At 66.5% G+C, this 101,270-nt stretch carries 95 protein-coding genes, 2 tRNA genes, 1 other RNA gene and 7 pseudogenes (1 of these 105 cut by a window edge); 49 read left to right on the forward strand and 56 right to left on the reverse strand.

The genetic code is table 11. The features are described from left to right. Window positions 1–384: the 3' portion of an HAD family hydrolase gene (locus tag E3O42_RS11340; protein ID WP_241984801.1), read on the forward strand. It extends 300 nt beyond the left edge of the window; the window shows 384 of its 684 coding nt (coding positions 301–684); its start codon lies beyond the left edge, outside the window; it ends in the stop codon at window positions 382–384. 352 nt (window positions 385–736) lie between these two features. On the opposite strand, the gene E3O42_RS11345 is transcribed toward E3O42_RS11340, so the two are convergent. Then, window positions 737–1,900: an MFS transporter gene (locus E3O42_RS11345; RefSeq protein WP_241984782.1), complete on the reverse strand. Its 1,164-nt coding sequence runs from the start codon at window positions 1,898–1,900 to the stop codon at window positions 737–739. A 1,024-nt stretch (window positions 1,901–2,924) separates the two neighbouring features. On the opposite strand from E3O42_RS11345, the gene E3O42_RS11350 reads away from it, so the two are divergent. Both E3O42_RS11350 and E3O42_RS11355 read left to right on the forward strand, forming a co-directional pair. Continuing rightward, window positions 2,925–3,683 (forward strand): DeoR/GlpR family DNA-binding transcription regulator, encoded by a 759-nt coding sequence (locus tag E3O42_RS11350; protein ID WP_134454041.1) that lies wholly within the window; start codon window positions 2,925–2,927, stop codon window positions 3,681–3,683. Window positions 3,684–3,965: 282 nt separating this feature from the next. Beyond that, entirely contained in the window at window positions 3,966–4,247 is a 282-nt protein-coding gene (locus E3O42_RS11355) for a hypothetical protein (RefSeq protein ID WP_241984783.1), read from the forward strand. Between the two features lie 441 nt (window positions 4,248–4,688). Here E3O42_RS11355 and E3O42_RS11360 read toward each other — a convergent pair whose 3' ends face one another. Continuing rightward, window positions 4,689–5,522, reverse strand: coding sequence for an IclR family transcriptional regulator (locus E3O42_RS11360; protein ID WP_241984784.1), 834 nt, complete (start codon window positions 5,520–5,522; stop codon window positions 4,689–4,691). Window positions 5,523–5,677: 155 nt separating this feature from the next. Between E3O42_RS11360 and E3O42_RS11365 the strand changes: the two genes are divergently transcribed. The 4 genes from E3O42_RS11365 to E3O42_RS11380 all read left to right on the forward strand — a co-directional run bounded on the left by E3O42_RS11365 (window position 5,678) and on the right by E3O42_RS11380 (window position 8,782). Continuing rightward, window positions 5,678–6,427: a CoA transferase subunit A gene (locus E3O42_RS11365; RefSeq protein ID WP_134454043.1), complete on the forward strand. Its 750-nt coding sequence runs from the start codon at window positions 5,678–5,680 to the stop codon at window positions 6,425–6,427. Continuing rightward, window positions 6,424–7,104, forward strand: coding sequence for a 3-oxoacid CoA-transferase subunit B (locus E3O42_RS11370; protein ID WP_134454044.1), 681 nt, complete (start codon window positions 6,424–6,426; stop codon window positions 7,102–7,104). The genes E3O42_RS11365 and E3O42_RS11370 overlap by 4 nt, the downstream gene beginning before the upstream one ends. Next, window positions 7,101–8,273, forward strand: a complete 1,173-nt coding sequence (locus E3O42_RS11375; protein WP_134454045.1) for an acetyl-CoA C-acyltransferase — start codon at window positions 7,101–7,103, stop codon at window positions 8,271–8,273. The genes E3O42_RS11370 and E3O42_RS11375 overlap by 4 nt, the downstream gene beginning before the upstream one ends. 173 nt (window positions 8,274–8,446) lie before the next feature. Then, window positions 8,447–8,782 carry a hypothetical protein gene (locus tag E3O42_RS11380; protein WP_134454046.1) on the forward strand — a complete coding sequence of 112 codons (336 nt, stop codon included), beginning with the start codon at window positions 8,447–8,449 and terminating at the stop codon, window positions 8,780–8,782. Between the two features lie 300 nt (window positions 8,783–9,082). Here E3O42_RS11380 and E3O42_RS11385 read toward each other — a convergent pair. The 8 genes and pseudogenes from E3O42_RS11385 to E3O42_RS11420 all read right to left on the reverse strand — a co-directional run. After that, window positions 9,083–9,372: pseudogene (locus E3O42_RS11385) on the reverse strand (CoA-transferase); the annotation flags it as partial. A gap of 84 nt (window positions 9,373–9,456) precedes the next feature. Then, window positions 9,457–10,914 (reverse strand): aldehyde dehydrogenase family protein, encoded by a 1,458-nt coding sequence (locus tag E3O42_RS11390; protein WP_134454047.1) that lies wholly within the window; start codon window positions 10,912–10,914, stop codon window positions 9,457–9,459. Further along, entirely contained in the window at window positions 10,911–11,873 is a 963-nt protein-coding gene (locus E3O42_RS11395; protein WP_134454048.1) for an amidohydrolase family protein, read from the reverse strand. Before E3O42_RS11395 ends, E3O42_RS11390 begins: the two co-directional genes overlap by 4 nt. Continuing rightward, on the reverse strand, window positions 11,870–12,748 hold the full coding sequence (locus E3O42_RS11400) for an NmrA family NAD(P)-binding protein (protein WP_134454049.1): 879 nt from the start codon (window positions 12,746–12,748) through the stop codon (window positions 11,870–11,872). The genes E3O42_RS11395 and E3O42_RS11400 overlap by 4 nt, the downstream gene beginning before the upstream one ends. After that, on the reverse strand, window positions 12,745–13,617 hold the full coding sequence (locus E3O42_RS11405; protein ID WP_134454050.1) for a fumarylacetoacetate hydrolase family protein: 873 nt from the start codon (window positions 13,615–13,617) through the stop codon (window positions 12,745–12,747). The genes E3O42_RS11400 and E3O42_RS11405 overlap by 4 nt, the downstream gene beginning before the upstream one ends. An 8-nt stretch (window positions 13,618–13,625) precedes the next feature. Next, a complete protein-coding gene (locus E3O42_RS11410) occupies window positions 13,626–15,200 on the reverse strand; it encodes an FAD-dependent monooxygenase (RefSeq protein ID WP_338144950.1) in 1,575 nt (524 codons plus the stop codon). Then, on the reverse strand, window positions 15,194–15,805 hold the full coding sequence (locus E3O42_RS11415; protein WP_134454052.1) for a VOC family protein: 612 nt from the start codon (window positions 15,803–15,805) through the stop codon (window positions 15,194–15,196). Before E3O42_RS11415 ends, E3O42_RS11410 begins: the two co-directional genes overlap by 7 nt. A gap of 41 nt (window positions 15,806–15,846) precedes the next feature. Then, window positions 15,847–18,273, reverse strand: coding sequence for a transketolase-like TK C-terminal-containing protein (locus E3O42_RS11420; protein ID WP_338144951.1), 2,427 nt, complete (start codon window positions 18,271–18,273; stop codon window positions 15,847–15,849). A gap of 68 nt (window positions 18,274–18,341) precedes the next feature. Here E3O42_RS11420 and E3O42_RS11425 point away from each other — a divergent pair, with 68 nt between their 5' ends. Genes E3O42_RS11425 through E3O42_RS11440 form a run of 4 tightly spaced genes read left to right on the forward strand, consistent with a single transcriptional unit; the run spans window position 18,342 to window position 21,495 of the window. Next, on the forward strand, window positions 18,342–19,001 hold the full coding sequence (locus tag E3O42_RS11425; RefSeq protein WP_166787976.1) for a GntR family transcriptional regulator: 660 nt from the start codon (window positions 18,342–18,344) through the stop codon (window positions 18,999–19,001). A 13-nt stretch (window positions 19,002–19,014) separates the two neighbouring features. After that, window positions 19,015–19,506 carry a hypothetical protein gene (locus tag E3O42_RS11430; protein WP_134454054.1) on the forward strand — a complete coding sequence of 164 codons (492 nt, stop codon included), beginning with the start codon at window positions 19,015–19,017 and terminating at the stop codon, window positions 19,504–19,506. Window positions 19,507–19,543: 37 nt separating this feature from the next. Next, the gene (locus E3O42_RS11435; protein ID WP_134454055.1) at window positions 19,544–20,443 is read left to right on the forward strand and encodes an alpha/beta hydrolase; all 900 of its coding nucleotides are present in this window, start codon (window positions 19,544–19,546) and stop codon (window positions 20,441–20,443) included. Further along, window positions 20,440–21,495 (forward strand): amidohydrolase family protein, encoded by a 1,056-nt coding sequence (locus E3O42_RS11440; RefSeq protein ID WP_134454131.1) that lies wholly within the window; start codon window positions 20,440–20,442, stop codon window positions 21,493–21,495. Before E3O42_RS11435 ends, E3O42_RS11440 begins: the two co-directional genes overlap by 4 nt. Before the next feature lie 141 nt (window positions 21,496–21,636). On the opposite strand, the pseudogene E3O42_RS18975 reads toward E3O42_RS11440, so the two are convergent. Beyond that, window positions 21,637–22,080: pseudogene (locus E3O42_RS18975) on the reverse strand (Mu transposase domain-containing protein); the annotation flags it as partial. On the opposite strand from E3O42_RS18975, the gene E3O42_RS18575 reads away from it, so the two are divergent. The 5 genes and pseudogenes from E3O42_RS18575 (at window position 22,019) to E3O42_RS11465 (ending at window position 26,900) form a co-directional block, all read left to right on the forward strand. Further along, complete coding sequence (locus tag E3O42_RS18575; RefSeq protein WP_241984785.1) at window positions 22,019–22,225, forward strand: hypothetical protein; 207 nt, start codon at window positions 22,019–22,021, stop codon at window positions 22,223–22,225. The pseudogene E3O42_RS18975 and the gene E3O42_RS18575 sit on opposite strands and share 62 nt — an antisense overlap. 583 nt (window positions 22,226–22,808) lie before the next feature. Beyond that, window positions 22,809–23,034, forward strand: a pseudogene (locus E3O42_RS18580) (helix-turn-helix domain-containing protein); the annotation flags it as partial. Between the two features lie 582 nt (window positions 23,035–23,616). After that, window positions 23,617–24,417, forward strand: coding sequence for a (S)-acetoin forming diacetyl reductase (locus E3O42_RS11455; protein WP_241984786.1), 801 nt, complete (start codon window positions 23,617–23,619; stop codon window positions 24,415–24,417). 607 nt (window positions 24,418–25,024) lie between these two features. Continuing rightward, the gene (locus E3O42_RS11460) at window positions 25,025–25,645 is read left to right on the forward strand and encodes a DUF4232 domain-containing protein (protein WP_134454056.1); all 621 of its coding nucleotides are present in this window, start codon (window positions 25,025–25,027) and stop codon (window positions 25,643–25,645) included. Between the two features lie 700 nt (window positions 25,646–26,345). After that, window positions 26,346–26,900, forward strand: a complete 555-nt coding sequence (locus E3O42_RS11465) for a GNAT family N-acetyltransferase (protein WP_134454057.1) — start codon at window positions 26,346–26,348, stop codon at window positions 26,898–26,900. Window positions 26,901–28,430: 1,530 nt separating this feature from the next. Here E3O42_RS11465 and E3O42_RS11470 read toward each other — a convergent pair. Continuing rightward, window positions 28,431–29,072: a TetR/AcrR family transcriptional regulator gene (locus tag E3O42_RS11470; protein WP_241984787.1), complete on the reverse strand. Its 642-nt coding sequence runs from the start codon at window positions 29,070–29,072 to the stop codon at window positions 28,431–28,433. Here E3O42_RS11470 and E3O42_RS11475 point away from each other — a divergent pair. After that, complete coding sequence (locus tag E3O42_RS11475; protein ID WP_241984788.1) at window positions 28,971–30,122, forward strand: NAD(P)H-binding protein; 1,152 nt, start codon at window positions 28,971–28,973, stop codon at window positions 30,120–30,122. The genes E3O42_RS11470 and E3O42_RS11475 overlap by 102 nt on opposite strands. A 142-nt stretch (window positions 30,123–30,264) precedes the next feature. On the opposite strand, the gene E3O42_RS11480 is transcribed toward E3O42_RS11475, so the two are convergent. Beyond that, on the reverse strand, window positions 30,265–30,639 hold the full coding sequence (locus tag E3O42_RS11480) for a winged helix-turn-helix transcriptional regulator (RefSeq protein WP_134454059.1): 375 nt from the start codon (window positions 30,637–30,639) through the stop codon (window positions 30,265–30,267). 97 nt (window positions 30,640–30,736) lie between these two features. Between E3O42_RS11480 and E3O42_RS11485 the strand changes: the two genes are divergently transcribed. Next, complete coding sequence (locus E3O42_RS11485; protein ID WP_134454060.1) at window positions 30,737–31,651, forward strand: NAD(P)H-binding protein; 915 nt, start codon at window positions 30,737–30,739, stop codon at window positions 31,649–31,651. 198 nt (window positions 31,652–31,849) lie between these two features. After that, window positions 31,850–33,364: an MFS transporter gene (locus E3O42_RS11490; protein ID WP_134454061.1), complete on the forward strand. Its 1,515-nt coding sequence runs from the start codon at window positions 31,850–31,852 to the stop codon at window positions 33,362–33,364. 575 nt (window positions 33,365–33,939) lie between these two features. Here the strand turns inward: E3O42_RS11490 and E3O42_RS11500 are convergent. From E3O42_RS11500 to E3O42_RS11515, 5 genes and pseudogenes are all read right to left on the reverse strand, one after another. Next, window positions 33,940–34,753: pseudogene (locus E3O42_RS11500) on the reverse strand (AAA family ATPase). Continuing rightward, window positions 34,753–35,151 carry a Mu transposase C-terminal domain-containing protein gene (locus E3O42_RS18585; RefSeq protein ID WP_241984789.1) on the reverse strand — a complete coding sequence of 133 codons (399 nt, stop codon included), beginning with the start codon at window positions 35,149–35,151 and terminating at the stop codon, window positions 34,753–34,755. The pseudogene E3O42_RS11500 and the gene E3O42_RS18585 overlap by 1 nt, the downstream one beginning before the upstream one ends. Window positions 35,152–35,819: 668 nt before the next feature. Next, window positions 35,820–36,107, reverse strand: coding sequence for a helix-turn-helix domain-containing protein (locus E3O42_RS18590; RefSeq protein WP_241984790.1), 288 nt, complete (start codon window positions 36,105–36,107; stop codon window positions 35,820–35,822). 7 nt (window positions 36,108–36,114) lie between these two features. Continuing rightward, window positions 36,115–36,387: pseudogene (locus E3O42_RS11510) on the reverse strand (recombinase family protein); the annotation flags it as partial. Between the two features lie 43 nt (window positions 36,388–36,430). Beyond that, complete coding sequence (locus tag E3O42_RS11515; protein WP_134454063.1) at window positions 36,431–36,979, reverse strand: TetR/AcrR family transcriptional regulator; 549 nt, start codon at window positions 36,977–36,979, stop codon at window positions 36,431–36,433. Window positions 36,980–37,063: 84 nt separating this feature from the next. Here E3O42_RS11515 and E3O42_RS11520 point away from each other — a divergent pair, with 84 nt between their 5' ends. Together E3O42_RS11520 and E3O42_RS11525 are read left to right on the forward strand one after the other, a co-directional pair. Continuing rightward, entirely contained in the window at window positions 37,064–37,987 is a 924-nt protein-coding gene (locus E3O42_RS11520) for a ketopantoate reductase family protein (RefSeq protein WP_134454064.1), read from the forward strand. Between the two features lie 58 nt (window positions 37,988–38,045). Then, window positions 38,046–40,400, forward strand: coding sequence for an MMPL family transporter (locus E3O42_RS11525; RefSeq protein WP_134454065.1), 2,355 nt, complete (start codon window positions 38,046–38,048; stop codon window positions 40,398–40,400). Window positions 40,401–40,656: 256 nt separating this feature from the next. On the opposite strand, the gene E3O42_RS18845 is transcribed toward E3O42_RS11525, so the two are convergent. From E3O42_RS18845 to E3O42_RS11550, 5 genes are all read right to left on the reverse strand, one after another. Then, window positions 40,657–40,836, reverse strand: coding sequence for a helix-turn-helix transcriptional regulator (locus E3O42_RS18845; RefSeq protein ID WP_134454066.1), 180 nt, complete (start codon window positions 40,834–40,836; stop codon window positions 40,657–40,659). Window positions 40,837–41,032: 196 nt separating this feature from the next. After that, window positions 41,033–41,104, reverse strand: a tRNA-Gln gene (locus tag E3O42_RS11535). Between the two features lie 35 nt (window positions 41,105–41,139). Then, window positions 41,140–42,177: an NAD(P)/FAD-dependent oxidoreductase gene (locus tag E3O42_RS11540; protein ID WP_134454067.1), complete on the reverse strand. Its 1,038-nt coding sequence runs from the start codon at window positions 42,175–42,177 to the stop codon at window positions 41,140–41,142. After that, window positions 42,174–43,694, reverse strand: a complete 1,521-nt coding sequence (gene gltX / locus E3O42_RS11545) for a glutamate--tRNA ligase (RefSeq protein ID WP_134454068.1) — start codon at window positions 43,692–43,694, stop codon at window positions 42,174–42,176. Before gltX ends, E3O42_RS11540 begins: the two co-directional genes overlap by 4 nt. 7 nt (window positions 43,695–43,701) lie before the next feature. Further along, window positions 43,702–44,697 carry a LysR family transcriptional regulator gene (locus E3O42_RS11550; RefSeq protein WP_134454069.1) on the reverse strand — a complete coding sequence of 332 codons (996 nt, stop codon included), beginning with the start codon at window positions 44,695–44,697 and terminating at the stop codon, window positions 43,702–43,704. Between the two features lie 81 nt (window positions 44,698–44,778). Between E3O42_RS11550 and E3O42_RS11555 the strand changes: the two genes are divergently transcribed. Next, window positions 44,779–45,945 carry an aminotransferase class V-fold PLP-dependent enzyme gene (locus E3O42_RS11555; protein ID WP_241984791.1) on the forward strand — a complete coding sequence of 389 codons (1,167 nt, stop codon included), beginning with the start codon at window positions 44,779–44,781 and terminating at the stop codon, window positions 45,943–45,945. A gap of 63 nt (window positions 45,946–46,008) precedes the next feature. Here E3O42_RS11555 and E3O42_RS11560 read toward each other — a convergent pair whose 3' ends face one another. Further along, window positions 46,009–46,713, reverse strand: coding sequence for a type 1 glutamine amidotransferase domain-containing protein (locus E3O42_RS11560; RefSeq protein ID WP_134454070.1), 705 nt, complete (start codon window positions 46,711–46,713; stop codon window positions 46,009–46,011). Window positions 46,714–46,761: 48 nt separating this feature from the next. Beyond that, on the reverse strand, window positions 46,762–47,802 hold the full coding sequence (locus tag E3O42_RS11565) for an NADP-dependent oxidoreductase (protein WP_134454071.1): 1,041 nt from the start codon (window positions 47,800–47,802) through the stop codon (window positions 46,762–46,764). Between the two features lie 197 nt (window positions 47,803–47,999). Between E3O42_RS11565 and E3O42_RS11570 the strand changes: the two genes are divergently transcribed. Beyond that, window positions 48,000–48,635 carry a TetR/AcrR family transcriptional regulator gene (locus E3O42_RS11570; RefSeq protein ID WP_134454072.1) on the forward strand — a complete coding sequence of 212 codons (636 nt, stop codon included), beginning with the start codon at window positions 48,000–48,002 and terminating at the stop codon, window positions 48,633–48,635. A gap of 117 nt (window positions 48,636–48,752) precedes the next feature. Here E3O42_RS11570 and E3O42_RS11575 read toward each other — a convergent pair whose 3' ends face one another. From E3O42_RS11575 to E3O42_RS11585, 3 genes are read right to left on the reverse strand one after another with little or no spacing between them, the layout of a single operon-like run. Beyond that, window positions 48,753–49,535: a fumarylacetoacetate hydrolase family protein gene (locus tag E3O42_RS11575; protein ID WP_134454073.1), complete on the reverse strand. Its 783-nt coding sequence runs from the start codon at window positions 49,533–49,535 to the stop codon at window positions 48,753–48,755. Then, window positions 49,532–50,653, reverse strand: coding sequence for a branched-chain amino acid aminotransferase (locus E3O42_RS11580; protein WP_134454074.1), 1,122 nt, complete (start codon window positions 50,651–50,653; stop codon window positions 49,532–49,534). The genes E3O42_RS11575 and E3O42_RS11580 overlap by 4 nt, the downstream gene beginning before the upstream one ends. Window positions 50,654–50,683: 30 nt before the next feature. Beyond that, window positions 50,684–51,754 (reverse strand): 3-isopropylmalate dehydrogenase, encoded by a 1,071-nt coding sequence (locus tag E3O42_RS11585; protein WP_134454075.1) that lies wholly within the window; start codon window positions 51,752–51,754, stop codon window positions 50,684–50,686. 172 nt (window positions 51,755–51,926) lie between these two features. Between E3O42_RS11585 and E3O42_RS11590 the strand changes: the two genes are divergently transcribed. Beyond that, on the forward strand, window positions 51,927–52,178 hold the full coding sequence (locus tag E3O42_RS11590; protein ID WP_066596422.1) for a DUF6458 family protein: 252 nt from the start codon (window positions 51,927–51,929) through the stop codon (window positions 52,176–52,178). A 64-nt stretch (window positions 52,179–52,242) separates the two neighbouring features. Here E3O42_RS11590 and serA read toward each other — a convergent pair whose 3' ends face one another. Then, on the reverse strand, window positions 52,243–53,835 hold the full coding sequence (gene serA / locus E3O42_RS11595; RefSeq protein WP_134454076.1) for a phosphoglycerate dehydrogenase: 1,593 nt from the start codon (window positions 53,833–53,835) through the stop codon (window positions 52,243–52,245). Between the two features lie 97 nt (window positions 53,836–53,932). Between serA and E3O42_RS11600 the strand changes: the two genes are divergently transcribed. Continuing rightward, the gene (locus E3O42_RS11600) at window positions 53,933–54,334 is read left to right on the forward strand and encodes a DoxX family protein (RefSeq protein WP_134454077.1); all 402 of its coding nucleotides are present in this window, start codon (window positions 53,933–53,935) and stop codon (window positions 54,332–54,334) included. A gap of 16 nt (window positions 54,335–54,350) precedes the next feature. Here the strand turns inward: E3O42_RS11600 and E3O42_RS11605 are convergent, their stop codons facing one another. Further along, entirely contained in the window at window positions 54,351–54,731 is a 381-nt protein-coding gene (locus tag E3O42_RS11605; RefSeq protein WP_194092317.1) for a bacitracin resistance protein, read from the reverse strand. Then, the gene (locus E3O42_RS11610) at window positions 54,731–55,237 is read right to left on the reverse strand and encodes a DNA polymerase III subunit gamma/tau (protein ID WP_134454078.1); all 507 of its coding nucleotides are present in this window, start codon (window positions 55,235–55,237) and stop codon (window positions 54,731–54,733) included. Before E3O42_RS11610 ends, E3O42_RS11605 begins: the two co-directional genes overlap by 1 nt. Window positions 55,238–55,330: 93 nt before the next feature. On the opposite strand from E3O42_RS11610, the gene E3O42_RS11615 reads away from it, so the two are divergent. After that, window positions 55,331–56,164, forward strand: a complete 834-nt coding sequence (locus tag E3O42_RS11615; protein ID WP_134454079.1) for a class I SAM-dependent methyltransferase — start codon at window positions 55,331–55,333, stop codon at window positions 56,162–56,164. Window positions 56,165–56,180: 16 nt separating this feature from the next. Here the strand turns inward: E3O42_RS11615 and E3O42_RS11620 are convergent, their stop codons facing one another. Continuing rightward, window positions 56,181–56,843: a DUF998 domain-containing protein gene (locus tag E3O42_RS11620; protein WP_241984802.1), complete on the reverse strand. Its 663-nt coding sequence runs from the start codon at window positions 56,841–56,843 to the stop codon at window positions 56,181–56,183. Window positions 56,844–56,898: 55 nt separating this feature from the next. Here E3O42_RS11620 and E3O42_RS11625 point away from each other — a divergent pair, with 55 nt between their 5' ends. After that, complete coding sequence (locus tag E3O42_RS11625) at window positions 56,899–57,804, forward strand: alpha/beta fold hydrolase (RefSeq protein WP_134454081.1); 906 nt, start codon at window positions 56,899–56,901, stop codon at window positions 57,802–57,804. Between the two features lie 63 nt (window positions 57,805–57,867). Here E3O42_RS11625 and ilvC read toward each other — a convergent pair whose 3' ends face one another. From ilvC to E3O42_RS11650, 5 genes are all read right to left on the reverse strand, one after another. Further along, entirely contained in the window at window positions 57,868–58,896 is a 1,029-nt protein-coding gene (gene ilvC / locus E3O42_RS11630; protein WP_134454082.1) for a ketol-acid reductoisomerase, read from the reverse strand. Window positions 58,897–58,967: 71 nt separating this feature from the next. After that, entirely contained in the window at window positions 58,968–59,477 is a 510-nt protein-coding gene (gene ilvN / locus E3O42_RS11635; RefSeq protein ID WP_088456661.1) for an acetolactate synthase small subunit, read from the reverse strand. 2 nt (window positions 59,478–59,479) lie between these two features. After that, complete coding sequence (locus E3O42_RS11640) at window positions 59,480–61,309, reverse strand: acetolactate synthase large subunit (protein ID WP_134454083.1); 1,830 nt, start codon at window positions 61,307–61,309, stop codon at window positions 59,480–59,482. Window positions 61,310–61,346: 37 nt separating this feature from the next. Beyond that, window positions 61,347–63,041 carry a dihydroxy-acid dehydratase gene (gene ilvD, locus E3O42_RS11645; RefSeq protein ID WP_134454084.1) on the reverse strand — a complete coding sequence of 565 codons (1,695 nt, stop codon included), beginning with the start codon at window positions 63,039–63,041 and terminating at the stop codon, window positions 61,347–61,349. A gap of 63 nt (window positions 63,042–63,104) precedes the next feature. Continuing rightward, window positions 63,105–65,372, reverse strand: coding sequence for a bifunctional alpha,alpha-trehalose-phosphate synthase (UDP-forming)/trehalose-phosphatase (locus tag E3O42_RS11650; RefSeq protein ID WP_134454136.1), 2,268 nt, complete (start codon window positions 65,370–65,372; stop codon window positions 63,105–63,107). Window positions 65,373–65,451: 79 nt separating this feature from the next. Between E3O42_RS11650 and E3O42_RS11655 the strand changes: the two genes are divergently transcribed. The 4 genes and pseudogenes from E3O42_RS11655 to E3O42_RS11670 form a co-directional block, all read left to right on the forward strand. Next, the gene (locus tag E3O42_RS11655; protein WP_134454085.1) at window positions 65,452–66,258 is read left to right on the forward strand and encodes a sugar phosphate isomerase/epimerase family protein; all 807 of its coding nucleotides are present in this window, start codon (window positions 65,452–65,454) and stop codon (window positions 66,256–66,258) included. A gap of 95 nt (window positions 66,259–66,353) precedes the next feature. After that, a complete protein-coding gene (locus E3O42_RS11660; protein ID WP_134454086.1) occupies window positions 66,354–66,563 on the forward strand; it encodes a hypothetical protein in 210 nt (69 codons plus the stop codon). Window positions 66,564–66,668: 105 nt separating this feature from the next. Continuing rightward, window positions 66,669–67,133: a hypothetical protein gene (locus tag E3O42_RS11665; RefSeq protein ID WP_134454087.1), complete on the forward strand. Its 465-nt coding sequence runs from the start codon at window positions 66,669–66,671 to the stop codon at window positions 67,131–67,133. 48 nt (window positions 67,134–67,181) lie between these two features. Then, window positions 67,182–68,939: pseudogene (locus E3O42_RS11670) on the forward strand (glycoside hydrolase family 15 protein); the annotation flags it as partial. A gap of 27 nt (window positions 68,940–68,966) precedes the next feature. Here E3O42_RS11670 and E3O42_RS11675 read toward each other — a convergent pair. Further along, a complete protein-coding gene (locus E3O42_RS11675; protein ID WP_134454088.1) occupies window positions 68,967–69,239 on the reverse strand; it encodes a GlsB/YeaQ/YmgE family stress response membrane protein in 273 nt (90 codons plus the stop codon). Between the two features lie 208 nt (window positions 69,240–69,447). Between E3O42_RS11675 and E3O42_RS11680 the strand changes: the two genes are divergently transcribed. The 5 genes from E3O42_RS11680 to E3O42_RS11700 all read left to right on the forward strand — a co-directional run bounded on the left by E3O42_RS11680 (window position 69,448) and on the right by E3O42_RS11700 (window position 72,691). Then, a complete protein-coding gene (locus E3O42_RS11680) occupies window positions 69,448–70,065 on the forward strand; it encodes a biotin transporter BioY (RefSeq protein ID WP_134454089.1) in 618 nt (205 codons plus the stop codon). Then, the gene (locus E3O42_RS11685) at window positions 70,062–70,754 is read left to right on the forward strand and encodes an energy-coupling factor ABC transporter ATP-binding protein (protein WP_134454090.1); all 693 of its coding nucleotides are present in this window, start codon (window positions 70,062–70,064) and stop codon (window positions 70,752–70,754) included. The genes E3O42_RS11680 and E3O42_RS11685 overlap by 4 nt, the downstream gene beginning before the upstream one ends. Before the next feature lie 10 nt (window positions 70,755–70,764). Continuing rightward, a complete protein-coding gene (locus E3O42_RS11690; RefSeq protein WP_134454091.1) occupies window positions 70,765–71,373 on the forward strand; it encodes an energy-coupling factor transporter transmembrane component T family protein in 609 nt (202 codons plus the stop codon). A 1-nt stretch (window position 71,374) separates the two neighbouring features. Further along, window positions 71,375–72,136, forward strand: coding sequence for an alpha/beta hydrolase (locus tag E3O42_RS11695; protein WP_134454092.1), 762 nt, complete (start codon window positions 71,375–71,377; stop codon window positions 72,134–72,136). Between the two features lie 105 nt (window positions 72,137–72,241). Next, complete coding sequence (locus E3O42_RS11700) at window positions 72,242–72,691, forward strand: flavodoxin family protein (protein ID WP_134454093.1); 450 nt, start codon at window positions 72,242–72,244, stop codon at window positions 72,689–72,691. A 60-nt stretch (window positions 72,692–72,751) separates the two neighbouring features. Here the strand turns inward: E3O42_RS11700 and E3O42_RS11705 are convergent, their stop codons facing one another. The 4 genes from E3O42_RS11705 to E3O42_RS11720 all read right to left on the reverse strand — a co-directional run bounded on the left by E3O42_RS11705 (window position 72,752) and on the right by E3O42_RS11720 (window position 77,844). Continuing rightward, a complete protein-coding gene (locus E3O42_RS11705; RefSeq protein WP_134454094.1) occupies window positions 72,752–73,645 on the reverse strand; it encodes a glycine betaine ABC transporter substrate-binding protein in 894 nt (297 codons plus the stop codon). 70 nt (window positions 73,646–73,715) lie between these two features. Continuing rightward, window positions 73,716–74,708 (reverse strand): ABC transporter permease, encoded by a 993-nt coding sequence (locus E3O42_RS11710; RefSeq protein WP_134454137.1) that lies wholly within the window; start codon window positions 74,706–74,708, stop codon window positions 73,716–73,718. Between the two features lie 41 nt (window positions 74,709–74,749). Then, on the reverse strand, window positions 74,750–76,021 hold the full coding sequence (locus E3O42_RS11715) for a quaternary amine ABC transporter ATP-binding protein (RefSeq protein WP_241984804.1): 1,272 nt from the start codon (window positions 76,019–76,021) through the stop codon (window positions 74,750–74,752). Between the two features lie 428 nt (window positions 76,022–76,449). Beyond that, entirely contained in the window at window positions 76,450–77,844 is a 1,395-nt protein-coding gene (locus E3O42_RS11720; RefSeq protein WP_134454096.1) for a cation:dicarboxylate symporter family transporter, read from the reverse strand. Between the two features lie 160 nt (window positions 77,845–78,004). Here E3O42_RS11720 and E3O42_RS11725 point away from each other — a divergent pair, with 160 nt between their 5' ends. Then, entirely contained in the window at window positions 78,005–79,654 is a 1,650-nt protein-coding gene (locus E3O42_RS11725; RefSeq protein ID WP_134454097.1) for a sensor histidine kinase, read from the forward strand. Further along, window positions 79,651–80,358: a response regulator gene (locus tag E3O42_RS11730; RefSeq protein ID WP_241984792.1), complete on the forward strand. Its 708-nt coding sequence runs from the start codon at window positions 79,651–79,653 to the stop codon at window positions 80,356–80,358. The genes E3O42_RS11725 and E3O42_RS11730 overlap by 4 nt, the downstream gene beginning before the upstream one ends. Before the next feature lie 25 nt (window positions 80,359–80,383). Here E3O42_RS11730 and E3O42_RS11735 read toward each other — a convergent pair whose 3' ends face one another. Further along, entirely contained in the window at window positions 80,384–81,091 is a 708-nt protein-coding gene (locus tag E3O42_RS11735; protein WP_134454098.1) for a class I SAM-dependent methyltransferase, read from the reverse strand. 116 nt (window positions 81,092–81,207) lie between these two features. Here E3O42_RS11735 and E3O42_RS11740 point away from each other — a divergent pair, with 116 nt between their 5' ends. The 4 genes from E3O42_RS11740 (at window position 81,208) to E3O42_RS11755 (ending at window position 84,267) form a co-directional block, all read left to right on the forward strand. Beyond that, entirely contained in the window at window positions 81,208–82,041 is an 834-nt protein-coding gene (locus E3O42_RS11740) for an IclR family transcriptional regulator (RefSeq protein WP_134454099.1), read from the forward strand. Between the two features lie 139 nt (window positions 82,042–82,180). Further along, complete coding sequence (locus tag E3O42_RS11745) at window positions 82,181–82,888, forward strand: YceI family protein (RefSeq protein ID WP_134454100.1); 708 nt, start codon at window positions 82,181–82,183, stop codon at window positions 82,886–82,888. Window positions 82,889–82,963: 75 nt separating this feature from the next. Further along, on the forward strand, window positions 82,964–83,470 hold the full coding sequence (locus E3O42_RS11750; protein WP_134454101.1) for a sigma-70 family RNA polymerase sigma factor: 507 nt from the start codon (window positions 82,964–82,966) through the stop codon (window positions 83,468–83,470). Next, window positions 83,467–84,267, forward strand: coding sequence for an anti-sigma factor family protein (locus E3O42_RS11755; RefSeq protein WP_134454102.1), 801 nt, complete (start codon window positions 83,467–83,469; stop codon window positions 84,265–84,267). The genes E3O42_RS11750 and E3O42_RS11755 overlap by 4 nt, the downstream gene beginning before the upstream one ends. Window positions 84,268–84,277: 10 nt before the next feature. On the opposite strand, the gene E3O42_RS11760 is transcribed toward E3O42_RS11755, so the two are convergent. After that, the gene (locus E3O42_RS11760) at window positions 84,278–85,177 is read right to left on the reverse strand and encodes a LysR family transcriptional regulator ArgP (protein ID WP_134454103.1); all 900 of its coding nucleotides are present in this window, start codon (window positions 85,175–85,177) and stop codon (window positions 84,278–84,280) included. A 68-nt stretch (window positions 85,178–85,245) separates the two neighbouring features. Between E3O42_RS11760 and E3O42_RS11765 the strand changes: the two genes are divergently transcribed. Together E3O42_RS11765 and E3O42_RS18035 are read left to right on the forward strand one after the other, a co-directional pair. Continuing rightward, window positions 85,246–85,875, forward strand: a complete 630-nt coding sequence (locus tag E3O42_RS11765; protein WP_134454104.1) for a LysE/ArgO family amino acid transporter — start codon at window positions 85,246–85,248, stop codon at window positions 85,873–85,875. Between the two features lie 161 nt (window positions 85,876–86,036). Beyond that, window positions 86,037–86,699: a DUF7002 family protein gene (locus E3O42_RS18035; RefSeq protein WP_166787978.1), complete on the forward strand. Its 663-nt coding sequence runs from the start codon at window positions 86,037–86,039 to the stop codon at window positions 86,697–86,699. Between the two features lie 97 nt (window positions 86,700–86,796). On the opposite strand, the gene E3O42_RS11780 is transcribed toward E3O42_RS18035, so the two are convergent. The 8 genes and pseudogenes from E3O42_RS11780 to E3O42_RS11805 all read right to left on the reverse strand — a co-directional run bounded on the left by E3O42_RS11780 (window position 86,797) and on the right by E3O42_RS11805 (window position 92,893). Beyond that, the gene (locus E3O42_RS11780) at window positions 86,797–88,446 is read right to left on the reverse strand and encodes a DUF2252 domain-containing protein (RefSeq protein ID WP_134454107.1); all 1,650 of its coding nucleotides are present in this window, start codon (window positions 88,444–88,446) and stop codon (window positions 86,797–86,799) included. A 158-nt stretch (window positions 88,447–88,604) separates the two neighbouring features. After that, window positions 88,605–88,748: a hypothetical protein gene (locus tag E3O42_RS18040; RefSeq protein ID WP_166787979.1), complete on the reverse strand. Its 144-nt coding sequence runs from the start codon at window positions 88,746–88,748 to the stop codon at window positions 88,605–88,607. Window positions 88,749–88,785: 37 nt separating this feature from the next. Further along, window positions 88,786–89,566 (reverse strand): annotated as a pseudogene (locus E3O42_RS11785) (fumarylacetoacetate hydrolase family protein). A 71-nt stretch (window positions 89,567–89,637) separates the two neighbouring features. Beyond that, window positions 89,638–90,351, reverse strand: coding sequence for a M23 family metallopeptidase (locus E3O42_RS11790; protein ID WP_134454108.1), 714 nt, complete (start codon window positions 90,349–90,351; stop codon window positions 89,638–89,640). Further along, window positions 90,332–90,850, reverse strand: a complete 519-nt coding sequence (gene msrA, locus E3O42_RS11795; protein ID WP_134454109.1) for a peptide-methionine (S)-S-oxide reductase MsrA — start codon at window positions 90,848–90,850, stop codon at window positions 90,332–90,334. The genes E3O42_RS11790 and msrA overlap by 20 nt, the downstream gene beginning before the upstream one ends. A 155-nt stretch (window positions 90,851–91,005) precedes the next feature. Further along, window positions 91,006–91,167: a hypothetical protein gene (locus E3O42_RS18045; protein ID WP_166787980.1), complete on the reverse strand. Its 162-nt coding sequence runs from the start codon at window positions 91,165–91,167 to the stop codon at window positions 91,006–91,008. Window positions 91,168–91,223: 56 nt separating this feature from the next. Continuing rightward, window positions 91,224–92,504 (reverse strand): RNA polymerase sigma factor, encoded by a 1,281-nt coding sequence (locus E3O42_RS11800; protein ID WP_198414127.1) that lies wholly within the window; start codon window positions 92,502–92,504, stop codon window positions 91,224–91,226. Between the two features lie 32 nt (window positions 92,505–92,536). Then, entirely contained in the window at window positions 92,537–92,893 is a 357-nt protein-coding gene (locus tag E3O42_RS11805) for a YciI family protein (RefSeq protein ID WP_134454110.1), read from the reverse strand. A 490-nt stretch (window positions 92,894–93,383) separates the two neighbouring features. On the opposite strand from E3O42_RS11805, the gene E3O42_RS11815 reads away from it, so the two are divergent. Further along, on the forward strand, window positions 93,384–93,620 hold the full coding sequence (locus E3O42_RS11815; RefSeq protein WP_241984793.1) for a tyrosine-type recombinase/integrase: 237 nt from the start codon (window positions 93,384–93,386) through the stop codon (window positions 93,618–93,620). Between the two features lie 79 nt (window positions 93,621–93,699). Here the strand turns inward: E3O42_RS11815 and E3O42_RS11820 are convergent. Then, window positions 93,700–93,775: transfer RNA gene (locus tag E3O42_RS11820), tRNA-Lys, on the reverse strand. Window positions 93,776–93,920: 145 nt separating this feature from the next. Between E3O42_RS11820 and E3O42_RS11825 the strand changes: the two genes are divergently transcribed. Beyond that, window positions 93,921–94,736: an inositol monophosphatase family protein gene (locus E3O42_RS11825; RefSeq protein ID WP_241984794.1), complete on the forward strand. Its 816-nt coding sequence runs from the start codon at window positions 93,921–93,923 to the stop codon at window positions 94,734–94,736. A gap of 10 nt (window positions 94,737–94,746) precedes the next feature. Here E3O42_RS11825 and E3O42_RS11830 read toward each other — a convergent pair whose 3' ends face one another. Further along, window positions 94,747–96,000: a GAF domain-containing protein gene (locus tag E3O42_RS11830; RefSeq protein ID WP_166787981.1), complete on the reverse strand. Its 1,254-nt coding sequence runs from the start codon at window positions 95,998–96,000 to the stop codon at window positions 94,747–94,749. Window positions 96,001–96,102: 102 nt separating this feature from the next. Here E3O42_RS11830 and E3O42_RS11835 point away from each other — a divergent pair, with 102 nt between their 5' ends. Both E3O42_RS11835 and E3O42_RS11840 read left to right on the forward strand, forming a co-directional pair. Continuing rightward, entirely contained in the window at window positions 96,103–97,332 is a 1,230-nt protein-coding gene (locus E3O42_RS11835; RefSeq protein WP_134454114.1) for a glycosyltransferase, read from the forward strand. Further along, window positions 97,329–98,081: a PIG-L deacetylase family protein gene (locus E3O42_RS11840; RefSeq protein WP_166787982.1), complete on the forward strand. Its 753-nt coding sequence runs from the start codon at window positions 97,329–97,331 to the stop codon at window positions 98,079–98,081. Before E3O42_RS11835 ends, E3O42_RS11840 begins: the two co-directional genes overlap by 4 nt. Before the next feature lie 84 nt (window positions 98,082–98,165). Here E3O42_RS11840 and E3O42_RS11845 read toward each other — a convergent pair whose 3' ends face one another. Next, window positions 98,166–99,314, reverse strand: coding sequence for a carboxylate-amine ligase (locus tag E3O42_RS11845; RefSeq protein ID WP_166787983.1), 1,149 nt, complete (start codon window positions 99,312–99,314; stop codon window positions 98,166–98,168). Window positions 99,315–99,511: 197 nt separating this feature from the next. On the opposite strand from E3O42_RS11845, the gene E3O42_RS11850 reads away from it, so the two are divergent. Continuing rightward, window positions 99,512–100,348, forward strand: coding sequence for a class II glutamine amidotransferase (locus tag E3O42_RS11850; protein ID WP_134454117.1), 837 nt, complete (start codon window positions 99,512–99,514; stop codon window positions 100,346–100,348). Window positions 100,349–100,441: 93 nt separating this feature from the next. Here E3O42_RS11850 and ssrA read toward each other — a convergent pair. Then, window positions 100,442–100,827, reverse strand: a transfer-messenger RNA (tmRNA) gene (ssrA, locus tag E3O42_RS11855). Between the last annotated feature and the right edge of the window lie 443 nt (window positions 100,828–101,270).

Below are 101,270 nucleotides of genomic sequence, written 5' to 3' on the forward strand. Positions count from 1 at the left end.
CTGGCAGGGATTCCTCAGGCAATCGTAACTACCTCCTCGCAGCGCCTGGTTGACGTCGTTGTTCGGGCCCTCGAAGCCGAGGTTGCGTTCTCCGCTGTGGTTAGCGGGGACGACGTGTTAGAAGGAAAACCGCATCCTGAACCCTATTTCCAGGCGGCCAATCGCCTTGGCGTCAATATCGCGCATTGTGTAGCCATTGAAGACTCCGCCACTGGCCTGAAAGCGGCGATTGCCTCCGGTGCGGTCGCATTAGGGGTACCCTGCGATGCTCCTCTCCAGGAGGGAGCACACCACACCCAATGGGACACCTTGGCTGGAAGAAATGTAAGGGATATCGAGCAACTGTTCAACGATCGCGTCCGCAGGTCTCACGACCACGGATAGGTTCTCCCAGTTCTGGAAGGCGATTCTGTCTCGGTCTTCTTGGCCAATCTCTACTTCGGCAAGGGAGCCACGTGCGGCGAAGTCGTGTGCACTATTGAAGGGGCAGTCGGTGGCGTGCAATCCGGTCGCGAACGTCGCGCGCATACGGTCCATGCTCTGGTTGTCGGGCATGACCGTGGTGCTATGGATCATCTCTTTATGCGCATTCTGTCTGTGCAGTGGGGAAAGAATCTCGCGAAATGCCTAGCTGCATCGGATGACTGGCGGGCGCTGACCTCACCGCGCTGTCGGTCGGCGGAGTAGGACATTCGGCGCAATCTGCAAATTTGTGACTTGGGACCGACTGATTCGCTTAGTCGAGAGGAACAGTACGCGCTACCCGGCCCGTCAGTACGGAGGCAAATATCACGACCAGCACGGCGGCGGCGGGCACGACGAGCAGGCCGAATCGCAGGGAAGATACGTCAGCTACTGCCCCGACGACGAGAGGCGACAACAGGAAACCCACTCGCAGCAACCAGCTGACGATAGTGAGTCCCGTGCCGGGCTTGAACCCCTGCAGTTCGTCCGCAGCGTGCATAGCTGCCGGGATGAGGGTGGCGACGCCGAGACCGGCAAGTCCGAACCCGACTATCGTCCCCGGGACGGACGGGAACGCCAGCGCAACGCCCATTCCAACGAAGACGACCACGCCACCCGTGCGCGCAACCATACGCTGGCCGAATCGGTCGACAAGTCCGTCGCCGAAGATGCGTCCGAGAAACTGCATTGCCTGGAACGCGATGAACCCGATACCGGCGATGAACGCGGACGATTGCAGGGAATCCGAGATGTAGATGGCCGACCACGAGCTTCCCGCGTCTTCGACGACGGCACCCGATGCGGCGATCACCACGAGGCCGACTAACGCTCCAAACTGGACGAACAGGCGCGGCCGCCACCTTAGGTTCTGCGCCGTGATGCCGGAATCCACGGCAGGTTCACGGTCGTCCGGCTCTACGCCAGGCAAAAGGAGCGGTTTGGCGACAACCGCGATGACTCCGAACAGTACCGCCGATCCGGCGAGCTGCATCGCCACGGGTATCTCCAGCTGAGCGGCAAGCGCGCCAATAATCCCGCCCAAGACGGCCCCAACACTCCACAGCGCGTGAAACGAGTTCAGAATGGACCGCTTGTAGAGCCTCTGTACCCGCAATCCGTGCGAATTTTGGGCAACATCCGTGATCGAATCCATCGCCCCCGCAACGAAAAGCGCGCCCGCCAAAACGAACCACACGGGCGCCGCCCCGGCGACCAGGATCCCTGCGGCAGACATGACCGTTCCACCTATCGCTACCCTCGACGAGCCGTACCGTCGCACCAGCGCCCCGGCCGTCAGTCCCGCCAGCAGCGCTCCCAGAGCAAACGCGGCCACAGCGACTCCGAAAGCGATGTTCGAAAGGCCAAGTCCCGCCTTTATTTCGGGATATCTCGGGAGGAGGTTCGCGAAGATCGCGCCGTTCGTGAGGAAGAGCATCGCCACACCGGCACGTGCGCGGACGGCCTCCCGAGGTGGTCGCAAGGTTGCAGTTATTCTGGAAGTCATAAGGCAGAACGTTCTTTCAGATTTTTTCGATATAACGGGTCCCGTGAGCGTTCACGAGGAGCGCGGATATTCGCGGACAAAGAGATCTCGTAACTTAGGTCAGGAAGACGCGCCTCCTGGTTGATCGAGACAACGACACTCATCCCGACGCAGCGCTGTCGGCCAAGCCTGCAAGCAGACGAAGGCACGCAACCGCGAGAAGGACGCGGGCTGCAGCGCGAATTCGACAACCTCAGCCGCGCGCTGCGTGACTCGGACACGGCCTTGTTCAGACCATCGACCCATTCGCCTATCGACCAGATGGTTAGGGAATGTTAGGCCAAGGACGCGCGGATCATGGCGGCCGCACGTTTTCCATCTATCGAGGCTCCTTCAGGTGGAAGTCATCGGACTGGGCCGCAAACCAGGAGGTGGCAGCAGCCGCAGCTGCCGCCGACCAGGCACAAGCTACGGGTGCGGCTGCGCCAATGATCGCAGCGCCAGCGCGTGCCAGGAACAGAGATATGGACGTACGTCGTGCCGGCCAGCTGGTGCGTGGTGCTGGTTGTTGTTGTTTCGAAATTTGTTACTCCTAACGCGTGGGCGAATCAGCGAAACATGTAAAAGGTGTGGTGGGGCGATGGGCCTGTGACGAGCCAGCCTTATGAGGGCCAGACAACCGGTCCGGCGGCTTGAGGTGTGTCGCTGTGCACTTGGTGTGGCGGCCAGGAAGCACCGCGTCACAAGCAACCACTTTTATCACCTGCGCTGACCGCCCTTGCTCACCGCGCTATGCATCCTTATGTTCACAGTACATGCACGAACGAACATAGTAAATGTTCATCAAGAATGCAGCGCCCTGAGATTTGGCGCACCGGGGTCCATCTGTCGGGGCCGAGGGCACTGTGAGCCGGATGACTCACAGAGAAACTCGCAGCAAAGCTTCAAATGAACACCATGCCTGTATATTCGGGATATGAGCGGAAACCCAAGACACGAGGCCATCCTGGAAGCACTCCAGGCGCGCGGACGTGTGGACGTCCCCGAGGTGGCGTCCGCGTTCTCGGTGTCGGAGGTAACTGTTCGTCGTGACCTTGACCAACTCGCCCGCGCCGGAATTCTCCGCCGCGTGCGGGGAGGCGCGGTGAGCGTGCGGATGCGAGGCGAGGGTCTGCCCTATGCAATGCGCCGACTTGAGCACGTCGCCGCGAAGGAGCGAATCGCGGCCGCAGCTGCGGCTCTCGTCGTCGATGGCGAGGCCGTGTGCATTGACAGCGGGACCACGGCCGCCGCGGTGGCTCGGCACCTAGCTGCACGCCGCCTGACGGTTATGCCCTTCAGTATCCAGGCTTTGGAAGCGCTGGTAGGAAGCTCGACCGCACGCGTCCTCCTCCCCGGCGGTTCGGTGAATCTTGAGGAGGGTTCGATTGTCGGCCCTTTGGTCGAGCAGTCGCTACGCGGCCTCCGCTTCGACACGGTCTTCCTCAGCTGCTGCGGCGCTTCGATCGATGAAGGGGTCACTGCGCACGACCTCGACGATGCGGCAGCGAAGCGAGCAATGATCGGCGCCGGCCGCCGCATCGTGCTCATCGCAGAGGGTGCGAAGTTCACTCGATCGGCGATGGCCATCACGTGCAGCCTCCGTGATGTCGACGTCGTGGTCACCGATGACACCGCACCCGTGGAAGTGCTCGGGGAACTTCGGGCAGCCGGAGTCGAAGTCATCACTGTCTAACACCCGTGCCGCCCCAGGAAGGCCCGCGAGAACCTGCTCGAATATGCGATCAAAGCAAGTCAAGAGGGCTAAACCATCTAAAACGATCAGTTTCAGACCGGATCGCAAGGTTGGAGGTATTCGACATATCTGTACTGAGGCAGACGGGCATCGTGCCTTCGGCGAGTGACAAGCGATAGTGACCGGCTTACGGGCCCGCGAAGGAGGTATCGCTAGCATGGGCCGCTGGTCGTGTGGCCGAATGGCACTCATGGCGTCGGGAAGCCGCCCACCGCTGTTCTCGTGCAGCAGCCAATCCTCGATTCACGTGTGTTTGATGCCGAGAAGGTCGGCGAAACGCTCATGGACGTCCGCCCGGGGTTACCTGAGACAGATGACTTTCAGAGCTGGCCGCCGTGGCGGCCTCTCGCGGTCGAGACGGCTCGCCGCATCCTCGACTACACCGGTGCCACTCTTGTAATGCCGATGGCAGTGCTGGTCGAGCCCTACTGGCGGGAAATCGGCCAAGGTGTAGCCTCCCACGACATCTCGGTGATTTCCATGCCGTGGATCAGGATGCGGTAGTTAGCTCTGGGTCCGTCCGCCCAAGTGACTCGCCATTGCAGCATGAGTTCGCGGATGCTGGTGAGTTGCTCCGTGGTGAGCGTGGTTCCTTTTTCGGTGGTGTCGGCAGGCGTTGAAGGTCGCGCACTGGGTTACCAACCATCGCATCGTCGTGTACGGCGCAACCGCAGACGAGGCTCAGCACCGCGCGGGCGTGGCGTGCTTTCGAGACCGACTACCGACTCCTCCTCCGGGATTTTTTTGAAGAATGCGATCACAGCGCCCGGCCGTCTGTCGGTCAAGCCGCACTCCCCCACACCGCGGCAGGATGACCAGGCGTGCGGGCCGTCGCGCCAAGGCGATGAAAAGTGCGCGCTATGGGGTTCGGCCGATAGCCGAGTTCGTCGGAGGGTACACAATTGCACCCGAACCGATACAGAGTCATTCATCTCCGACTTTCAGCTAGGCGACCGGTCCCTGGGCCCGACCAAGGGAACCGAGTGCCCGAGTCACGTCATGCGCTGCTCGGAGTAACAGGCTGCCCAGTTCCGGCTGCCGATCGGGGCGGAAGCGGGATTCGATGCCGGTGATGCTGAGGGCCCACCCGGGGAGGCCGGTCTGGTCGAAGACGGCGGCGGCCATGCCCCAGCTGCCTTCGACGATCAGCCCTGGGTTGACGGCGTAGCCCATCTCGCGGGTCAGCCGGATGCGGTCGCGCAGTGCGACGCCCCAGTGTTGGTCACCAAAGCGCGAGTCCGCGGCCGTGCCGGTGAGATACGCCTCGACCTCGTCGTCGGGTAGATGGGACAGGATCGCGAGTCCAGCCGACGCAACTCCAAGCGGAAATCGGACGCCCTCATACAACACGAAGCTGCGTACCGGAAAACTGCCGTCTTCGCGGAGCAGACATACCGTCTCATTGCCTCGGCGGGCGGACAGGAACGCGCTTTCACCTGTCTGTGCGGCCAGCTGTCGCACGGTCTCTCGGGCCAGGTCGGAGATGTCGTAACGTTGGGCGGCGACCATCCCGAGAACAAACAACTCCGGTCCCGGATGCCAGTGGCCTCCGCGGGAGTCGTGGTCGAGGAATCCCTCCGCGGCCAGGGAGCTGAGCAGCCGATGCACTGTGGGCCTGGTGAGTCTGGAACGGACCGCAATCGTCGCGGTGCTGGCGCCGCCTGGCGAGTACTCGCTGACCAGGCGGAGAACCAGGCACGCTCGCGCGACCACTTGGGTGCCCTGAACGGTGCCGCGCGAATGAGCATTTTTGATCGGCGAAGCAGGTGAATTGTCCACATAGTGATCGTAGCTCGACGCAGCGACCACGTTGCGATCAGGTGGCATCGGCGGGTATTGACGAGCTGAAAGCCGCTCCTTTAGCGTCAATGCAGGCCGCCTCGCTCACCTTCTGGGCAGCGGGGCACCACTTTATTTCACGAAGGAGTGCCCTCATGTCCAAAATCTGGTCCCACCCGGGTGATGCGCTGCGCGACGTAATCCGAGACGGCGCGACGGTCGCCGTGGGCGGGTTCGGCCTGAGTGGCAATCCGACCGACTTGATCGAGGCTCTGCGAGACTCCAAGGTCACTGACCTCACGATCGTCTCCAACAACATGGGCGTCGATGGTCAGGGCCTCGGTCTGCTGCTCGAGGCCAAGCAGGTGAAGAAGGTCATCGCCTCCTATGTGGGCGGGAACAAGCTGTTCGCCCGCCAATTCCTCAACGGGGTATTGGAGGTGGAGTTTGTGCCGCAGGGCACACTCGCCGAGCGGCTGCGCGCGGGCGGCGCCGGGATCGCAGGCTTCTACACCCGCACCGGCGTCGGCACGCTGGTCGCCGAGGGCAAACCGCACGCGGAGTTCGACGGCCAGACTTTCGTTCTGGAACGGGGAATTGTCGCCGACGTCTCCCTCGTGCACGCCTATCGGGCGGACATAGAGGGCAACCTCGTTTACCGACACACAGCCCGCAATTTCAACCCGCTGGTCGCGACCGCCGGCCGCACGACCATTGTCGAGGCTGAGCAGATCATCGACGGCTACCTCGACCCGAACGCTGTCGTCACTCCGGGCATCTTTGTCCAGCGCCTCGTTTCCGCCCAGCTACGCGAAAAGGCGATCGAGCAGCGAACGGTTCGGCCGCGTGACCTCATCGCGTCTGAACCCAGAAAGCCACGCCTCGAGATGGGACAAACGAAATGACGTGGACACGGGACGAGATGGCGGCGATCGCCGCGGCCGAACTGAGTGACGGCGAATACGTCAACCTCGGAATCGGTATCCCCACTCTGGTGGCGAACCACCTGCCGGCCGGGGTAAGGGTCACCCTGCAGAGCGAAAACGGCCTCCTCGGCATGGGCCCGTTCCCGTTCGAGGGCGACGAGGACGCCGACCTGATCAACGCGGGAAAGCAGACCGTCACGCTTCTGGACGGAGGCAGCTACTTCGACTCCGCCATGTCGTTCGGCATGATCCGCGGTGGGCACGTTCAGACCGCCATCCTCGGCGCGCTACAGGTCTCCGGCCGTGGCGACCTCGCCAATTGGATGATCCCCGGCAAGCTTGTCAAGGGCATGGGAGGTGCCATGGACCTGGTGGCCGGAACGCCGCGCGTCATTGTGGTGACCGAACACACCGCCAAGGACGGCAGCCCCAAAATCGTCGCCGAGTGCGACCTACCGCTCACCGGCGTCGGCGTGGTGCAGCGCATCATCAGCGACCGCGCCGTCTTTGATGTCACCCCGGACGGTCTGGTGCTGCGCGCCGTCGCCCCCGGTGAGGGCGTCACCGAGCTGCGCTCCGCCACGGGCGCCGACTTCACGGTCGACCTGGACTACACGGTGGTTCCGACGCTCGCCGGACCGGCGGATCGCTCATGAGCGCCATCATCATCGGGTATGCCCGCACACCGTTCGTGAAGTTCAACGGCTTATTCGCGACCCTGCCCGCCACGACATTGGGCGGCCACGCCATCGCCGCCGCCCTCGACCGCGCCGGAGTCGCCCCCTCCGACGTGCAGCGGGTGATCGCCGGCCAGGTCCTGCAAGCCACAGCCGGCCAAAACCCGGCCCGGCAATCCGCGGTGGCCGCGGGCATCCCGCTCACCACGCCCGCGATCACACTCAACGTCGTATGCCTCTCGGGCATGGAAGCGATCATTGCCGGCGTTCGGCTCATCGATGCCGGCGAAGCCGACGTAGTGGTCGCCGTCGGTCAAGAGTCGATGTCGCGCGCACCGCACGCCTGGTCGGGTTCACGGGCCGGCCGCAAGTACGGTGCTGTCGAACTCGTCGACACACTCGAGCATGACGGACTGACCGACGCGTTCGAGCACCGTTCGATGGGCGCCTCCACCGAGGAATTCAACACTCGGCTCGGCATCGACCGTTCCGATCAAGACGCCTGGGCCGCCGCATCGCACGCCCGGTTGGTCGCAGGAACCGAGTTCCAAGCCGGCGAGATTGCCCCGGTCACCATCCCCGGTCGGCGCGGCGACACCGTGGTGTCCGCCGACGACGGCCTACGCGCTGAGACCACCGTCGGGTCCCTCGCGATGCTGAGGCCAGCCTTCGGGGCGGTCGGCACGATGACGGCGGGCAATTCTTCTCAGATTACGGATGGCGCTGCCGCCGTCGTGCTGATGAGCGAGGCCGCGGCGGCGTCCCGAGGCCTCCGCGGCATCGCCCGGGTGCTCGCCCACGCGTTCGTTGCCGGCCCGGACATCTCGCTGCACGCCCAACCCGCCGCCGCGATCTCCGCCGCGCTGGCCCGGACCCACTACACAGCGTCTGACCTGGGCGCCATCGAAATCAATGAGGCCTTCGCCGCCGTAGCCGTGCACTCCAGTCGCGTCCTGAGCGTGGACCCCAAGATCGTGAACGCCCACGGCGGCGCGATCGCCCTCGGCCATCCCATTGGCGCGTCTGGCGCCCGCATCGTCGGTCACCTGGCCCGCCATCTTGCGAACCTCGGCCCAGGAACTGTAGGGGCTGCAGGTATCTGCGGTGGCGGCGGCCAGGGTTCCGCTGTGGTCCTCCAGGCGATGTGACGGTGTACTCGGTGAACTTTGTGAGTCGGTCCCCGAGAGAGGAACCGCATTCGTTGACGACGGCCGCAACCGATGAAACACCTCTCGCCGAATCCACGCCATTCGTAGCGTCCGCATCCGAATGCCGTCGCTCAGGGCGGATTCGTGTCGGCTGGGCAGGGCATCAGTAAGTCATGAAGAGAGTTTGGTATTGCGGTGAATCGTTCCTAACCACCGACGGGGTTGCGGATGCACTCGTGGAGTTGGTGGTCGCGTTTCCGGATGGCCACGGCTCCGAGTTGCTCGAACTACCCGCGGTCGACCGTGGCGGTGATGAGGTGGTCGTCCAAGTGATCGTCGGACCGGGCAGCGAACTCATCAGCGTTCCGGAAGAATCCATGGCTGGTGAACCCGACACCCTTAAAACGGTCGCCCACCTTCGATCTCGAATGCGCACAACAACGGTCGCGCGCGAGCTGACCTACTCAGAGGCGTTGTCCTTCGCAGAGTACGGATGGGACACATACTAGGTCTAATACGCATTCGGGCTGCGGCGCGCAAAACGCTCGACGTAACACCGCTCCGCGAGTGAAGGAATTCGGGAACTCGGCCAGTTGGATGCGCTCATTGACGAACCTGCGGAGCATGCGACGCATTGCGAATGGGCCCCGCGAAAAGTGCCACAGGTCGACCAGTCTCCCCATAGCTCCGCATATCGAGAAGTCGAGTCCGGATTGTCGTTCAGGGCGAATTACGCTCCGCCACTCGTCCTGAGTGAGCGATGATCGAGACCGTGCCCACCACCGAGCCGGTTACGTCCTTCACTCGTGCGGTATGCCTGCACCGCCCGCGCGCAACCGCTCGGCGCGTGTGCCCTGGGCCGAGAACTCGACATCGAGCTGCCCGCGAGATATGCCGGGCGGACCTCTTGTTCTCCCCCACGTACGAGTAGATTACGCGCCGCACCTGCTCGTTCTCGAGCAGCACCCGCCAGCCCCTTCCCGTCGACGCCCATGTTGTTCGAGACGTCCGCCAGATCTTTCACGTTAGTGTCGCGCACCGCGTCGATGGGATCGGCGGGGAGCCCACTGAGCCCGAAACCGGGGACCGCGAGTGTCATCCCGTCGGCGGGCAGGGGGTCGATGGCCTCTCGCGCGCTCGGCCATAGCTTCGTCCTTGGTCTCCTGCTCTCGAGATGGGAAGGTCAGAATGGGTACCTGCCAGGCTCGCTGCTCATCGTGGTGAGCCTGATCTCAGTGAAGTCCTCGAGCGAGTAGTACCCGGATCGGCCCCAGCCGCTGGCTTTCACTCCCCCAACTGGTAGCGATGCTTCGCTGGCCATCGTTGGTGCGTTCACATGGACGATGCCGCTATCGAAGCGCTGGGCGATGTCCAACCCGCGCGCCCGGTCTCCGGTCATGATGGATGCGCTCAGCCCGTAGGGCGTGTCCTGGGCATCCCGGAGCGCATCCTCAAGATCGTCGAATGCCTCGACAACCAGAAGCGGCCCGAACGTCTCGTTGCTGCCGGTGGTGCAGATCGCCCCGGCGGGTACGTGGGCGAGGATCGTCGGTGGATAGAGCCGACCGTCCGCCCGGCCGCCGGTGACCAGCGTCGCGCCTCGATCCAGGGCATCCTTGACCCGCAACTGGATCTGCTCGAGCGCACTGTCATTGATGAGTGGTCCGATGATGACGCTGGGGTCTGTCGGGTCCCCCACCTTCAGACTCTGCACTCGTGCCGAGAGGGCAGACACGAACTCGTCGTGAAGGGCCCGGGCGACATAGACCTTGCGGGAGTTCATGCACACTTGGCCCTGGTGCAGGAACGCTCCGAAGGTGACAGCTTTGACCGACTCCACGATGTCGGCGTCGTCGAGGATGATCACGGGGTTGAACCCGCCGAGCTCGAGGACCATGCGCTTGAGTGCCCGCCCTGCACGTTCGCCGAGGATCCGCGCGGTCTTGTCCGAGCCGGTGAAGTTGATGCAACGCACAGCCGGGCTCTCGAAGAAGACCTCGCCAATCGCTGCCGCCTCGCCCGGCGCATTCGTGACAACATTGAAGGAACCAGCGGGGAAGCCCGCCTCCTCGAGAATCTCGGCGTGGATTAGCCCGGAAGACATCGGTGCCAGCTCCGAGGGTTTGATGACCGTCGTGTTGCCGAAGGCCATGGGGAGCAGGAAGGTTCGCCACGCGAGGTAGAACGCTCCATTCCACGGTGTGAAACCGGCGACGACTCCGAGCGGCTTCCGGGTGACCAGCGCCATTCTGCCCGGGGTGTCGCTGCGAAGTACGTCGCCCGCAGGAAGGTAGCCCCATCCGGCGGCCTGCCTCAACATCGCCGCCGACAGTCGAATCTGGAAGGTCGAGAAGGCTCGACTCGCCCCTCCTTCAACCGCCATGAGCTGCACGAGTTCCTCTGTGCGGCGCTCGACAATGTCGGCCGCCTTCAGGAACAGCGCCTGCCGCGCGCCCGGACCCATGTTGGCCCACGCGGGGAATGCGGCTGCGGCCGCCGCAACGGCAGCCGCCGCATCCGCCGCAGTTCCCGCCGCCACCTCGGCGACGAGCTCGTCATTGAGCGGATTCGTGACCGCGAACGTTCGTCCGCCCGATTCGGTCCACGCACCGTTGATGAAGTGGGAGGTCGTGATGGTCATGCTGCTCCAATGCGAAGAAGGGACTCTGCGTTGCCGTGCGCGATCTGCTGGCGCTCGACGTCCGATACCGGCGCTGACGCCAGATAGCTCGTCGCTTGCTTGCTGTTGCCGAATGGATAGTCGATGGAAAACAGGACCCGATCGACCCCGAACGCGGCAAGCGCACACAGCAGTGGCGCGTCCGAGTTGTAGCCGGACGTGGTGAGGTAGAGGTTGCGGCGCAGCGTCTCGGCGACAGTTAGCGACTGCCCGGTGATCACTGGGCTGAGCATGCTCTCGATGCGGTCGAGGTGGAAAGGCAGGCCCTCGCCCATGTGCCCGACGATGATCTTCAAGTCGGGCAACTCCTCAAACACTCCCGCTGCGACCATGCGCAGCACGTGCATCCCGCACTCGGCGTGCCAGCCCCATCCTGACGTCGAGAGACACGCCTCGACCTCGGGCGCCAGGCCGGAGAAGTATGCCTCCTGCACAACGGCGGGCGCGGGCGCCGGATGTAGGTAGATCGGCACGTCGAGACGCACTGCGGCAGCCAGGATCGGCCGGACCGACGGATGATCCAGGAAGATGTTGCTGGTCTGCCCGTGAATCATCGCTCCGAGGAATCCGAGTTCATCGACACAGCGCGTGAGTTCGTCGACTGCGGCTGAGGTATCGGTCATCGGCAGCGCCGCGAACGCCCGGAATCGATCCGGGTACGTCACCACCGTGTGCGCCATCCGATCATTCAGCTCGCGGTGCACCGAGATCGAGCCCTCTGGTTCGAGGCCCTGCACGAAGTAGCTGAGTGCCGAAAGCACTTGGATATCGACGCCGGCGTCGTCCATGACGGCGAGCCGCGCTGCGCCGAGGTCATCGAGCTCGGCGGCACGCTTGCCCGCACGATCGCCGAGATCAACGCCAGCGGATTGCATGACGTCTCGGGGCAACATGTGCTCCTCAAGCGCGATGATTTTCATCGACGCGACCCTTGATAGCTATCCCACTCGCGACGCACGAACGACTCGAACCCTTTCGGCTCGCGGCCCAACAACCAGGTGAGCACGTTGGAGTTACCGATGAAGTCATGGGCGCTGTAGCGCGCGGAGATCGAGCGGAGCACCGACAGCTCGTGGGACGCCGTGCTTGGGTCGCGCCCGCCCAGCCACGCGCTGGCATACTCGTCGGCGTTGATCTGCCGCAGGCCAATGGGACGCCCCGTCACCCGTTCGATGACCGCGCGCAGGTCGTCAGCCGTATAGCGACCGAGACCGACCAGTTCGTAGGTGGCGCCGACGTGCTGCTCCGGGTACTTCAGCACCTTCGCCACTACCGTCGTCACGTCGTCGAGGTCTACGAGTGACTGGCGACGCTCGAGCGCCCAGGAGAGCTCAAAGACGCCCCGCTCGAACGCGGGCCGGAGTTTGAGCGGGAGCATGTAGTTCGAGGGCTGAAGGATTGTGAATTCCAGGTCGGAAGCCAGCAGGTGCTCCTCGATATCGCGTTTGATCTCGTGCTGCACGAGATCGGTGACTATCGAATGCAGGACCGAGCTAAAGACGAAGTGCTCGACACCTGCTGAGGTCGCGGCGTCGACAAGCCCAATTCCCATCTCCCGCTCGAGCGGATGGAGCGTGGGTCCGACGTGGTAAACGGCGCGCACGCCCTCGAGCACCGAGGCACGCACGCGTGCGTCGCCGAGGTCGCCGACAACTGCCTCATCCGCACCGCGTGAGAGCAGCGCCGCGGCCGACTGGTCTGTTTTCACCACTACCCGCACGGGCTCGCCGGCCGCCAGCAGCTTAGGAAGCAGGAGCTTACCCTGGTTGCCATTGGCCGCAGTGACGAGGATCACGACGACTGGCCCGCAATAAAGCGTTGGGTGATCCTGCCGATCCCTTCGATCTCAGTGATGAGAGTCTCACCATCGACGAGGAAGCGCTTCGGGTCGCGGCCTGCGCCAACCCCGGGAGGCGTACCGGTGAAGATCAGGTCTCCGGGTAGTAGCTCGACGATCGCGGAGAGTCGCTCGACAAGTTGCTCGACGGAAAACACGAGCTGGTCTGTGCTGCCATCCTGCACGCGGGTCTCGCTGCCGTCGACGGCCACAATAGTTGCTGAAATGGAGAGCACGGATGCGTCGACGAACTCGTCGAGCGTGACGACAATCGGCCCGATCGGTGCGAAGTTCTCGAACGACTTGCCGATGCTGAACTGTGGCGGCTGGTCCTGCCACTGGATCGTGCGCTCCGAAAGGTCCTGTCCGACCGTGTAGCCGGCGATCCGAGAACGGGCATCGGCGGCGGCGATGTGGCGACCGCCTGCGCCGATGACGACCACGAGCTCAGCTTCCCAGTCCACGGTGTTACCGGGCAGGACAACGTCGACATCGGGCCCGGCTACCGACGAGCTGAACTTTGTGAACACGACGGGCTTCTCCGGCAGCGGCAGGCCGGACTCCGCCGCATGGTCGGCGTAGTTCAGCCCAATACCGATTACCTGCCGCGGGCGGGGCGACACAGCTGCGAGCTTCGCCTCAGCGAGGGCCGAGGCATCCGGGTGCCCGACGATGTCGATCCCGGATGCCCACCCCTGCAGTTCCGACCACTGAGCGAACGCCGCCATCGGGTCGGCGACGAAGGCGCCCCCGCTCGCGGTTTCGACGTCGAGGATGTGGTCGCCGCTCACCAGGGCGAGTCGACCGTTGTTGTTCGCGATGCGCATGAGATTCCTTAGGAGGTGGGCGGTCCGAAACCGCGGAGTGCGGAGTCGAGAACGGTGTCGGGGTCGTCGGAGGCGGGTCCGGCCCAGGCGATGTGCTGGTCGGGTCGCACAAGTACGACGCGATCGTCAACCGGGTCGCCGATAACAAGGGGCACGCCGCGCCGAGCGGCGGCAGCAGCCCAGCGACCGTCGCCACCGAGGACGGTGAACTCACGACCAAGGCTGTCGAAGATCGACTCGCCCCCGGTGCTGCGCGAGTGCGGGAGTCGATTGCCCGCAGCCACGACTGGGTAGTACTCGCCTGAAGTCGGAGCCTGGTGAGAACTGTCCGGGCCGTATCCGTAACCGAGCACGAGTCCGAGGCTGTAGAACTCGGCATGTTTGACCTGCTTTATCGAGAGGGCCGCAGCGGATCGGGCTTGATCGCCCTCAGGACCGTCGTCGATCAGCTCGGGCGAAGTCAGGTCGATCGACAGGGCGCGCATGTTCTCGCCCGCGAGGTCGATGGTCTGCTGTGCGACAGGTCGGCGCTCCGCTTCGTAGCTGTCGAGCAATTCGGCAGGAGCCCAGCCCTGAACCACGGCCGCGATCTTCCACGCCAAGTTCACGGCATCACCCACCCCGGTGTTGAACCCGTGGCCGCCCCACGGCGGATTTTGATGCGCGGCATCGCCCACGAGATAGGTGCGATCCGAGCCGTAGGAGTCGGACAACAACATCCGGGCCTGCCAAGGGTCGGTCGCCAGCACTTCGACATCGATGTCAGCACCGGCCAAGCCACGAACCAGTGCAGCGGCCTCGTCATCATCCTCGATAGTTTCCGTGCCAGTGGCGATCGCCCACCAAAGGCCATCCAGAGACAGCGGTCCTAAGACGCCCGGGAAGGAGGGGTTGAGCACCCAGTGGTGGATCGCACCTCCTTCGGGCAAAAGCGCTCCGAGCTGCTCGGACCGGAACGTAATGTTCACGTTCGGCCGTCCTGCGGCCGCCCCCACATAGTGGGCGCCGAGGGCCGCCCGCACGACGCTGCGCGACCCGTCGGCACCGACAAGGTAGTCGCAGGTGACCGTGGAAAGCACGCCGTCAACGTTCTCGATGCGGACGAAGGGAAGATCGCCGTCGAGATTGACATCGATCACCCTGCTCCCCAGCTCGAGGGTCGATTCTGGGCGCTGCTGGAGGAGCGCTCGGAGTGCCTCTTCCACGACCGGTTGTGTGACCTGCTGCGCAGCCTCTGCGGTCAGGTTGGAGTCCTGCAGGTCGAGACCCAGAACTCCTGAGAGTCGGGTTATCTCGCGGCCCGTCGCCGTCGTGCAGAAGCGGACCTCACTCGACCATTCCACGGGGATCGCCGCGCGGCGACGGATCTCGGCCGCGGCACCAGTACGCCGGTACAACTCCATCGTGCGCGCGGACGTCGTCTTCGCACGCGGGCGCGAATGCTCGACGTCGACCCGGGGCTCCACGATCAGGGATGCGACACCGTGATGAGCAAGCTCGAGAGCGGTAGTGAGCCCGACCGGACCACCACCGACGATCAGTACCGGAACACGACGTGGCGCATCCGGCGTGTTAGTCACCACACCTCGGGTAGGAAGATGTCTTCGGGGATGATCGCGGGCAGGTACTCGCCTGCCCGGGTGCGCTCATGGATCTCCTGGAACGACAGGCCCGCGTCGCGAGCGGCCACAAGCTTCTCGGGGTCGAACCACGTACCGATCGGGTTCTCGGCAAACTCCTTAGCGTTGGCGATCCACTCGCTCGAATCTGCCCAGTCGCCGAACCCATCGACCTGGATCTCCACGCCGTTGCCATCGGGGTCCTGGTAGTACACCGACATGGTGATGCCATGGTCCAGCTGCAGGAACGGCAGTATCCCCTGATCCCGAAGCCGCACGTAGTTGTTGATCCACATGTCAAAGGTTTCAAATTCGAATGCGGTGTGATGGATGCCCGTCTCATGACCCTTGTCGGTCGGGTGCTTCAACCCTGGAGGCGAGAGGAACGCGATACGGTGGTTCGCCTCATCGTTCGTCAGCCACGATGCCTCATCGCTCTGGAACACCGGTTTGAGCCCGCACACGAGCCCATACCAAGAGACCATCTGGTCCATCCGCAGGGTGGTGAAGGTCGTGTGGTGGAGCTTCGGCGGGTTGACCGGGTAGTTCTTCGCCTTGTTGTCCGGCATGTTCTCTCCTTTGAGATTCGGTGGTCGGGACAGGATGCAAGTCAGCGGGTTCGATCCACCAGGTCGAGAGCTGCAGCGATCTGCGCGGCCGGGCCGATCTCGTGGTGGTCGTATAGCTGTTGGAGGGTTCCGGTCTGGCCGAACTCCACGACGCCGAGGTTAACGCTCCTGACGCCACGGATGGTCGCCAGGAACGCCAACGTGTGCGGGTGCCCGTCGAGCACGGTGACCATCGGCACGGCACGATGGGCGGGGAACACCTGCTCGAGGATCGCCGTATCGCCATCGCCATGACCGCTGCGGGCGCGGACCGCGCGGTAGAGCCGATCGGCGCTCGTGACGCAGATCACATCGGCGCTCACTCCGAGCTGCTCGAGCCGGTCGGCCGCCGCGATCACCTCGGGCATGAGTGCTCCCATGCCGACGAGTGTTACATCCGGACTCGCTGTCCGTCGCAGTGCGTAGGCTCCGCTGACCGCGTGCCGGCGGCGGCGCTCGCGTGCTGCCGGATCGGTCGGGACCGATGCGAGCGTCTGGTCGATCATCCGCGAACTCAATCGCAGGTAGCTCGACGAACCGTCGGGGCGCCCAAGTCGCGAAAGAGAGTCGAGCATGCACCACTCGAAATCCTGGGCGAACGCCGGCTCGAACGCCACGACGCCGGGCTGCTCGAGACCGACCGACGGAGTGATAATCGACTGGTGAGCGCCACCCTCGGCCGCAAGCGTGACACCCGACGGAGTGCCGACGAGGATCGACTGGCCGCCTCCGTACACCCCGAACGACCACGGCTCGAGTGCGCGGGTGACAAAGGGGTCGTAGAGGGTGCCAATCGGCAGGAGCGGCTCGCCCCACCTGCTCCAGGTCGCGCCGAGTTCGCCGAGAAGGCTCACGAGGTTCACTTCGGCGATGCCCAACTCGATATGCTGACCGGTCGGTCGTTCGTCCCAGTGCAGGATGGTCTCCGCATCGTCTGCGAACCAGTTGCGCTTCTCCGTCGGCGACCACACCCCAGCTCGGTTGACCCAGCCGCCGAGGTTCGTGCTCGACGCCACGTCGGGCGCGATCGTGACAACGCGGCGCGCAGCCTCCGGAGCGACCCGGACGAGGTCGAGCAGCAGGCGGCCGAGTCCCTGCTGAGTCGAGCTGTGCCCCTTGATCTCCCGTTCGAAATCAGACGGAATGGCCAGGATGTGCGGCAGCGCCACCGGCTCGCGGTGCAGGCGATCCGCGACCCGGGCACAGAGGTCGGCTTCGAGCGAGCCGGCGGCGAACCCGCGCCAGGGGTCGTCGGCGCTCTCCCCCAGCTCGGCTGCAACCTGCGCGAGCTGCTCCGGCTTGAGCAAGTTCGAGTGGTTCTGGGGATGACCCGCACTCGGCAACCCGTTGCCCTTGATCGTGTAGGCAAAGATCACTGTCGGGCGGCTGTCATCGATCTCATCGAACGCCCTAAGCAGACTCGGGAAGTCGTGGCCGCCCAGTCCCCGGATGATCTGCAGCGCCCGCTCGTCGTCGAGCACACTCAGCAACGCTTCGATGCTCGCCGCCCCCTCACCCGAGCCGGGCAGTCGCTCGCGCAACTCCTCGACCGAGCAGCGGAGCATGCGCTGGTACTCCGGGTTGGACATATTGTCGATGCGACGGTGCAGGTGCTCTCCGCCCGGCTGCGAGAACAGCTCGGTGAGGAGGCCGCCGTACTTGAGCGGGATCACTTGCCACCCCGCGGCGGCGAACATGGCCTGCAGGCGGGTCGCTGAGATGTTGGGCACGACGCGGTCGAGCGACTGTCTGTTGAAATCGACGATCCACACGAGTTCACCCAGGTCGGCGACCATCGGGTCGAGCACGGCCTCCCACACCGCGCCTTCGTCCAGCTCCGCATCTCCGACGAGACTGAACTGCCGGCCAGCGCTGCGCGGTGAGCCGACAGTGTCGGCAATGTAGCGGCGAGCGATTCCGCCCCAGATCGGAGCGGTCGCTCCGATGCCCACGGATCCCGTGGAGTAGTCGACCGAATCAGGGTCCTTCGAGCGGCTCGGATAGCTCTGCAGCCCGTGGAAGGCGCGGAGAGTGCCAAGTTCGGTGGGGGTGAGCTCCCCCAACAAATAGTTGATCGCATGCAACACCGGCGATGCGTGCGGCTTGACCGATACGCGATCTTCAGATGTCAGGGCGACGAACCAGAGAGCCGTCATGATGGTGGACATCGATGCGCTCGACGCCTGATGCCCGCCGATCTTGAGCCCGTCCGGATCCTTGCGGGCGGGCGAGTTAGCGGCATCGATGATCGCCGTCGATAGCCATAGCACCTTACGCTCGATCGACGCGAGCACGTCGAGACCCACGGTGGTTGCGCCGATCCGCTCCTGTGTCGCCATCGCCTGAACTCCTTCGTTACCGGCAGGATATATCCTATAACGTAGCAACTGCAAGTGTACTAGTGAAACTCGCTGGTTCGAGCGTGGCACGATGTTGTGAGATCAATCAAGGAGAGCGCATGGCAGTGCAAGGGCAAGGGCAAGGGCAAGTGCGATCAGTGGCATCTTCCAACAGTTCGGCGGTCGATCTCGTCACCGCCGAGATTCGCCGGGCCGTGCTCACCGGCACGCTGGCGGCGGGCAAGCAGTTTTCCATCCGCGACCTCGCCGAGCAACTCGGCGTCAGCCACATTCCGATTCGGGAGGCCCTACGCCGCCTCGAATCGCAGGGCCTCATCCTGCTGCCTAAGGCGCGAAGCGCAAGCGTCGCCCCCCTGGACCTTAAAGATCTGGAAGCCATCTACCGACTGCGCTATGTGGTGGAACTGCCGCTCGCCGCGACATCGGTGGGCCAACGCACCCCCGCAGAGGCCAGCCACCTCAACGACCTCCTCGAGGCAAGTCGGGACCTCGATCCGGAGGTCGCCTGGCAGGGGCATTACGACTTCCACGAGGCTCTCGTGCGTCCCGCTGCCAACCCGTGGGACGACCGTATACTGCACACGCTATGGATGGCCGCCGAGCGATACACGCACTTGGTATTCGATCCCACCCAGATCACCGTTGCGGAACGCGCACGACGCTACGAAACCCATCGTGTGCTGCGAGACGTCGCGATGGCGGATGACCCGGCCGCTATGTCCGAGGCACTACGCCTTCACCTGGCCGCCAATGAGAATCGTATTCGCGCGCACATTGCACCTCTGAAGGGCAACTGACGAATCCGCTCTTGTGCTCGCGTCAACGGGGGCCTACCATGCAGGATATATCGTAGCGAATAGCGAGGAGTCTACCGGCATGAGCGCTTGTCTCCCATGTGATCTCGAGGATGCGGCGGCTGCCGCGATCATTTTCCGTCACGACGTGTGGTCGTGTGAAATCGCCGACGGGTACGACGTGCCAGGGTGGTACATTCTCCGGCTCCGCCGCCACGCCGAAGGCTGGAGCGGACCCACGCCTGAGGAACTCGCGACGTTCGGAACCGCGTCGCAGCAGCTTGCCGGCGCCATCCAGGCGGCGACCGGAGCTCCGACCGTCTATTTCATGAGCTTCGGAGAGAACTATCCGCACTTCCACTTCCTCGTCATTGCTCGAGAATCGGAACTGCCCGCGGAGTCCCGCGGCGCCGCGATCTTGACCCGGCGTGCCGAGCACCGCGATATGGCGGAATCGCTGCGGGTCGGCGATCAGGTCCGCTCAGCTTTTGCTGCATCACCCCGCTGAATCGCCCTGCACCATCCATCACCCTGAAAGGACAACGATGTCCACACCGTTCAACCACACTGTCAGCGCAGCTGGCCCGGCCTGCGGCTTCACCTTCACCGGACGCTCGAACCTTACCGGGGAGGTAGGGCTCCACTCCGACGCGCCCCTCATCATCGCCCTGCACGGCGGCACTTACTCCTCCGAGTACTTCGACATCGCTGGGCACTCGCTACTCGACAACGCTGCGGTGCGGGGCATCCCCGTCATCGCGCTGGACCGCCCGAACTACGTAGGATCCAGCCCACTGGCGACAGAGGGCTCGATCATCGAGGCGAACGCCGAGGTGCTCGGAGCTGCCATCGGATCGATCTGGGACGAGCTCGGCGGCGACTCCGCCGGCATTGTGCTTGTCGCTCACTCGATCGGCGGCGCCGCAGCGACGATCATCGCGTCCACTCCCCAGACGTGGCCGTTGCTGGGCCTTGCGACGTCCGGATGCCTCGTACGCGTGCCCGCCGAATCTGCCGGCGCCTGGGCTGCCCTGCCCGACATCCCCATGATCGACCTTCCGGTGCCGCTCAAGGACCAGCTCATGTTCGGCCCGGTGGAAACGTACGACGACGCCATGCCCGCCGCAAGCTACCCGTCGAACACCCTGGTGCCAAAGGCCGAGCTCCTCGATATTACCGGTGGTTGGATCGCGCGCCGCGCCGAAACCACGGCCAAGGTCGCGGTTCCCGTGCACCACCGTCAGGCCGAGTTCGATCACCTGTGGGTCACCGATCAAGGCGAGGTCAACGAGTACCGCGCGGGCTTCACCTCGGCCCCGTCCATCGACGCGCAGCTGCAACTCGGCGCAGGCCATTGCATCGACTTCCACCTGCCCAGCGACGAGTTCCAGAACTCGCAGCTGGACTTCGCGCAGCGGTGCCTGAGCGAGGGTCTGACGCGATGACGTCGAGCGTGCTGCGGGATGTCCGGATCTACCGAGACGGCAAATTCGGCCCTCCCGAGGACCTTGTGATCGAGGGTTCGGTCATCGGAACCGACAGCTCCAGCGCGCTGGACGTCGAGTCCGGAGGCTACCTGATTCCCGGACTGATCGACAGCCACGTCCACGTCGCAGGCCCAGAGTCCCTGCTCGCGCTCGGTCGGCACGGAGTGACCACAGCGCTCGACATGGGCAACTCCATGAGCGTCATCGATTCGCTGCGCGGAGTGCCCGGTAGTCCGGACCTTCGTGCCGCAGGCCCGGTCGCCACGTCGCCCACAAGCGCTCACGCCACACGGATGCACGCACCGCCGGAAAACCTCGTGGCGAAACCCGCAGACGCCGAGCCCTGGGTCGCATCGCGCGTCAACGAAGGTGCCGACTACATAAAAATAGTCATCGACCTCCCGGGATTCAACCAAGAAACAGTAGACGCTTTGGTGGCCTCGGCCCATGCCAAGGGTCGGGCCGTGGTTGCCCACGCTTCGCGATCGGATGCGGTGGCGATGGCCCAGCGCGCGGGCGTCGACATCCTCACTCATGCACCACTTGATCGGTCCATCGACGACGCTCAGGCACTCGAGCTCGTAGGCCAAGGCGCTATCATCGTCCCCACCCTCACGATGATGAAGGGCATAGTCGACCGGATGCGGGCCGCCGGGGTTCCCGGACCCGCGTACGAACTTGCCCGCGACTCGGTCGGACGCCTGAAGGCCGCGGGGATGCCCATTCTCGCTGGCACCGACGCGAACGCAACAGCGGCGGCCCCGTACGCTCCCCCATTCGGCGAGAGCCTGCACGACGAGTTCGAACTGCTCGTCGCGGCCGGACTCTCCCCGACCGAGGCGCTGGACGCGGCGACCTCCGTGCCCGCCGATCGGTTCGGGCTGTCCGACCGCGGTCGCGTCGAACGGGGTTTGCGCGCCGACCTGGTACTGCTCGACGAGAATCCTCTCGATGACATCTCCGCGACACGGAGCATCCGAGCCGTCTGGATCGCTGGCGAGCGAGTCTGATGCGTGCAGCAGTCCTCGAAGACTTCGACCAGCCGCCATGTTCGCCGACTTTGCGCGGATCGTGACCCCGAGGCCGGCCTCCGCGACGGTGTGCCGGGCGATTACGACGCCGGAGACGGTGGCGATGTCGATGGTCGTAGCGCCGAGCCGCTGGTGAACGACGACGTGGGCCGCGGCCAGTTCCGGCGGGACCGAGTAGCGGTTCCCGCGCCAATCGATCAACGCCTGCCTTGTCGCGGTGCGCTCCTCGGTCACGACGACCGGGAACAGCGTCGGCGGTAACGGTTGGAGGCGTTCCGCGGTGAACATGGCCGCGGCCGTCGTGGACCCGTCTCGGCCCTCGCGCCGCCGGCCGTACTGCCCGGTGGCGAACGCGGTCAGGCGTTGCTGCGCCTGCTCGAGGGTGACGTCGTCGGGGAGGTTGCGCCACCAGCGCTGCGCGCCGGTGTGGTTGTTCTTCTCGACCGCGCCTTTGCGGTTGCCCGACCGGGGCCGGCAGGCGACGACGCTGACGGCGTGGTGCTTGGAGAACGCAGCGAACATCGGCGTCAGATCACTCGTCCCGGCCTTCAACACGGTGCTCATCCGGTCGAACCGCCAGGACTTCGTCACCCCGCCCAGTAACCCCAGCCGGACCGTCATCGCGGCCAGCAGGTGGGGCAGGTCCATCGACGGGGAGATCACCGCCCGCCAAACCCCCGAGTGCGCCAGCGACCCAACGAGCACGTAGGCGCGCTTCGTCGGGAACGCCCACCCGGCTGGCGCGTCGGGCAGCTCGACCCAGTCGAACTGAGTCTCCTCGCCCGGCGGGTGCTCGATGATCGCGTTAGGCCGCTTGGTCACGTGGGCGCAGGCCGTGCAGGCCGGCCGCAGATTCCGGTCCCGGATCTGACGGGTGAGGGTCTGATACGACCCTTCGAAGCCCAGCGGGACGAGCTCGTCCAGCAGCGTCGCCGCCCAGAGATGCGGGTCCTCGGCCAGGCGGGCGGTGACGTAGGCGGCGAACGCGTCGAACGGGTCGGGGCGGCGCGTTGGCGCACTCCTGGGGTGCGCTGGCCGGCCAGATAGGCGCGGATGGTCTTGCGATCGTGATCGGTGCGGCGGGCGATCTCACTGATCGTCATCCCTTGGCGTTTGAGCGCGTGGATGTCCACGTCGTCCTCCTCTGAAAGCATAGGCGTAGGGCCTTTCTTGAAGCTGGTGCGTGGTCGAAGACCATCAGTTTCGAGAAAGGCCCGCTTCTATGTGCGGAAGCGACCCGGAGTGGGGAATTTCAGTGAGCAGAACGGGGGAATTTCAGTGAGCGCCGTCACATGGCGGCGCTCGGGCAGATGGAACATGAAATCAAGCGAGCGTGTTGTCGACTCGATCGCCAAACGCCGCGCTGCCGGCAAGGATCTGGGCGGTCGCCCGCAGATCATCACGGACAGTCAAGTTCGCAACGCCCGCCGGCTCATAGAAGGCGGAGAGCCAGCGGCCCAGGTCGCGCTCGACCTCGGAACGTCCCGAGCTAACGTCTACCGCCGAGCGCGCGCCCTGGGACTCCTCTCAAGTCAATCTGATGGCCAGACCCTGACTAGCGACGACACCACTGGGCGATCAGAGAACGCCGCAGATCCGACCGCACCCTTGTTGGCCTCAATTCCCCCTGACACCCAAGGTCTTCGTGCCCTGTGGACACTAGCCGACCGAATATCACTAGACCGGCCATAGAATAGAACAAATGCCCCGTTCAATGGTGAAGTTTAAAAAACTGCAGCACAAAAAACCGGAGCATTTCAGATTCACCACAAGGTTCAACTATGGTCCTAACAGCCGCCACATCCACCGCCGTCCTCGTCACGTATACGAAGAACGCTACGGTCCTTGTCGGCGGGTCCATACGCCGCGACGGGCGCGGATTCCACCTTGAACGTCAGCGGTGAGTGGCACCATGCAGTGCCCAACTTCACACTGTCGAACATCGTCACAACGACTTCGGTTTTGCGCGGATGAGTTTCTGGCGCCAGGAATTTCCGGTGCGCATTGCGCCGCTAGCGACGTGCGTCCCGGATTAGTGGAAACGCCTGTCCTGCTTTGACGTGATGTCATCGACTCGCCGACAGGTTTTGAACAATCGAGATGGGAATCAAAATCATGGCCCGAACAGAAAATGGAAAAGTAGCACTCATTACCGGTGGTGGACAAGGAATTGGGCAAGCAATCGCTGAGCGCCTCCACGCTGACGGCTTCAAGGTAGCCATCGCCGACTTGAACCTTGAGACCGCAGGCGTTGTTGCCGCATCTCTTGGGGGCAAGGATGGCGGAGCAATCGCACTGCATGTTAATGTCTCCGACCGGGACAGCGTCTTCGCCGCGGTCGAGCAGGCCGTTGCACAGCTCGGAGGCTTCGACGTAATTATCAACAACGCGGGCATCGCCCCGACATCTCCAATCGAGGACATCACCGAGGAAAGCATCGCAAAGATCTTTTCCATCAACTTCAACGGCGCGGTGTGGGGCATTCAGGCAGCCACGAAGGCGTTCAAAGCGCTCGGCCATGGTGGAAAGATCATCAGCGCCGCATCCCAGGCCGGTCATGTCGGGAACCCCGGCATTGCGCTGTATTCGGCCACAAAGTTCGCCGTCCGTGGTCTGTCTCAAACAGCCGCCAAGGACCTCGCCCCATACGGCATCACTGTCAACACCTTCGCCCCCGGCATCGTAAAGACGCCTCTCATGGCGGAATTGGCGAAAAAAGTTGCCGCCGACGCCGGCAAGTCGGAAGAGTGGGGCTGGGATCAGTTCACAAACGGCATCGCCCTTGACCGCCTGTCCGAACCGGCCGAGGTCGCGGGTGTTGTCTCGTTCCTGTCTGGCCCTGACTCCAACTACATCACCGGACAGTCGATCCTGGTCGACGGTGGCATGGTCTTCAACTAAGCAATAGCTAAGCCTGGCAGTCTCTGACCCGGCGATTACCAGGCGAAAAGCTGGAGGTAGTCGCCCGGCGAGAGTGGTTCAGGTACACCCAGGAAATCCGGCGCTGCGCATGGCAGCACCGAATTTTTCTAACCCCCGGACGCGGCCAAGATTCGAGCTGTGGGAAGCCCTGCCCTGTGCCCGTCAGGGGCTTCCTACCTGTTGTGTCAGGTTGACATCAAGGACCCGGCGTCACGTGCTGCCAACCAACCAGGTTCAGACCCCACTCTGACCATGGAAAGTTCTGCAGTTTGACGCCCACTTGGGGTGTACCTCAGACGTACGCACTGCGTTGTAAAGGGCCCGAAGGTGCACGTTCGGTGACACCCCGTCTCTTGTGTCACCTGAAATGGGTGCGTTCCGGAGGTGAAGCCGGCTACAGCGCGCTGGGAGGACAGGGACGCGGAGCGAGTTCGCTCTCGATCGTTGCAGCTACGGCCGGCTACGAGTGGGGCAGCTGGTGATCTGCACTGACGGTGAACCATTTCCTCAGATCCGGACGCTGTTTAACGAGACAGTTGTCATTGACCGCCTCAGTTCTGTCCGTTTCGTTCAAAGGATTCGCCGCATGCTGAAGACCCGAACTAGCCGCATCGCCCTCACCGCGCTGCTGATGGTTCCCACTCTCGCTCTCGTGGGCTGCGCCGCTACGGCTGCCGAGGCCCCGGAGTCGACTCTGGTCAGTGCGCCGCCGTCGGCTGCAACTCCGACCGCGACTCCGACTGCGACCCCGCAGATTTTGGCGGCGGATCCTGTTTGGCCGAACGATCGGTGTCAGGACGAACAGCTCGCCGCCGAGCTCGTGGAGCGGCCCGACCTTTCGGTAGCGAACCGGGAGGGGTTCGTGATCGTGCTCACGAACGTGTCGGAGCAATCCTGCTCGTACTACGGGTGGCCCGGGGTGCTGTTGCTCGGCGCCGACGGCACCCTACTCACCAGCAGGGACGACAAGATGATTGGCACCGCCGAGCCCGAGCCCGGGGCGCTCGCCCCAGGCGAGTCGGCCCAGATGGAAGCGCTCCTCACGGAAGTCGGCACGTACGACTGCACGCCGACGACCGCGACGACGATCCGGGTGCTCGTCACATCGGACGGCGCTGGCCCGGGCATTGACGCGCCAGCCGATCTGCAGGTCTGCGGCGACGCTCGGAGCGACTTCTCGGCAGGGCCAAGCATTCCTGCATCCTGACTCCGCCACAAACTTCGAATGACTTCACCCTGGAAGAGAAGGTTGACGCCGCCAAGGGTTTTGCGGAGAAGCTGCGAGACTCGTGCCTACTTAGCCAAGCGCGAGCGCAAATCTCAGGAAGGTGAGTCCGAACATTGGAACCACGCTACGTCAGCCCAGCTGATACAGCCTTGTCACTGCTCATCATCCTTATATCGCTAGCAATTGTCCCGGCCAACTTGACCTGGTGGCTCATTGCCCAACACATTAACGATCGCATGACGCGCGCAGGAAATCAGCTACACGGAGGTCGTTGGCACTTCCTGCGGTTCGGACCGACGGCGCCTCTCATCTCGGCCGCTGCCTTTTCATGCGGAATTGTGGCTTATTCAGTCCCGCAAATTCACGAAGCGCCTGACCCGGACGTCTCTTTTGCGGCATTGATTCTGGCCGCTTTCAGTCTATTTTCTTTCATGATGAGCATGATCCTTTGGTCCTACTCCAACGCGCCGCCTCGACAGACAGCGAACTAGCACGCACAGTCGATGGCGCGACCTCTAGTGTCTCGGAACCTAACTGCCTCGTATCCCATGGGATACGCGACGGAGATGCGCCAGAAAGCGCTAACAGTCAGAGCTATCGCACAGCGGCAAGGCCGTCGATGTGCTCGCAAATGATCGTTTCCGGTCGTGTCGGTGGACTCCCCTGACAGGATGAAAGGGTGCCCACCTCTCCATGGCCTGCGCTCAGCGGGGCCCTGCTCCTCCGAGACATGCGACCCGACGACCTGACACACCTGGTCGCTCTGCGGAACAACCCTGCCGTGAACCACTTCATGCTGCGCACCCACGTCGACCCCGAGGCGTGGTGTCGAGAGTGGATGACGATTCCGGACAGCGAAACGGACTTTTCCTGCGTTGCCCAGCTCGATGGTGAGATCGCCGGTCTGGGCCTCCTCGGCGTCATCGACGGCTTGGGCCAGCCAGGGATGCCTGAACGCACGCAGGGCGTCATGGGTTACATGCTCGAACTCGACCTCGCCGGGCGGGGGCTCGGGACCGACCTGGCCCGTGGTCTTCTGTCCGCAGCATTCGACTCGCTCGAACTACGGCGCGTCATCGCGAGCTGCAATGCCGACAACGTGGCGTCAGCCCGCGTGCTCGAAAAGGTCGGCATGCGACGGGAGCAGCACGGGGTCCAAGACTCCTGGCATGCCGAGCTGGGCTGGGTCGACGGCTACCAGTACGCGCTCCTGGACCACGAATGGCTGGCCTAACCCTGCCTGCCTATGTCCGATAGAGGATGTCGTAGCGAGATAGGCTCTGCGGATGGAAATGCCGGTGCTCACAGCGGAAATCCTCATGCAACGCGGTGAGGGGCCACCGGGCGACACAACCGGCAACTGGCATCGTATGCACTTCTCTCCAGAACGCGGTCAAGGCACTGCGTGGCATTACACCGATGCTCATGGGCTACTAAGAATTCCCAGTTCTGATCAATTGTGGGCGACAGCTTCTCTCGCACTAAACGACACCTCCGAGGTGGCTTACGGAGAGCGATGAATCAAAGACCTCTGGAGCAACGCGGACAAGTCAGGCTTACCTGCTCCGCGAGTTGAATTCACCAACCTCGCGCTCGACTTCGAGTTTGATGATTTCGCAGCCGACGGTCTTTTTGTTGTATCAGCGAGTCTTGACGGTGACCTACTTAGCCAATGGCGGAACTCCGCAGGAATTGATGGTTTTGCTGTCGGTCTCGACATGGATGCTCGGCTGTCTGCCGTGCTTCCATTTGATGCGTCACCGCCGGACTCAGCTCCAGAGACGGAGCCGAACACTTCGGGAATGGTCATGATATTTAACCCGAAGACGCCTCCTTCTCAGCTATTCGTTGTTCCCCAGTGGTCGCAGGTTTTTACGACGAGGCAAAGCAATATGCACAGGCGACGGCCGTACTCTGTGACACCGTCCAATCCACTCCCGGGCCTGACGGTTGGGAGCAGAAACGGGAGGAATGGCCCGGTTACGTCGTGGCGGCCCGCAGTTTTCTTTTAACAGCAGCCGCACTCATGAAACACCCCGCTTTCGTGGACGAGCGCGAAGTTCGTTTTGTTTGCAGCAAGGCTTACCTGGGTGACGCAGAAGAATATAGGGTCCGAGGAGGACGTCTGGTTCCATACGTCCCAGTCGCAGCAAACCAGGCCGGCGACAATTGGTATGCTTGCGGCTCTGCGAAACTACCCATCACGTCGGTCAGGTACGGGCCTGGAAGCGACCTTAGAGGCCTGAAGGTTGCAGCCTCCTTTCTTGAGCGTCGCGGATACCCGGCTGTGGAAATAGATAGGTCGACGATTCCGGTAGCGTTCTGACGGTCGAACACCCCGCCCGTTAGGGGATCGTCTACCGGCCACTCCCCCAGCTCGCTAACACGCCCGGTGTGAGTCGCGACGCAAAGTGGCCGCTTTCTCGCCGTGATAAATGACCGGAGTGTCAGGGCCTGAGCAGGGCCCGAAGAGTGCGGCAGAGTTGGTCCGCAGCATCGGGGTCGGTACCCAAAAGGGAAGGCCGCTTCGGTAGCTTGGTGCTCAAGTTCCGCATAGTCGTAAAAGAGTAGGTGATGCGACGACCGCTTGAATCCGCCCTAGAACTCGCCTGGCAGAAGTTGCCTTATTTTCAGTCGGCCTTAACAGCATGCCTTGTTCGGTGAGCTCGGCGACGGCCGGCTGGGTCCGGCCGACGTGTGAACCACAGCTGGCTGAGCCGCTCGCTATGGGGCCGATATCGCGCGAAACCCTCGGCCGGTCGGGTCAAGAGATGCGTTCGGCGTCCGCTGCGAGGGCGCGATCCAACCACTCAGTCAGCAGTTCACGTTCGGTTGCACTCAGACCCGGCAATGAGGGTGCAATCGCTCGAAACGCGATGGTCGTCGGAAGAGAGCCAGCGTTGGTGACCACGGGGTTGTCCGTGATGATCTGCGCCAGAACCCCCTCGAGCACGGCATCCACAAGGCTGGGATCGCGTTCGTCCGGCGGCGTCGCCAGCACGGTGGTGATGACTCCGACCCCAGCGGCCTGGAACAGCTCGACGGCGCGGCGCTCGGCCACCTTGAGACGGCCCGCCACGGCCACTCGGCGTATCCGCGCCTCAAGGACCGCCTTACCCGTCCGCGCGGCCGGAGAGGTCATGACGCGATCGGGATCGCTCAGCATGCGAAAGAGGGTGGGATTCCTCAGGCCGAAGTCCATCTGCGCCTCCCATCCCGCGCGGAGATCGACAAGAGGGTCGACGCTTGCGGCCTCGGCCTCCTCGACGATCGCCGCCTTGGTAGAGACGTAGGCGGTCATCACGTGCTCGGCGACAGCCTCGAGCAAGCCGTCTTTGTCTCCGAAGAGTCGGTAAATCGCCGGCGCTTGAACACCGGCCTCGTGAGCCACACCTCGAGTCGTCACAGCGCCGGGGCCCAGATCTCGGAGAAGACGTGCGGCGACGTCGATGATGCGCGCGCGGGTGTCAACCGCAATTCTGGTGTCAGTCACGAACCAACGATAACGCGGTATTGCTATCAGCGTGGTATCAGTGTTATCGTCGCCATGTTTCCACTGCTACTGAAAAAAGCAGTATATTTCGAAGGGTTCATGATGATCATCGTCACCGGCGCTACGGGTGCTCTCAACGGCGCCACCGTCCACCACCTCCTACACACCTTGCCTGCCTCCGAGATCGTCGTCGTCGCGCGCGATGCAGCAAAGGCTGCGCGCTTCGCCGAACGGGGCGTCGAGATTCGGACGGGAGACTACGCCGATCCCGATTCCCTGCCGGCAGCCTTCGCCGGTGCCGACCAGCTTCTTCTCGTCTCCTCCAGTGACCCGCGCTCCGACGCCGTAGGTTTGCACCGGTCAGCCATCGAGGCTGCCGTGGCCGCTGGTGTCGGGCGCATTCTCTACACGAGCCACCAGGGCGCAGCCGCCGACACACCCTTCGGTCCAGGACGCGATCACTTCGCCACGGAACAGATCCTCGCCGAGTCGGGAATAGCATGGACGTCTCTTCGAAACGGCTTCTACGCCCACAGCCTGAACTGGTGCCTCGCCGACTGGCGCGAGACCGGCGTCATCCGGGTTCCGACCGACGGTGCCGTGTCGTGGACTGCACGCGAGGATGCCGCAGAGGCTGCCGCGCGCATCCTCCTCTCCGACGGCGCCTACGACGGCCCAGTGACACTCACGGCTTCTAAAGCGCCGACGTTTACCGACATCGCCTCGATCGCCACATCGGTCGCCAAACACTCGGTCGAGATCCAGGTGCTCGGCGAAGACGAATGGATTGCCGCACAAGTGGACTCGGGCCAACAAGAGTTCATGGCGCGCTTCATGCTCGGCATGTATCAGGCTGCCAACCGCGGCTTCTTCGCGGGAACTGATCCCGTGCTCGGAGACATGCTCGGTCGCGAACCCCGGACGGTGAGCGACCTGCTTGAGTCACCCGCCACCGACCGCTAGCGGGGCACCCTGTTCCGGCCGGTCACGCCTGTTCTTTGGACGACCGTCCACGAGACACTGGAGAGATCGTCGCGGTGATGGGGCCCTCCGGTTCGGGCAGGGGCCGGAAACATAGCGGACAACATCGTGGCCAGCACGCGGGTTAGCGTGGCGCCACGATGTCGTCCGCGTTGTCGGCTATCCAGTCCATCAGCGGGAGCAGCCGTCGGGAGGCCTCCCGGCCGCGATTGGTGAGGCTGTAGTCGACGCGGGGTGGTATGACGGGTTGAGCTTCACGGTGCACAATGCCGTCAGCTTCGAGCGTGCGAAGGGTGGAGGCCAGCATCTTTTCACTGATGCCCTCAATTTCGCGCCGCAACTCCCCCCAGCGCCGTGGTCCCTGCTCGAGTGCAAGCAGGATGAGCACACCCCACCGGCTCGTCAGATGGTTGAGCACGATGCGGCTGGGGCACTCCGCGGGATACTTTCCTTCGATGAGGCCTGGTCTCGGACGGGAGACCCTAAAACTTACTTCCATGACAGTAGCTTACCTAAAAGTGCGTACCATCCCGATGGAATGTTGGTCGTGCGTGGGCGGTTAGGCCAGGTGGAAATACACAACTGGGAGGAAACCCTTGTCTTACATCGTCACCGCCGCCACCGGCCAGCTGGGCCAGCTCATCGTCGAGGCACTCCTCGCCCGGGGCACCGCCCCGGAGGACATCGTGGCCACGGGCCGCAACCTTGACAAACTCTCGCACTTCGCCGACCGGGGGATAAGGACCGCGACGCTTGACTATTCGGTGCCCGAGACCGTGGGGGCCGTCGTCGAAGCCGGTGACATCCTGATGCTGGTCTCAGGTTCCGAGGTGGGCCAGCGCTTTGTCCAGCACTCGAACGTCATCGCCGCTGCCAAGGATGCGGGCGTCAACCGGATCGTGTATACGAGTGCGACCGAAGCGACCACCTCGGTCTTGGTACTCGCCCCGGAGCACAAGGCAACCGAAGAGTTTCTCACTTCCTCCGGCGTCCCGTTCACGATCCTGCGCTACAACTGGTACACCGAGAACTACTTCGGCGACATGGAAACGGGGCGCGACACAGGGGAGATCACCGCCAGTGTCGGCGGTGGCCGGGTAGCCAGCGCGAGCCGGAAAGACTACGCAGACGCGGCGGCCGTCGCCTTGCTCGACGACTCGCTCGCGGGCCAGGTGTTCGAACTCTCCGGGGACCATGCCTGGACCTACGAGGAGCTGGCGGCCGCCATCAGCGACATCACCGGCACCAACGTCAGCTTCCGCAACCTCTCCCCCGAACAGCACTCAGCAGCACTCAAGGGAGCCGGCCTCGACGACGGTACTGCAGGATTCATCGTTGCGCTCGACGGAAATATTCGTGACGGCCTGCTTTCCGGGACCGGCGGCGACCTGGCCCGACTCACCGGCAAACCCACCACGCCCCTCGTCGAAGGGCTCACCGGCGCCTTGCGTCAGCACAGGTCCTCCTGGATCTCCGAATCAGTTTCGGCTTCGGTTCCACCTAAAGGGTAAACGGCACCCAGAAAGCACTGGCCGAAGAAGGATTTGGGCGCTGATCCGGAGGCACCCGGATAGGGCGGCCGAGTTTGACGCCGAAAGTTAACAACTTGATTCAGCCCCGGTCCCCTTTGACTTGATAGGGCGGACCAGTCCGCCATTTTTCGCTCGTACGCGCGCAAAACGCCCGGCTCTACAGAAAGCAGCACTTCGTTGTCACGCCTCATCGCCGTTCTGATTCTGATTGTGGCTTCGTTCATGGATTTGCTTGATACGACCATCGTCAACGTGGCTTTGCCGTCTATCCAAACCGATCTTGGAGCGACCGCGTCCCAGCTTGAATGGACCGTTAGCGGATATGTGCTCGCCTATGCAGTGTGCTTGATCCCGGGTGGCCGCATGGGCGATATTTTCGGACGTAGACGCCTTTTTGTTGTTGGACTGGCAGGCTTCACAGGTGCTTCCGTCCTGTGCGCAGCGGCATCCAGCGGTGACATGCTGGTCACGTCCCGAATTATTCAAGGCGTGTTTGCCGCGTTAATGACCCCTCAGGTCCTGTCGATCATTCAGGTGCTCTTTGCACCAAAGGAACGCGCCGCCGTACTGGGTGCGCTGGGTATGATCTCCACAATTGGAGCTGCGGCAGGGCCGCTCGTGGGCGGTGTGCTGGTCTCGAGTGAGGCTTTCGGCCTTGGATGGCGCTCGGTTTTCCTTATCAACGTACCGGTCGGGATCATTCTCTTTGTCGCTGCGATCATCTTCGTTCCCGAATCCCGCTCGTTACTGAAGCCGCGGCTTGATGTTCCCGGAGCGGTACTGGTTTCGGCAGGCCTCTTCCTGATGGTTTTCGCCTTGATCGAGGGTCGGGAACATAACTGGAACGGCTGGATTTGGAGCATGCTGCTTGCAAGTCCCTTCGTGCTCGCGCTCTTCGTCCGGTATCAGGCCCGCCGTGACCGGCGCGACGGATCGGCCCTGGTCCCGCCGAGCCTGTTCAACAATCGCGGATATTCGGCCGGGGTGATCACGCAGTTCGCCTTTTCGGCTTCCAGCGGGGGATTTTTCCTGATCCTCATGCTCTATCTGCAACTGGGCCTTAACTTCACTGCGATAGAGGCAGCACTTGCCACTTTACCGTTCAGTCTTGGAGCCCTGGCTGGCGGTGCCGCCGCGGTGCCGCTGGGCCCGAGGCTTGGCAAGGTCCTTATCGCTTGCGGCGCTATGGCCCAGATCATCGGCTTGCTCTGGATAGCAAAAATCGTCCGTGATCACTCTGACACGCTCGTCGGCACGGACCTGATTCTTCCGATGGCCCTTGCCGGTCTTGGACTGACCTTTGAAGTTGTCCCGCTGATGGATGTGACACTCTCAAATACGAAGGTGGCCAACGCAGGGGCGGCGTCCGGCGTGTTCGGAATGGTTCAGCAAATCGGCTCCGCTCTCGGCATCGCCGTCGTCGGGATCGTCTTCTTCGGCCTCGCCGGGGCTGACTCCACCTCAGCCTCCCTCCGGGAAGCCTTCCTCGGCGGCATATGGGTACCCATCGCAGCCCTGTCACTCTCGGTCATTGCAGCCTTTCTCCTCCCAAGTGTCTCTGCGGTCATAGCTCATAAAGGGGGCGCCGAATCCGAACAATCCGGGCTGGCAGCAGACCGCCCTCGGGTAGCGTCTACCAAAACAGGTGAATCCCCGGCTGGAACGCACGGGTGTCCAGAACAACGATCCTGAGTAACGATCAATGGCCGGTATCGCGGTAACGACAAGTGGCACCAAACGCCCAGACTGGCGTGCGCCTCGTGGCGAAGGACGGGTAGCGAGAGACCCGCTCGCCTCCGAAAGTTGAATGATGAGCGATAACTGCTCGCGAACAGTGAGCCCGAGCATCGTGACACTCACCGTCATGGCGATCACGATTCTGACCGCGGTTGTCCCCCGCGCCCAAGGCCTCAGTGTCTTCCGACCGCCCACTCGTCCTGCAAAGCCGTCAGGTCAAGGGATGGGTCCGCATGGAGCATGCCTGTGGCATGTCGCGCAGAGGACGACTAGGTCGTGTCTCGTATGTCGTGACAGCCAGAGCACGATCGCTGCCAGGACGGCGCCGCCTCGGTAGACCAGGGCGTATTTGTCGTAGCGGCTCGCGAGTCCGCGCCAGAACAAAAGCTAATCAGGCGCGATCCGACCCAATCGCCGTATCGCCGCAATGTCTACACGTTGCATCTGGAGACACTCGCCGGGGAAGAACTTATCGCCTTACCTGTGGAGTTTGGCGCTCTTTGGCGGTGTTCTTTGATCGCATCGTGTCGCTAGTTGCCGATGACGAGGATGCTGGCTGCGGCCTCGATGACGTCGTCAGTGATGGTGTCGAGCTGGTTGATCTTGAGTACGCGATTGATCTGGGGGAAGAGTTGTTCGAGGAGGCGGAAGTTGCCGCGAGTGATGCGCTCGATGGCGGCGGTGGCTTGCGCGTCGGTGAAATCGTCGGGGTCGAGGGTCTTGCCGAGTCGTTTCCAATGGCGGTCGAGGACGAACAAGAGTTCTTCGCGGCCGAGGGTCCGATAGTGGTGTGAGAATCCGAGGCGGCTGTAGAGCTGTGGGTAGTGGCGGAATCGTTCGTCGATACCGGGCATGCCGAGCAGGATCATCGCGAGGTGGATGCGGTCGTGCTGGTCCCGCAGCAGCTCCAGGGCGGTTGGGGGTGAGTCGTTCGGCTTCGTCGATGATCAGGAGTTCGACGAGGCGGGTGACGTCGTTCTGCCGTGCCGGCTCTGTCTCAGGCTTGAGGGAGCGGAGGTGTTCGTCGGCGCAGATCCCGACTTTCACCTGCCAGTGATCGATGTCGCGCATGAGGTCCTTCGGGCGGCGGAGGACTTCGGGTGTGTAGAAGACGGTGCGAGATCGGTTCGCGAGAACATAGTGCTTCGCGTCGTGGTCCCCGCGCGGTCCCCACTCGTTGATGTAGGGCTCGAGAGCGTCCCAGTTCGCGTAGCGGCGGGCGGATTTGGTCTTCCCAACGCCGGCAGCGCCGTGAAAGATCCCGATCGTTTTCTCTTTCCGTACGGCGTTGGCGAACTCGGTGAAGCGTCGGTCTTCTTTGGTGACGATGAATGCCTGGTTCATCACTCGTCCTCTGCGTAGGTGCGCAGCTTCGGACGCCGCTTCGTCGGTTCGGGAGTGCGGGGTTCCTCGCGATTGGCAACGGTCGGGATGCGATCGTTGATCGCGTGACGCAGCTTCTTGCGGCTGGCCCGGCGGGCGGTCTCGGTGTCGCGGAGGCTGAGCCGGAGATTGGGGTGGGCTTCGTCGATGGCGGTGCAGATGAAAGTTTCTCTGTCGTAAATGCGGATCTCCGAGATATCGCGGGGGTCGTACCGGATCGTGATGGTGTGCCCGACAAACGGGGCAAGGGTTGGGGCGAGATAGCGCTGGCCTTGGAAGTGGATGCCGTCGCGTTGCACAACCCAGTTCTTCGGAACAGAAAGGAGCAGACCGTCGAGTTCTTGAAGACTGTCGGGCATCCGCGGCGACCAGCCGTCGGCAACCCACCCTCACGCGGTGAGACCCCCAGCTCACGATGGGTTCGGTCTCTGTAGGTGCCGATGAATTCGCCGATCGCACGATCGAGCCCGGCAAGATCAAGGACCGGCGCGGGGGTCCGGCTGCCGGGTCAAGGCGGCCGGGAAGCGTGGCCAGGAGTTCGGTGTTAATGGTGCCGAAGAACCGCTCAATCTTTCCCCGCCCTTGAGGCCGCCCGACGGTCGAGTGAATGATCCGAATGTGCAGGGCAAGAGCAGTCTGCTCGAGGTGGTGGCTGATGAAATCGGAACCGTGATCGACGTGCAGGATGTCGGGGATGCCGCACATCGCCCAGGCGGGGTCCGTCTTCCGCCAGATCGCTTGCCGGAGAACGAGGGCGGTGTTGATGGCGGAGGAGGCGCCGGTGAAGACCATATCCGCAGACGGTGGTCAGCCAAGGTCGGTCGGGTTTCCCCGTCGGCACCGACGATGTGGATGTCGAGTTCCGTGCGCTCCGACTGCCACGTCTTGTTGGGGTGCTCCGCTCGGCGGCGGAAAACGAGCTCGTGCTCCCGATACGAGACCGGCCCTATTAAGTGCCAGGGTGACGAGGGCCAGGTCGAGGGCCTGCACAATGTGCCGCACGGTGGCATAGCTTGGCGCCGGCAGCTCACGTGCGTGCGCGTCGGCGACAGCAAGGCGATGCAAGGTGGCGATACTCGGGCGTGGTCGAATAAGTGCCAGCCGTTCGATGAACGCGACCGTCTCCGCTGAGGTTCGGCGTACCCTTGTCGGTGCGCGCAAGAGGGTCGAGGGCAGTTACACCGCCCACCTGGTAGAGCTGATGCCAGCGCTGCAGCGTCCGTGCGGAGACCCCGGTCTCCCGGGCGAGGACAGCGAGCGGGATCTGATCTTCGACATGCAGCCGAAGAACACACCACCGTTCCGCAGCGTCCACGAGTCACCTACACGGTCGTGCTCTCGCGGGCCGCGAGGGCCTGCTGGTGGCGGTAGAGAGTGGCGCGGCTCCACCCGACGAGTTTCGCCGCGTCCTCGGCGGTGCGGCCCTTCGCCCTCGCTTCCGTGACGAGCTTGAGCTTGTCGGCAACGACGACTGGATCCGACAGAGGCCGGCCGAACTTGGTCCCGCCTTGCCGGGCGGCCGTGATCCCGGCGTGCACTCGTTCCGTTATCAGCTCGCGCTCGTATTCGGCCAAGGTTGCGAGCATGTTCAGCATCCTCTCGGGTCGTTGCGGCCAAAATCGACTTCGGCGAGACGAATCAGACTGCCTTAAGCCCGGCGAGCAGAAGCTCCACGGCTGAACGTGACTCCGGCACCCAGAGCGGCCGGTCGTGTGCGGATGCAATGCCGTGCAGCACGATCATCACAGCCCCGACGACCACATCGGCTCGGATGGCGCCCTCGACAGCCGCCCGACTCATGAGCTCGGCGACGGTGCGCTCGAGTTCGATTCCGCCGCTAGCCAGCACTGTCGGGTCCGCGACTGCAGCGAGCGTGCGGGCGAGACCTGTGTGGGACAGCACATAATCGACGAACCCGCGCAGAAAGATATCAAGGTTCTCGCCAGCGGACCGCGCAGGATCGTGGGCCTGATTGCAGAGAGCAGCCACTTCGCCTTCATACACTGCCGCGGCCAAAGCCTCGCGCGTCGGGAAGTGTCGATAAAGGGTACCCACGCCCACGCCGGCGCGCGCCGCGAAGTCATCGAAGCGCAACTGTTCGTCCCGATCGAACACGTCCCGGGCGGCGGCGACGATCGAATCGCGGTTGCGACGGGCGTCAGCTCGCAGTGCTCGTTCTTCCGCCACGCGATGTCCTTTTTTTGACAAATGGAGATGTCCTCCATATTCTCATATGTGGAGACAGGCTCCATCTTATCGAAGGAACAAACCATGCGCATTCTCATGTTCGGGCGCGGAGTGATCGCTACGATCTACGGTCGCGTGCTAGACGCCGCTGGTCACGACGTCGAGTTCTACGTGCGTCCGGGTCGCGCAGTGCAGTACGGGGACGAGGTGCAGCTGGACTGGATGGACGGGCGCAGCAAGCCGTTGGGCCGGCGGGTTCGTGAAACGTTCCGAACTCCGTTGCGGGAGTCCATCGATCCGGACAACGGGTTCGATCTGATCGTGCTCAGCGTCGGGCATCATCGTCTCGCCGAGGCATCCGCATTCCTGGCTCCCCTAATCGGCGATGCCACCGTGCTCGTGTTCGGCAATCTTTGGGAGGAGCCACTCGCCGCGGTCGCGCCGCTTCCGTCCGATCGAGTGGTGTTCGGGTTTCCGCAGGCGGGCGGCGGTTTTCTCGAGGACGGCGTGCTGTGGGGCGCCCTGTTGCCCTCCGTGATCATCGGCACTACTGATGCCTCACCGAGCGCTCGCGAGCAGGAAGTGATGTCGGTCTTCCTGGAGGTGGGTCTCGCCGTGCGGCAGGAAACGGACATGCGAGGGTGGCTGTGGATCCACTTCATCGCAGACGCCGGCATGTTCACGCAGGCAATGCAGAGCGGATCGCTCGCGAACATGATCGGAGACCGTCGAGCACTACGCGAGGCATTCCTGACCGGCCGCGAGCTGCTTCCCGTTCTCGAGGCTCGAGGCGTCGACCTCCGTCGACACGGCGCCGTACTCCTGCCGTTCCGGCGGCCCCTCCTCGTGGCCGTTGCGCTCGCCTGGGCGTCGCGGCTGATCCCGATCGCTCGGCGAAGTCTCGCGGCCCACACCGATCCGAACACCCCGGAAGAACGCGCCGTGATCGACGACACACTGCGCGAAGCCCGACGACTCGGCATCCCCACCCCACGCCTCGAGCGCTGAATCTCTGCATTTTCAGCTGCGTCTCTACCCCAACCAAGAACTAAGACAGGACACTCGCATGGCAATTCTTCTCCAGCGTTTAGGCCTCTTTTCCGCACGGCGTCGATGGTGGGTGATCGTGGCATGGATCACCATTTTGGCAGGGGTTGCGTCCGCTTACGCGACCGCTGGCGGCGCCCTCTCGTCGTCGTTCTCAATTCCCGGGACACCGGCTCAGAAGGTCAACGACCAGCTCGCAGAAGCCTTCGCGAGCGCCAGTGGTGGCACCGGACAGATCGTATTCTCGACGCGCGACGGGGAGGAGTTCACGCCGGCGCAACAATCGTCCATCGCTGATGCTCTAGACAGGGCCAGCAAGGTCGACGGGGTCAGCGGCACGATCAACCCCTTCGATGCCGCCAAGCAGCGGGATGCAGCCGCCGAACAACTGGCTGCCGCCGAAGCTCAGCTATCCGCGGCTACGGCGATGCCCGGTCTTCAGGCGCAAGAGATCGACGACCAGCAACGACTCCTGGCAGCGGCGTCCGGCGTCAAGAGCCTCTCGACAGACGGAAATACTGGCATTGCAACTGTAATCTTCACGGACGCGGCCGCCGACATCACACCCTCAGAGCTTGCCGTTGTCAGGGAAGCCGTCGACCAGCAGAAAATCGACGGCGTCGCTGTCGAATTCGACGCCGCCCTTGCCGACCCCGGTGGCCCTCCTGGCGCGACAGAGGTCATCGGCGTCGTCATCGCTGCCATCGTGTTGTTCATCATGCTGGGTTCGATGATCGCCGCCGGATTGCCCCTTATCGCGGCCGTTGTCGGGGTCGGGGTCGGAGCCCTCGGCGTCCTGTCCTTCTCCGGCGTCGTGGAACAGACCGAGACCACCCCGATCCTGGGCCTGATGCTCGGACTCGCCGTCGGCATCGACTACTCGCTCTTCATCCTGCACCGCCACCGCCAGAACCTTCGCGCCGGGATACCGCTGCGGAAATCCATCGGACTCGCAACAGGAACCTCGGGCACCGCGGTATTCTTTGCCGGCGTCACCGTGATCATCGTGCTCGCCGCCCTCAACATCACCGGCATCGGTTTCCTCGGCTTGATGGGAACAGCGGGAGCAGTTTGCGTCGCGATCGCCGTCCTCGTGGCCCTGACGCTCACGCCCGCGATGCTCGCCCTCGCCGGCACCAAGGTCCTTCCTAAGAAGGAACGACATCTCATCAGTTTGAACGAGAGCGCTCCAGATAGCGCGCCCCACGATCAGCCTCAGCTGACGGTCAAAAAACCCCGCAGAGACGGCAACATCGGGACCCGTCACCCCGTGATCGTCATCGTGGGCGGCCTGATCGTGATGCTCGTCCTCGCCCTCCCCGCGATGAACCTCCGGCTTGCACTACCGGACGCGGGATCACAGCCGGCGACGTCAACCCAGTACAAGGCGTACACGCAGATCGGCGACGCTTTCGGAGCCGGCATGAACGGGCCCATCCTCGTCGTCGCCAATGTACCCAGCACGACCAGCCCGAGCGAACTGACTCGTATCGAGGCCGACCTCGCCGATCAACTCATGGGCATCCCGAACGTTACCGCGACAGCGCTCGGCGGCGCCTCGGATGACAACCGAACGCTTATCTATCAGGTCATCCCGAAACAAGGCCCCTCAGCAGCTTCCACGGAGCAACTCGTGAAAGACCTCCGCGCATTCTCGCCTGAACTCGCGACAAGCTCAGACGTGACCATCGGCGTCACCGGGCTGACCGCGATCAACATAGACATCTCTACCAAACTCGGCAGCGCGCTACCCCTGTATCTCACGGTCGTCCTGGGACTCTCTATTCTGATCATGATCCTGGTGTTCCGATCCATCCTGATTCCCGTAGTCGCGACCGCCGGGTTCCTCCTGAGCATCCTGGCTACCCTCGGCACGGTAACCGCAGTGCTCCAGTACGGATGGGGGCTGTCCCTGCTCGGCCTGCACACCCCCACACCGGTACTCAGCATCCTCCCAACCCTTCTGGTCGGAATCGTCTTCGGCCTCGCCATGGACTACCAACTCTTCCTCGTCTCAGGGATGCGCGAAGCACACGTTCACGGCAAGAACGCGAAAGACGCCGTACGAGCCGGAATCAATACGTCCAGGTCGGTGATTACAGCAGCTGCGATCATCATGATCGGCGTCTTCGGCGGCTTCGCTCTTTCAGAAAGTGCGACCATCACGCCCGTCGGTCTCGGCCTCGCTCTCGGGGTTCTCATCGACGCGTTCCTCGTGCGGATGCTGCTCGTACCAGCAACCATGACCCTGCTGGGCGAAGCGGCCTGGTGGATGCCCAAATGGCTAAACAAGATCCTGCCCAATGTCGATGTGGAAGGCAGCCAACTGGAGCAGCAGACACACACGGAGGTACGCATCCCGATTCACGCCTGAGGATCAATCCGGTCACCTCTATGCTGACCGAAGTCGCCTCGATGGCGGAAATGCGACGCTAAACCGTCACACGACTTGAACCAGTCGAAACGCCCGGGCAACGCACCAGTCATTTCCGCCATCGAACGCTCGCCGGACAGAATCGACTACGAGGGAGCGCAACAGGAGCAGGTCTACGCTTGCGGCCGCCTGTCAATCGACGAAATGTGGGAGTACACGGGAACCGTAGGTATTCGCTTCCTCGTAGGGGACATCGCTATCGCGGAGGAAGCCGGCGGTCGCCAATGTCGTACCGCACGTGCCGGCCGAGCTTTAGGTACGGCGGCCCTGTATGAGTCAGGCGCCAGTCTTCCAGCGTTCGCTCGGGCAGTCGGAGCATCTCCGCAAGTTCCTGCTGGGTGAGAAACGTCGAAGTGATCAGAGTCATCGCGTCCATACCCAGAAGGTGCGCGCACGAAGCCGTGGGCAGCCCGACTGGTTCAGGACGTGCCCGTATCAGCCCGTGCAGTAGGACACCACAGCACCCCTTAGAGAGCGTTACTGGGCCGTTTCTGGTCACAGAGGCTGTTTGAGGCCTTGACGGGAGGAGGGGCGATGGGCTGTTTCGCCGCGGAATCCTGCGCCTGTTACTGCTGGGGTACCTGGACTCGAACCAAGAACAAATGAACCAGAATCATCCGTGTTGCCAATTACACCATACCCCAATGGCGATGTCCGAGGACCGCGCCGAAAAGTAACTCTATCCCACTCCGGGGCGACCAGCCAAATTGACTGGCGGGTGTGTCGCGAGCGGGCCGAGGAGATCGCGGTTGATGGCCACGGCGGCGCGGGTGCCCTCGCCGGCGGAGATAAGTAACTGCTCCGGACCGGGCGGGGTGGTGTCTCCAGCGGCGTACAGCCCGGACACCGAGGTGCGGCCCTGGGCGTCGACGACGAGCAGGCCGGCGGCATCCGTGGCCGGGTTCAGCGCAGCCGCAAAGGTTGCCGCGGCCTCGTACCTGGGGCGCACAAAACCCCCCTCCCTGGCCACGAACTCGCCGTCGCCGACCTGGATGCCGGTCATGGCACCGCGCTCCCCCACCACGTCGGTGAGCGGACGCCGGTCGACCCGGATGCCGCGCGAGGCGAGCCCGGCCTCGTCGGCCTCGGTGACACGGCCGACGCCGTTGGTGAAGACGATCAGGTCGGCGGTCCACTGCGAGATGAGCAGGGCGTGTTCAGCGAGGTCGTCGGTCTCACCGATCAGGGCCAGGGCCCGGTCGGCTTCTTCGTAGCCGTCGCAGGCGATGCAGCTGTGCAGGTTGGTGCCATACCAGGCGCGAATACTCGGCAGCGCCGGCAGCGTCTCGGCCAGGCCGGTGGCGATGAGCACGGTTCGCGCCGCCACCACGCGGTTTTTCTCTCCGCGCATGCCCTTGGTGGACACGGTGAACCGTGCCGCGCCGTCGCCGGGCAGCTGCTCGACGGAGCGCACCAGGCCCACGTGGAACTCGGCGGACGGGTAGGCCTCGTACTCCTCGCGGCCAATGCGTCGCAGCTCCAGCGGCGGCACACCGTCGCGGGTGATGAAGCCGTGCGAGCGCAGCGTGGCGGAGTGCCGGGGCCGGTTGCTGTCGATCATCAGGGTGCGGCGGCGGGCGCGCACGAGGCTGAGGCCGGCGGCGAGCCCGGCCGGTCCGGCGCCGATGATGACGACGTCGTACGGCGCCACACCGGCCCCGGCAGCGGAATCGCTGCCGGGGCCCGTGGCGGCACTCAACGGGCCATCGGTCGTCATGACACCAGGGTCGCCGAGAGCCGATCCAGGCGAGCCAGCGTGTCGGTCCGGCCGAGGATCTCCATCGACTCGAACAGCGGCGGCGAGATCTTGCGACCCGACACGGCAACACGCAGGGGGCCGAACGCCACCCGCGGCTTGAGGCCGAGGCCGTCGATCAGCGTCTCGGTGAGGGTGCTGTGAACGAGCTCATGGGTCCACTCCGCTTCGGGAATGCTCCGCAGTGCCGTCGTGGACGCGGTAAGAATCTCGGCAGCGTTCTGCGGGAGAGAGGCGAGCGCATCCGGCTGGTGCTCGAGCATGTCGGCGCTCTGGAACAGGAAGCCGAGCATATCCGGCGTCTCGCCGAGCAGTGCGATGCGCTCCTGCACGAGCGGGGCGGCGGCGGTGAGGATGGCCTGCTCGGTGTCGCTGAGCGGCTCGGTGAGCACGCCCGCCTTCACCAGGTAGGGAACCACGCGCACGGCGAAGTCGGCCGGCTCGAGCAGGCGGATGTGGTCGCCGTTGAGCGATTCGGCCTTCTTGAGGTCGAAGCGGGCGGGGTTGGGGTTCACGTCGACGACGTCGAACGCGGCGATCATCTCCTCGATGGAGAACACGTCGCGGTCGTGGGTGAGGGACCAGCCCAGCAGGGACAAGTAGTTCACCAGGCCCTCGGGAATGAAGCCGCGCTCGCGGTGCAGGAACAGATTCGACTCCGGGTCCCGCTTGGAGAGCTTCTTGTTCTTGTCACCCATCACGTAGGGCAAGTGGCCGAAGCGCGGCACAAAAGTGGTGATTCCGATGTCGATGAGCGCGTGGTACAGCGCGATCTGACGGGGCGTGGAGGAGAGCAGGTCTTCGCCGCGCAGCACATGGGTGACGCCCATCAGGGCGTCGTCGACGGGGTTCACGAACGGGTAAAGCGGATGTCCGTTGGGCCGCACCACGACGAAGTCGCTGAACGAGCCGGCCGGGAAGGTGATCTCGCCGCGCACCAGGTCGTCGAAGGAGAGCTCGGTGTCTGGCACCTTGAGGCGGAGCGCGGGCTCGCGGCCCTCGGCGCGGAAGGCGGCCTTCTGCTCGTCGGTGAGGTCGCGCTCGTAGTTGTCGTAGCCGAGCTTGGCGTCGCGGCCGAGCTTGATGTTGCGTTCGGCGATCTCCTCGCCGGTGGCGAAGCTCTCGTAGATGTGGCCGGACTCGATGAGCTTGGCGATCACATCGCGGTAGATGTCGTAGCGCTGGGACTGGCGGTACGGCTCGTTGGGTCCGCCGGCTTCCACGCCCTCGTCCCAGTCCAGGCGCAGCCAGCGCATCGCGTCCAGGAGCTGGGTGAAGCTCTCCTCGCTGTCGCGGGCCGCGTCGGTGTCCTCCACGCGGAAGATGAATTTACCCCCGGTGTGCCGGGCGTATGCCCAGTTGAACAGGGCCGTACGGATCAGGCCGACGTGGGGCGTTCCGGTGGGCGAGGGGCAGAACCGCACGCGCACATCAGTGCCGGTGGCGGTCGAGAACGGGTGTGCTGTTGTAGTAGACATACTGTTGTCATCCTATCGAGGGTGTGCCGCGTTCCAACCTCGAAGTGAGCGAAGCCTGCAGCGACCAGGGCGCCGCGTCGATCTCGCCGATGGCCCGGATGGTGGCCGCCACCGCCGGAATCGACTCCGCCCCCTCGGTTCCGACCAGGTGAATCGTGCGGAAGTCGCCGCCCGTCGTGGGCCGGGCCACGATGCCCGCTGGCAGCGGCGACGCCGCGATGGCCAGGGCGGGCACGAGCGCCACGCCAAGGCCCGCCGCGACCATGCCGAACACGGCCACGACGTTGTCGGTCTCGTAGGAGATGCTCGGGCTGAACCCGCTGCGGGTGGCGAGGTCGAGCAGGTGGGCTCGGCAGCGCGGGCAGCCGCCGATCCACTGCTCCGCGGCCAGCAGGGCCAGGTCGATGCGGTCGCGGCCGGCGAGGGGGTGCTCGCGGGGCACGACCACGAGCATCTCGTCGCGCCAAAGCGGCACGACGGTGAGTCCCTGGGCGCTCTGCCGGTGTGGGTCGGCCTGGTCGCCCGTGTAGCTGAAGGTGATCGCGAGGTCGGCGGCCTGGTCGCGCACGGCCCTCACGGCCTCCGGCGGCTCGGCCTCGACGTAGTTCAGCTGCACGCCGGGGTGCCGCTGGGAGAGACCGCGCAGCAGGGTGGGGATCACCGTGGCCGAGGCGGAGGGGAACGCGGCGAGGGTCACCCGGCCGCTGCGGAGGCCCACCAGGTCGCTGAGTTCGCCCGCCGCCGCATCCAACGCCTGGGTCACGGTGGCCGCGTGCCGGGCCAGGATGCGGCCGGCCTCGGTGAGCCGCACGCCGCGGCCGGCCTTGGCCACCAGCGGCATGCCCAGGCGAGCCTCGAGCCGTTTGAGGTGCTGGCTCACGGCCGGCTGGCTGTAGCCGAGCGAGCGGGCTGCGGCCGTGATCGAGCCCAGCTCGTTGATGCGGTGCACGATGCGCAGCGCGTGGGAATCTACATCGAGTGCACGTTGAACATTTTCGGGCATGCCCGAATCATAACGAGCAGTTATCTAATTGATCGAGGACTGGGCATTGCCGAATGGATCGATGGAGGCAACGCTGGGTGGATGCGATCGACCGTTCCACCCTCAGCTCCAGCCTCGGCGCCGTCTCCAGCTCTGTCCTCGGCACCGGCACCGGCACTGACCATGGCCGAGGCGCAGGCCGCCTACTCCCCTACGAGCACGCGTTATCTGGCCGCGTGCACCGCGGGGTTGCCCACCCTGGACACCGTGCGGGCGCTCCGCGAGGACGCCGACACCTGGGGCAACGGCCTGGCCTCCCCGGCGCACTATCAGGTCGAAGTCGACCGGGCCCGCGCTCTCTACGCCGGACTGGTCGGGGTGGGCACCGACCGGGTGGCCGTTGGGTCGCAGGCATCGGTCATGGCGGCCGTGCTGGCCGCATCCGTGCCCGCGGGCCGCGAGGTCGTGTGCATTGATGGGGACTTCACGTCGATGGTCTTCCCGTTCCTGCAGCAAGAGCACCGAGGAATCACGGTGCGCCACGTACCGTTGGCCCAGCTCGCGGCCTCGCTCACCGAGCGCACCTGGCTGGTCGTCTTCTCGCTGGTGCAGTCCGCAACCGGCGAGATCGCGGACGCGCCGGCCATCCGGGCCGCGGCCGCCGCGGTGGGAGCATTCACGCTCTGCGACACGACGCAGTCCACCGGCTGGCTACCCGTGCACGCCGACGACTTCGATGCCACGATCTGCCACGCCTACAAGTGGCTGGGCGCACCGCGCGGTGCGGCATTCCTCACCGTGCTGCCCGCCCTGGCGGCGGTGCTGCGCCCCGTGCAGGCCGGCTGGTTCGCGGGCGACGACCCGTGGGCATCTTGTTATGGCCCCACCATGACCCTGGCGACGGATGCCCGACGCTTCGACGTGTCGCCGGCCTGGCCCGCCTGGGTGGGCACGCGGGTGGCTCTCGAGTTCTTCGCAACACTGGACCCGGCCACCGTGTACGCCCACGACACCGGCCTGGGCAATGCGCTCTGCGCCGGGCTCGGGCTGCCCGTGAACAACCAGGCCATCGTCACGTGGGCCGACCCCGCCGGCATCGACCTGGCCCGCCTCACCGCCGCCGGCATCACCGCCTCCGGCCGGGCCGGCCGCGCCCGCGTGGGCTTCCACCTCTGGAACGACTCCTCCGACGTGGATGCCGTGCTAGCGGCCCTCGCCCAGCCCCAGTCTCGCGAACTGCGACTTAAGCCCCAGAATCTCGTGACGTGAGGTGCTTAGCTCACGGTTCGCGGATGGGGTGGGCTGGGTGGGGTGAGCCGGGCCTCGGGCGGGCTACTTCTGGGCGGCCACCGCGTCGATGATCGCGCTGGCCAGCTTCACGGAAGACGCCGGGTTCTGGCCCGTGTAGAGGTTGCGGTCGATCTCGATGTGCTCGGCGAAGGAGGCACCCTCGACGAAGTCGGCACCGAGCTCGACCAGGCGAGCCTGCACGAGCCACTTGGCCTTCGGGGCGAGTCCGCCCAGGGCCTCTTCGGCGTCGGTGAAACCGGTCATGCGGTAGGCCAGGAACGGCCAGGTGCCGTCGGCGGCCGTCGCGGCCAGTAGCGCGGCCGGGGCGTGGCACAGCACGCCGAGGATCCGACCGGATGCGATGGTGTCGGTCATGATCTGGCCACTGGTGGCGTCGACCGCGAGGTCCTCCATGGGGCCGTGTCCACCGGGATAGAAGACCACGTCGTAGTCGGCAACAGTGACGTCATCGAGCGATGCCGGGCTCTTCAGTGCGGGCATCGAGCCGAGGTAGCTGCGGAGCTCGGTGGAGCGCTCCTCGCCCCCGGTGGCCCCGGCGACCAGGCTGCCCTCGTCGACGGTGGGCGCGATGCCCTGAGGGGTGGCGATGGTGATCGACCAGCCGGCCTCGGTGAAGAGGCGGTGCGGCTCGGCAAGTTCCTCGGCCCAGTACCCGGTGGGGTGCAGGGTGCCATCGTTGAGGGTCCAGTGGTCAGCGGCGCTGACGACGAAGAGTACGGAAGTCATAGTTTCTCCAGTGGCGAATTCAGTAACGATACGGAAAGGGCAGTGAGCTCAGCTGGCGGCCGTGGTCGACTCGAGAACGGACGTCTTGACAACCATCTTGCCGGTGTTCTCTCCGCGTAGCATGCCCAGGAAGGCATCGACCGAGTTCTCGATGCCGTCAACGACGGTCTCGTCGAAGACGATGTCGCCGGCCGCGAACCACGCGCCCATCTGCTCGGTGAAGGCGGGGAAGTGCGCCAGGTAGTTGCCCACGGTGAAGCCCGTGAGGGTGAGTCCGCGGGTGACGATGTTGACCATGTTCTGCACACCGGTGGGGCCATCGGTGCGGTTCATCTGCGAGATGGCACCACAGAGCGCGGCGCGGCCGCCGTCTTTGAAGGCACCGAGAGCGGCGCTCAGGTGGTCGCCGCCGACGTTGTCGAAGTACACGTCGATGCCCTCGGGGGCGGCCTCGGCCAGCTGGGTGGCGAGGTCGCCGGTCTTGTAGTTGAAGGCCGCGTCGAAGCCGTACTTCTCGGTGAGCAGTGCCACCTTCTCGTCGGTGCCGGCGGAGCCGATCACGCGAGCGGCACCTTTGAGGCGAGCGATCTGGCCGACCATGCTGCCCACGGCACCGGCGGCGCCGGAGACGAAGACGGTGTCGCCCTCCTTGAACCTGGCAACCTCGAGCAGGCCCACGTAGGCGGTGAGCGCGGTCATGCCCAGCACGCCGAGGTACGCGGACGACGGCACGTTGGGAATCTCGGGAACGACGCGGAAGCCAGCGGCGTCTTCCTGCACGACGTCGCGCCAGCCGTACTGGTGCACGACGAGGCTGCCGACGGCCACGGACTCGGCGGCCGACTCGACGACGCGGCCGACAGCGCCGCCGCCCATGGTCTCGCCGAGCACGAACGGCGGAATGTAGGACTTGACGTCATTCATACGGCCGCGCATGTAGGGGTCGACGGAGATGAAGTCGTTCACGACGCGCACCTGGCCGGCCGCCAGGTCGGGCAGGTCGATAACGGCGGTGCTGAAGTCGGCTGCGGTGGGCCAGCCGGTGGGCCGGGCGGCGAGCTGAATCTGGGTGCTGGTGCCTGTCGTCATGAGAAGAATCCTTACTGTTCGCGGTCGGTGCCGGGGCGTTCGTGGCGTCCCTGTTTCAACGGATCGTTTTCTGCACCGATCGTTTTACTATAGCCGGGCTATCGGTTATAGTGAAACGAACGGTACAGAACATTCACAGCATCACCGCTCGCAACACCCACGGACCAGACGTCAGCGGGACGGAAGGCAGGCAGCTCATGGGACGGCTCCAGACGTTCGACAGCACCGCGGTCGTGCAATCCGCCCGCGACGTCTTCTGGGACCTCGGCTACGACGGGGCATCCCTGGCCGACCTCGAGACGGCGACCGGTGTCAACCGGTCGAGCCTGTACCACGCGTTCGGCAGCAAACGGGGGCTCTTCGACGCCGCCGTTGCCGATTACCGCGACACCGTCATCAGCCCTCGCCTGCGCGGCCTGCAGGCGGATGGTGCGGGCCGCCGGGACCTGCTGGCCTACTTCAACGAACTGCGGGAAGCCGTGGCCACGCTGCCGCTGGACTCCCCCCGGCGGGGCTGCCTCCTGGTCAACTGCGCCACGGGACTCGCCACGCACGACGAACCCGCCCGAGAAGTGGTGGAGGCGTACCGCACCGAGCTCGCGGCCGCGCTGCGCAACGCCCTCGCCAACGCCGGTGCCATCGCCCAAGCCGACCGCTCTCGGGACACCGGCTCCGAAACGTCCGCTTCCACCGAACGCACCGACGAACGGGTGCGCACCCTCGCGTCCCTCTCGATGAGCGCGATGCTGCTCGCCCGGGTCAACGCCGCCGAGTCGGACGCACTCCTGTCCACGGCCGCGGACCAGGTCCGCGTCTGGTTCCCCGCTCCCTGACCGCGCCCGCCGACCACTAACTGTTCCCCGTCCGGACATTTGCATCCGGTGCGCCGGGCACAATTGCCCGCTTGGGGAACAGTCGGTGGTCAGGTTGTTCGCGGTTCGAAGAAGAGCCTAGGCCGCGCGGCGGACGGGGTTGGTGAGCACGCCGAGGCCCGGGATCTCGATGCTCGCGGTGTCGCCGTCGGACACCTGCCGGGCGGCGCTGGATGAGCCGGTGAGGATCACGTCGCCGGGCAGCAGGGTGAACGAGTGCGAGAGGAACGAGACGATCTCCGCCATCGAGAACGCCAGCAGCGACACCTCCCCGCTCTGGAACTCGGTGTCGTTGACCCGGCCGAGAACGCGGCCATCCGCCGGATCGAACTCGGTGTCGATGACCGGGCCGAGCGGGCAAAAGGAGTCGAAGCCCTTGGCCCGGGCGCCGTGGCCGTCGCCCTCGCCCACGTCGACCGCGGTGACGTCGTTCGCGATCGTGTAGCCGAAGATGGCCCCGGGTGCGTCGGCGACGCTGAGGTTCTTGGCGACCCGGCCGATCACGATGGCCAGCTCACCCTCGACGCGCACGTCGTGGGATGCCGCGGGCAGCACGATGGGGTCGTTCGGTCCCACGACGGTGGTGTTGGGCTTGAGGAAGAACCGTGGCTCGGCGGGCTCCCCCGGCGCGGCCAGCGCCGCGGCCTTCTCCGCGGCATCCGCGAAGTAGGCACCGGCCAGGCCCACGACCTTGGAGCGGGGAATCACCGGCGCGAGCAGCGCCACATCCACCAGGGGCAGGCGCGCGCCGGTGGGGTTGTAGCCGGCGAACATCGGGTCGCCGGTAAGGACGACGAGTTCGTCGTCGTCGATGATGCCGAATGCGATGGTTCCGGCGTGGCTGAACCGGGCGATCTTCACGCGGTCACCCCGGCGCCCAGGCGCATCAACCAGCTGTGACGGTCTGGCAGACGGCCGTACTGGATGTCGGTGAGCTCCTGGCGGAGCGCCATGGTGATCTCGCCGGCGGGCGAGTCGGCGTCGCCGATGGTGAAACCGGTGCCCTTGAGCTGGGCGATCGGGGTGACCACAGCGGCGGTGCCGCAGGCGAACACCTCGGTGATCTCACCGGATGCCACGCCGTCGCGCCACTCGTCCACCGTTACGTCGCGCTCGATCACGGTCATGCCGCGGTCGCGGGCGAGCTGGATGATGCTGTCGCGGGTGACACCCTCGAGGATGGTGCCGGTGAGCCGGGGGGTGACGAGGGTGCCGGTGCCGTGCACGAAGAACACGTTCATTCCGCCGAGCTCGTCGATGTGGGTGCCGGTCTCGCCATCGAGGAAGAGTACCTGGGCGCAGCCGTTGTCGTAGGCCTCCTGCTGCGGCAGCAGGGAGGCCGCGTAGTTGCCACCGCACTTGGCGGCACCGGTGCCGCCGCGACCGGCGCGGGAGTACTCGGTGGACAGCCAGATCTTCACCGGGGCGACGCCGTCGGTGAAGTAGGCACCGGCGGGGCTGGCGATCACGTAGTAACCCACCTTGTGCGCGGCCCGCACGCCGAGGAAGCTCTCGTTGGCGATCATGAACGGGCGCAGGTACAGGCTGGTCTCCGGTGCGTCGGGCACCCAGGAGCCGTCGACGGCGATCATCTGCTTGACCGATTCGATGAAGTCGGCCACCGCGAGTTCGGGCAGCGCCAACCGGCGGGCCGAGCTCTGCAGGCGTTCGGCGTTCTTCTCGGGCCGGAACGTCCAGATGGAGCCGTCGGCGTGGCGGTACGCCTTCATGCCCTCGAAGATCTCCTGGCCGTAGTGCAATACCGAGGAGGCGGGGTCGAGCAGCAGCGGTCCGTAAGGCGTGACCCGGGCGTCGTGCCAGCCCTTCTCGACGGTCCAGTCGATGGTGACCATGTGGTCGGTGAAGTGCTTGCCGAAGCCGGGATCGGCGAGGATCGTCTCACGCTCGGCGCTGCTGCGGGCCGTCTGGGACGGCGTGAGCTCGAACTCGAGCGGGAAGGTGGTGGTCTGCTGGCTCATGGGAGTCCCTTGTCGTAGGCGGGAGTGCGGTTAGGCGGGAGTGTCGGTCAGGCGGGTCACGATCGCATCGCCGACGGCGCCGGTGGATCGTGGCTCCGCGGCGACGCTGCGGGCGATGATGTCGGCCGTGACGGCCGCGCTCACCCTGGCCGACGCATCCGCAAGACCGAGGTGGTTCAAGAGGAGCGCGACAGAGAGGATAGCCGCCGTGGGATCGGCCAGCTGCCGGCCCGCGATGTCGGGTGCCGAACCGTGAACGGGTTCGAACATGCTGGGGAAGCGACCTTCCGGATTGATATTTCCGGATGCCGCCAGGCCGATGCCGCCGCTGATTGCCGCTGCCAGGTCAGTGAGAATGTCGCCGAAGAGGTTGTCCGTGACGATGACGTCAAATCTACTCGGATTCGTGACGAGAAAAATCGTTGCCGCATCCACGTGCAGGTAATCGACGGTCACGTCCGGGTATTCGGCGGCGACCTCAGTGACGATGCGCTGCCACAGGCCGCCAGAGAAGACGAGAACGTTGGTCTTGTGCACCAGGGTGAGGCGCTTGCGCGGGCGGTTCTCGGCCGCTTCGAATGCGTAGCGCACGACCCGCTCCACGCCGAACGCCGTATTGACCGAGACCTCGTTGGCCACCTCCTGCGGGGTGCCCTGACGGATGGTGCCGCCGTTGCCGACGTAGGGGCCCTCTGTGCCTTCGCGCACCACGACGAAGTCGACCTCGCCGGGGGCGCCGAGCGGGCTGGGCACGCCGGGAAAGAGAACGCTCGGGCGCAGGTTCACATAGTGGTCGAGGGAGAAGCGCAGTTTGAGCAGCAGCCCGCGCTCGATGTTGGCGTTCTTCAGGCGCGGGTCGCCGGGCACACCGCCGACGGCGCCGAGCAGGATGGCGTCGTGGGCGCTGATCGCGGCCAGGTCCTCGTCGGTGAGCACGTCGCCGGTCTCGAGGAACCGGGTGGCACCGAGCGAGAAATGCGTGAGCTCGAAGTCGACGGGCTCGGGCGCGGTCACGGCGTCGAGCACCTTCAGCGCTTCGGCGACGACCTCCGGGCCGATGCCGTCTCCGGCGATGACTGCGAGCTTGACTGAGCGGGACATGCGGCTCCGATTACGGTGAGGCAGCCGGTGGGCTGGCGATATTGGCGCGATATTGGCTTGGAGATACCCTGCAAATCAACCCTACTGTGCGCATTCCGCTGTCTATGCTTGAGAATCCTGACCGTGCGCGTCGCCGACGCGCATGGGCCACCCCATTAGAAAGCAGTCACCTATGAGTATCGGATTGGGAATCTTCCTCTTCGTCGTCGGCGCCATCCTCGTGTGGGCGCTGAACATCCAGGTCGACTGGGTCGACCTCGACCTCGTCGGCTACATCCTGATGGGGGCCGGCGCCCTCATCTTCGTGCTCGGCCTGGTGTTGCTCACCCGCCGCCGCAGCAGCATCAGCACCACCCGCAGCGCCGTCGACCCGGTCAGCGGAGAGCGCACCGTGCAGCAGGAGCGCTCGATCGACGACGTGTAAACCTCGCTCCACCAACAAGAAAGCCCCGGATTCGCATCCGGGGCTTTTTTGTGCGTCTGGCTGGTTACTCGGTGATGTCGATGGCGACCATCACGTCGGCCGTGATCGCCACGCGGAGCGAGGCGAGCAGGGCTGCCGGCACCGGTGAGTCGACGGTCAGTACGCTGAGCGCCCGGCCGCCGGCCTCGTGGCGCGCGATCTGCATGCCGGCGATGTTGATTTCGGCGTCGCCGAACTCGCGGCCGTAGACCGCGACGATGCCGGGACGGTCGGTGTACAGCATGACGATGAGGTGCTCGGCGAAAGGCACCTCCACGTCGTAGCCGTTGACTTCGACGATCTTCTCGATCTGCTTGGTGCCCACCAGGGTGCCGGACACCGACACCTGCGAACCATCGGCGAGGGCGCCGCGCAGGGTGATCAGGTTGCGGTACTCGGGCGATTCGGTTTCGGTGATCAGGCGCACCGCGACACCGCGCTGCTCGGCGAGCAGGGGCGCGTTGACGTAGGAGACGGTTTCGCTGACCACGTTGGTGAAGATGCCCTTGAGGGCCGCGAGCTTGAGCACCGAGACGTCGAACTCGACGATCTCGCCACGCACCTCAACGTCGACGCTGGTGAGCGGGCTGTGGGCGGCGAGTCCGGAGAATACCTGGCCGAGCTTCTCGACGAGCGGGATGCCGGGGCGCACCGTCGGGTCGATGATTCCGCCGGCGACGTTCACGGCGTCGGGCACGAGTTCGCCCGACAGCGCGAGGCGCACCGACTTGGCGACCGAGACGCCGGCCTTCTCCTGGGCCTCGTCCGTGGACGCGCCGAGGTGCGGGGTGCTGATCAGGTTGTCGAGGCCGAGCAGCGGCGAACCTGTCGGCGGCTCGTTGACGAACACGTCCAGGCCGGCGCCGGCGATGGTGCCGTCAACCAGGGCCGTGTACAGGTCGGCTTCGTCGATGAGTCCGCCACGGGCGACGTTGACGACGTAGGCGGTCGGCTTCATGAGCCCTAGCTGGGGGGCGCTGATCATGCCAGTGGTCTCCGGCGTCTTCGGCATGTGGATGGTGACGAAGTCGGACTGCTCGAGCAGCTCGTCCAGGGTCACCGGGTGCACGCCCAGCTGCTGCGCGCGGGCCGAGGTGATGTACGGGTCGAAGGCGATGATGTTCACGCCGAAGGCCTGCAGGCGGGCGGCCACCAGGGCGCCGATGCGGCCGAGGCCGATGATGCCGACGGTCTTTTCGTACAGCTCGATGCCGGTGTACTTGGAGCGCTTCCACTGGCCCTGCGCGAGGGCGCCGTGCGCCGGCGGGATGTGGCGGGCCAGGCTGAGGATGTGGCCGACGGTGAGTTCGGCGGCGGAGATGATGTTGGAGGTGGGGGCGTTGACGACCATGACACCGGCCGCGGTTGCGGCCTTGATGTCGACGTTGTCGAGGCCGACACCGGCGCGGGCGATGACCTTCAGGTTCGGCGCTGCGGCCAGCGCCTCGGCGTCGACCTTGGTCGCGGAGCGGACCAGGATGGCGTCGGCGGAAGCCAGCGCAGAGAGCAGTGCGGCACGGTCGGTGCCGTCTACGTTGACAACGTCAAAGTCGGGGCCCAGGGCATCGACTGTGGCGGGCGAGAGTTCTTCGGCGATTAATACGACGGGCTTCGACACGAAAACAGATCCTTAGAAAGCGTTAGGCGATGGAAGCTCGCGCCTCGACGGTGGGGCGCCAGATACCACAACACCTTACTGGCACCAGAATGGACCAATGAGCCCCGAGGCAGCGACCAACGTCCTAACCGTGCTGAGGATCGTCCTGGCGGTGGTGTTCGTCGGCGCCGGGATCAGCCATTTCGCGCCCCCTGTTCAGCGCACGATGGCCGCCATGATCCCGCCACGACTGCGTGTGCAGGGTCTGCTGGCACCGATGAACCTCGTGATCTTCACCGGCCTGTGCGAGATCGCGGGCGGCATCGGGCTGCTTATCGAATCCACCCGTGTTACGTCCGGAGTCGCCCTGGCCGTGTTTCTCGTGGCAGTGTTCCCCGCCAACGCCTACGCGGCGCGGCACAAGGACCGGTTCGGCGCGGTCGCGATTCCGCTGGTTCCGCGGCTGCTCGGCCAGCTGGCGCTGATCGGCCTGGTGCTCGTGGCCGGCCTGGCCGGCTGAGCCCGCCTGGGGATCCCTAGACGATCAGGCTGCCGAGGCCGAAGACAAAGATGTCGAGGGAGATTGCCGAGACCAGGGTCAGCCCGGCCAGCATCAGCAGCGCCTGCGGACCGGCTTCCCGGCGGCGGCCGAGCCAGAACGCGACCCCGAAAACCACGATCGGGGCGAGGGCGCCCGTCAACAGCACGCCCCAGCCGAAGCCGCTCAGGGTGGTGTCGAGCCCCTGGGCGGCGTTGTTGAGGCCGATCAGGTTACCAAGGCCGGACCACGCGCTGTACGCATAGAACAGCCCGAACAGGATGGCGATGGTAGCGGAGAGCCACGCCGGGGTGCGGTGGGTGCGGGGCGTGTCGGTCGTGCCAGACGTGTCGGTGTTGTCAGTCTTGTCGGCGCTCATCAGAGTCCCCCGGTTCCGGCGATGAAGGGCAGGGGCGCCAACAGCACGACACCCAGGATGAGCCAGGTCCAGCGCAGGCGCGGCGTGCCGCGGGTGAGCCAGTACGAGGAGGCGAACCACACGAGCGGGGCGGCCACGGCCAGCCACGTGCCCAGCGAGAACATGAACTGGGCCAGCGGGTCGTTCAACGGGTTCTCGATGCGCCCGGCCCCGATGAACCAGCCGATTGTGTACAGCAGGTAGACGCCGCCGAGGACGCCCAGGCCGACGAGGGCCGACGACGACAGGGGTGCCCGACCCACGGGGCCATCGACGTAGCCGCCGGGTGAACCGGTCACGGCCCAGCCCTCGGGGAGGTCGCTTCCCGGCTCCGCTAGACCGGTGCCGCCGCCCGAGCGTTCAGCAGGCGCATCCGCGGGCTCTGGCGTGGTCGTGCTGCCGGACACGAGCGTGGGGTCGTCGTCGCCGGCCCAGCCGAGCGCATCGTCATCCCGAGAAGAAGTCATGTGTTCAGCCTACCGAGAGCCCAGGGCACCTCTGAGGCACAGCAGGGGGTAGTCTGGTGGGCTCGTTCGACCCCGGGCGAAAACAGGTTGACCATGCAGCACTATCTCGACACCAACCGCGCGAACTGGAACGATCGGGCCGCGGCCCACGCGGTGCGCACCGGGCTCGGCTATGGCGTGCAACGGTACGTCGACGATTCCACCCTGTTGTCGGATGTCGTGCGCTTCGACCGCGAGCGGCTGGGCGATATCGCCGGCGTGAAGACCGTGCACCTGCAGTGCCACATTGGAACCGACACACTTTCGCTGGCCCGGCTCGGCGCCCGGGTCACCGGGCTGGACTTCTCCCCGGTGGCTCTCGCCGAGGCCCGCGCCCTGGTTGCCGAAACCGGGGACGCCGTCGAGTTCGTCGAGTCCGATGTGTACTCGGCCCTCAGCGTTCTTCCCCAAGCCGAATTCGACCTGGTCTACACGGGCATCGGCGCCCTGTGCTGGCTGCCCAGCATCGACCGGTGGGCGGCCGTCGTCGCCGGGCTGCTGGCGCCGGGCGGGCGCCTCTTCATCCGTGAAGGCCACCCGATCCTGTGGACCATGGACGAGCGACTCGCCGACGACCTGCACCTGCGCTTCCCCTACTTCGAGCAGCAGGAGCCGCTGGAGTGGGACGCCGATTCCAGCTACGTCGCGACGGACCGGCCGATCACCAGCACGAAGACCTACGAGTGGAACCATGGGATCGGCGAGATCGTGACGGCGCTCCTGGACGCAGGCCTCACCCTGACGATGCTCGTCGAACACGACAGTGTGCCGTGGGAGGCCCTGCCCGGCCAGATGGTCGAGCGCCCCGGCGGCGAGTTCGCGCTGGATGAGCGTGCCGGGGTCGCGCCGCTCAGCTACACGATCCAGGCGGTCAAGCCGCTCGGCTGACGGGTGAGGCTGCGAGTCAGCGGCGCCGCACGGCCCGGGCCACGGCGATGCTCACGGCGATGACCCAGCCCAGCACCCCGGCCAGGCAGACCCGCTCGGCGAGTCCGAGCAGGCCGGGGGCGACGGCTGCGGTGACGCCCAACGCCACCAGCCCGACGGCGGCGACGCCGGTGAGCACGGCGGCGGCCGGATAGGCACTCGGCAGCTCGCTGCCGCGCAGCCACGCCGTCAACAGGCCGAAGGCGACCAGCGCGGCGAGGAAACCTGCGGCCGCGACGAACAAATGCGCGGTGCCCAGAGCGGTGGTCGGGGCGAGCCCGGGCGCGTCGGCGGGTGGGATGTCGGTGGGCAGGAACGCCAGCGCCGCCGAGCACACCCCGGCGGCCAGCATCAGGGCCAGGCCGGCCTGGCGTAACCGGGATCGCGGTCCGAACGAGGCGAGTGCAGCGACCAGGCAGAGCGTCACCACTCCCCTGGCCAGGAAGTTCAGGTTCATGATCCAGCCGTATGGACCCACGGCGAGGTTGCTCTCCGCCTCCGAGATCACGCTGTAGTGCGGCGGCAGCAGTTGCAGCACCACATCGACCAGCACGTAGAGCACCGCGCCCACCAGCGCCACGGTCGCCAGCACCCCGGTCGAACGGAATGCGGCCCGCCCTCGGGCGGCCCCGGCAGTCATAGCGTTCACCCGGGGAAGCCTATCGGGCCGAGGGGCCGGACCGTAGTGTCGTGCCATGGCTCCCGATGAGTACCCCGGCAATCAATCCCCCGGCAATCCCTTCGCGATTCCGGGCAGCGAGGCGCCCGTCGTGGGTGTCTTCGACGTGGGCGGCTGCCGGCTGTACGCCGAGGTGCGCACGGCTGCGTCACCGCCGGGTCGGGCACTGCTCATCATCGGCGCCGCCAGCGACGACGCCGAGATGTTCCGCCCAATCGCCGAGCGGCTGGCCGCCGTCACCAGATTCACCGTGGTCACCTACGATCCCCGCGGCACCCGGCGAAGCGGCCGAAACGGCTGGCCGTGCGATTCGGCCCGTCACGCCGACGATGCCGCCACCCTGCTACACAGGCTGGGACTCGTGCCCGCCGCGGTCTTCGGCGCCAGCGCCGGCGGCATCGTGGCGCTACAGCTCGCATTGCTGCATCCGTCACTCGTTCGCCAGGTCCTCGTCTACGAGCCGGGGTATTTCCGGCTCACGGAAGCCGGGAGCGCGCTGCTCACCCGCGGGACCGATGCCGCGCGCAAGCACCTGGTCAGCCACCCGCAGGACTGGACCGGAGCCATGACCCGGGTGGCGACAGAGGCGGCCCCCGGCCTGCTTGACGCACCAACGGGGCTCGAGTGGTACACCGAACGCGGTGCCGCCCTGGCCGAGAACTTTCTCCGCGACGACCTGCCGCGCACCGGGGAGAGCATCCCAGGGGAAGCCCTGGCCGCCTCGGACGCCGACATCCGGTTCGTGTTCGGCGCCGACTCCGCGCCGGCATTCCGGGAGATCGCCCAGGAGTTGACCCGACTGCGACGAAGACCCGGCAGCGACGATCCGGGCGAGCCGGACCGGATCGCCGGTGCCGGCCATGTCGCCTACTTCACGCCGGAGCCGGTCGCCGGCTATATCCGTCGCCGGCTCGCCGGCTGACGGTTCCGGCACACCGAAGGGGCCAGTCGAGACGACTGGCCCCTTCGGTGAAACGGGCACGCGTTAGCGGGCGGCTTCGCCGTCGACGTAGTCGTCGTCGTTCGAGGCGTTCCAGGCGAACAGCTTGCGCAGCTCGCGGCCGGTGGCCTCGATCGGGTGCTCTTCGCCCTTCTTGCGCAGGGCGAGGAACTCGGGAGCTCCGGCGTCCTGGTCGTTGATGAAACGCTCGGCGAACGCACCGTTCTGGATGTCGGCGAGAACGGCCTTCATGTTCTCCTTGACGCTCGGGTCGATGACGCGCGGGCCGGAGACGTAGTCGCCGTACTCGGCGGTGTCGGAGACGCTCCAACGCTGTTTGGCAATGCCGCCCTCCCACATCAGGTCCACGATGAGCTTGAGCTCGTGCAGCACCTCGAAGTAGGCGACCTGCGGCTGGTAGCCGGCCTCGGTGAGAACCTCGAAGCCGTACTGGATCAGCTGCGATGCGCCACCGCAGAGAACGGCCTGCTCGCCGAACAGGTCGGTCTCGGTCTCTTCGGTGAAGGTGGTCTTGATGCCGGCGGCGCGCAGGCCACCGATCGCCTTGGCGTAACTGAGGGTCAGCGGCCAGGCGTTGCCAGAGGCATCCTTCTCGACGGCGACGATGACGGGAACACCACGGCCGGCTTCGAATTCGCGGCGCACGGTGTGACCAGGGCCTTTGGGCGCGACCATGACCACGTCGACGCCCGCGGGCGCCTCGATGTAGCCGAAGCGGATGTTGAAGCCGTGGCCGAAGACCAGGGCTTTGCCGTCAGCGAGATTGGGGAGGATGTCGTCCTTGTACAGGTGACGCTGCACCTGGTCGGGCGCGAGGACCACGATGACGTCGGCCCAGGCGGATGCCTCGGCGGCGCTCTTGACGGTGAAGCCGACCTCTTCGGCCTTGGCGCGAGACTTCGAGCCCTCCTTGAGTCCGATGACGACCTCGACGCCGGAGTCGCGCAGGTTCTGCGCGTGGGCGTGGCCCTGCGAGCCATAGCCGATGACGGCGACCTTCTTGCCCTGGATCAGGGACAGGTCGGCGTCTTTGTCGTAGAAGATTTCAGACAATGTGGTGTTCTCCTTGTTTGTTGAGACGTGGGTCGAGGGTCGAGCTTGTCGAGACCTCGAGACCCGGTGAGTTAGTTTTTGAAGACACGTTCTGTGATCGACTTGGATCCCCGACCAATGGCGAGGAGGCCCGATTGGGCGATCTCCTTGATGCCGTAGGGCTCGAGCACCCGCAGGAACGCCTGGGTCTTGCCGGAGTCGCCGGTCACCTCGATGACGACGGCGTCCGTGGACACGTCGACGACGCGGGCACGGAACAGGGTGACCGCCTCGAGGACCTGGGAGCGGGTGGTGTTGTCCGCCCGTACCTTGACGAGCAGGTGCTCGCGCTGGACCGACTGGCTCGGGTCGAGCTCGACGATCTTGATGACGTTGATCAGCTTGTTGAGCTGCTTGGTCACCTGCTCCAGCGGGGCGTCTTCGACGTCGACGAGGATCGTGATACGCGACAGTCCGGGGATCTCGCTGTGGCCGACGGCGAGGCTCTCGATGTTGAAGCCGCGCCGGGCGAACAGGCCCGCGACGCGGGTCAGCAGGCCGGGCTTGTCCTCGACGAGGAGGCTGAGAACGTGGGTACTCATGGTTACTCCTCTTCCCAGGTGGGGGCGTGGTCCTTGGCGTACTGCACAAAGCTGTTGCTGACACCCTGCGGCACCATCGGCCACACCATGGCGTCGCGGCTGACGATGAAGTCGATCACGACCGGGCGGTCGTTGGTGGCCAGCGCGAGCTTGATCGCGTCGTCGACCTGGTCGGCGCTGGTGACGCGGATGCCCAGGGCGCCGTAGGCGTCGGCCATCTTCACGAAGTCGGGCACCATCGCGGTGCCGTGACCGGTGTTGAGGTCGGTGAAGGAATGCCGGCCGTCGTAGAACAGCGACTGCCACTGGCGCACCATGCCGAGCGACGAGTTGTTGATGATCGCCACCTTGATCGGGATGTTGTTGATCGTGCAGGTGGCCAGTTCCTGGTTGGTCATCTGGAAGCAGCCGTCACCGTCGATGGACCAGACCACCCGGTCGGGTTCGGCGACCTTGGCGCCCATGGCCGCGGGCACGGAGTAGCCCATGGTGCCGGCGCCGCCGGAGTTGAGCCAGGAGTTCGGGCGCTCGTACTTGATGAACTGCGCGGCCCACATCTGGTGCTGGCCGACGCCCGCGGCGTAGACGCCCTCCGGCCCGGTGAGCTCGCCAATGCGCTTGATCACGTACTGCGGGGCGAGCAGGCCGTCGGCCGGTTCGCTGTAGCCCAGCGGGAACTTCTCACGCAGGCCGTTGAGGTAGGTCCACCACTCGGTGATGTCGGGGGTCGTCGTGGTGATCGCCTCGCGGTAGGCCACGGCGAGATCGGCGATCACGTCCTTGGCGTCGCCCACGATGGGCACGTCGGCGGCGCGGATCTTGCCGATCTCGGCCGGGTCCACATCCACGTGCACGATGGTCGCGTTCGGCGCGAACTCGGACGCCTTGCCGGTGACCCTGTCGTCGAAGCGGGCGCCGAGCGCGATGATGAGGTCGGATTCCTGCAGCGCCAGCACGGCAGCGACGGTGCCGTGCATGCCGGGCATTCCCAGGTGCTGCTGGTGGGAGTCCGGGAACGCGCCGCGGGCCATCAGCGTGGTGACGATGGGCGTGCCGGTCAGTTCGGCCAGCTCGAGCAGTTCGGGGGACGCCTTGGCGCGGATGACGCCGCCGCCGACGTAGAAGACGGGCTTGCTGGCGCCGGCGAGCAGCGCCGCCGCGGCCTGCACCTGCTTGCCGTGCGCCTTGGTGATCGGCCGGTAGCCGGGCAGGTCGAGCTTGGGCGGCCAGATGAACGGTGCCTTCATCTGCTGGGCGTCCTTGGTGATGTCCACCAGCACCGGGCCGGGGCGCCCGGTGTTGCAGATCAGGAACGCCGAGGCAATGGCCGCGGGAATGTCTTCGGGCCGCTTCACCAGGAAGGAGTGCTTGGTGATCGGCATGGTGATGCCGACGATGTCGGCCTCCTGGAAGGCATCAGTGCCCATCAGCGTCGAGAACACCTGGCCGGTGATCGCCAGCAGCGGCACCGAGTCCATGTAGGCGTCGGCGATGGCCGTGACCAGGTTGGTCGCGCCGGGACCGGAGGTGGCGATGGCCACCCCGACCCGGTTGCTCGAGGACGCGTAGCCCTCTGCGGCGTGGCCGGCGCCCTGTTCGTGGCGCACCAGGATGTGGCGGATGTCGTCCTGGTTCATCAGCTCGTCGTAGAGCGGGATGACGGCGCCGCCGGGCAGCCCGAAGACGTCGGTGACGCCGAGCAGCTTGAGCGTGCGCAGGATCGCGCCGGAGCCGGTGAGGATTTCAGGCGTTCCTGACGCAGTGTCGGCCGCCGTAGCGGACGGCGCGCCGGGAGTCGGGGCGAATGGCACGGGCGAAGGTTCCGTGGTCATGAGAGCAAATCCCTAAGTCGGTGACGGATGGTGTCGATTAGCCCGTGGTCGCACCCAGGGCCGCGGACTGCACGAGCTTGGAGTACTTGGCGAGGACGCCACGGGTGTATCGGGGAGGAAGTGGAGCCCAGCCTTCTCGGCGGGCGGCCAGCTCGGCTGGGTCGACCAGTAGGTCAAGCGTGCGAGCTGCGATATCGACCCGTATCAGATCACCATCGCGCACGAAGGCGATCGGACCTGCGTCCACCGCTTCGGGTGCTATATGGCCGATACACAGTCCGGTTGTGCCGCCTGAGAATCGACCATCAGTCAATAGTAGTACATCGGCTCCGAGCCCCGCGCCCTTGATGGCCGCGGTGATCGAGAGCATCTCGCGCATGCCGGGGCCGCCCTTGGGGCCCTCGTAGCGGATGACGACGACGTCGCCCGTGAGGATCTCCCCCGCGGTGAGGGCGTCCATGGCCGCGCGCTCGCGCTCGAAGACCCGGGCGGGACCCTCGAAGATGTCGCTGTCGAAGCCGGCGGTCTTGACGACGGCGCCCTCGGGGGCGATGGAGCCCTTGAGGATGGTGATGCCACCTGAGGCGTGGATCGGGTTGTCCAGGGTGCGCAGGACCTTGCCGTCGAGCTCGGGTGGGTCGATCTCGGCGAGGTTCTCGGCCACGGTCTTGCCGGTTACGGTGAGGGCGTCGCCGTGGATGAGGCCGGCCTCGAGCAGCGCGCGCATCACGACGGGCACGCCGCCGTGACGGTCGACGTCGTTCATGACGTACTGTCCGAACGGCTTGAGGTCGCCGATGTGCGGCACCTTGTCGCCGATGCGGTTGAAGTCGTCGAGGGTGAGTTCGACCTCGGCCTCCTGGGCGATGGCGAGCAGGTGCAGCACCACGTTGGTGGAGCCGCCGAAGGCCATGGCCACGGCGATGGCGTTCTCGAACGCCTTCTTGGTGAGGATGTCGCGGGCGGTGATGCCCAGGCGCAGCAAGTTGACGACGGCCTCGCCTGAGCGGTGTGCGTAGTAGTCGCGGCGACGGTCGGCGGAGGCGGGCGAGGCGGAGCCGGGCAGGCTCATGCCGAGGGCCTCGGCCACGCTGGCCATGGTGTTGGCGGTGTACATTCCACCGCAGGCACCCTCGCCGGGTGCGAAGGCGCACTCGATGCGCTTGGCGTCTTCGACGCTCATGCGGCCGGCCTTAACCGCGCCGACGGCCTCGAACGAGTCGATGATGGTGATGTCTTTTTCGGTGCCGTCGGACAGCTTCACCCAGCCGGGTGCGATGGACCCGGCGTAGAGGAAGACACTGGCGAGGTCCAGTCGGGCGGCGGCCATGAGCATCCCGGGCAGCGACTTGTCGCAGCCGGCCAGCAGCACGGAGCCGTCGAGGCGTTCGGCCTGCATGACGACCTCGACGGAGTCAGCGATGACCTCACGGGAGACCAGCGAGAAGTGCATACCCTCGTGGCCCATCGAGATGCCGTCGGAGACCGAGATGGTGCCGAACTGCAGCGGGTAGCCGCCACCGGAGTGCACGCCCTCCTTAGACGCCTGCGCGAGGCGGTCCAGGGACAGGTTGCACGGGGTGATCTCGTTCCACGAGCTGGCGATGCCGATCTGGGGCTTGTCCCAGTCCGCGTCGCCCATTCCCACCGCGCGGAGCATGCCGCGGGAAGTGGTGGCCTCGATGCCATCGGTGACGTCGCGGCTACGGGGCTTCATATCGAACTCAGGCATGCACAGAGTCTAGAACGTCGCGGGCGGCCGGTTGGCACGCCCGTGACGCACGGGACCTGCTGGTTACGCCTGGCTTGCGCCGCGGAAGTCGGCCAGGAGCGCCAGCACCTGGGTGACCTCCTTCGGGCCCCGCACCCGGTAGCCGGCCAGGGTCGCGCCCGGTCCGATCTTGAGTCCGAGGTCGCTCTCGCCCAGCACCGTGAAGGCGTCCTCGTCGGTGACATCGTCGCCGGCGTAGAGCACCCTGTCAGCGCCGGTGTGCACCCGCAGGCGTTCGAGGGCGTCGCCCTTGGTGCTGGAACGCACCGAGAACTCGAGCACGTTCTTACCCTCGCGCACGGTCAGCGCCGGCAGCAGCTCGGCCAGCTGGTTGCGGGCTTCACGCTGCACGGCCTGGCCGTCCTGGGCGGTGGCCAGGCGGGTGTGCAAGGCCAGGCCGGCCGGCTTCTGCTCGAGCCACGTGCCGAACACCGGCCCGGAGATTCGCTCGAGCACCCGGGCAAGGGTGTCGAGCTGCTCGAGTTCTGCGGGTACCAGACCCAATTCGATGCCGTTGTCGTCCAGCTGCACCTCGATGCCATGCGACCCGGTGAGCAGCACCTCGCTCTGCGGTTCGGCCACGTGCTTCAGGCTCACCAGGGCCCGCCCTGACACGAACGCGACACGAACGCCCGGCAGGTCGAGCAGTCGCTGCACCACGTCACGGGTGCCGTCGACGGCGCGGGCCTCTTCGGGTTCGTCGACGTGCGGCGCCAAGGTGCCGTCGAAGTCGAGTGCCACCAGGATGGTGTCGGCCGAGCTGATGTCCTTCAGCGCAGACACGAGGTTCTCCGGCACACCGCTGGGCACGGCGGCCCCGCCGGTGAGGGTCTGCAGGAACGCGGCGGACCAGGTGGCCACGTCGTTGTCGAAGACCTTGCGGCGCAGCGCCCGCATCCGCCGGGTGCGTTCGCGCTTGGGCATGGTCATGGCCTTCATGATCGAGGCCTTCATGCCGTCGATGTCGTGCGGGTTGATCAGCACGGCTTGCTTGAGCTCGTCGGCGGCGCCGGCGAATTCGCTGAGCACGAGCACGCCGTCGCCGTCGTAGCGCACCGCCACGTACTCCTTGGCGACGAGGTTCATGCCGTCGCGGAGTGCCGTCACAAGCATCACGTCGGCGGCCAGGTAGAGCGCCACCATTTCCTCCCGCGGGTAGCCGTGGTGGTGGTAGCTGATGGCGGTGTGGCTGATGGTGGAGTAGTCGCCGTTGACGCGGCCGACGGCGAGTTCGATCTCGTCGCGCAGCTGCATGTAGGTGGCGACCCGCTCACGGGACGGGCTGGCGACCTGCACCAGGGTGACGTCTTCAACGCTGAGCGTGCCGTCGGCGAGGAGTTCGCCGAAGGCCTTGATGCGGTGGCCGATGCCCTTGGTGTAGTCCAGGCGGTCCACGCCGAGCATGATCGTCTTGGGATTGCCGAGGTCCTCGCGGATCTGGCGGGCGCGTTCCTGGATCTCGGGCCGCTTGGCCATCTCTTCGTAAGCTTCGGCGTCGATCGAGATCGGGAAGTGCTTGGCGATCACCCGGCGGTGCTGGCCGTTCTGGCTGGGCACGTCAACGGCCACGCCGCGGGTGGAGTAACCGAACAGGCGACGCACGGCGCGGGAGAAGTTGCCCGCATCCGCGAGACGCTGGAAGCCGATCAGGTCGGCGCCGAGCAGGCCGTCGAGGATCTGCTTGCGCCAGGGCAACTGGGCGAAGATCCCATAGGGCGGGAACGGGATGTGATTGAAGAAGCCGATCACGAGGTCGGGGCGGGCGTCGCGCAGCATCCGCGGCACCAGCTGCAGCTGGTAGTCGTGCACCCAGACCGTGGCACCGGGCGCTGCCGATGCTGCAGCCGCGGTCGCGAAGCGTCGGTTGACCTGCACGTAGGCCTCCCACCATTCACGGTGGTAGCTGGGCGAGGCGATCACGTCGTGGTACAGCGGCCACAGGGTGTCGTTGGAGAATCCCTCGTAGTAGAGCTCGAGGTCCTCGGTGCTCAACCGCACGGGCACGATCGAGATGCCGTCGTTCTCAAAAGGTTCGAATTCGCGGTCGGCAACGCCCGGCCAGCCCACCCACGCGCCGTCGGAGGCGCGCATCATCGGTTCGAGCGCGGTGACCAGTCCGCCGGGCGAGGTGCGCCAGCTTTCGGTGCCGTCCTCGTCGAGTTCGTAGTCGACCGGAAGCCGGTTGGAGACCACGACCAGGTCGAAATGACCGGGCGCGACAGAATCGGGACCGGGCTCTGCGCCGACCTCTCCGGTGGTGTCGGGTGCGGTGGTATCTGGTGCGGTTTCGATGACTCGTCCGTTCCGGCGCCCGCCTCTGCGGTGCACCTGGCTGCACCCCGAGGTTACCAGCGAAGACTATGCTGACGCCGTGATTCGCATCGGCATGAGCTCCACCTGCGTCTACCCGCTGTCGTTGGAGGACTCGTTCAGGTTGGCGAGACAGGCCGGGTACGACGGCGTCGAGATCATGGTCACCCGCGACGAGGCCTCCCAGGACGCGGCGGTACTGTCGGCCCTGTCCGAGCGGTACGGCCTGCCGATCTTCTCCATCCACGCCCCGGTGCTGTTGCTCACTCATTTCGTCTGGGGCCGGGACCCCCGGGTGAAGCTGGAGAGGTCCGCTGAGCTCGCCGGGCAGGTCGGCGCATCGACGGTAGTGGTGCATCCGCCGTTTCGCTGGCAGGCCGGCTATGCGGAGGACTTTCTCGATATCGTGCGCGAGTTGGGCGCAAGCACCGGACTCCAGATCGCCGTGGAGAACATGTTCCCGTGGAAGATCGGCGGGCGCGGAGTCAAGGCGTACTCCCCAGGCTGGGACACCACGGTGATGGACTGCGCTGCGGTGACCCTCGACTTCTCCCACTGCGCGCTGAGCGGTCAGGACAGCCTGGCCATGGCCACGGCGCTGGGTGAGCGGCTGCGCCACGTGCACCTCTGCGACGGTTCAGGCTCCCTCGAGGAGGGCCGGGTCTTCGACGAACACCTGCTGCCCGGCCACGGCACCGAGCCGGTGGCCGAGGTGCTGCACAACCTCGCCGCCGTGAACTGGGACGGCACCATCGTGGCCGAGGTGAACACCCGCACCGCCCGCACCGAGGCTGAGCGCCTGGCCATGCTCACCGAAACCCTCGCCTTCGCCCGCAATCACACCCGTCCCCACCCCCGCGAGCCGTGAGAAAAGCACCAAACCCCGGAGGTTTTTGGGGCTTTTCTCACAGCTCGCGGGGTTGATCGACGCTATCCCCGCTAGCGTGTAACCAGGAGGAACACATGCGAAAGTTCTTGTTCAACACCGCAATGATCAGCGTCGTGGTCGGCGGCTGGCACATTCTGCAGGCCACCCGGAACGGTCCACGGGACTGGCGCCTCGTGCTCACGTGGATCGGCTGGGGACTGAGTGTCGCGGTCGCCGTCGGCAACGTCGTGAAGGATGCCGACGAGAAATCCGTGCCGGGCGCCACGGCAGCGAGAGTTAATTAGCGGGCATCCCCCCGCCAGTCCCCGTTCTGCGGCGTGTCCCCCGTGATTTCGGGGTAGAGAAGGCGAAACTGGTCTTCTCGCGTAGTTAGTAGAAAGGGGCTCACGATGTTCGGTCGTCGACGTCGCACCGCACCCGTCATCCAGGCCCCGGTTGCTCCCGCTCCGGCAGAGCTCAGCCGCGCCGAGGTCTTCGAACACCTTCACTCCGCGCTGGCGGATCTCGTCGGCGCCGACGGAGCCTGGACTCTGGTCCCCCGCCAGGCCGATGACACTGACGTGATCTTCCACGGGCTCAAGGCCCACCAGATCGCCGACGCGCTCACAGAGCTCCTGGCCACTGAGACGATGCGCCTGCGCACCGACACCCCGGCAGCGCCCCGGAACATCGCGGAGCCGCGCACCGACACCCCCGTTGACGGCATCACGGCCGTCAGAACCGGCGCCCTCCTCGTGTCCTCGGGTGCGGAACCGACCGCTTTGCCCTGGAACCCGGCGCCAATTTCGGTGTGGGCCGAACCGGCGTCCGGCGCCCGCACCGGATCGGCCACGGTCAGTCGCCTCGTCGCTTAGTCGGCTCCAAGCACAACTCTGCACGCGTCGCTGTGTGAGGATGTCTGAATGGCGCTGCACATCGAGGACTATGCACTGATCAGCGACTGCCATTCCGCAGCTCTGGTGGGCCGCGACGGCAGCATCGACTGGCTGTGTCTGCCCCGTTATGACTCCGCGTCCATGTTCGGCGCCCTCCTAGGCTCCGAAGAGCAGGGCCGCTGGCTGCTGGCTCCCGCCAACCCGACGGCCACGTGCACCCGGTCCTACCTGGGTGAGAGCTTCATCCTCTCCACGGTCTGGACGACGACGACCGGGACCGTGGAAGTGGTCGATTTCATGCCTCACGGCGACGGCCGCGCCGACGTCGTGCGCACCGTGCGCGGACTCAGCGGACACGTCGAGATGATGCAGGACCTGCGCTTGCGGTTCGGCTACGGAGCCACAGTGCCCTGGGTGCGGCAGCTTCGCCACGAGCATTCCCCCGGACTCATCGCTGTCGCCGGCCCCGACGCCGTCGTGCTGCGCGGGCCCGCTCTGCACGCCTCCGACCACCGGCACGAGGCCCGCTTTACTGTTGCGGCGGCCGATAGTGTCTCCATCCAACTCACCTGGTACCCCTCGCACCTACCTTTTCCGCAGGCCCTGAACATTCCGCAGGTCTATAGCGAAACCTTGGCCTGGTGGGCCGCCTGGGCGGACAGCTGCACCCATGACGGACCATTCCGCGCCGCCGTCGTGCGTTCGCTGCTGGTGCTGCGCGCCCTCACCCACGAGACGACCGGCGGCATCGTCGCGGCGGCCACCACCTCGCTTCCCGAACTCATCGGCGGCGCCCGCAACTGGGACTACCGATACGTATGGCTCCGCGATGCGTCGCTCACCCTCGAGGTGCTGCTCTCCCACGGCTACGAGGCCGAAGCCGAAGCCTGGCGGGGCTGGCTGTTGCGGGCGATCGCCGGGGACCCCAACGACCTGCAGATCATGTACGGCCTGGCCGGCGAACGCTACCTGCTCGAGCGTGAACTGAACAGCCTGCCCGGCTATCGCGGGTCTGCGCCTGTGCGGGTGGGTAACGGCGCCGTCAGCCAGTTCCAGTCCGACGCTGTCGGCGGCGTGATGATCGCCCTGCATGAAGCCCGCGGCGCTGGGGTGGACGAAACCGAGTTTTCCTGGCCGCTGCAGCTGTCACTGATGACCTACCTCGAAGCGAACTGGCGTCGGCCCGATCAGGGCATCTGGGAGATGCGCGGACCCGCGCGGGAATTCACTCACTCCCGGGTGATGGTGTGGGCCGCCTTCGACAGGGCGGTGCGGGGCGTGACCGAGTACGGCCTGCCCGGACCGGTTGACCGCTGGCGGCGCATCCGCGATCAGGTGCGGAGCGAGATCGAGGAGCGCGGCTACAACGCGGCACGCGGCTGCTACACGCAGTATTTCGACGGCGAAGGGGTCGACGCGTCACTCCTCGTGCTCTCCCAGGTGGGCTTCTGCGACGCCACGGATGCGCGCATGCTCGGCACCGTGCGCGCCATCGAGGCCGATCTGCTGCGAGACGGCCTCGTGCTGCGCTACACGACGCATCCGGAACTCGACGGCCTCGACGCCGGCGAGCATCCGTTCCTGGCGTGCTCGTTCTGGCTGGTCGAACAGTACGCGGCGTCCGGCCGCGTCGACGATGCGCTGGCGCTGATGACCCGGCTGGTCGGCCTCTCCAACGACGTCGGACTGCTCTCCGAGGAATACGACGTGACAACGGGGCATCACGCCGGGAACACCCCTCAGGCGCTCACCCACCTGGCCCTGGTGCGCGCGGCCGACGCCATCGTCGTGGCCGAGGACCGACGGGTCGGATCACGTCGATTTGCTCCCGCGGTTCCGGGTGACCGCGCCGTAGATGAGCAGCACGACGATCGACCCGAGAATGGCGATCACCCAGGTGCGCAGGTCGAAGAAGGACCCCATGTCGACACCGAAGATCAGGCCGGCCAACCAACCGCCCAGCAACGCGCCGACCACTCCGAGCAACAGGGTCACGAACCAGCCGCCACCCTGCGTTCCGGGCAGGATCAGCTTGGCTAGGGCACCGGCCAGCAGGCCGAGCAGGAGAAAACCGAAGAAACCCATGAGAACTGCCTTCCGTGTCCCGACCCCGGTGAATGTGCCGGCCGGCTGCGACGATCATAGAGCCGCACCGGTTCGACGGATAGGCATGCCGGTGGCGGCCGGGATCCGGCCCGGTCGCCGCAGCCCGGCCCCGGCGACCAGCGTTCGGTCCGATTCTTTGTAGGTATTCCACTGCGGCGCCCCGCCGGGGAATCCTAGATTGAAGATCATGACAGCCCCCACCCTCACCGCTCGCCTCAGCGTGCGCGACCTCGCGCAGATCGCCATTTTCGCCGCCCTCATCGCCGCCCTCGGCTTCCCCGGCGCGCTTTCGCTGGGCGCCAGCACCGTACCGATCACCTTCCAGACCCTCGGCGTGATGCTGGCCGGTGCGATCCTCGGCGCGCGCAAGGGCTTCCTGGCCGTCTTGTTGCTGCTGGCTCTCACGGCCGCCGGCCTTCCGCTGCTCTCGGGTGGGCGCGGTGGCCTGGTCTGGTTCACCACCTCCCCCTCAGCCGGCTACCCCTACGGGTGGTTGCTGGGCGTCATCGTGATCGGTGCCCTCACCGCCTGGCTGCTGCCGCGGTACCCGTTCTGGCCCGCGCTGGGCGCCACCGTGCTCGGCGGAATCGTGGTCGTCTACCTGATCGGGGTGCCGGTCACCGCCATCAACCTGGGCCTGCCGCTGTGGGCCGCCGCCGTCGACAGCGCGAAGTTCCTACCCGGCGACCTGGTCAAGGTGGTCGTGACGGTGCTCGTCGCCAAGCAGGTGCACCGGGCGTACCCGGGCCTGATCACACCGCGTCGCGCCGCCCCCGTTTCCCTGCCCGTCGACACCCGGGCGTGAGCGTGAGCGCGACCGGCATCCGTTTCGAGGGCGTCTCGCACGGCTTCGACGACCAGCCGGTGCTGCGCGGCATCGACCTGCACCTCACCGAACGCCGGATCGGCATCGTCGGCGCCAACGGCAGCGGCAAGTCCACACTGGCGCGCATGATCAACGGCCTGGTCACCCCGACCCACGGCACCGTCACGGTCAACGGCCTCGACGTGCGCCGGCAGGCCAAACTCGTCCGGCGCGAGGTGGGCTTCATCTTCACCAACCCCGACAACCAGATCGTGATGCCCACGGTGCAGGAGGATGTGGCCTTCACACTGCGGCGGCGGGGCCTGGACGCCGCTGAGATAGCGGCGCGCACCGCTGCCGCACTGGACCGCTTCGGTCTGACCACCCTGGCCGACCGCCCCGCGCACCGGCTGTCCGGCGGCCAGAAACAGCTGCTGGCCCTGGCCGCGGTTCTGGTGGCCGGGCCCAGCATCGTGGTGGCCGACGAGCCCACCACCCTGCTGGATGCCCGCAACACCCGCCTGATCACCGGGCTGCTGGTCTCGCTGACGCAGCAGGTGATCGTGGTGACCCATGACCTGGACGTGCTGGACGGCTTCGACAGGGTGATCGTGATCGACGAGGGCCGGGTCGTCGCCGACGACGTGCCCGCCGTCGCCCTGAGCGCGTACCTGAGCCGGCTCTCATGACCGGCCCGGCATGATCGGGCTGTACCGGCCGGGGACCTCGCTGCTGCACCGCGCGCCGGCCGTGCTCAAGCTGGCCGTGCTCGCCGTCGCCATGGTGCTGGTCGGCCTGGTGGCCGACCCGCTGGTGCTCGCGATCGAACTCGGGGCCGTGGTCGCCCTGTACGCGCTGGCCGGCATCCCTCCCACGGCGGCCTGGCCGCAGATCGGTCCGATCCTGTGGATCCTGGTCTTCGCCGTGCCGGTGCAGGTTCTGGTCGCCGGCGGTTCGGCGGCGGGCTGGACCACGGCCGGGCTGATGGCCGGCCGACTGCTGGTGGCGGTGGCCCTCGCCGCGCTCTTCACCCTCACCACCACGGTCACCGCGGTGCTCGAGGCGTTCCAGCTCCTGCTGCGGCCGTTCCGGCGCTGGGTGGACGCCGACAGGGTGGGGCTGCTCGTAGCCCTGACCATCCGCTGCATCCCGTTGGTGGCGGAGATCGTGCGGGAGGTGCTCGACGCCCGGCGGGCCCGCGGCGCGCAGGGATCCGTCATCGCCCTGGCCGTCCCGGTCGTCGTACGCTCGTTGTACGCCGCCGATGCGATCGGAGAGGCCCTCGCCGCACGCGGATTGGACGACTGACATGACCGCACGCACCCGTCTGCGCACTCGCGTCAGATTCGCCGGCTGGAGCGCACTCACGGCGCTCGCCCTCGGGATCGTGGCCTTCCTCACCTGGACCCAGCTCGTGATGCCAGCCGACCGCGCGGCCGCGCAGGCGGTGTTCGACAACCCCGCCGTCACGGTGACCGACACGGATGTCTCCGTGGTGATCGCCCCTGCCGCGGAACGCTCCATGGCCGGCCTGGTCTTTATTCCCGGCGCCAAGGTCGATCCGTACGCGTACCTGGCCACACTGTCCCCCACCGTGGCGGCAACCGGGATGACAGTGGTCATCACCAAACCGGTGCTGAACCTCGCGTTTTTCGACCAGCGCCCATTGGATACGTTCACGGCCACCGCGCCCGATGTGGCCAGCTGGTTCATCGGCGGCCATTCGCTCGGCGGCGTGCGCGCCTGCATGTATGCGCAGGACAACGAGGTCGCGGGTCTGGTGTTGTTGGGCAGTTACTGCGCGTCGGCCGTCGACGAGGAGCAGTCCGTGCTGAGCATCAGCGGCAGCGAGGACGGGCTCAGCACCCCGGCCACGATCGACGACGCCGCTGACCTGCTGCCCGCGGACACGACGTTCGTGCGGATCGAGGGCGCGAACCACGCCTCCTTCGGAGCGTACGGCGCCCAGCCCGGCGACGGTGAGGCCACGCTCACCCCGGCGCAATCGGAGCAGGCCATCACCGGGGCGCTCTCCACCTTCACGGCGCTGCGCGCTCCGCAGTCGGAGTGACTCTGCAGCCTGAGTGACCGGCGGGACGTCCTGCTCTTGTCGGCCGCCTGGGCCGGGGCCACTATGACTCGTGTCGGCCACCGTCGCCACAACCCAGGAGGACTCTTGCACGCACTCGTCGTCTACGACACCAACTACGGCAGCACCCGTACCATCGCCGAGGTGATCGCTACCGAGCTGGGCCAGGGAACAACCACCCTCAGCGTCACCGACATCACCGAGGCCAGCCTCGACGGCGTGGATGTCCTCGTGGTGGGGTGCCCCATCAACGGCTGGAAGCCGACCGATCGGATGCGCCGGTTCCTGCACACCCTCAAGCCGGGCTCCCTCACCGGCGTGCGGGCCGCCGCGTTCGATACCCGCATCAAGCTGTTCATCCACGGGGATGCCGCGGGCAAGATCTCGCACGCCCTGCACGCCGCCGGGGCCACCATCGTGGCCAAGCCGCACGGCTTCGTCGTCGACGGAACCGAGGGCCCGCTGGCCGCGGGCGAGACCGGCAAGGCCGGGGCGTGGGCGGCGTTCATCGGCGCCGAACTGCGCACGAGCGCCTGACCGGATAGACGAAAACGGCCCGTGCACAAGCACGGGCCGTTCGCAGGGTGGGGCAGTCGACTACGCGGTGAGCGAGTCCACGTACTCCTGGTTATCTTCGATCCACTTCGCGACGATGGGGCCGTAGTCCTGGCCGTCGTAGTCCACGAACATGGCGGTCTCGAGCGAGTACAGGCGTTCGAGGTCGAGCTCGAAGCCGCCGAGCCACTCGGTGGCCTGCGGGAAGTCGGTGGAGAAATCCTTCTTGCCGTAGGCGTGGATGGTCTCCGCATCGCCGAGGGTGCCCTCGGGGTCTTCGAGGTTCTTCAGGTCGAACGAGCCGTAGGCCCAGTGCGGCTCCCACAGGGTGACGGCGATGTTCTCGCCGGACTTCTCTGCCGCGGTCAGCTCGGTGAGCATCGCCGCGGTCGAGGAGGTCTGGTAGTCCATGTCCTCGAGGCCGTAGGTGGGGATCGAGTTGTTGGTGACGGCCTCGGTGAGGCCGGCGCCGGGCTCGATGCCCACGATGGTGTTGCCGAACAGGTCGGCGTTCTCGGCCAGCTCCGCGAGGGAGTCGATCGGGGCATCCGCGTTCACGGCGATGGTGTTCTTGGCCTCCGTGTTCCAGGCCGCGAGCTCGGTGATGTCGTCGCCGTACTCCTCGAGGTAGGAGGCGTGTGTGTTCGGCAGCCAGACGTCGAGGTTCACGTCGTAGTCGCCCGTGGAGAGCCCGGCGTAGACGGGAGCCACGTCGGCGTACTCGAGTTCGACGTTGTAGCCCTTCTCGTCGAGGATGGCCTTCCACAGCTCTGACGCGGCGATGCCCTCGTCCCAGCCGTTGAACACGGCGATGGTGAGGTCCTTGTTATCCGAGTTGCCGTCGCCGACGGTCTCGGCTTCGGCGGCGGTGCAGCCGGCGAGGGTGAGCATGCCGATGGCACCGATGGAAAGGATCTTGAGTGAACGGTTCTTCATGTGTCTGCCTTTCGTGTCACCTGCGGGAGGCGACCGGGTGTGAAGCTGCGGGTGAAAGCTGCGGGTGGAGCTAGACGCGCGAAGGTTCGCGCTCGGCCTGCGCCGGTGCCACGGTCGGTGCAGCGGCGGGGGCCACAGCCGGTTCCCCGGCGACGGCCGAGGCCGGAGCGTGAACTGGGTGGGCCCGGCGCTTGCGCGCGGCGAGGAGCCTGCTGATCGGGGTGTTGCCATTGCCGAGAGCGGCCGTGAGCCGGTCCAGGAAGATGGCGAGGATCACGACGGAGAGGCCGGCCTCGAAGCCGAGCGACACGTCGATGCGGTTCAGGCTGGCGACGACCTGCTGACCGAGACCGCCGGCGCCGACCATTCCGGCGATGACGACCATCGAGAGCGACAGCATGATCACCTGGTTGATACCGGCCATGATGGTGGGCATCGCCAGGGGCAGCTGGATCTGACGAAGGATGCGCCACGGTGACGCGCCGAAGGCCTGGCCGGCTTCGACCACTTCGCTGTCGACGCTGCGGATGCCGAGTTCGGTCAGCCGAACGCCGGGAGCCATCGCGAAGATGATCGTCGCCACGATGCCGGGCACGACACCGACGCGGAACAGGATCAGCGCGGGAATCAGGTAGACGAAGGCCGGCATGGTCTGCATGAAGTCGAGGATGGGCCGGATGATGCTTGACGCCACGCCTGACTTGGCCGAGAGGATGCCGAGCGGCACGCTGAACAGGATCGCCAGGACGCTCGCGACGAGCACCAGGGCGAGCGAGTCCATCGCGTTCTCCCACTGGTCCACGCCCACGATGACGACGAGGCCGACGATGGTGCCAGCGGCGAACTTCCAGCCACGGATCATCAGGGCCAGCGCCGCGGCCACGAGGATGATCACCCAGAACGGCGGTGTGGCCAGAACGAGGTCGACGAGGTCGTAGGCGCCGCTGAAGATGGCGCGCACGAAGTCGAAGAGGAACCCGAAGGTGTCGGTGACGAAGTCGATGAAGGCATCCGCCCAGCTGCCCAGCGGAATGCGGAACTCGGTGTCAGCGGCTACGTTCAGCGCTGTGTTGTGCAGAGCGGTGTTGATCACGGCTGCAGTGTTCACGGCTGTACTCCTTCCGACGCGGTTTCGCGCAGGGTTTCGGTGATGATGCTCATCGAGATGGTCGCCGGCGGTTCCATCACCGGCATCTCGCCGGTTGTCGGGCTGACGTTGCCGAGGGCAGCGAGCAGGGTCACCCGGGGGATGACGCCGAGCAGGCGGTTGCGGTCGTCGACCACGGCGATGGGCAGGTCGCTCTCCACGGCCAATTCGACGAGGTCGACCAGGGCAGTGTCGGCGGACACCGCGGTGGCGTCGAGGATGATGGCCCGCAAGTCGCCGTCGCCGGCCTTGACCTGCTTGAGCACGTCGCGGTCGCGCACGACGCCGGCGAAGCTGCGGTCACGGCGCAACACGAACGTGGCCGAGGTCTGCAGGTCGCGCATTGTGCGCAGGGCCGCACGCGGACCGGCCGTGACGGTGACCACCGAACGCGCCGGTTCCATGACGCTGCCAGCGGTGAGAACACGCGCCCGGTCGACATCCTGCACGAACTGGGCGACGTAGTCGTTGGCCGGGTCGGTGAGGATCTCTTCCGGCGTGCCGATCTGCACGATGCGGCCGTCGCGCATCACGGCGATGCGGTCGCCGAGGAACATGGCCTCGTTGAGGTCGTGGGTGATGAAGATGATGGTCTTGCCGAGTTCGGCCTGCAGCTCGATGAGCTGCTCCTGCATTTCGCGGCGGATCAGTGGGTCGAGGGCGGAGAACGCCTCGTCCATCAGGAGAACGTCGGTGTCGGCGGCCAGGGCGCGGCCGAGGCCGACGCGCTGCTGCATGCCACCGGAGAGCTCGGAGGGCAGGTTGTCGGCCCACCCGTCCAGTCCCACCAGGCGGATGATGGTGCGCGCCTTGGCGAGGCGTTCCTCGCGGGGCATGCCCTGCACCTCGAGGCCGTACGCGACGTTGTCGATCACTGTGCGGTGTGGCAGAAGGGCGAAATGCTGGAAGACCATCGAGATGCTCTGCCGGCGCACGTCGCGCAGCTTGGCTGCCGGGATGCCGGTGATCGGCGTGCCCCCGACGGTGACGGTGCCGCTGGTCGCCTCGAGCAGGCCGTTGAGCATGCGGATGAGGGTGGACTTTCCGGAGCCGGAGAGGCCCATCACCACGAAGATCTCGCCGCGCTGCACCTCGAAGGAGGCGTCGATGACGGCAGCCGTTCCCAGGTGCGCCAGCTCGTCGCGGCTCGCACCATTCTGGAGTTTCTTGACGATGTCATGGGGCTTGCGGCCGAAGGCCTTGTAGAGCCTGTCCGCCTTGACGGCGATTCCCGGTGCCGCTGGTGCTGTTGTTGTCGCTGCTGCTGCGTCTGTTGTGTGCTCCGCCTCACTGGCGGTTGCTTCTGCCTTAACGGCGGTGATTTCGGTCACGGATTCTCCGGAGCACGCCGAATGGACCGCCTGGGCGGTCGACAACACGGGGGCTCGCTGTGTCGGACGGGTAGGCCGAGACCGGCCTCGACACCGAGAAACGGCGTGGGCTGGAGCGACCATGGGATCGCGTCCGTCTGGGCCTCACCGTACGCACACGGCCGTCCCAGTCGGGCTGGGGGCTACGCGTTCGCGTCCTGGTGAAGGGTCGGAAGACCGTCAACGAGCCTAACACGCAGACACACCGGACCCCCCGGAGACGGTCGTTCTCGACCGCCTCAGGGGGGCGCAGGTGCTGGTCAGCACAGCGAACCGTGTCGCTGGGGTTAGCGAAGGGCCGGTTCCGGCTGCGGCGCGGCGACCGGCTCGGCGACCGCATCCGCTCGCTCGACCGGCAGGTGTGTCGACATCATCGTGGCCTCGTCGAACGGCGCGTGCCGGTCCAGCACGAGGTCCACCTGGGCCCGGTCGATCTCCTTGGTCCAGGTGCCGATGAGCACGGTGGCGACGGCGTTACCGGTGAAGTTCGTCAGCGCGCGGGCCTCTGACATGAACCGGTCGATGCCCACGATGAAGGCCACGCCTCCCACGAGCTGTGGAGCGTGCGCCTGCAGTCCGCCGGCGAGGGTCGCCAGCCCGGCGCCGGTGACCCCGGCCGCGCCCTTTGAGGCGATGATCATGAAGACCAGAAGCCCGATCTGCTCCCCCAGCATCAGCGGCTGGCCGAGCGCCGTGGCGATGAACAGCGACGCCATGGTGAGGTAGATGGCCGTGCCGTCGAGGTTGAATGAGTAGCCGGTGGGCACGGTGACGCCCACGACGGGCTTGGACACCCCGAGGTGCTCCATCTTGGCGATGAGGCGCGGCAGCGCGGCCTCCGATGACGAGGTCGAGAAGATCAGCAGGTACTCGCGCCCGAGGTAACGCATCAGCTTGAAGATGTTGACGCCGGTGGCCAGTTTGAGCAGGCCGCCGAGGATCACCACGATGAAGATGATGCAGGTGAGGTAGAACGCCGCCATCAGGGTGAACAGGCTGATCACGGCCTGGATGCCGGTGGCTCCGACGACCGCCGCGATGGCGCCGAACGCGCCGATAGGGGCGAGCCACATCACCATGACCAGGATCCGGAAGATCAGTGCCTGCAGGTGGGCGATGCCGGTGAGGATCGGCTTGCCCGCCGGACCCATTTTCTGCAGGGCGAAGCCCACGACGAGGGCCACCATCAGGGTCTGCAGGATGTTCCCGGAGGTAAGCGAGGACACCAGCGTGGTGGGCACAATGCCGAGCAGGAACGAGTGCGTGTCGGCTGCCTCTGGGGCCGCGTAGGTCGCATCCTGCAGATTCAGGCCCTCACCGGGGTGGATGAGGTTGCCGACGACCAGGCCGATGCCCAGGGCGAAGGTCGACATGATCAGGAAGTAGCCCAGCGCCAGGCCGCCGATCTTGCCGACCGTGGCGGCCTTGGCGATCGACCCGATGCCCAGCACGATGGTGCAGAAAATGATCGGCGCGATCATCATCTTGATCAACAGCACGAAGACATCACCGAGCGGCTTGAGCGCGACCGCCAACCCGTCCGGTCCGCCGAACAGCAGTCCGACCAGGATGCCCAGGCCCACCGCTACGATCACCGCGATGTAGAGGTAGTGCGATTTGTCGAGGCGTTTCCGCGGTGTGCCGGCCGGGCGGCCGGCGCCGCGGGGAAAAGAAAATGCCATGTCAGACTCCTTTGTCTAGGCTGTACGGACCGACAGGCGTCCGCTCCAGCAGTGGTGCTTACACAGTGCGGGAGCGCAGGCGTACGGTCATCCTTGCGGTCATATTGGTCACGACGAAAGTGACCGATGGGTTTCGCAGGCGAAAGGACGAGTGCGCAGGATGTACGGGTGGAGCATTGCACGCCGGCTGTTCCTCGCCCATTTCGTCTTCATCGTGTCGCTGGCGGTGTTCGTGGGTGCGGCCTCGTTCGTCGACGCCCGCGACCGCGGTTACACCGAGACGACCGACCGGATGCTCGCGGTGGCCACCACGATCGCCGACAGCCCGCTCGTGGTCACGGCGGCGAAGTCGTCGGATCCGACAGCGGCGCTGCAGGCATACACGCTCGCGGTGAGCCGGGACGCCGACCTGGACTTCATCACGATCATGAGCCCAGCGGGCATCAGGTGGACGCACCCGGACCCGGCCGAAATCGGCCGGCAGTACATCGGCGAGACGGGCCCCGCCGCGGCCGGCAGCCCCGTGACCGAGGTCATGGCGGGGACTCTGGGCCCGTCGGTACGCGCCGTCGTGCCGATCCTCGACCCCGACGGGGCGGTGGTGGGCATGGTGGCCGCCGGTGTCAAGACGAGCAACCTGCAGATCGCCCTCAACGCCAGGCTGCCGGCCATCCTGGCCCTCGCGCTCACCCTGCTTCTGGCGGGTTCGGTGGCCACCTGGATACTGGGGCGCTACCTGCGCCGGGTCACCCTGGGCTGGGGACCCGAGGAGCTCGCCCAGCTGTTCGTCTACAACGACTCCGTGCTGCACTCGGTGCGGGAGGGCCTGGTGCTCGTGGACCGCACGGGAGACCTCGTGCTCTACAACGACCAGGCCGCCGAGCTGCTCGGAATCCCGCCGCGGCCGAGCTCCCGGACCACGGGCACCGCCGCGCCGGCCATCGACGACCTCGACCTGCCGGCCAGCCTCGCCGACCTGCTGCGCAGCGGCCGCACGGCCCAGGACGAGATTCACCTGACCGAGACCCGGGTGCTGGTGGTCAGCCAGGAACCCGCCGTGCCCGCCCCGGACCGAGCGCGCACCCGGCCGGAGCCGATGGGGACCGTCGCGACCATCCGCGACCACACCGACCTGGAATCGCTCGGCACCGAGCTGGCGTCGATGCGCACGCTGTCGGATGCCCTGCGCGCCCAGACCCACGAACACGCCAACCGGCTGCACACCATCGTGTCGCTCATGGAACTGGGCCGGGCCGACGAAGCCCTGGAGTTCGCGACCCAGGACATGGCGGTGAGCCAGCAGCTCACCGACGAGATGATCAGCTCGGTCGATGAGCCCGTGATCGGTGCGCTGCTGGTGGGCAAGTTCGCCCAGGCCGGCGAACTCGGCGTGCAGCTGCGCATAGATGCCGCCGGCACCCTGGTGGACTCCGGCCTGTCAGTGCAGGACCTCGTGACGGTGCTGGGCAACCTGGTCGACAACGCGCTCGAGGCCGCGGTCGGTGGCGAGGCTCCCCGACGGGTGGACGTCGCCATCCGCACGACGCGGGACACCGCGCCGCCGGCCGTCGTGATCGAGGTCGCCGACAGCGGACGCGGCGTCGACCCCGACGAGCTCGGCGAGGTGTTCACGCTCGGCTACAGCACCAAGGAACCCGGCCGCTACGGGCGCGGACTCGGTCTGGCCCTGGTACGGCAGGCGGTGACGCGGCTTGGCGGCACCCTCACCGTCAGCCGACGCCTCGGCGCCGTGTTCACCGTCACCATTCCCCTGCGGGCACCTGTCGCCGACCCGGAGGGGACCGAGTGACTGACGAGAGGGAAATCCGGGTGCTCATCGTCGAGGACGAACCGCTCACCGCCGAGGCCCACGCCGCCTACCTGCAGCGGATGCCCGGATTCCAGCACGTGGGCACCGCGGGCACCGGTCAGGCGGCCCTGCGCCAACTCACCGACGCCGCGACATCCGGTGCGCCCATCGATCTGGTCCTGATGGACATGAACCTGCCTGACCTGCACGGGCTCGACGTCTCCCGCCGTCTGCGGGCGGCGAATCTGGACTGCGACATCATCGCCATCACGGCCATCCGCGACCTGCACGTGGTGCGTGGCGCTGTCGCCGCCGGGGTCGTTCAATACCTGATCAAGCCGTTCACCTACGCCACCTTCGCCCAGAAGCTCACCACCTACCGGGATTTCCACCGTCACCTCGGCGAGCGCTCCCTGGTGACCAGCCAGGCGGATGTGGACCAAGCCTTCAACAGCCTGCGCACGCCGACCCCGATCACCCTCCCCAAGGGCCTGGCCGAAGGTACCCTGTCTGCGGTGACCGAGCTTCTCAAGGCGAACAGCGCGCCGGTCTCGGCGACCGAGGTCACCGAGGCTCTCGGGATCTCCCGGGTGACCGCCCGCCGCTACCTCGAACACCTGGCCGACGACGGTTCCGTGCTCCGCTCACCGCGGTACGGCACTCCCGGCCGGCCGGAGAACGAGTACACCTGGCGGCGGGACTGACCACAGCCGGTGAACTGCGGCCGGGTCAGCGCAGGCGCCTCGCCCGCACCACGACGTCCTCGGTGTGGTGCGCACCGGCACCGGTGGCCACGTGGCGGGGCCGGGTTTCGTCGACCTCGATCCGCCAGGTGTCGTCGAGCATGGCCACAACCCGGGCCGGGCTCACGTACAGGTCGGCATCGAAGCCGTGCGCCGCGGCCTCCTCGGCGGTGGGCGCGGGGTGGTGCACGATGAGCAGCACTCCCCCAGGCGCGACGGCGTCGAGCAGTGCGTGCTCCGCGAGATTCGTGTCGGTGCGGAGCAGCGCTGGGTACTGTGCGGAGACCAGGTCGAAGCTCGCCGCCGGCAGGGCCGCCTCGACGAGTCCGGCGTGCAGCCATTGCACGGCGCTCCTGACCACCGGGCTCCTGACCACCCGGCTCTTGACCACCCGGCCGCCGACCAGCTCGCCCCCGACCAGCTCGGCCTGGCGGACGGCCCGCTCGAGGGCTACCCGCGAGACATCAAGCGCCGTGACGTCCCAGCCCTGTGCCGCCAGCCACAGGGCGTCGGCACCCTCGCCGCAGCCGACGTCGAGGGCCCTCCCCGGCCGCAGGTCCCGCGTCTCGCTCACGAGCGCGGCATTGGGCGCTCCGCTCCACAGGGTCTGATGTCCGGCGTAGCGCTGATCCCAGAAGTCCCCGATCTCGTCGGGCTCCTGGGGGTCGCGGGTGGTGTCTTTGGTGTGCGGCATGACTGCATCCTGCCGCGTCGGCCAGGCGGCGACAAACTCGCTTGCCGAACCGGCAATCGGCCCGGCTGCGACCGGCCGGCCGCCCGCGGACGCTGTCGAAGGGATAGCCTCATCGCATGACAGCTGAGCCGAGCGCCGTGGACGTGCCGGCCGCGAGCGAAGCGGCGCCCGCGAAGGCCGATGTGCCCGCCGCCCGCCACACCCTGCAGATTCTCACGCACCTGGCCGCCCAGCGCGGGCCCGTGCCGGCGTCGACCATCGCGCAGACGCTCGGGCTCCCCCGCTCCACCGTCTACAGGCTGCTCGGCGTGCTTACGGCGCTCGGCTTCGTGCTGCACTTCCCCGAGGCCCGCCGGTACGGAATCGGGCTGGCCGCCTTCGAGCTCAGCAGCGGCTTCGCCCGGCAGGAGCCCCTGGCCCGGCTCGGCCGGCCGATCCTGGCTTCCCTGGTCGACAAGATCGGCGAGAGCGCTCACCTGGCCGTGCTGCACGGCCGCGACGTGATCTACCTCGTTGAGGAGCGTGCGCCCCGCCGGCCCTCCCTGGTGACGGATGTCGGTGTGCGCCTGCCCAGCCACCTCACGGCCAGTGGCCGGGCTCTGCTCGCGACGCTGCCGCTCGCGCAGGTCAGGGCGCTGTTCCCCGACCGGTCCGCCTTCGTGCAGCGCGACGGCACCCCGGTGCCGGGCAGCGTCACCAGTTACCGCGAGCTGAGCCGGCTCCTGGCCGAGGTACGTGCACAGGGCTACGCGGCGGAGGACGGCGACGTCACCCAGGGCCTGGCATCCGTGGCCGTGGCCGTGCGCGACCACAGCGGCTGGCCCGCCGCCGGCATCGCCGTGACCTTCGCCCGGTCCAGCGTGCCACCAGAACGCTGGCCGGAGCTCGCCGCCGCTGTGGAGCACGCCGCGGCCGAGTTAGGGCGCCGCATCAGCGGACGAACCGGCTAACGACGGGTGTGTCAGGAGAGCAAGTTTTCTCGAGAATTGTTGCCGGGCCTGAACCTTCTGCCCCGCCGTCTCGTTGTTCAGGGTGGATGCCCACCATCCGCTGTGCCAATCACATGTAATGACCATGAACGAGGGTGACATGCAGAAGAAGACGAAGATCGGGCTGTGGATTGCGGGCGGAGTTGTCGTCGTCGGCGGCGCCGCCCTAGCGTTCGGACCGGCGGTCTACGCCGGCTACGCGAACAGCAACGTCGAAGCGGCCCCCACCATCGCGGCCAGCCCCCCGGGCACAGCGGATGCGGCCACACCCACCGAGGTCATCGCCGACGACCTCTCCGGCACCTGGAGCATCGGAGCAGACTCGTTCGCCGGCTACCGCGTCGACGAGGTACTGCAGGGCAACGACGTGACCGTGACCGGGCGCACGACCGACGTCACCGGTGAGCTCACGGTCGATGCGCTCTCGCTCACCGCCGCCACGATCACGGTGGACGTGGCGAGCATCGCCACCGACGAAGGCGCCAGGGACGCCTACTTCCGCGACACCGCCATGGAAGCGCGCGACTTCCCGACCGCAACGTTCACGCTGACCGAACCGGTCACCCTCGCGGCCCCGGTGGCCGGTGTTGCGCAGACCCTGAGCGCCACCGGCGACCTCACCCTGCACGGCGTCACCCAGCCGGTCACACTCGAGTTGCAGGCCGCGCTCACCGACACCGGCGGCCAGGTTGTCGGCAGCATCCCGATCACCTTCAGCGACTACGGCGTCGACGCACCCGACCTCGGCTTCGTGTCGGTCGAAGACGCCGGCTCCGTCGAGTTCGAGCTCTTCGTCGCGCAGACTTAGTCAAGCAGCAATAATCAGGCAGCATTCGTCAAGCCGTGTTCATATCGTGGGCATCGGGCAGACCGGGAGGTGACCGTGGCAGAACCACACGCGGAACTCCTGCGGGCTCTGCACGATGCCCACGGGCCGGCGTTGTTCCGGTACGTGGCGCGTCTGACCGGGGACTACGAGTTCGCGCAGGACGTGGTGCAGGAGACCCTGCTGCGCGCCTGGGAGCGTCCGGCGCTGCTGGACCGGGATGACGACGCCGCCCGCGCCTGGCTGTTCACGGTGGCCCGAAACCTCGTCATCGACGACCGGCGGAGCGCACGGTACGCCCGCGAGATCTCGACCGACGCCCTGCCGGAGACGGCGTCGACCGACGCCACCGAGGCCATCCTGGATCGCTGGCTGCTGACGGATGCCCTCACCGCGCTCACCCCCGAGCACCGCACCGTGCTGGTGAGCGCGTACTACCTCGGGCAGTCGATCGCGGAAATCGCCCAGCGCCAACAGGTGCCGGAGGGCACCGTGAAGTCCCGCCTGCACTACGCCCTGCGAGCAATGCGGCTCGCCCTACAGGAAAGAGGGGTCACCGAATGACCGCCGACCGCTTCCGCGAGTGGGACGCCGCCTATGTGCTCGGCGCGCTCAGCGCCGAGGACCGGCACGCCTTCGAACGCCATCTGCCGACCTGCCCAGCCTGCGCCGGCGCCGTCGCCGAACTCGCCGGGCTGCCCGGCATCCTGGCCGCCCTGCCCGCGGCAGAGGCCGTGGCCCTCACCGAGGATGTTGCCGACGGCGCGCCCGCCGTGCCAACCGCCGACGACGCCCACCTGCGTTCCGCGCTGCGCCAGTCCAGCCTGGTGCAGCGGCTGGCCGGCGCGGCCGTCACGCGCACCCGGCACAACCGGGTTCGCCTGGCGCTGGCCGGCACCGCCGTCGCGGCCGTTCTCGCGTTGGGCGGCGGGTTCCTCGGCGCCGCCCTGGCCACGTCGTCGACGCTCGAAGCCGGGCCGGCCGTAACGGCGACGCCTGCGCCGCCCGCATCCACACCGCCCGCATCCGCCGGCACGGCGTCGACGCTGGTGGTGGCCATGGAGCCCGTGGAGGCCGACGCCCTCACCGCCGCCCTCACGATCACCGACACCGACTGGGGCACCCGGTTCGACTGGTCGTGCGTGTACCCCAACCAGCTCTGGAAGGACAACGGCCCCCAGGACTACGACATGGTGATGACCGATCGGGCCGGCACCTCGACCGTGCTGGCGACCTGGACGGCGACGAGCCCGAGCACCGAAGACCTCGCCGCATCGACCGACGTGACCCTCGATCAGATCCAAAGCGTCGAGATCCGGGCTAGCAAGAGCGGCACCCCGCTGGCGCACACCGACCTGTAGGGCCGGCCCGTTACGCCGTGAGCGGCCGCAGGGTCCGCAGCGCCTGCTCGCGCACCGCCGTCGACACCGCGTCGAGGAGCGGCGAGGACAGGTTCCAGCGCTGCCAGTACAGCGGCACGTCCACCGGATGCGCCGCCGCCAGCTCCACCAGACGGCCGTCGGCGATCTCGGCCAGGCACTGCTGCTCGGGCAACACCCCCCAGCCCAGGCCCAGCAGCACGGCCCGGGCGAAGTCGCTCGAGGCGGGGATGATGTGCCGGGGCGCGGCGCCGGGCCGGCCCGCCTGGGCGCGCAGGAAGGCATCCTGCAGGTCATCGTTGTGGTCGAAGGTGACCACGGGTGCCTCCGACAGCGTGGCGAGACCGGGCCAGAGCCAGCGCTCGACGAAGGCCGGGGTGGCGACGGCGCGGTAACGCATCCTTCCCAGCGGCTCGGTGACACACCCCTGGATCGAGTCACGGCTGGAGGTGACCGCGGCCATCACCGCACCAGAGCGCAACAGGGAGAGCGTGCGCTCCTGATCCTCGCGGTGCAGGTCGAAGGCGATGTTGAGCTCGTCGGCGACACCGGCGATCGCGCCGAGGAACCAGGTTGCCAGGCTGTCCGCGTTCACGGCGAGGGAGATCGGCACGGCTCCTCCGGCCGACCCGCCGTCCTGGAGCGAGCGCAGGGTGTCCGCCTCGAGAAGCTCTACCTGTCGCGCGTAGCGCAGCACGACGCTGCCGGCATCGGTGAGCGCCACCGGGGTGGTGCGCCGCACGAGCACCCGGCCACAGGACTGTTCCATGGCCTTGACGCGTTGCGAGACGGCGGACGCCGTGATGTGCAGGTGACGGGCCGCCTGCTCGAAGGTGCCGACCTCGATCAGGGCCCGCAGGGTACTGAGCTGGTCCAGTGTGAAGCGCTGCATAAGCTCAGCTTACTCATCATCAGAAAACGTAGCTGGACTAAAGCACTTTGGCTGCCTACCGTGGAAGCATGACCGCCGCCACAACCCTCCTGCCCGCCCTCCTGGGCCTCGTCACGGGGCTGTCGCTCATCATCGCCATCGGCGCCCAGAACGCGTTCGTGCTGCGGCTGGGCATCGAGGGCCGCCCCCGGGTTATCGCGCCGGTGGTGGCCATCGCCGCCGTGTCCGATGCGGCACTCATCCTCGCAGGCGTCCTGGGGATGGGTGCCCTGGTGACGGCGGCGCCGGCGGTCATGGTGGTCGTGCGGTTGGTCGGGGCCGCCTTCCTGGTCGGCTACGGCCTGTGGGCGGCTCGGCGGGCCATCCGCCCCGGCGCGCTCCTGGTCACCGGGTCCCCGGGCAGCACCGGGATGCGGGTTGCCGTTGGCACCGTTCTCGCCCTCACCTGGCTCAACCCGCACGTTTACCTGGACACGGTGGTGTTCCTGGGCGCCGTGGCCAGCCAACAGGACCCTGCCGAGCGCTGGTGGTGGGCCGGCGGCGCCATCGCTGCGAGCGTGCTGTGGTTCACCGGCCTGGGCTTCGGTGCGCGCCTGCTGCGCCCGGTCTTCGCGCGTCCGGGTGCCTGGCGGGTGCTCGATGGCTGCATCGCCGTGCTCATGCTTGCGCTCGGCGCCCGTTTGGCGTTCGATCTTTAGCCCAGAGCGCCCGGTCCGATCGCGGTGGCCTGCCGTTGCTCGCAGGAGCTGCGTGAGTTCATGTACGACCCGGCAAGCACAAGCGAGGGGACGCCTGAGGACCATTGAGGGGGCCGCAACGGACCCCAACTGGCCTCTCGGGCTGGCGGTACGCTTGATCCGTGCTTTCCAAGGACCTGATTCGTCTCTACCCCGAGCTGTACCACGTGGCAGCGGATGGGGCGTGGCCGTCGATCGAGCGGCATGGGCTGCTCAGCACGGCCGCGCTCCTCACCCGCTGGGGCGTGCGGCAGGGGGCGCCGCAGGCCGCGATCCTCACCAAACGGCGCGGTGAGTCGCTGGAGCTGGAGCATCCGGACTACGGCACCGCCGTCATCCGGCACCAGAAGGCGATTCACGAGTCGTCGCTGGCCGCCTCGCTGGAGGACCTCTCCCCCAGCGAGTGGTACACGATGCTGAACGACCGGGTGTTCTTCTTCCTGCAGAAGGCGCGGCTGAACGAGCTGCTCGCCGCCCGCTCGTACCGGGACGACGCCCACACCGTGATCACGGTGGACACCCGCAGCCTGGTGACCGCGCACGAGGCCGACATCGAGCTCACCAGCGTGAACACCGGCTTCGCCCAGCGGTTCAGCGCCGAGCCGCGCGGGCGCGACAGCTTCCAGTCGATCGAGGAGTTCGCGCATCCGACCCGGGCGCACGCCTCGACCAAGGTCGTGGACGTGGCCGAGCTGGCGGTGTATCGCGGGGTGCGCGACATCACCGAGCACGTCAAGCGCGTCGAGCGGATGCGCGAAGGCACAGTACTCGAGCGCTTCGTCTAGCCCGGCGCCGCGGTTTCCTCCGCTAACTGTTGCCCGTGCGGACAATTGCGCCCGGCGCACCGGCCACAATCGTCCGCTTCGGGAACAGTTAGACGCCTCAGACGCCCTCCCGGGCCTCCAGCCAGCCGCTGTGCACGGCATCGAGGAAGGCTTGGTAGTCCTTCTCGTTCTGGTCGGCGTAGCGGGTGGAGAAGTCGGCGATCGCGCGGTCGAACTTGTCGCTTTTCCCCAGGTAGGCCGCGATCGCGACCGGATCGCCCGACCTGGCGTGGGCGCGGGCCAGGGTCCAGCCGCAGGCGTGCGCGTAGAAGTTCATCCCCATCGGCACCATCGCCTCCACGACTGCCGAGCCCTTCATGTCCCTCAGCTGCCGCCAGTACAGGTACCGGTCAGTCTGCACCCCCTTGGTCCAGCCCAGGAAGATGTCGCTGGCGGCCTGCATCATCCGCTGCCCCTGCACCACCCGCTCCCCCGGTTGCTCGTAGACGCTCTTGGGCAGGTGGTCCTCGAGCACGGATGCTGTGGCCTCCTTCACCTGCAGGAACAGCGGATCCTGCTCGTCGCGTCCCTGCAGCAGGGCGATGAACGCCCGGTTGCCGACGCTGCCGACACCGACCACCTTGTGTGCCACGTCGACCACGTCGAAGCGTTCGAGAAGTTGGCGCCGGTCATCCTGCAGGGTCTGGCGATAGGACTGCAACTGTTCCCGAACGGCCGCCTGGACGTCCACCGCCGCCAGCCCCAGCGACTCCGCGAGATCGCGCACCGGTACGACGATCGGCGGTTGGCTGATGATCCGGTACTGACCGTCGACGAGTTCGGCGAGCTTGGACAGGGCCTGCATGCTGTCGCGGGAGCGCGCTTTTGCAGTGTTCTTCAGCGTGTTCTTCTCGAGCGCCTTCGAGGCCTTCCGCGCCCCCTTGCCCTTCTGGGTGGCCCGAGCCATTTGCATTGCCGCCACCATCTCCTCTTCCGACATTCGGGCGTACCAGATGTCCATGGTGCGCATCGAGGCGAACTGGGCCATCCCCTCCCGATAGGAGCGAACGGCTTCCAGCGTCACTCTGCGGATGTCCGCGGCACTGAATCCGTTATTGCGGGCCGCGATCGTGAAACTCGCCGTCATGCGCAGCACGTCGTACTCGAACGGTCCGGGCAGCGTCTCGTCGAAGTCGTTCAGGTCGAAGAGGAGGTTGCGCTCCGGGGACGCGAACACACCGAAGTTGGAGAGATGGGCGTCGCCGCAGAGCTGGACGATGAGACCGGCGCGCGGGGTGTCCTTGAGGTCGGTCGCCATGATCTTGGCCGCGCCGCGGTAGAAGGTGAACGGCGAGGCCATCATGCGCCCGTGCCGCACCGGCACCAGGTCGGGCACCCGGGTGCGGTTCTGCTCCTCGATCAGAGCGACGGGGTCGGGGCGGTCGGCGGCAGGCTCCCAGCCGCGATGGCTGGCGAGAGGGGTCTGGAGGCGTGCCGCCTTGCCTCGGGCGGCGCGCTCGGTGACGTACGGCTGTGTGATGGTCGGCTTCTTGGCGGGCGCCTTCTTCGCAGCAGAGCGCTTGGCGGTCGAGGCCTCAGCCGTCGATCGCTTTGCGGTCGAACGTTTAACGGTTGCGCTCTTGGTAGTCGGCTTCTTGGTCGTCGGCTTTTTAGCAGTCGGCTTCCTTGTGGTCGGGGTCTTCGTGGTCTGGTTCTTCGTGGTCGGCCGCTTAGCGGTCGCACTCTTAGCGGTCGAGTTCTTGGCCATGGTGACGGCTCCTCTGTGGACGACGCTGGAGCCCTCGCGCGCGGCGATATCCACCGGCGGGCGGAAGGACCCTCTGAATGGTCCACGATTGCCCGGGGTTCCACAGCTGTCAATGGCCCACAGCGGTGCGGCGCCGCCACGGCCATGGGAACGAGGGCTCAGTAGCGGAAGAACGCGTTCGCACGGCCGGAGGAGAGGATGCCGATCACGAGCAGGGCAACCAGGATGTTCACCACTCCCACCGTCACCTCCCTGTGCACGATACTGAAGATGCCGTCGATCGCGGCCAGGACGACATGCACTACACAGTGGAGCGATCCGGCCGCGAAGCGAAGGGACTCAGTCGGTGGGTTCCCAGGGCACCACACGCTGCGCTTGGGCACCCAATCCGTCGATGCCCAGCTCAATGGTGTCTCCGGCGGCCAGGTAGGGGAAACGGCCCGACATGGCGACGCCTTCCGGGGTGCCCGTGTTCAGCAGGTCACCGGGCTCCAGGACCGTGAACTGCGACAGGTGCCAGACCAGGTAGGCCACGGAGAAAATCATGTCAGCGGTGCTGGAGTCCCAACGGGTTGAACCCGGCGGCGATCTTGCCCTTCGACCACTGCCCGCCGGAGACGTCGTTCTGCCAGGTGCGCTCCGAGACGTCGTGACTGACCGTGAAGCCTGCGACGTATTCGAGGGCGTCCTCCACTGAATCGAGGTAGCTCGCCCTCTTGCCGATGACCACGCCCAGCTCGACCTCCCAGTCGACCTTCGCGGATCCCCTGGGCAGCACCAGGTCGTCGAAGCCTCCGACGACGGTGTTCGGATGCTTGAAGAACAGGATCGGTGTTATGGGCGCCGCGTTCCCGGACTCGGCGGCGTGGGCCGGGTAGTTCTGTCCGATGCAGAGCACAGCCATGGGCCGGGCGATCGGTGCCCCGACGCGCAGCTCGGCGGCACGGGGCAGGACCGGCAGCGAGGTGCGAGCCGCCTCACGCGCCCGACCGATGCCATCGGCCGCCAGGAAGGCGCCGTCGATGTCTGCCGTCAGCGAGCGGAGGTCGTAGACGACGCCATCCACCTCAATCGCCGGTGTCTCGTGTCCGAGCGGTCCAAGCCGAAGAAGCGTGGTCATGGGTCTCCCGACGATGGTGTGAGGGTCACTTCGACCGTACACAACGCTGCGGCTGCAATCGTGGTCTCCCGTTACAACATGGGTTCGACGATGAGTTCGACGATAGCGCCCTCGCCCGGGATGCCGACCTCCCGACGCTCGGGATGCTTCACGCCGGCCGGCCACTCCCGGTAGCGCCGGAAAGCCAATGGCACACCTCGGGCGATGGACAGGTCCGGGCTGTCCATCACCTGCACGTGCACATGCGGCTGGGTCGAGTTGCCGGAGTTGCCGCATTCGGCGAGCGGTTGCCCAGTGTCCACGGCTTCGCCCGCACGGACGCGAACGGAGCCCGCCCTCAGGTGCACGATGGCCACGTACCCGACGCCTTCGGCGAGCGCGATGACGACGTAGTTGCCCGCGATGGCGCCGACTCCCTGACGGAGCCGCGATGCCTGGCCCAAGGCGTAGGGCACGAGCGCCAGCTGCGATCGTCGGGCCACGTGGTCGACCTCGCCATCGTGCACGTCGACGACGACGCCCGCGGCGGGTGCCAGGACCGGCCGGCCGAAGGCGAAGAACCGCTCCGGTGGTTCGGTGCCGAAAAAGGTGCCCCAGTCTCGGTGGGCCGCCGTGCGCCCGCGATCATCCACCCCGGTGAAGTCGATCGCGTAACGCTCGCCGAGCAGGTCGGTGCCGTGGCTCGGCACCCGGCGGGCCGGGCTGTTGCCCGCCAGCCACCGGCCCGCGAACGGCAGCGCGAGCACGACCGGGGCCGGGGAGGGGTTAGCTGGCGGCCTGCTCACGGCGCGGCAGCACCCAACCCGGCCGCACGAAGTGGCAGGTGTAGCCGTTGGGGTAGTTCTGCAGGTAGTCCTGGTGCTCGGGCTCGGCCAGCCAGAAGTCGCCGACCGGCTCCACCTCGGTCACGACGGGGCCGGGCCAGATACCGGATGCGTCGACATCCGCGATCGTGTCACGTGCGACGCGCTCCTGCTCAGCATCCGCGTAGAAGATCGCCGAGCGGTAGCTGCGACCACGGTCGTTGCCCTGCCGGTCCTTCGTCGACGGGTCGTGGATCTGGAAGAAGAACTCCAGCAGCTCACGGAAGCTGGTGCGCTCGGGGTCGAAGGTGATCTCGATCGCCTCGGCGTGGTCGCCGTGGTTGCGATAGGTCGCGTTCGGGAGGTCGCCACCGGTGTAGCCCACCCGGGTGGAGAGAACCCCCTCGCGCTTGCGCACGAGCTCCTCGACGCCCCAGAAACAGCCGCCGGCCAGTGTCGCCTTCTCAGTGGTTGTGCTCATCGTGTGTCTCCTCTTTTCGTGGACGTTCGCTGGGCACAACGTGTCGGCGTACCGGCATGTTCCGGCACCGCGGCCAGACACAGCCCGCTCACAGCCTAAGTGGTCATTCGGGGTACAGAAAAGCCCGGCCGCACACTGGCGACCGGGCACGGCGCCTACACGGTCACGGCCGTCTCTCCGAACCGCACCCGGGCCCGCACCGGCTTGGGCTGCGGATCGCGCGTGAAGGGCTCACGCTCCAGCTCCAGCTCCTCGCGCGTAAGCGACTGCAGAGGCCCGTCCTGCCGGGCGATGCGTTCCAGAATGCGTTGATCCACCAGCCGGTCATAGTGCGGGCGAAGCCTCGGATCGGTGACGGCCGAGCCCGCCGTCCTCAGCCGGGCGCGGGCTCGGCGCCGGCGGCACGGCTCACCTCGGCCAGGCGCTGCTCCAGAAAGGCGCGCTCCGCGGCGTTCGCCGTGAGCTCCATCGCGCGCCGGTACGACTGAGCCGCGCCGGCGGCGTCGCCGAGGCGGCGCAGCAGGTCGGCGCGGGTGGCGGGAAGGTAGGGGTAGTCGGCGAGCCGGGGATCGGTCGCCAGCTCGTCGAGGAGCGGCAGGGCGGCGGCCGGACCGTCGGCGAACGCCACGGCGGCGGCCCGGTTGAGCGCGACCACCGGGGTGTTCCACACCGCCAGCAGCCGGTCGTAGAGGTGCACGACGCGCGGCCAGTCGGTCTGCTCCAGGGACGGCGCCATCGCGTGCACGCCGGCGATCGCCGCCTGCAGGGTGAACCGCCCCGGTGGGCCGGACGCCAGCGCCCCGGCCGTCATCGTGAGCCCCTCCAGAATCGCGCGCTGGTCCCAGCGCGTCCGGTCCTGGTCGGCGAGCAGGAGCAGCCGGCCGTGCTCGTCGGTCCGGGTGGCCCGGCGCGCGTCGGTGAGGAGCAGCAGGCCCAGCAGGCCGCGGGTCTCGGCCTGCTCGGGGAGCAGCGCGGCGAGGGTGCGCGCGAGGTGCAGGGCCCGGTCGCAGAGCTCCTCACGGACGAGCGCGTCCCCCTCGCCGGCCGTGTGGCCGGTGCTGAAGAGCAGGTGAACGGCGGTGAGCACGCTGTCCAGGCGCTCGGGCAGCTCCGACCGGCCCGGAACCCGGTAGGGGATCCGCGCTTCGGAGATCTTCTTCTTGGCCCGGGTGATCCGTGCCGCCATCGTCGGCTCGGACACCAGGAAGGCCCGGGCGACGTCGGGCGTGGGAACGCCGCAGACCAGGCGCAGGGTGAGGGCGACGCGGGCCTCGGGGGCGAGGGTGGGGTGGCAGCAGGTGAACACCAGCCGGAGCCGGTCGTCCGGCACCGCGGCGTCGGGCCAGTCCAGGTCGGCCGGGTCGTGCGGATCGACGGTCGCCGGCTCCACGAGCAGCGGGAGCTTGCGCCGGAGGGTGACCTCGCGACGCAACCGGTCCAGCGCGTGGTTCCGCGCCGCCGTGGTCAGCCACGCGCCGGGCCGCTCCGGGACGCCGTCCCGGGTCCAGGCCTTCAGCGCGCTGACGTACGCCTCCTGCGCGCACTCCTCCGCGACGTCCAGGTCGCCCGCGACGCGCACCGTGGCGGATAGCACGGAGGCCCACTCGGAGCGGTGGGCCTGCGCCAGCGCGGCAGCGACCGCATCCGCCTGCATGGCGGACGCGGTCGGCTCGTCGCTGGGAGCGATCAGAACGGGTTCGTCGTCGCGTCCACAACCGGGCGAACCTCGACGCCACCGCCGGGGGCCGGGCACAGCTTGGCGATCTCGACGGCGTGGTCGAGGTCGCGCGCCTCGACGACGTAGAAGCCGCCGAAGGCCTCCTTGGTCTCGACGAACGGGCCGTCCGTCACCGTGCCGGCACCCTTGATCGTGGTGGCCGTCGTCGTGGGCGCGAGCGCCTCCCCGCCCGCGAGGGACCCACCGAGCTCGAAGACCTGCTTGGTGAACGTGTTGTGCGCGTCGACCACCGCGCCCCACGCCTCGGGCGACGCGTTCGCGTAGAACGCCGGGTCTTCGTAGATGAGGATTGCGTACTTGGCCATGGAGGTGCCTCCTGCACTGGGTCGCGGGCCGGCCTGTCCGGCTCCGTCATTAACTACGACGAACATACTGCCGCCGGATCGACAGCTAGGCCAGGATTTTCTCAAGTTTCTTCCGGCGCCGCCGCCGCCGTGCGTGCCGGAGTCCGCTTTGCGTGCTGAAGTGCACTCTAGCGGCCCCACCCGACGCTCCGTCTCGCCGCGGAGCGGCGCGACGGGATGCCGCCCGCTGACGCCTAGGCCTCGGCGTCCAGGACTGGCCGCGCTGCGCGATGAGGCCTGAGCCGCGGGCTCAAGGTTTCCGTTTCTCACCGAGGGATGGATCGTGCAGCGCGGAGCTGGGCCCGGACGCCGGCGGCGGATCGCATCGCGCTGCGGCCGTCATCATCGCGGTCCCTCTCGGTGTATTGAAGGGACGGGCCATACGTTTCGAACCGACCCTCCCGCCACTCTTGGCATGCCCGTAGACGTGGCCAACTGGAGGAGGCGCGTCATGACTTCAGCGGTGAAGGCAGCAGGGCTCGATGGTCGGGGACTGACTTCTCAGAGCCTGCGGCACACTGCGGCATCCAGGGGAATCGACGCTGGGGCCGATGTGAAGGTGATTCAGCGGATGCCCGGGCACGCTGACGCTACGTTGACGCTGAACACCTCCGGGCACCTGTGGCCTGACCGCTTGGACGACGTAGCCAGTGTTGTATCTAACGCACGTGAGAAGAGCTTGAGTTAGGAATCATCCTGACTAAATCCTGACTGCGGGCAAAAAGAAACCCCTCCCAATTGGTAAAGACCAGATGAGAGGGGGTTTTTGGTGCACCCCCCCGGACTTGAACCGGGAACCCGCTGATTAAGAGTCAGCTGCTCTGCCAATTGAGCTAGAGGTGCGTATTTTTGTGCATCTTGTTCAGGCGGGGCATCCCCGCCGACATGAGACATTACCACTAGATTCGCGCTCGACGCCAATCGAGGGGTGCGCCCCGGCGCGTCGCGCCGCTGTGCCGATTCTCGGGGAGTCACTATTCTTGGGAGCGTGACCGAGACCCTGCCGCCCACCCTCGCCGATGACCTTTCGCTGGCCCTCGAGTTGGCCGATGCGGCCGACGCGATTTCGATGGCCCGCTTCGAGGCCCTCGACCTTGTCGTCACCACCAAGCCCGACCGCACCCCGGTGACGGATGCCGACCAGGCCGTCGAGCGGGCCATCCGTGCCCTCCTGGCCAAGCGGCGCCCGGGCGACGGAATACTCGGTGAGGAGTTCGGCACGGCCGGGTCGACGGCCCGGCAGTGGATCATCGATCCCATCGACGGCACCGCCGGGTTCCTGAGGGGCATCAGTATCTGGGGCACCCTGATCGCCCTCGCGATCGACGGGGTGCCGGTGCTGGGCGTGGTCAGCTCCCCCGCTCTGGGCAAGCGCTGGTGGGCCGCGACCGGCGGCGGCGCCTGGTCGAGCGATACCCGCCTTCCCGAGGCCCCGCCCACGCGCCTGCGCGTCTCCGGCGTCCAGACCCTCGCCGACGCGTCGCTCAGCTACGGCAGCATCCAGCAGTGGGACCAGGCCGGCCGGCTCGACGGGCTCGTATCACTCACTCGGCAGGTGTGGCGCACCCGGGCCTACGGCGACATGTGGTCGTACATGCTGCTCGCCGAGGGACATCTGGACATCGCCGGTGAATTCGACCTGCAGCCCTACGATATGGCGGCCCTGGTGCCCATCGTGCAGGAGGCCGGTGGCGTGTTCACCTCGGCCGACGGCGCGGACGGGCCTTGGCACGGCAGCGCCCTGGCCACCAACGGCCTCCTGCACGGGACGGTGCTGGAGGCCATCGCGTCACCCGTTCTCTGACGAATCGCGCCTATTCTGCCAGGGTGCCGGCGCGGTCCAGTGCGCCGGCCGACTGCCATAGCTCGTTCTGCAACAGCAGCGCCAACTCACGCAGCAGCACCACGTCAACACCCTCCCTCGGCCGGGGGTTCTGGTCGTACACGCAGAGGGCGCCGATACGTTCGCCCGAGGGAGATTCAATCGGGAAGCCGGCGTAGAAACGTAGCTTGGGACCGGAGACCACCAGGGGATTCTCGCGAAACCTCTCATCCAGCAGCGCGTCCGGAACGACCAGGGCCGCCGGTTCGAGCACGGTGACGGTACAGAACGACGTGCTGCGGGGAATTTCGGACACCGCGAGCCCGACCATCGACTTGTGCCACTGCCGTTCGCCGTCGAGCACAGTGAAAGCGGCCGCACTGGCGCCCAGCGACGAGCTCGCCAGTGCCACGATCCGGTCGAAACGCTCCTCTGGCGCGGTATCGAGCAGATTCAGCGCCATCAGCGCCCGGTGCCGCGCGTCCTCGATCTCTTCGGGCGTACGGCCCTGAACCTCGGGCTCCGTCACCCCGTCGGCGCGCCCCTGGGGCTCCAGCGAACCCGCCATCCGCTCGGCGAGCACATCTGCCCAGATGTCGTAGTCGCTCGCCGACCGGAACCGACCGGAGGCGCCCACCGGCGTGCCCGGCAGGCTCACGAAGGTCAGCCGCTTGACGCCCGCACACACGTCCACGCTCGCGGCGTTGAGCTCCAGCGCCTGCGCGCCGGCCAGCGCGCCGAACGGGCCGCTGAAGACCGGCATCGTCGCCAACGGCACGATCCCGGCGAGGAAGACCTCGGTGCCGAGGGAACTCGAGCGCTGGATCTGCTCGACCAGGCTGCTCAGGTCCCTGCGCCAGGCCCTGGTGGAGGTGAGCCGGCCCGCGTCAGCAATGCCGAGGGTGAGTACCACGGCGTCATAGCGCCACAGGTTGGCGAAGTCGATGTGCTCGGGTGCGGAGCGCGGCGTCATGCTCGACCGGGCGATCACGTCGACGTCCGCGCCACGACCGGTGCGGGCCGTGAGCGCCCTGGCCAGCGCACCGGGCAGGGCGATGGTGTGGCTGAGCACACCCCAGCCGATGGCCGGACCGCCGCCGACGATGAGGATGCGGTCGCTGTCGACTCCCGGCGAATGGGCCTGCGGAGCGTCGGCCGGCAACGGGATGCCGCGGAACTGGCGGTCGAGAGTGGTCAGCCAGGCGAGCATCGCGGGGACCATCGCGCGCCGCAGGACTTCGCGCACGTGACCCTCCAACTCGAGCCGTTGGTACCGGACGGCCGCACGCAGACATTGCATACAACTGGTTCTCATCATACGCATCCTCGGGTGTCATAAGATTCTGTAGTGTCCCCTGCTACAGATCCCCTGCGTATCGCCCTGGTTTCCCTGCACACCTCCCCCGGTGCCGAACCCGGTTCGGGGGACGCCGGCGGCATGAATGTCGTGGTGCGGCACCAGGCCGAGGCTATGGCGGCCCTGGGCCACCAGGTGGAGATCCTCACCCGGCGGTCCTCCCCCGAGATGCCCGCCGCCCGCAGGCTGGGCGCGGGCGTCACGCTGCGCTACCTCGACGCCGGACCGCTCCGCTCGGTGCCCAAGGGCGACCACGAGGGTTTCATCGACGAATTCCGCGCGCAGGCCGCCGAGCTCGGCCCGTGGGACGTCATCCACTCGCACCACTGGTTCTCCGGCATGGCGATGCTGCCCCTGGCCCGCGAGCTGGGTGTGCCGCACGTGCAGAGCTTCCACTCCATCGCGGCCGACGAGGCCACCCCGCTGTCGGCGGGCGAGCGGCCTGAGTCCGGCGGGCGGATGGCCGGCGAAGCCTGGCTGGCCCGGGAATCCGACCTGATCGTGGCCGTGAGCGCCGCAGAGGCCGACACCGTGGTGCGGCGGCTCGGCGGGTCGCTGGAGCGCATCGCGGTCGTCCCGCCCGGCGTGGACGGGTCACTCTTCCATCCCCGCACGCCCGGCACAGCCGGAGCGAACCGCGGGGCCGCCGCCGACCGGGGCTACGCGGTGGTCGCCGGGCGCCTGCAGCCGCTCAAGGGCCTCGACCTGGCCATCGAGGCCATCGCCGCCCTGCCGGATCACCTGCGGCCGGAGCTCGTGATCGCCGGCGATGCCTCGGCCGACTACGACGGCTACATCGACGAACTCACCAGGCTCGCCGACCAGCACGGCATCGCGAACGGGGTGCGCTTCGTCGGGCCGCGTTCCCGCGTCGACCTGGCCGCGCTGCTCCGCGGCGCCCGGGTGGTGTTGGTTCCCTCACACTCCGAGACCTTCGGCCTGGTGGCCCTGGAGGCCGCCGCCAGCGGTGTTCCGGTCGTCGCCCAGGGCACGGGCGGGCTGCGCGAAGCGGTGCTCGACGGCGACACCGGGCTGCTCATCGAGTCGCGCGATCCGCAGGTCTGGGCGGATGCGCTCTCCGAGGTGTTGTCGGACCCCGCGCTGGCACGGCGCCTGTCGCTGGCGGCCCGCGCGCGCGCCGAGACCTTCGACTGGCCCCGCTCCGCCGCGTCCCTGCTCGACGTCTACTGCGCCCTGTTGCCGGTACCGGTCTGCACGTGAGCCTGCTGGACGGCCAGCGGTCGGTGCTGTTCGTGCATGCCCACCCCGACGATGAGACCATCTCCACCGGCGCGCTCATCGCCGAGTTCGTCGCGCTGGGCAGTCGGGTGTTCCTGCTCACCTGCTCGCGCGGCGAACGCGGCGAGGTCGTCGACGGTCCGCTTACTGCCCTGGCCGGCACCGAGGAGCTGGCGCGGGAACGGGACCAGGAGCTGGAACGGGCCACCGGCATCCTGGGCATCACCGAACGTTTCTGGCTGGGTGAGCCACCCGCCAGGGTCGATGGCCTCGCGCGCCGCCGCTACCGCGACTCCGGCATGGTCTGGATTCGCCCCGGCCAGGCGGGACCGGCGGACGACGCCGCCGCCGACGCCCTCTCGGTGGCCCCGCTGGCGGAGGTCACCGACGATGTCGCGGCCCTGATCGTGCGCCTGCGCCCTTCCCTCGTGGTCAGCTACGACGACGGCGGCGGCTACGGGCATCCTGACCACGTACGTGCCCACTATGCCGCCCGGGCCGCGAGTGCGGCCACCGGCACCGCCTTCGCCGAGGTGCTCGAGGCTCCCGCGGACGGCGGCGAGTGGTTCGACCTGCCCCAGCACCTCACCGTGGTGACGGATGCTCTGCGCGCGCACGCCAGCCAGCTCACTGTGTACGGCACCGAGATCGTGCACTCCGGCGGCCAGCGCGAGGCGATCGGCACCTCGGCCGGGTTGCGGCTGTGGCCAGTCAGCGCCTCCTCCGCGTGAGCGCATCAAGATCTCGACGTCGTCACCAGCGATCCACTCACCCGCACATCTCTCGGTTCGCTGGCCGAACGGGCGGCCCCGGGGTCAGCCGAGGACCGAGCCCGCTGTCATCGTCTCCCATTCGTCCTCCCACGGCGGGGACATCGAGTCGGTGAGCAGCCGGCGCAACTCCGGCCGCCCGCCGCGCCGGAAAGCGGCACGTTGCTGGGCCGCACCGGTGCCGTGAACCTTCAGTCGCACCACCGCCTCTCGCGCCAACTCGAAGTCGCCCAGCTCTACAAGCTCGGGCTCGAGCATCCGCACAAACCGGCGGAGGCAGCCGTGAGCCGGCGCCAGCCCGCCGCGCAGCGGATCGAAGACCTGACGGCCCATCCCGTGATGTGCCGAGTGCAGCAGGGCAGCGGAGAGGAGTTCGGACGGCATTTCGGCGGACGCGCTCGCGGCGGCAGCCTGCGCGTCCGGCGCCCCGAGCGAGTGCGCCACGAACGCGCGGCACAGGGCGGTGATGAACAGCGTGGCATGCGCGTCGAGCTGCGCATCGGCCACCCGGAACTCGATCGTTGGCAGGTGCTCCGAGAGGCGCACATCCCACATGATCACACCCAGGTCGACGGTGCCGCCGATGCCCAGCAGCCGCGCGATCCGTCGGTCGTAGTCGGCGGCGTCGAGGAACGCCGGCGGGCAACCGGATGTGGTCCACCGGCGCAGCAGCACCGTGCGCCAGCTGTCATGCCCGGTGTCCTGCCCCCTCCACAGCGGCGAATTCGAGGAGATGGCGGTGAAGAGCGGCAACCAGGGCCGCACCGCGTTCAGGACGTTCACCCCGGCCTCCCGGCTAGGGATGCCGACGTGCACGTGCAGGCCGCTCACCTGGTGGTCGGCAATGACGGCGTCCATCGTGCGTACGATGCGTTGGTAGCGCTCGGTGTCGGTGATCGACGGGAACGGCGTCGTGTCGGGCGGGGTGCCGGTGCTCGCCACGATCACACCGAGTTCGGCCGCCTGCTCGGCGACCGCGCGGCGGAAGCCCGTCAGGGCCGTGTGCGCGTCGTCCATCTCGTGGAAAACCGCCGAGGCGTGCTCGATCTGCGAGGCCAGGAACTCCCGGTGCGTGACGTCCCGCCACTCGGGCATCGCGGACAGGCGCGCGAAAACATGGGCGCCCGCATCCACAGGAATCAGGGTGTCAGGATCGAGGAATTGGAACTCCTCTTCGATGCCAAACGTAGCCACGTTGACCTCTTCCGTCGACGTCGGATCACGACAGTGTGAACCGTCTGCGACGAGTGTGCCCTCTCTCCCCATGGCGGTCAAGGGTCCGCGGCGGGTGCCGTCGATGCGGCTCTGATCGATCCGGGCCGCCCGCGTCGGACAGGTGCACAATGGTCGCGTGCGCGCCGCCGTGGCCGTGCCGGATGGGAGATGGACGGATGTGCAGATGGCTGGCGTACCTCGGGGAACCGTTGCGTCCCTCGACGATCGTGCTCGACGCAAAGCACTCGATCGTCGCGCAATCGCTGAACTCCCCGCTCGGGGCCGAGACCGTCAACGGCGATGGGTTCGGCTTCGGCTGGTATCCCACGGGCGCCCCGCAGGGCGCCGAGCCGGCGCTCTTCCACAGCATCGAACCCGCCTGGAACGACGCGAACCTGCGCGAACTCACCCGGGCGATCACAAGCCCGCTCTTCTTCACCCACGTTCGCGCAGCAACGGCTCCGCCGATCCAGCAGACGAACTGCCATCCGTATCGCTACGAGAACTGGATGTTCATGCACAACGGCGCCATCGCGGGGTGGCGCGAGCTCAGGCGTGACCTGACGATGGCGATCGACCCGTCGCTGTACCCGAACGTGCTCGGGACCACGGACTCCGAGGTGCTCTTCCATCTCGCGCTGACCTACGGTCTTCGTGATGACCCGATCAACGCCATCGGGCGCGCCATCCGCACGGTCGAGACCGTCGGCCACGACCACGGCGTCCAGTTTCCCTGGCAGGGCACCGTCGCCGTCTCGGACGGCACCACCCTGTGGGCCTTCCGTTATTCGTCCCAGGGACGCACGCGGTCGCTGTTCCACTCGGCGGACATCCCAGCCATTCGCCTGATGTACCCCGATCAGGAGCGACTGGCCGCCTTCGGTGATAACGCGAAGGTTGTGGTCTCCGAACCGCTCAACGATCTGCCCGGCGCCTTCGTGGAGGTGCCGGAGTCGTCGGCACTCATCCTCGACATGGACGGGTACCGGCATCAGCCGTTTCTGGTCGGCTGAGCGCATCCGGATACACAAAACGCCACCTCGAGGGGTGGCGTTTTGTGTCGGTGGTTATGTGTCGGCCATCAACGGCGTGTGGCAACAACCCAATGGTGGAGATGCGGGGAATTGAACCCCGGTCCATTGCTGTGGTCATGTTTCTTCTACGGGTGTATCCAGTGAAGACGTTCTACTCGGCTCCGGAACTTGCCACTGGCAGCTGATCCGACGAGCCCAGCCCTCGTTTAAGTCCCCCTATACCCCGAGGCTCAGGATAGGAGCAATCTCTCTAAATGACGTCAGGGTCCGGGTAGAGAGCATTCCCGGTCTGACGGTCTCAATGTGGTTCTACTTAGGCCGCGAGGGCGAAAGCGGAACGCGAGACAGTGCGGTTTGAATTGGCACTTATTGTTTTGCAGAGATCGTTAACGAGTTAACCCTGCATCCTCGACCCGCTTCTCACAGTTACGCAGGCAATGTCGAAACCGATCATCCCCATGTTCACGCACTGCAGGCTCGAAATGAGCTGCGCAGAACGCGGTTGTTGTCACACGCTGTTGAGTTACCAATCCTGTTTCCAGAACCGCAGAGGCGAACATTGCAGCTCACCACTACGGCCTTTTAGGATACAACACTTTCGTCCCGCCCCATAAGCGACGCACGCAGAGGCCAGGGTCGACCCCGCTAGCGATCACAGAGACGCGCCCATCCCGCTCGTCGAGCTCGTCGACGCCGAGCTGAGTTTGCCGAAGCAAGCCCCCGTGAGTCGTCCCCGAGGACGCAACCCTCCCGTTGGTCGAGCCTGTCGAGACCACGCGAGCCGTCCTTTCGCGGCGAAATAAGTTTCGATATTCGCTTGTGGATAAGTTGACATTCTCTCGCATCTCGGTCTGATTCGTGAGAGAATGGGGTTATGGACGACGAGCTGGTTGGCTCCACC

The organism is Cryobacterium adonitolivorans (assembly GCF_004402695.1).
GTDB classification, from domain to species: domain Bacteria; phylum Actinomycetota; class Actinomycetes; order Actinomycetales; family Microbacteriaceae; genus Cryobacterium; species Cryobacterium adonitolivorans.

Bases quoted from the DNA above. Each gene is read 5' to 3' on its own strand.
- E3O42_RS11345 (WP_241984782.1), bottom strand. From the start codon at position 1,900: ATGCTCTTCCTCACGAACGGCGCGATCTTCGCGAACCTCCTCCCGAGA.
- E3O42_RS11350 (WP_134454041.1), top strand. From the start codon at position 2,925: ATGAGCGGAAACCCAAGACACGAGGCCATCCTGGAAGCACTCCAGGCG.
- E3O42_RS11365 (WP_134454043.1), top strand. From the start codon at position 5,678: ATGTCCAAAATCTGGTCCCACCCGGGTGATGCGCTGCGCGACGTAATC.
- E3O42_RS11370 (WP_134454044.1), top strand. From the start codon at position 6,424: ATGACGTGGACACGGGACGAGATGGCGGCGATCGCCGCGGCCGAACTG.
- E3O42_RS11375 (WP_134454045.1), top strand. From the start codon at position 7,101: ATGAGCGCCATCATCATCGGGTATGCCCGCACACCGTTCGTGAAGTTC.
- E3O42_RS11380 (WP_134454046.1), top strand. From the start codon at position 8,447: ATGAAGAGAGTTTGGTATTGCGGTGAATCGTTCCTAACCACCGACGGG.
- E3O42_RS11390 (WP_134454047.1), bottom strand. From the start codon at position 10,914: ATGACCATCACGACCTCCCACTTCATCAACGGTGCGTGGACCGAATCG.
- E3O42_RS11395 (WP_134454048.1), bottom strand. From the start codon at position 11,873: ATGAAAATCATCGCGCTTGAGGAGCACATGTTGCCCCGAGACGTCATG.
- E3O42_RS11405 (WP_134454050.1), bottom strand. From the start codon at position 13,617: ATGCGCATCGCGAACAACAACGGTCGACTCGCCCTGGTGAGCGGCGAC.
- E3O42_RS11415 (WP_134454052.1), bottom strand. From the start codon at position 15,805: ATGCCGGACAACAAGGCGAAGAACTACCCGGTCAACCCGCCGAAGCTC.
- E3O42_RS11435 (WP_134454055.1), top strand. From the start codon at position 19,544: ATGTCCACACCGTTCAACCACACTGTCAGCGCAGCTGGCCCGGCCTGC.
- E3O42_RS11440 (WP_134454131.1), top strand. From the start codon at position 20,440: ATGACGTCGAGCGTGCTGCGGGATGTCCGGATCTACCGAGACGGCAAA.
- E3O42_RS11455 (WP_241984786.1), top strand. From the start codon at position 23,617: ATGGGAATCAAAATCATGGCCCGAACAGAAAATGGAAAAGTAGCACTC.
- E3O42_RS11460 (WP_134454056.1), top strand. From the start codon at position 25,025: ATGCTGAAGACCCGAACTAGCCGCATCGCCCTCACCGCGCTGCTGATG.
- E3O42_RS11480 (WP_134454059.1), bottom strand. From the start codon at position 30,639: ATGGAAGTAAGTTTTAGGGTCTCCCGTCCGAGACCAGGCCTCATCGAA.
- E3O42_RS18585 (WP_241984789.1), bottom strand. From the start codon at position 35,151: ATGCCCGACAGTCTTCAAGAACTCGACGGTCTGCTCCTTTCTGTTCCG.
- E3O42_RS11520 (WP_134454064.1), top strand. From the start codon at position 37,064: ATGCGCATTCTCATGTTCGGGCGCGGAGTGATCGCTACGATCTACGGT.
- E3O42_RS11525 (WP_134454065.1), top strand. From the start codon at position 38,046: ATGGCAATTCTTCTCCAGCGTTTAGGCCTCTTTTCCGCACGGCGTCGA.
- E3O42_RS18845 (WP_134454066.1), bottom strand. From the start codon at position 40,836: ATGGACGCGATGACTCTGATCACTTCGACGTTTCTCACCCAGCAGGAA.
- E3O42_RS11540 (WP_134454067.1), bottom strand. From the start codon at position 42,177: ATGACGACCGATGGCCCGTTGAGTGCCGCCACGGGCCCCGGCAGCGAT.
- gltX (WP_134454068.1), bottom strand. From the start codon at position 43,694: ATGTCTACTACAACAGCACACCCGTTCTCGACCGCCACCGGCACTGAT.
- E3O42_RS11550 (WP_134454069.1), bottom strand. From the start codon at position 44,697: ATGCCCGAAAATGTTCAACGTGCACTCGATGTAGATTCCCACGCGCTG.
- E3O42_RS11555 (WP_241984791.1), top strand. From the start codon at position 44,779: ATGCGATCGACCGTTCCACCCTCAGCTCCAGCCTCGGCGCCGTCTCCA.
- E3O42_RS11560 (WP_134454070.1), bottom strand. From the start codon at position 46,713: ATGACTTCCGTACTCTTCGTCGTCAGCGCCGCTGACCACTGGACCCTC.
- E3O42_RS11565 (WP_134454071.1), bottom strand. From the start codon at position 47,802: ATGACGACAGGCACCAGCACCCAGATTCAGCTCGCCGCCCGGCCCACC.
- E3O42_RS11570 (WP_134454072.1), top strand. From the start codon at position 48,000: ATGGGACGGCTCCAGACGTTCGACAGCACCGCGGTCGTGCAATCCGCC.
- E3O42_RS11580 (WP_134454074.1), bottom strand. From the start codon at position 50,653: ATGAGCCAGCAGACCACCACCTTCCCGCTCGAGTTCGAGCTCACGCCG.
- E3O42_RS11585 (WP_134454075.1), bottom strand. From the start codon at position 51,754: ATGTCCCGCTCAGTCAAGCTCGCAGTCATCGCCGGAGACGGCATCGGC.
- E3O42_RS11590 (WP_066596422.1), top strand. From the start codon at position 51,927: ATGAGTATCGGATTGGGAATCTTCCTCTTCGTCGTCGGCGCCATCCTC.
- E3O42_RS11600 (WP_134454077.1), top strand. From the start codon at position 53,933: ATGAGCCCCGAGGCAGCGACCAACGTCCTAACCGTGCTGAGGATCGTC.
- E3O42_RS11605 (WP_194092317.1), bottom strand. From the start codon at position 54,731: ATGAGCGCCGACAAGACTGACAACACCGACACGTCTGGCACGACCGAC.
- E3O42_RS11610 (WP_134454078.1), bottom strand. From the start codon at position 55,237: ATGACTTCTTCTCGGGATGACGATGCGCTCGGCTGGGCCGGCGACGAC.
- E3O42_RS11615 (WP_134454079.1), top strand. From the start codon at position 55,331: ATGCAGCACTATCTCGACACCAACCGCGCGAACTGGAACGATCGGGCC.
- E3O42_RS11620 (WP_241984802.1), bottom strand. From the start codon at position 56,843: ATGACTGCCGGGGCCGCCCGAGGGCGGGCCGCATTCCGTTCGACCGGG.
- E3O42_RS11625 (WP_134454081.1), top strand. From the start codon at position 56,899: ATGGCTCCCGATGAGTACCCCGGCAATCAATCCCCCGGCAATCCCTTC.
- ilvN (WP_088456661.1), bottom strand. From the start codon at position 59,477: ATGAGTACCCACGTTCTCAGCCTCCTCGTCGAGGACAAGCCCGGCCTG.
- E3O42_RS11640 (WP_134454083.1), bottom strand. From the start codon at position 61,309: ATGACCACGGAACCTTCGCCCGTGCCATTCGCCCCGACTCCCGGCGCG.
- ilvD (WP_134454084.1), bottom strand. From the start codon at position 63,041: ATGCCTGAGTTCGATATGAAGCCCCGTAGCCGCGACGTCACCGATGGC.
- E3O42_RS11660 (WP_134454086.1), top strand. From the start codon at position 66,354: ATGCGAAAGTTCTTGTTCAACACCGCAATGATCAGCGTCGTGGTCGGC.
- E3O42_RS11665 (WP_134454087.1), top strand. From the start codon at position 66,669: ATGTTCGGTCGTCGACGTCGCACCGCACCCGTCATCCAGGCCCCGGTT.
- E3O42_RS11675 (WP_134454088.1), bottom strand. From the start codon at position 69,239: ATGGGTTTCTTCGGTTTTCTCCTGCTCGGCCTGCTGGCCGGTGCCCTA.
- E3O42_RS11680 (WP_134454089.1), top strand. From the start codon at position 69,448: ATGACAGCCCCCACCCTCACCGCTCGCCTCAGCGTGCGCGACCTCGCG.
- E3O42_RS11690 (WP_134454091.1), top strand. From the start codon at position 70,765: ATGATCGGGCTGTACCGGCCGGGGACCTCGCTGCTGCACCGCGCGCCG.
- E3O42_RS11695 (WP_134454092.1), top strand. From the start codon at position 71,375: ATGACCGCACGCACCCGTCTGCGCACTCGCGTCAGATTCGCCGGCTGG.
- E3O42_RS11705 (WP_134454094.1), bottom strand. From the start codon at position 73,645: ATGAAGAACCGTTCACTCAAGATCCTTTCCATCGGTGCCATCGGCATG.
- E3O42_RS11720 (WP_134454096.1), bottom strand. From the start codon at position 77,844: ATGGCATTTTCTTTTCCCCGCGGCGCCGGCCGCCCGGCCGGCACACCG.
- E3O42_RS11725 (WP_134454097.1), top strand. From the start codon at position 78,005: ATGTACGGGTGGAGCATTGCACGCCGGCTGTTCCTCGCCCATTTCGTC.
- E3O42_RS11735 (WP_134454098.1), bottom strand. From the start codon at position 81,091: ATGCCGCACACCAAAGACACCACCCGCGACCCCCAGGAGCCCGACGAG.
- E3O42_RS11740 (WP_134454099.1), top strand. From the start codon at position 81,208: ATGACAGCTGAGCCGAGCGCCGTGGACGTGCCGGCCGCGAGCGAAGCG.
- E3O42_RS11745 (WP_134454100.1), top strand. From the start codon at position 82,181: ATGCAGAAGAAGACGAAGATCGGGCTGTGGATTGCGGGCGGAGTTGTC.
- E3O42_RS11755 (WP_134454102.1), top strand. From the start codon at position 83,467: ATGACCGCCGACCGCTTCCGCGAGTGGGACGCCGCCTATGTGCTCGGC.
- E3O42_RS11760 (WP_134454103.1), bottom strand. From the start codon at position 85,177: ATGCAGCGCTTCACACTGGACCAGCTCAGTACCCTGCGGGCCCTGATC.
- E3O42_RS11765 (WP_134454104.1), top strand. From the start codon at position 85,246: ATGACCGCCGCCACAACCCTCCTGCCCGCCCTCCTGGGCCTCGTCACG.
- E3O42_RS11780 (WP_134454107.1), bottom strand. From the start codon at position 88,446: ATGGCCAAGAACTCGACCGCTAAGAGTGCGACCGCTAAGCGGCCGACC.
- msrA (WP_134454109.1), bottom strand. From the start codon at position 90,850: ATGAGCACAACCACTGAGAAGGCGACACTGGCCGGCGGCTGTTTCTGG.
- E3O42_RS11800 (WP_198414127.1), bottom strand. From the start codon at position 92,504: ATGCAGGCGGATGCGGTCGCTGCCGCGCTGGCGCAGGCCCACCGCTCC.
- E3O42_RS11805 (WP_134454110.1), bottom strand. From the start codon at position 92,893: ATGGCCAAGTACGCAATCCTCATCTACGAAGACCCGGCGTTCTACGCG.
- E3O42_RS11815 (WP_241984793.1), top strand. From the start codon at position 93,384: ATGACTTCAGCGGTGAAGGCAGCAGGGCTCGATGGTCGGGGACTGACT.
- E3O42_RS11850 (WP_134454117.1), top strand. From the start codon at position 99,512: ATGTGCAGATGGCTGGCGTACCTCGGGGAACCGTTGCGTCCCTCGACG.